This is a genomic window from Brotaphodocola sp., assembly GCF_983179755.1.
This window is the reverse complement of the sequence record NZ_CFAHBC010000004.1, coordinates 57672-141247: the sequence shown is the minus strand read 5'-3', so window position 1 is coordinate 141247 and position 83576 is coordinate 57672. Positions and strand designations below refer to the sequence as shown.

At 48.3% G+C, this 83576-nt stretch carries 63 protein-coding genes (1 of these 63 only partly in view); 50 read left to right on the top strand and 13 right to left on the bottom strand.

Annotated features, from left to right (window positions below; all coding sequences use genetic code 11):
* Window positions 1–17: 17 nt before the first annotated feature.
* The 3 genes from AC4EVX_RS03245 to AC4EVX_RS03235 form a co-directional block, all read right to left on the bottom strand.
* Entirely contained in the window at window positions 18–251 is a 234-nt protein-coding gene (locus tag AC4EVX_RS03245; protein WP_177977543.1) for a response regulator, read from the bottom strand.
* Window positions 252–509: 258 nt separating this feature from the next.
* Complete coding sequence (locus AC4EVX_RS03240) at window positions 510–1274, bottom strand: MBL fold metallo-hydrolase (RefSeq protein WP_177977542.1); 765 nt, start codon at window positions 1272–1274, stop codon at window positions 510–512.
* 132 nt (window positions 1275–1406) lie between these two features.
* On the bottom strand, window positions 1407–2309 hold the full coding sequence (locus AC4EVX_RS03235; RefSeq protein ID WP_177977541.1) for a helix-turn-helix domain-containing protein: 903 nt from the start codon (window positions 2307–2309) through the stop codon (window positions 1407–1409).
* A 187-nt stretch (window positions 2310–2496) separates the two neighbouring features.
* Here AC4EVX_RS03235 and AC4EVX_RS03230 point away from each other — a divergent pair, with 187 nt between their 5' ends.
* Complete coding sequence (locus AC4EVX_RS03230) at window positions 2497–3999, top strand: sulfatase-like hydrolase/transferase (protein WP_177977540.1); 1503 nt, start codon at window positions 2497–2499, stop codon at window positions 3997–3999.
* A 146-nt stretch (window positions 4000–4145) separates the two neighbouring features.
* On the opposite strand, the gene AC4EVX_RS03225 is transcribed toward AC4EVX_RS03230, so the two are convergent.
* Window positions 4146–5528 (bottom strand): helix-turn-helix domain-containing protein, encoded by a 1383-nt coding sequence (locus AC4EVX_RS03225; RefSeq protein WP_177977539.1) that lies wholly within the window; start codon window positions 5526–5528, stop codon window positions 4146–4148.
* Complete coding sequence (locus AC4EVX_RS03220; RefSeq protein ID WP_177977538.1) at window positions 5525–7282, bottom strand: histidine kinase; 1758 nt, start codon at window positions 7280–7282, stop codon at window positions 5525–5527. Before AC4EVX_RS03220 ends, AC4EVX_RS03225 begins: the two co-directional genes overlap by 4 nt.
* Window positions 7283–7636: 354 nt before the next feature.
* Between AC4EVX_RS03220 and AC4EVX_RS03215 the strand changes: the two genes are divergently transcribed.
* From AC4EVX_RS03215 to AC4EVX_RS03145, 15 genes are all read left to right on the top strand, one after another.
* A complete protein-coding gene (locus tag AC4EVX_RS03215; RefSeq protein ID WP_177977537.1) occupies window positions 7637–8980 on the top strand; it encodes an ABC transporter substrate-binding protein in 1344 nt (447 codons plus the stop codon).
* Between the two features lie 235 nt (window positions 8981–9215).
* Window positions 9216–10097, top strand: coding sequence for an ABC transporter permease subunit (locus tag AC4EVX_RS03210; protein WP_177977536.1), 882 nt, complete (start codon window positions 9216–9218; stop codon window positions 10095–10097).
* On the top strand, window positions 10097–10915 hold the full coding sequence (locus tag AC4EVX_RS03205; RefSeq protein WP_177977535.1) for a carbohydrate ABC transporter permease: 819 nt from the start codon (window positions 10097–10099) through the stop codon (window positions 10913–10915). The genes AC4EVX_RS03210 and AC4EVX_RS03205 overlap by 1 nt, the downstream gene beginning before the upstream one ends.
* Window positions 10916–11010: 95 nt before the next feature.
* Window positions 11011–11916, top strand: coding sequence for a glycerophosphodiester phosphodiesterase family protein (locus AC4EVX_RS03200; RefSeq protein WP_177977534.1), 906 nt, complete (start codon window positions 11011–11013; stop codon window positions 11914–11916).
* Between the two features lie 251 nt (window positions 11917–12167).
* Window positions 12168–15314: an SNF2-related protein gene (locus AC4EVX_RS03195; protein ID WP_177977533.1), complete on the top strand. Its 3147-nt coding sequence runs from the start codon at window positions 12168–12170 to the stop codon at window positions 15312–15314.
* A 156-nt stretch (window positions 15315–15470) separates the two neighbouring features.
* Complete coding sequence (locus AC4EVX_RS03190; RefSeq protein ID WP_177977532.1) at window positions 15471–17390, top strand: BMP family ABC transporter substrate-binding protein; 1920 nt, start codon at window positions 15471–15473, stop codon at window positions 17388–17390.
* Between the two features lie 187 nt (window positions 17391–17577).
* Window positions 17578–18180, top strand: coding sequence for a metallophosphoesterase (locus tag AC4EVX_RS03185; RefSeq protein WP_177977531.1), 603 nt, complete (start codon window positions 17578–17580; stop codon window positions 18178–18180).
* Between the two features lie 306 nt (window positions 18181–18486).
* Window positions 18487–19422 carry a cysteine synthase A gene (cysK, locus tag AC4EVX_RS03180; protein ID WP_177977530.1) on the top strand — a complete coding sequence of 312 codons (936 nt, stop codon included), beginning with the start codon at window positions 18487–18489 and terminating at the stop codon, window positions 19420–19422.
* 5 nt (window positions 19423–19427) lie between these two features.
* Window positions 19428–19874: an Rrf2 family transcriptional regulator gene (locus AC4EVX_RS03175; RefSeq protein WP_177977529.1), complete on the top strand. Its 447-nt coding sequence runs from the start codon at window positions 19428–19430 to the stop codon at window positions 19872–19874.
* Window positions 19875–20456: 582 nt separating this feature from the next.
* Window positions 20457–21794, top strand: coding sequence for an extracellular solute-binding protein (locus AC4EVX_RS03170; RefSeq protein ID WP_177977528.1), 1338 nt, complete (start codon window positions 20457–20459; stop codon window positions 21792–21794).
* Window positions 21795–22034: 240 nt separating this feature from the next.
* The gene (locus AC4EVX_RS03165) at window positions 22035–22919 is read left to right on the top strand and encodes a carbohydrate ABC transporter permease (RefSeq protein WP_490159544.1); all 885 of its coding nucleotides are present in this window, start codon (window positions 22035–22037) and stop codon (window positions 22917–22919) included.
* Window positions 22919–23791, top strand: coding sequence for a carbohydrate ABC transporter permease (locus AC4EVX_RS03160; RefSeq protein ID WP_490159543.1), 873 nt, complete (start codon window positions 22919–22921; stop codon window positions 23789–23791). Before AC4EVX_RS03165 ends, AC4EVX_RS03160 begins: the two co-directional genes overlap by 1 nt.
* A gap of 249 nt (window positions 23792–24040) precedes the next feature.
* Window positions 24041–25015, top strand: coding sequence for a substrate-binding domain-containing protein (locus AC4EVX_RS03155; RefSeq protein ID WP_177977526.1), 975 nt, complete (start codon window positions 24041–24043; stop codon window positions 25013–25015).
* Window position 25016: 1 nt separating this feature from the next.
* The gene (gtfA, locus tag AC4EVX_RS03150) at window positions 25017–26471 is read left to right on the top strand and encodes a sucrose phosphorylase (RefSeq protein WP_177977525.1); all 1455 of its coding nucleotides are present in this window, start codon (window positions 25017–25019) and stop codon (window positions 26469–26471) included.
* Window positions 26472–26566: 95 nt separating this feature from the next.
* On the top strand, window positions 26567–28159 hold the full coding sequence (locus AC4EVX_RS03145) for a serine hydrolase domain-containing protein (protein ID WP_490159542.1): 1593 nt from the start codon (window positions 26567–26569) through the stop codon (window positions 28157–28159).
* 189 nt (window positions 28160–28348) lie between these two features.
* Here AC4EVX_RS03145 and AC4EVX_RS03140 read toward each other — a convergent pair whose 3' ends face one another.
* Window positions 28349–29512, bottom strand: coding sequence for an NAD(P)/FAD-dependent oxidoreductase (locus AC4EVX_RS03140; protein ID WP_177977523.1), 1164 nt, complete (start codon window positions 29510–29512; stop codon window positions 28349–28351).
* Window positions 29513–29733: 221 nt separating this feature from the next.
* On the opposite strand from AC4EVX_RS03140, the gene AC4EVX_RS03135 reads away from it, so the two are divergent.
* Together AC4EVX_RS03135 and AC4EVX_RS03130 are read left to right on the top strand one after the other, a co-directional pair.
* Window positions 29734–30048 (top strand): DUF6568 family protein, encoded by a 315-nt coding sequence (locus tag AC4EVX_RS03135; RefSeq protein WP_177977522.1) that lies wholly within the window; start codon window positions 29734–29736, stop codon window positions 30046–30048.
* A gap of 149 nt (window positions 30049–30197) precedes the next feature.
* Window positions 30198–31622: an aryl-sulfate sulfotransferase gene (locus AC4EVX_RS03130; protein WP_177977521.1), complete on the top strand. Its 1425-nt coding sequence runs from the start codon at window positions 30198–30200 to the stop codon at window positions 31620–31622.
* Between the two features lie 111 nt (window positions 31623–31733).
* Here the strand turns inward: AC4EVX_RS03130 and AC4EVX_RS03125 are convergent, their stop codons facing one another.
* A complete protein-coding gene (locus AC4EVX_RS03125; RefSeq protein WP_177977520.1) occupies window positions 31734–33101 on the bottom strand; it encodes an MATE family efflux transporter in 1368 nt (455 codons plus the stop codon).
* Window positions 33102–33233: 132 nt separating this feature from the next.
* Between AC4EVX_RS03125 and AC4EVX_RS03120 the strand changes: the two genes are divergently transcribed.
* Window positions 33234–34094 (top strand): LysR family transcriptional regulator, encoded by an 861-nt coding sequence (locus AC4EVX_RS03120; RefSeq protein WP_490159541.1) that lies wholly within the window; start codon window positions 33234–33236, stop codon window positions 34092–34094.
* Window positions 34095–34326: 232 nt separating this feature from the next.
* Here the strand turns inward: AC4EVX_RS03120 and AC4EVX_RS03115 are convergent, their stop codons facing one another.
* Window positions 34327–38583, bottom strand: a complete 4257-nt coding sequence (locus AC4EVX_RS03115; RefSeq protein ID WP_177977518.1) for an acyl-CoA dehydratase activase-related protein — start codon at window positions 38581–38583, stop codon at window positions 34327–34329.
* Between the two features lie 488 nt (window positions 38584–39071).
* Here AC4EVX_RS03115 and AC4EVX_RS03110 point away from each other — a divergent pair, with 488 nt between their 5' ends.
* From AC4EVX_RS03110 to AC4EVX_RS03095, 4 genes are all read left to right on the top strand, one after another.
* Window positions 39072–40013 carry a magnesium transporter CorA family protein gene (locus AC4EVX_RS03110; RefSeq protein WP_177977517.1) on the top strand — a complete coding sequence of 314 codons (942 nt, stop codon included), beginning with the start codon at window positions 39072–39074 and terminating at the stop codon, window positions 40011–40013.
* Window positions 40014–40094: 81 nt separating this feature from the next.
* Entirely contained in the window at window positions 40095–40955 is an 861-nt protein-coding gene (locus tag AC4EVX_RS03105) for a hypothetical protein (protein ID WP_177977516.1), read from the top strand.
* A gap of 24 nt (window positions 40956–40979) precedes the next feature.
* Window positions 40980–42416: a pyruvate kinase gene (pyk, locus tag AC4EVX_RS03100; RefSeq protein WP_177977515.1), complete on the top strand. Its 1437-nt coding sequence runs from the start codon at window positions 40980–40982 to the stop codon at window positions 42414–42416.
* A gap of 260 nt (window positions 42417–42676) precedes the next feature.
* On the top strand, window positions 42677–43945 hold the full coding sequence (locus tag AC4EVX_RS03095; protein ID WP_177977514.1) for a diaminopimelate decarboxylase: 1269 nt from the start codon (window positions 42677–42679) through the stop codon (window positions 43943–43945).
* Between the two features lie 127 nt (window positions 43946–44072).
* Here AC4EVX_RS03095 and ychF read toward each other — a convergent pair whose 3' ends face one another.
* Window positions 44073–45170, bottom strand: coding sequence for a redox-regulated ATPase YchF (ychF, locus tag AC4EVX_RS03090; protein ID WP_177977513.1), 1098 nt, complete (start codon window positions 45168–45170; stop codon window positions 44073–44075).
* Between the two features lie 596 nt (window positions 45171–45766).
* Between ychF and lgt the strand changes: the two genes are divergently transcribed.
* The 18 genes from lgt (at window position 45767) to hemW (ending at window position 67720) form a co-directional block, all read left to right on the top strand.
* Window positions 45767–46630 (top strand): prolipoprotein diacylglyceryl transferase, encoded by an 864-nt coding sequence (lgt, locus tag AC4EVX_RS03085; RefSeq protein WP_490159540.1) that lies wholly within the window; start codon window positions 45767–45769, stop codon window positions 46628–46630.
* A 172-nt stretch (window positions 46631–46802) separates the two neighbouring features.
* Entirely contained in the window at window positions 46803–46958 is a 156-nt protein-coding gene (locus AC4EVX_RS03080; RefSeq protein WP_177977511.1) for a Spo0E family sporulation regulatory protein-aspartic acid phosphatase, read from the top strand.
* Between the two features lie 410 nt (window positions 46959–47368).
* The gene (gene rsmH / locus AC4EVX_RS03075) at window positions 47369–48313 is read left to right on the top strand and encodes a 16S rRNA (cytosine(1402)-N(4))-methyltransferase RsmH (RefSeq protein WP_177977510.1); all 945 of its coding nucleotides are present in this window, start codon (window positions 47369–47371) and stop codon (window positions 48311–48313) included.
* Window positions 48314–48497: 184 nt separating this feature from the next.
* Window positions 48498–48977, top strand: a complete 480-nt coding sequence (locus AC4EVX_RS03070; protein ID WP_308450445.1) for a septum formation initiator family protein — start codon at window positions 48498–48500, stop codon at window positions 48975–48977.
* An 11-nt stretch (window positions 48978–48988) separates the two neighbouring features.
* A complete protein-coding gene (locus AC4EVX_RS03065; protein ID WP_177977508.1) occupies window positions 48989–49222 on the top strand; it encodes a hypothetical protein in 234 nt (77 codons plus the stop codon).
* A 110-nt stretch (window positions 49223–49332) separates the two neighbouring features.
* Entirely contained in the window at window positions 49333–51780 is a 2448-nt protein-coding gene (locus tag AC4EVX_RS03060) for a peptidoglycan D,D-transpeptidase FtsI family protein (protein ID WP_490159547.1), read from the top strand.
* Between the two features lie 60 nt (window positions 51781–51840).
* Window positions 51841–53661 (top strand): peptidoglycan D,D-transpeptidase FtsI family protein, encoded by a 1821-nt coding sequence (locus AC4EVX_RS03055; protein ID WP_490159546.1) that lies wholly within the window; start codon window positions 51841–51843, stop codon window positions 53659–53661.
* Window positions 53662–53841: 180 nt separating this feature from the next.
* Complete coding sequence (mraY, locus tag AC4EVX_RS03050) at window positions 53842–54810, top strand: phospho-N-acetylmuramoyl-pentapeptide-transferase (RefSeq protein ID WP_177977507.1); 969 nt, start codon at window positions 53842–53844, stop codon at window positions 54808–54810.
* Window positions 54811–54901: 91 nt separating this feature from the next.
* The gene (gene murD / locus AC4EVX_RS03045; protein ID WP_308450448.1) at window positions 54902–56257 is read left to right on the top strand and encodes a UDP-N-acetylmuramoyl-L-alanine--D-glutamate ligase; all 1356 of its coding nucleotides are present in this window, start codon (window positions 54902–54904) and stop codon (window positions 56255–56257) included.
* A gap of 47 nt (window positions 56258–56304) precedes the next feature.
* Window positions 56305–57444, top strand: coding sequence for a putative lipid II flippase FtsW (gene ftsW / locus AC4EVX_RS03040; RefSeq protein WP_490159539.1), 1140 nt, complete (start codon window positions 56305–56307; stop codon window positions 57442–57444).
* A 164-nt stretch (window positions 57445–57608) separates the two neighbouring features.
* Complete coding sequence (gene murA / locus AC4EVX_RS03035; protein WP_490159538.1) at window positions 57609–58859, top strand: UDP-N-acetylglucosamine 1-carboxyvinyltransferase; 1251 nt, start codon at window positions 57609–57611, stop codon at window positions 58857–58859.
* Window positions 58860–58949: 90 nt separating this feature from the next.
* Complete coding sequence (locus AC4EVX_RS03030) at window positions 58950–59675, top strand: cell division protein FtsQ (protein ID WP_177977503.1); 726 nt, start codon at window positions 58950–58952, stop codon at window positions 59673–59675.
* A 374-nt stretch (window positions 59676–60049) separates the two neighbouring features.
* Window positions 60050–61348, top strand: a complete 1299-nt coding sequence (gene ftsZ, locus AC4EVX_RS03025) for a cell division protein FtsZ (RefSeq protein WP_177977502.1) — start codon at window positions 60050–60052, stop codon at window positions 61346–61348.
* 219 nt (window positions 61349–61567) lie between these two features.
* Window positions 61568–62425 (top strand): sigma-E processing peptidase SpoIIGA, encoded by an 858-nt coding sequence (locus AC4EVX_RS03020; protein ID WP_177977501.1) that lies wholly within the window; start codon window positions 61568–61570, stop codon window positions 62423–62425.
* A 2-nt stretch (window positions 62426–62427) separates the two neighbouring features.
* A complete protein-coding gene (gene sigE / locus AC4EVX_RS03015) occupies window positions 62428–63168 on the top strand; it encodes an RNA polymerase sporulation sigma factor SigE (RefSeq protein WP_177977544.1) in 741 nt (246 codons plus the stop codon).
* A complete protein-coding gene (locus AC4EVX_RS03010; protein WP_308450454.1) occupies window positions 63161–64300 on the top strand; it encodes a stage II sporulation protein P in 1140 nt (379 codons plus the stop codon). The genes sigE and AC4EVX_RS03010 overlap by 8 nt, the downstream gene beginning before the upstream one ends.
* Window positions 64301–64464: 164 nt before the next feature.
* Window positions 64465–66279, top strand: coding sequence for a translation elongation factor 4 (gene lepA / locus AC4EVX_RS03005; protein ID WP_177976951.1), 1815 nt, complete (start codon window positions 64465–64467; stop codon window positions 66277–66279).
* Between the two features lie 109 nt (window positions 66280–66388).
* Complete coding sequence (gene hemW, locus AC4EVX_RS03000) at window positions 66389–67720, top strand: radical SAM family heme chaperone HemW (protein WP_490159537.1); 1332 nt, start codon at window positions 66389–66391, stop codon at window positions 67718–67720.
* 321 nt (window positions 67721–68041) lie between these two features.
* Here hemW and AC4EVX_RS02995 read toward each other — a convergent pair whose 3' ends face one another.
* A complete protein-coding gene (locus AC4EVX_RS02995) occupies window positions 68042–69235 on the bottom strand; it encodes a cation:dicarboxylate symporter family transporter (RefSeq protein ID WP_177977212.1) in 1194 nt (397 codons plus the stop codon).
* A 2-nt stretch (window positions 69236–69237) separates the two neighbouring features.
* Entirely contained in the window at window positions 69238–70515 is a 1278-nt protein-coding gene (locus AC4EVX_RS02990; RefSeq protein ID WP_177977213.1) for an L-cysteine desulfidase family protein, read from the bottom strand.
* A 269-nt stretch (window positions 70516–70784) separates the two neighbouring features.
* Here AC4EVX_RS02990 and AC4EVX_RS02985 point away from each other — a divergent pair, with 269 nt between their 5' ends.
* Window positions 70785–71669 (top strand): LysR family transcriptional regulator, encoded by an 885-nt coding sequence (locus AC4EVX_RS02985; protein ID WP_490159536.1) that lies wholly within the window; start codon window positions 70785–70787, stop codon window positions 71667–71669.
* Window positions 71670–71893: 224 nt separating this feature from the next.
* Here AC4EVX_RS02985 and AC4EVX_RS02980 read toward each other — a convergent pair whose 3' ends face one another.
* Window positions 71894–73039: a glycoside hydrolase family 88/105 protein gene (locus AC4EVX_RS02980; protein ID WP_490159535.1), complete on the bottom strand. Its 1146-nt coding sequence runs from the start codon at window positions 73037–73039 to the stop codon at window positions 71894–71896.
* 649 nt (window positions 73040–73688) lie between these two features.
* Here AC4EVX_RS02980 and AC4EVX_RS02975 point away from each other — a divergent pair.
* The 7 genes from AC4EVX_RS02975 (at window position 73689) to AC4EVX_RS02945 (ending at window position 80916) form a co-directional block, all read left to right on the top strand.
* Complete coding sequence (locus tag AC4EVX_RS02975; protein ID WP_490159534.1) at window positions 73689–75059, top strand: ABC transporter substrate-binding protein; 1371 nt, start codon at window positions 73689–73691, stop codon at window positions 75057–75059.
* Between the two features lie 157 nt (window positions 75060–75216).
* Window positions 75217–75543, top strand: coding sequence for a hypothetical protein (locus AC4EVX_RS02970; protein WP_177977217.1), 327 nt, complete (start codon window positions 75217–75219; stop codon window positions 75541–75543).
* A gap of 34 nt (window positions 75544–75577) precedes the next feature.
* Window positions 75578–76480, top strand: a complete 903-nt coding sequence (locus AC4EVX_RS02965; RefSeq protein ID WP_177977218.1) for a carbohydrate ABC transporter permease — start codon at window positions 75578–75580, stop codon at window positions 76478–76480.
* A 6-nt stretch (window positions 76481–76486) separates the two neighbouring features.
* Window positions 76487–77338: a carbohydrate ABC transporter permease gene (locus AC4EVX_RS02960; RefSeq protein ID WP_177977219.1), complete on the top strand. Its 852-nt coding sequence runs from the start codon at window positions 76487–76489 to the stop codon at window positions 77336–77338.
* Between the two features lie 161 nt (window positions 77339–77499).
* Window positions 77500–79062 (top strand): glycosyl hydrolase family 28 protein, encoded by a 1563-nt coding sequence (locus AC4EVX_RS02955; RefSeq protein ID WP_177977220.1) that lies wholly within the window; start codon window positions 77500–77502, stop codon window positions 79060–79062.
* Between the two features lie 214 nt (window positions 79063–79276).
* Window positions 79277–80266, top strand: coding sequence for a substrate-binding domain-containing protein (locus AC4EVX_RS02950; protein WP_177977221.1), 990 nt, complete (start codon window positions 79277–79279; stop codon window positions 80264–80266).
* 155 nt (window positions 80267–80421) lie between these two features.
* A complete protein-coding gene (locus AC4EVX_RS02945; RefSeq protein WP_177977222.1) occupies window positions 80422–80916 on the top strand; it encodes a hypothetical protein in 495 nt (164 codons plus the stop codon).
* A 117-nt stretch (window positions 80917–81033) separates the two neighbouring features.
* Here AC4EVX_RS02945 and AC4EVX_RS02940 read toward each other — a convergent pair whose 3' ends face one another.
* Window positions 81034–82656, bottom strand: a complete 1623-nt coding sequence (locus AC4EVX_RS02940; protein ID WP_490159533.1) for an oligosaccharide flippase family protein — start codon at window positions 82654–82656, stop codon at window positions 81034–81036.
* Between the two features lie 174 nt (window positions 82657–82830).
* On the opposite strand from AC4EVX_RS02940, the gene AC4EVX_RS02935 reads away from it, so the two are divergent.
* Window positions 82831–83576: the 5' portion of a glycoside hydrolase family 10-like protein gene (locus AC4EVX_RS02935; RefSeq protein ID WP_490159532.1), read on the top strand. Its footprint extends 523 nt past the window's final position; 746 of the gene's 1269 nt are visible here — the first part of the coding sequence; it begins with the start codon at window positions 82831–82833; its stop codon lies off the right edge, out of view.

Sequence of the window (83576 nt, the reverse complement as noted above, 5' to 3'; positions counted from 1 at the left end):
TGATTGGTTTTGCATTTTCAGATGCTCGGCCATTCAATGACCGAGTAGTTCACAATATCAAAGCCATTTATCCCCGGGAGCATAACGTCGAGAATCACGGCATCGTAAATTCCGCTTCGGATGAGTTCAAGACCATCAAGTCCATTTTCGGCAATATCAGCGTTTGAAGAGCGATCACCGCCGGGGCCACTGATTAAGTCAGCGAGGGTCTCAGCAAGAGCATGTTCGTCTTCGACAATTAAAATGCGCATGGAAATAAATCCTCTTTTCTTTTATCGTTTATTCTCTTATCGTTTACGTGTTTCTTTTGTCCCCAACTGGAAAACCTTCTGTGGAATCTCAAATACAGCAGGGATAATACCGGGACGGAACGCCAAAGAGCAGAGAAAATCTCGCGCATTTCCGCTAAACATCAGACCAAAGCAGGCACCGGAGATTTCGGCGACAAGCCTTCCTCCTCGATCCGTCGGGAAAGCTGGTTGACTTCCGTTTTATCTGCCTTATCCGGTTTATAAGTTGTAGTCCTTTTTTTCGAGGTCCACGATACATGCGCGGTAAGGGGCACTGCACGGAAGGGCTTTCAGCCTGGAAATCACAGAAAAGTCTTCCCAGAAATGCATCGGGAAGATCCAATTTGCACCGACGATCTGCATGAACTCATCCACTCCAAGATAAAAGAGATCTTCCTGTCGACCGTCGAGAGGGATCATTGCGATATCAGGATGGAAGCCCGTGTCGCGGATTTTTTCAAGTTCCCGCTTATAATTGGCGCTCATGTTGTTGTTCCATGCAAGTGGTTCTCCGTTCCAGCGCCAGTCATTTAAGTCCCCGGCATGATAAATGACGGTCGGAGAGTGCGGATCGACGATCGCTTTTGGGTTGTCAGGATACAGTGGATCTCGCACTTCGAGAATAAAGGCGACACCCTCATCAGTGGACTTAAATGTTGTGATGCGAAGTGAAAACAGTTTCTTATCAAGGAGTGGAAGCTCCAAAACCTCATGCGGTTTCATAAATGAGACGAGCTCTCTCACAGATTCCGGCACCTTGTTCGGTCGAATGTCATGGGAGAGAATAAAACGGGTCTTTGCATGAGAAGCCGGAAGATCAAAGATCCTTGGGCTGAAATGATCAGCATGGCGGTGACTTACGAAGACAAACAGCTCTTTTTTCGGATCAAGTGCCGGAAGAGTTCCTTCCACAAAGTCAAAGAGGAAGATAGCATGTTCACTCTCAAGCAGGTAACCGCTGTGATGAATATAGGTGATGTTCATAAACAGAATCCTTTCAGTGGTTATAGTTCGTTGAAAATCTACATTCCGTATTCGTTTTCTAACTTTTTTAGATTCTAATTTGTAGGCTAATGCTATGATAAAACAAAATCCTTAAAATGACCAGACTTTTCCTCAGGAAAGGGAAGGCTCTTGTACACGGTCAGGAAGTTTCTGAGCGGAAAAATCCGTGGAATTGCGTTCCCGGTGTTGTTTTCGGTAAGCCAAAGGGGCCTCTCCGATTAATTTTTTGAACGTCCGGCTGAAATAGAGGGAGTCCGGATAGCCGACGAGTGTTGCAATCTCCTGAATCTGCAAGTCGGTGACCGAGAGCAGTTCCTCTGCCTTTTCGACGCGGATCTGGTTTAAATAGCGCATCGGAGAGACGTTTGTGTTGTCCTTAAACAGGTGGGCGAGGTAATCGGGGCTGATGTTGCAAAAATCTGCCATCGAGCGGATTGTCCAGGGTTCCATGTAAGTTCGATTCAGGTGGAGAATCAGACGGTTCACGGAAAAGTTGTTGTGGGACGGACAGAGGTAGTGATTTCTCGTGCGTGCAATTAGCACGAGGAGTCGCTTGAAATCACAGTTGATAAAATCTGAAAAATGTAGGTTTTTCAGCTGAAGTTCGGAAATGATCTCGTCAAAGAAATTCCTCAGTTCCGGGGATTTGCCGATCATGCCTGTCCGAATCTGGTAGTGTGCAAGCTCGGACTCAACCTCCGACCCGGTAAAATGAATCCAGTAGATTTCCGGTGTCTCCTCCGCGTAATAACAGTATCCTTGAGGTTCGCCGGGGCGGTAGAGAATCAGAGATCCGGCCTCCATCGCCTTCCATCCGTCCGAAAACAGATAATGTCCGGTACCACGGTAAACATAGAGAAGCTGATAATCCAAACGCCCGTCAGGTCTTCTGCGAAGGTAATCTCGGGTGAAAAAACGCTTGGAACCACAACAGTTTATGGCGATCGGAACACGGAGATCTTCCCGTCCTTTGTCCCTCTTTTCAGGATAGAGATATCCTGCGTTATCAATCATATTTCTTCCTCCCAAAAAGCAGAATTGTCCATATAGTGAGCGTAAAAAAACATGGAGTCTGCTTTCATTTGTTCTTATAATTATATCAAATATAAACCATTTAGATATACGAAAAAATAGAAGAAATTATACAAACATTTCAAAATTTATAGATTATATAACCAGATAGAATTAAGGAGGACACAAGATGAGCGGAAAGAGACAGGTCATTCTCTTTATGACGGACACGACACGAAAGGATATGCTTGGCTGTTACGGGGACAGTCGGATGAAGACTCCAAATCTCGACCATTTGGCAGAGGGCGGAATTCGCTATGAGAATGCGTATTCCTGTCAGCCGGTCTGTGGTCCGGCGCGAGGTGCGATTTTCACCGGACTTTTCCCGCACAGCAATGGAGTGTCGACGAACAGTATGCCTCTCGGTGAGGGTGTGAAGACGATCGGTCAGCGTCTGACAGATCAGGATGTACACTGCGGTTATATCGGAAAGTGGCATCTCGACGGCGGAGACTATTTTGGATATGGAAAGTGCCCGGAGGGCTGGGACCCGGACTACTGGTATGATATGCGATGCTATCTTGAGGAACTGACGGAGGAGGAGCGTGTAAAATCGAGAAAGCGTGCGACGGCGTACAGCCCGGAGATGAGCGAGGGTTTCACCTATGCACATCGGTGTTCCGACCGTGCAATCCGTTTCCTTGAGGAGTATGGAGACGAGGATTTCTTCCTGACGGTTTCCTATGATGAGCCGCATGGACCGTCGCTGTGTCCGGCACCGTTTAACCGGATGTATGAGAACTTCTCGTTTGATGACAATGAGGGATTCCACGATGATCTTGAGGACAAACCGCTGATGCAGAAACTCTGGGCGGGAAAGAACCTCCATGCGACATCATGGGAACTGCGGACACCGACAGAGAAGAGATCTCTGTTCTTGGGATGTAATTCGTTTGCTGATTATGAGATCGGAAGAGTCTTAAAGGTCATCGATGAGAAGATGCCGGATGCGCTCGTCATCTACACCTCCGATCATGGCGATATGCTCGGTTCTCACCATCTGAACCAGAAGAATGCCGCGATCTACCGTGAGGTTGCAAATATTCCGTTGATCATCCGCGGAGGAGAGAAGGGCAAGATTGTGGGCGCTCCGGCATCCCACATCGATCTGGCACCGACGATCATGGATTATTTTGGTCTGAAGATCCCGAAATGCCTTGCAGGCAAGAGCATGCTTCCGCAGATTTATGACACAACAAAGAAGATCAACGATGTCGTCTTCACAGAGTTTACGCGATATGAGGTCGACCACGATGGCTTCGGCGGACTCCAGATGATGCGTGCAGCGGTGACAGAGCGCTACAAGCTGGCTCTTCATCTGATGGACAAGGATGAGTTCTACGACACGAAGGAAGACCCGTGCGAGGTTCATAACCTGATCGATGATGAGCGCTATGCGACGATCCGCGATGAAATGCACGATCAGATCTTGAAAGAGATGGATGAGACGAGAGATATGTATCGCGGATACCAGTGGGCAGTCAGACCGTGGAGAAACGGTTATGAGCCGACCTGGGCAAATGGCGGATATACCCGCCAGAAAGAGGAAGAGGAGATGTACGAGCCGAGACAGCTCGACTACGACACCGGACTTCCGATGGTTTCCGCAGTCAGAAGAAAAGAACAGCATTAAAAAATACGAGAAACAGAAGAGAAACCAGATAAATAAAAAGAGACAGAACAAAAACAGAGCGAAATAAAGCAAAACAGAACAGAACAAACACGAAGAGAAGAGTAAGAGCTGAAATCTGGAAAATAAAAGAGCAGGCATGCATGAGATCACGCATGCTTGCTTTTTCTGTATTCAGACGGGGAAACGTCCTCAGTCTTTTTGAACGAGCGGATGAAGAAACTTGCGGAGCTGTATCCGACCGCAGTCGCAATCTCACTGATTGTCATCTTAGTTTCGATCAACAGTCGTTTTGCCTCACGAATCCGAAGATAAGTCAGGTAGTGAACGAAATTGTGTCCCGCCTTTTTCTTGAAGATCGTTGAGAAATATCCGGGCGAGAGGCAGAAGCGGTCAGCGACTGAGGAGAGACTCAAGTCCTCCTGATAGTGCTGTTCAAGGTAACGGATGATCTCGTCGTAACGGAAGTCGCTCGAGGTGTTCTGGATCATCGTCGATGCCAGATGTGAGAACTGTCCGGAGAGCGGGGCGGACGGATCAATGCCGTAGGCGCGCTCGAGAAATGACAGCAGGTGAGTCGCATTCGCGGGGGATTCCTGATTCAGGCGCGGAAATTCGCGGGTGAGAAATTCACTGGCGAGCGAGAAGCCGGCATAGTCTCCGTTGGTGTAGGCGTTTAGGCTGTTCTGGCACTGAGTACAGATCTCTGTTGCAAAGTTGGAAAGCTCCGGTGCTGTTGTCGTATTTTTGTAGAAGCGACTGCTTCCAAACAGAAACCGACAGGACGCGAGCGTTGTCATACGCTGGTGTTCAGACTGCCAGAGCGAGGTGTCGGAGAACGTCTTTCCCTCAATGATCGTGTGCGTGCTTCCGTAACGTTTTGTAAATTCCTGAACAAAGTCTGCATAGATATTCGGGTATTCCGGAGTCTCAAATAAGAACAGAAACAGCCGGTCGGCTTTGCGGTGTGGAATCAGGATCATGTGGTCGTCGGCCTCCTCAGAAAAGCGGGAGCCGGAGAGGACAGTTCCGGGCTGGTCAGCCGTGATTAAGAGCGGATGGCAGGGAATCGGAAGCGTGACTCCGGAATCGCCTGAGCCTCCGTCGGAGAACAGCGAGGCAATGCAGAGCTTTAAGTCGCGGATCTGGCTTGCCTTTCTCTGTTCAACCTGGGAGATGACCTCCTCGAGAATTCCCTCAAGTTCGGTTCGGCGGATCGGTTTTAAGAGATAATCCTTGACATGGAGTCGAAGCGCTTCTCTCGCGTAGGAGAAATCGTCAAATCCTGTTAGGATATAGAAGAGGGTATCAGGGGCACTTGCCTGCGCATCACGGATTGCCTCAAGCCCGTTCATATACGGCATCTGGATGTCGACGAGGGCGAGATCAAAATAGTTATTTTTTAATGCCTCTGAGAGCGTGAGTCCATTCGCAGCTTCCGTGAGATCTTCGGGCTGAATACCGAGATCGAGAAGAAAGAGTCGGATGGACTGGCGAACAAGAGATTCATCATCTGCAATTAAGATTTTCATGGTTGTGCAACCTCCAGTGTTTTTTTGAGTCGAATTCGGGTTATTGTTCCGTTTCCGATGGAACTTTCAATTTCCATCGTGCTTTCCGGTGAGAAGGAGAGAAGGCGCTCTTTAACATTTCGGATTCCGATTCCGCCTTCTCCGCTTGTCTGATCGGTGTCATACTGTTTCATGTCATATCCGGTGCCGTCGTCGGAGATGGTGATGAGCAGGCTCTCCTCGTCGCCATCGATCTCCTCCGCAGTGATGTGAATCGTACACGGGTGGGTGCACGGCTCTACGCCATGGCGGATCGAGTTCTCCACGATCGGCTGGAGCAAGAGTTTCGGGATCTTCCAGTCTTCCTGATGGATGTTTAAGTCAAACTCGCAGTTTAAGCGGTCGTTGAAGCGAAGCTTCTGGAGCGCACAGTAATCCTGTACAAACTGGAGTTCCTGAGAGAGCAGGATGATTGACGGCGCTTTTAAGATGTAGCGGAGCATTCCCGAGAGTTCATAGAGGGAATCCTCAAGCGTTTTCTGATCTCCGATCTGGTTTAACGCGATCATGTTGTTGAGCGTGTTGAACAGAAAATGGGGCTGAATCTGCGCTTGAAGTGCCTTAAATTCGCTGTCCTTCTGTTTGATTTTCAGGATGTACTCCTGACGGATTGTCTGCTCAAGTTTCTCGGATGTGTAGTTGAGCTGGTCTCCGAGATCGTCAAGTTCCGTGTGGGAGATGTAGTTGTAGCGCTTGCTGAAATTCTGATTCTGGATGCCGTCAAAGACCTGCCTCATCGCGTTGACTGCGTGAACCATCTTTCTCGAGGTCACCGAGTGGGAGAGTGTCGCCATTGCCATTCCGATCAGATAGAGAAAGAGGGTACTCAGATAGATCGTGCGGATGCGCGCGCTCAGCTCTCGTCCTGAGAGGGCGATGCAGATATTCCACGGGTAACCATTGATTGGGTAGGCGTGAATCTGGTAGGTCTCCCCTTTCATCGAGATCGTCTGACCGTTTGAGGCGCGGGAGAGGATCGTCTGTTTCTTCTCATCGAGAGGGGCATTGGCATATACAACGCGCCCATTCTCGTCCCGGATCAGGATCGTTGCGTCAACGTGGAGGGCGAAATCGCGAAAGATTCGCTCGAACATCGAGGTGTTGACGTCGATTTTCATCACGCAGAGAGGGTATCTCGGGTAGAGTGAGAGGATCGCGCGCGCGACTGAGACGACCGGGGTTCCGGTGGGACGGATATAAGCCGGGATATGGGGGCCGATCGTGACGGCATTTCCATCTGCCAGGAGGGCACGGCGGTACCAATTCTCTGTCGAGTACGCAAATGGAGTCACAATCGATTTGTGATCGGGCGAGGAGACCGTATAGTACAGGCAGTTGTGACCGGACATGATGTAGATTCCGTCAATATCCTGACGGCTCAGACGCAGATACGTCATATTTTCGTCGAGTTCACGCTGAACGTCAAGTTCATTTAAACGGTTTTGTCTTCCACCGCCGACAGATTTTTCTTTTAAATAGTAGTAAACCTTTTGGGTGTAGTAGGGTTGAAGCGTCAGCTGGTTCAGCTCATTCATATAGGTGCGAATGTTGCTGACCATCGAGTGTGCTGTGGAATCGAGAAGCGTCTGGACATCGCGGTGGTACATTGAGGAATAGATCGCTGCGATGAAAGATGCGACAAGGATAAATGGGAAAAACGCACTGATTAAAAAGCTCTTTTGAAGTTGAAAAGAAAATGAGCGGTGTGTATGCATAAATGATGATTCTCCTTCAAAATATTAAATTCAAGGTATTCAATATAAATCCGTTTTAAATTTCTTTCAAATCCTTTTCAAGTTAAATGAAAATCAAGGTTTTGTTAATTTTACATCAAACCAAATCGAATTTAAGCGAATTTCAATGAAAGTATTGTTTAAAATGCTAGATTCATTATACTGTTCTTGCGTAAAATTTACAATATTTCATAAGAAACCGGAAGAAAGTACAATGAAATCGTAAAAAATTGACACCATCAAAAGAAAAAACAATTCTATAATAGAGTCATCAGAAAACGTTGTGGCTGTTTTCCACAGTCACGATACGACATCATAATTAGGAGGAGTAAGTTTATGAGAAAGAGCGTGAAAAGCTGGCTCGCAATCGGTACCGCAGCGATCGTAGCAGCAGGACTTGCAGGATGTTCCGGATCATCATCAAGTGATGCACCGGCAGCAGAGGCATCAAAGACTGAGACATCAGCCGAGGCAGAGAAGGCTGACACTGCAGAGAGCAAGGAAGAGAGCAAGAATCTCGAGGGCGAGATCGAGATCGTAACCAATGCGAATGAACAGACTTACAATGCAGTCAATGAGATTCTTGAGCAGTTCATGCAGGAGAATCCGGGCGTCAAGATCAGCTACACCACTCAGGGCTCTGATTATGAGCAGTTGATGAAAGCCCGCATGGCTTCCAACGATCTGCCGGATATCTTCGCAACCCACGGCTGGAGCGTTGTTCGTTACAGCGAGTATCTGCGTCCGTTGAACGATCAGCCTTGGTTCTCCGAGATTGAGCCGTCCTTCTTGGAGAACGTTCAGAATGCAGACGGACAGGTCTTTGTTCTTCCGTTAAACATGGATCAGGGTGGTCTGCTTTACAACAAGAAACTGCTGACCGAGCTTGGCGTGGACATTCCGAAGACTTGGGATGAGCTCAAGGACATCTGTGAGAAGGGCAAAGAGAAAGGCTACACCGGCGTATTCATCGCAGGTAAGGACAGCAGACAGCCGGCATCCCTGCTTGATATCGCAGCTCAGACTTATCTGGAAGTAAGAAACGATCAGGATTACACTTCTCAGCTTCTTGATGGTTCCTTTGACTGGAATAACTGGACACCGCTTTCCCAGTTACTCGTAGACTTAAAGGAGTCCGGATATCTGAATGAGGACTGCGTAACCTGTGATACCGTTGATATTGCACCGCGTATGTCCGAGAACAATGTTCTGTTTCTGATCACATCCAACATGGATCTGATCCGTCAGGCTTCCGAGCTGAACCCGGATGCTCAGTACGGCATGGCTCCGATCCCGACGGTTGATGAGTCTCAGGAGAATGTATTTGCAGGTGGTGAGCGTGAGGCTTACGGTGTTTGGAAAGATACGAAGCACGAGGAGCTCTGCCTGGAAGTTCTGAAATATCTGGCAAAGCCGGAGAACGTAAAGAAAGTTTGTGAGTCCAGTGGTAAGCGCTCCGCTCTGAAAGGCGTAGATCCGGATCTTGGTGCAGTAGCAGAGGACTACAAGAAGTATGCGGATATTAAGATCAGCCCGACCTTCGACCGTGTATATCTGCCGAGTGGAATGTGGAGTACCATGCGTACCATCGGTTCTGCACTGATGGGCGGCGAGATGAGCGTAGAAGAGAGCGTAAAGACCATGGAGACCGACTACAATACGCTTCGCGAACAGAACTAACAAAGAAAATTAACAAAGAGAATTAACAAAGATGAGAATGCACAGAAATTGCGCAGAATAAAAACGAAAACAGACATCTTTGCGGACGGAATGAGTGACTGAAAACAGGACTGAATAAGGGACCAGATAAGGGATTAGATGAAAGAGACTGCATAAAAAGCAGAAATGGGCGGGTTCCGCTTCCAGAAACGCTGGAGACGGAACCTTGTTCTCAACATGAAGGAGCGTGAAATCAATGAAGCAGAAGCAGACAAGATCAGTATCCATCGATGTCTTATATCTGCCGGCGCTGGTATTGCTGACAGTGTTTGTCGTATACCCGCTGCTTTCCGGAATCCAGATTTCCTTTACGAACTGGAACGGATACTCTTCTACATACAAGTATGTGGGATTTGCAAACTATGTCAAGATGTTTAAGGACAAGATGTTCTATACCGCGTTGAAGAATACCTTCTTCTACGGTGTCGGAAGTACAACGATTCAGACAATTGTTGGAGTAGCGTATGCCTTACTTCTGCAAAAGAGATTTCACGGACAGACGCTTACCCGCGTAATTGTCTATCTGCCGGCGATGATTGCTTCGCTGATCATGGGTTATATTTCCTACTTCCTTGTACAGTACAATCACGGTGCCATCAACGATATCGTGATGCTGTTCGGAAAAGCACCGGTTGACTGGATGGCAGACGGCAAGCGTGCTGTATGGATCATCGTAGTCATCAATGCATTGCAGTTCGTAGGAAAGACGATGATCATCATGATCGCAGGACTTCAGGGCATTCCGGAATCTTACGAGGAGGCAGCCGAGATTGACGGCGCCGGTTATCTTCAGAGACTTCGCTACATCACATTACCACTCCTTCTTCCGGCAATCACAACGAGCGTTGTCCTCAACCTGATCGGTGGACTGAAGCTGTTCGGCATCATCCTTTCAACGACCTCCGGTGGTCCGGGATATTCTTCCCACTCCCTCTCCACCTTGATTAACTACCTGTACTTCCAGAATCAGAATGCAGGATATTCCGCAGCCGTTGGACTTTGCCTGTTTGTTATCATCATGATTATCGGAACGATCGTGCGTCGTTTTCTTGAGAAGAAAGTGGAGGGGCTTAGCTAATGAAAAAGAAAGACAGAACATGGCTCCAGACGCTGGTAGCGCTTTTGATCATTGCGCTTCACATCACACCGTTTTACATTATGGTCAACATGTCCTTAAAGGAGCTGTCAGATCGTTCTTCGAGATGGATGCCGGCACTGCATCCGTACTTCCAGAACTATCCGACTGCGATTGAACACGGAAATCTTCTCTCTGCCATGTGGAATACCTGGATCATTGCCTTCCTTTCGGTTATCATCATCGTGGTAGCGGGAGCAATGGCAGCTTATCCGCTCGCAAGAAAGACGAGCAGAAGAAACCGCATCATCCTGACTTTGATTGTTGGAGTTATGATGGTACCTCAGTTAAGTATTCTGGTTCCTCTGTATAAGGAAATGGTATCCTTAAAGGGAATCAACCATCTCTGGGGCATCGTGATTGTATCTGCAACCTTTCATCTTCCGATGGCAATTTACATGTACAGCAACTTTATCAAGAGCATTCCGAAGGATCTCGATGAGGCGGCAATGATCGATGGATGTAGCATGATGCAGTCCTTCTTCTATGTCATCCTTCCGTGTCTGAAATCCACGACCGTCAGCGTTATCATCCTGAACGGTGTTGGAATCTGGAATGACTATCAGTTCCAGCTGTATTTCTTGCAGAAACCGGCAATGCGGACGATCACGCTGGCAATCAGCACCTTCTTTACGGATTCCAAACAGGATCTGGGTGCGGCAGCAGCGGCAGCATTCATCGTAGTGCTTCCTCCGGTAATGGCATACATCTTCTTACAGAAGTACTTCGTAAAGGGTGCTATGGACAGTGCTGTGAAGTAAGTATGACTGCTTAATGTTAATGAAAGCGGACTAGAACGAAGTAACGGATTGCCTGCTTGATGAGACGATAGGCGATCAGCGGGCAGTCATAGGAGTTGAGAGAAAAGAAACAGAAAGGGTACGATAAAAACGCTGAGGTGAAGATGATGGAGACAAAGGCATATCAGGAGACAATGAAAAAATTATACGATGTGGAGAATCATGACGTTCTGATCGCTTCGCATCGTGGAAAATTTTCTTCGAGTGTGATGGAGAATACCTCTCTCGCCTTTCTGACTGCGATCGGAGAGGGCGCTGACATGGTAGAGATGGATCTGGAAGAGACGAAGGACGGACGAATCGTCGGTCATCATGACAATGATATGAAGCGTCTGTTCCACAACGACGGAAAGATCGGTGATTACACCTTGGAAGAGCTGAAAGCGATGCCGGTTTACAACTACGTCGGAGAGATCTGCGTGGAGGGAATCGAGACATTTGATGAGATTCTTGACAGGCTGAAGGACAAGACAATTCTCGTTCTCGACAAGTGCTGGGACTGCTGGGATAAGGTTTACGAGCTTCTGTGCGAGAAGGAGATGGTCGATCAGGCGATCTTCAAGTTCTATCTCAAGGATGAGGAGCCGATGAAGTGGGCAAAGACACACAGCGATTGCATCTTCATTCCGATGTGCGGAGATCCGAAGCTCTTCCCGAAGCTATTAGAGCTGGACGAGTGCGCATCTGTTCCGGCGGTTGAGATTCTGCCTCACGCTGTGGATGAGCCGATTTTCTCAGAAGAGAGTTTTCAGTGGCTGAAAGATCATCAGATCAAGATCTGGTGCAACTCCTTAAGTCTGGCAAAACGCCTTGTCTACGGTGCAGGATATGACGATCTTCTGTCTCTGCGCTATGGCGGAGACAAGGGCTGGAAAGAGCTGGTTCGCCGTGGCGTACAGATTCTTCAGACAGACTGGCCGTATGAGGTATCCTGCTATTTAAAAGAAAACAAGATGCGGTAATGGCAATGACAATTGGAGATTTTTGCGGGAAGTGGACAGAGGAAGCGTTTCGGTATTGAAAAATGGTCGGGAATCAAGTACAATAAAAGGAAATGCAAGGATAAACTTAGAGCGGATGCCTTCCTCGCTTTAAATCGCTTTAGAGAGGGGGATTTAAAGGCTTTTCGGATGGGAGACAGTTCCGATAACATACAGCCTGTGAAAGGATAGACCGAGACGATCTGGTCCGGATCGTCCGGAAGGAAAACCGTATGAAAATTACCGAAATGAAAACCAGCACTTTCTGGAAAGGAGAACTTGGGGTTCAGGCGTCGGTAGAAGACGCGGGCAATCATTATGAAATAAGTCTTTTTGTCAAGGGTAGTCAGCTGAATGGCTACTCTTGTTCTTGTGTAAAGACTGGTTTGAAAAAATATGTAATGTGTGAGCATGAAAAGTTTGTCTGGGAGGCCTGGCAGAAAGAACAGGTGATCAAGAATGGAAGACCGGTCATGACCTCCCAGGAGATCCGCACAATGATTCGGGAATACACAAACCGTGAGGTTGCCCAGATTGTGCAGGAGGGAGAAGTGCGCGGAATTTGCCTGATTCCGAGACTGATTTTGAAGAGAGACGGGGGAACAAGTCTCGAATTTAAGATCGGGCGGGATCGGACGTATGTTGTCAAAGATCTCGCGGAGTTTGTCCATGCGGTTGAGAGCGGAACCCAGATTTCTTATGGAAAGACGCTGAGTTTCCACCACAGCCTCGACTCGTTTGTCGAGGAGGACAGACCGCTCTGTGCTTTTTTGATGGAGCTTGTCAATGTCTATCAGGAGCATTTTGAGCAGTTTCGGAAAAGCTCTTTTGTGACAGTCAAAGAACTTCGGGAGCTGAATTTGAGCAGGGGCAATCGTGACCGCTTCTTCAAGTTGATGGAGGGGCGAGAGCTGGAGGTTGAGGATCTTCAGGGAAACAGCATGCAGATGAAGGTCAGAGAAGAGCTGATTCCGATACCGGTTCAGATAGAGCGCGCAGGACGTGACGGTGTGAAGATCCATGTGGACGAGAACATCTATGGATTTTCGGGTGAGACGCGCTGGTATGTCGGAATCGGTCTGCATCTGATGTGCATGGAACCGGTTGTCTCGGCACAGATGGACATTTTTCTTTCCCAGATGCTCAAGGACAGGCGCAGTCACACGATGGAGATTCAGGATCGGGATATGCCTCTTTTTTATGAGCGAGTGTTAAAAAAGATTCTTCCATACACGCAGATGGATGTCAAGGATATCGATCTTGAGAGCTATCGCCCACAGGAACTTCGCGCCTCGTTCTCGTTTGACAGTCCGGCGTCGGGAGTGCTGACGATGAAGCCGGTGCTTTCTTATGGAGATTTCTCGTTCCAGCCGATTGAGGACGACAAGGTTCCGAGAACGGTGTGCAGGGATGTTCCGGGAGAATTCCGGATCAGTCAGGTCATCACGCGCTATTTTAAATATCAGGATGAGCAGAGCCAGACATTATTGATTCGCAACGATGACGATGCGATGTATCGGCTCTTGAATGAGGGCATGAAAGAGTTCATGGTGCTCGGTGAGGTCTATATGTCCGATTCGGCGAAGAAGATCCGTGTGCTTCCGCCACCTTCCGTTGAAGTCCGTGTCCAGGCACAGGAGGGCTGGCTCAATCTCGATGTCGAGGCAGATGGAATGACGCCGGAACAGTTTCAGAAGATTCTTGCGGGTTATGATCCGAAAAAACCATATTATCGCTTGAAGAGTGGAGAATTTCTGCGCCTCGATGTCGGCGGAATGGTCACGGTTGCCCGCCTTGTCGATGGGCTTGATGTCGATCGTGCCCTGCTTGCGGAAGGGAAGATTCGCGTGCCCGCGTTTCGCGCTCTGTATCTTGACAGTGTGCTCAAGGAAGGAAGCGGAATCACGTTTTACCGCGATAATTTGTTCAAGGCGCTTGTGCGCGGGATGAAGTCGGTGGAGGACAGTGACTATGAGATTCCGGAGACGCTTCGTCCGGTGCTCAGAGAATATCAGAAGACGGGATATCGTTGGATGAGAACGCTTGATGCGTGGAGCTTTGGCGGAATTCTTGCAGACGACATGGGTCTTGGAAAGACGATTCAGGTGATCACACTCCTGCTCGATGAGACACAGAGAAATCCTGATTCTGCGTTTCTGATTGTCTGCCCGGCATCTCTTGTCTACAACTGGGAGCAGGAGATTCGGCGATTCGCACCGGCTCTTCCGGTTCAGACCGTCGCAGGAAACGCAGGAGAGCGTGAGGCTGTGCTCAAGGAAGTAGGACCAGGTGTCCTGATCACCTCCTACGATCTGTTGAAGAGGGATGTGATGTGGTATCAGGATCGGAAGTTCCGATTCCAGATTCTAGATGAGGCACAGTACATCAAGAATCCGGCGACCCAGGGTGCAAAGGCAGTCAAGATGATCCAGTCTCAGACAAGGTTTGCGCTGACCGGAACGCCGATTGAGAACCGACTGAGTGAGCTTTGGAGCATTTTTGAATATCTGATGCCGGGATTTTTGCACACCTACTCAGGATTTAAGAAGAAATTTGAGCTTCCGATCGTGCGCGACGGTGATCGACGGGCACTGGAAGATTTGAGAAGGCTGACCGGACCGTTTATCCTGCGTCGAATGAAACAGGATGTCCTCAAGGAGCTTCCGGAGAAGCTCGAGACTGTGGTCTACTCGCAGGCGGAGGCGACCCAGCAGGATCTCTATCGCGCTTCGGCAATGCAGTTGAAGGAAGAAATTCAAAATATGGACGGCGGAATCGGGGAGAACCGGATTCAGATTTTGGCGGGACTCACGAGACTGCGCCAGATTTGTTGCGACCCGGCACTCTGCTATACGAATTACCGCGGAGCGTCCGCAAAGCTCGATACCTGTGTCGAACTGATTCAGGGAGGAATTGCGGGAGGTCACAAGATCCTTTTGTTCTCCCAGTTTACTTCGATGTTAGAGCGAATCGCGATGCGCCTGACGAAGGAGGGAATTTCCTATCATATGTTGACGGGGTCTACCCCGAAGGAAGAGCGAATTCGACTTGCTGGTGCATTCCAGAGCGATGAGGTGCCGATTTTCCTGATCTCATTGAAGGCAGGTGGCACGGGACTGAACCTGACTTCGGCAGACATCGTAATCCACTACGATCCGTGGTGGAATGTCGCAGCCCAGAATCAGGCGACCGACCGCACACATCGAATCGGGCAGGAGAAACAGGTATCGGTATTCAAGCTGATTATGAAGGATACGATTGAGGAGAGCATCCTCAAACTTCAGGAGCAGAAACAGGATCTCGCACGTCAGGTCATTGAGGGCGAGACGCTCTCGTTGACTTCTTTGAGCAGGGAGGAACTGTTGAAGCTGTTGTCGTAATGCTTTGTCACTCAATATACGAATAAAATATAAGAATAAAATAAAAAACGAAATACAGGAAACGGAAATATAAAGAATTGAAATATAAAAGACTGGAATATAAAAGACAAAAATACAGAAATACAGAAAAACAGACAGAAAGGATGGCAGAAGAACATGGCTTTATATGATTACATCGGCGCGCTCCGTCAGGGACAAAAACAGTATCAGCTCGCAGTTTCAAAAGGTGAGTACCCGTATCTTCCGGTGCTGGATCAGATTCTTGCGAACACAGATATTGTCTCGGAAGTGAATCTTGGCGTGATCGATGTTCCACTTGAGAAGATTGTGGGAACGAAGACACAGGGAAGGACGGAGGCGTTTGCCGGCAACTTCATGCCTCTTCTCGGAGAAAAGACGGAGTTCGGAGCAAAGTGGGCGTACCTTTATGATCATCAGGTCGAAGAGGGAATTCATGACCCGATTGTGGCGTATGAGTTTATGAACCGTTACTATGTGCAGGAGGGAAATAAGCGTGTCAGTGTCCTCAAATATGTGCATGCATACAGCATTTCGGCATCAGTGATCCGCCTGATTCCGAGACGGACAGATGATAAGGACATCCGACTCTACTATGAATTTCTGGATTTTTATCAGGTGTCTTTCAACTCGGATGTCTGGTTCAGCGAGGAGGGACGTTACAACAAACTTCTCGAGGAGATGGGAAAGAAGCCGGGAGAGGTCTGGACGGAAGATGAGAGGCAGTATTTTAAGAGTGCTCATGACCGTTTTTCCAAAGTGTTTGAGGAGAAACGCTCAGAAGACATGGAGATGACGGCATCGGATGCCTTTCTTGACTATGTGATGATTTATGGATATGAGGAGATCAAAGATCGCACGGCGGATCAGATGACGCAGGATTTGAACAAGATCTGGGAGGAACTGCTTCAGCAGTCACGCGGTGGAAAGATTGCAGTCGTTCAACAGCCGGAGGAGGCAGAGGCGGCAGCTCCGTCCCGCCTGATGGACTGGTTCCGCCCATCGATCGAGCCGGAGATGCTCAAACTTGGTTTCATCTATGCACGTGACCGCGAACACTCGAGCCGAGTCTACTCACAGGAGCTCGGACGCATGTACCTTGAGCAGTGTTTCGATGGAAGACTCAAGACGGCGATTTTTGAGAATGCGGAGACTGAGGAACAGGTCGATGAGGCGATCAAGCAGGCAGTGAAAGAGGGATGCAACGTAATCTTTGCAACAATGCCACAGATGGCACTCTCCTGTGTGAAGTCGGCGCTGGATCATCCATCCGTCCGTTTCTTCAACTGTTCCGTAAATATTTCCTACACTTCGATTTATACGTATTATACGCGTATCTATGAGGCAAAGTTCCTGATGGGAGCGCTGGCGGCAGCGATGAGCGATTCTGAGAAGCTCGGCTATCTCGGAGATTTTCCGAGCTATGGGAGAATCAGCAGTATCAATGCGTTTGCGATGGGCGCGAGAATGATCAATCCGCGTGCAAAGGTTTATCTGCGCTGGTCGGGCATCCGTCCGGAGTACGACACCGTGGATTGGGAGAAAGAGGGAATCCGATATATCTCCGGAAATGATATGATTACGCCGAATATGGCATCGAGAGAGTTTGGTCTCTTCCATCGGTGTGAGGACGGAATGGTTGAGAACCTGGCGACAACGCTCTGTGATTGGGGAAAATTTTATGAGCGCATTGTCCGCCTGATCTGCCGTGGTGCGCTCGACTCGAAGGATTTGAAGGGAAAGAAGGCAGTCAACTTCTGGTGGGGCATGTCTGCTGATGTGCTCGATGTGGTATGTACGGAGAATTTGCCACAGTACACAAAACGTTTGATTCGTTTCTTGAAGAGCTCGATCCGCAGTGGCTCGTTCCAACCGTTTGAGGGACCGATTTCCGCCCAGAATGGAATTATCGTGGGAGAGGAAGGACGCAGTCTGACACCGGAGGAGATTGTGCGGATGGATTGGCTGGCTGAGAATATCGTGGGAGAGATTCCGCCGGTTGAGTATTTCCAGGATGAGATTCAGCCACAGATTCGCTTGAAACTGGAGCATGCCTGACTCAGAGTGGATGTCCCCCTCTTCGATAGCTGGGAGATCGCAAAATTTCTAAAGGAGGGGAGACAATCCCTTCTGAGTCATACGCTTCGCAAGCGTCGACCTGAAATGTTATCTAAAGTAGAGAGACAGAGAATATCTTAAGTGTGTCTGACAGAGAAAATGAGGAGATAGGGCAAGGGGAAAAATTATGAAAATATTGGTACTGGCAGACGACGAATCCAAGGTGTTGTACGAGCACTTTGATCCGGAAAAGATCAGAGATGTTGATCTGATTCTGGCATGTGGGGATTTGAGGAGAAATTATCTTGATTTTTTTGCCTCAGTCAGCCGCGCGCCGGTGCTGTATGTGCTGGGAAATCATGATCACTGGAACAAAGAAGAGAGAATCGGCGGATGTATCTGCATTGAAGATGAGATCTATGTGTACAAGGGAGTCCGGATTCTCGGGCTCGGTGGTTCGATGCGCTACCGCCAGGACGCTGTGAATCAGTACACGGAACAGCAGATGGAGAAGAGAATTCGCCATCTATGGCTGAAACTTCGCAGACGCAAGGGATTTGACATTCTGCTCACCCATGCTCCGGCGAAAGGACTGAATGATATGGAAGATCTTCCGCATCAGGGGTTTGCCTGCTTTCTTGAACTGCTTGAGAAGTATCAGCCGAAGTTCTTCATTCACGGTCATGTCCATGCAACCTATGGAAAAGGGTTTAAGCGCAAGGACAAGTATCAGAATACGACAGTCATCAATGCCTATGATCACTATATCATCGAGTATCCGGAAGCGTGAGAAAACGTGTGAGAATAAGAATTGTGAGAAGAGATTCCCGTTTGGGAATCTCTTTTTGGCAGAAAATCCTTTTCAAGGTGAAGCGGATGGAAGAGTTGAGCATTGGAGGGGAAATCAGATGATTATAAAAACTAAAAATAAAACCTATAAAACATACTTGACAAATAGGTGAAGCGGGATTATAATACAGACAATTCCTAGTAAACGAATAGGATAACTCGAGAATAAAGAGTTGGATGGATTTTGTAGCCGTGAAGGTGCAAAACAATTATGAAAAATCAAATCAGTGAAAGGATGGGAACGAATATGGCTAATATTTATAAGGGAGTTCAGAATCTGATTGGAAATACCCCTCTTGTAGAGGTGACAAATATTGAGAAGGAGCTGGGACTTGAGGCAAAGGTTCTGGTAAAGCTGGAGTACTTCAATCCGGCAGGAAGCGTTAAGGATCGTATCGCAAAGGCAATGATCGAGGATGCAGAGGAGAAGGGAATCCTGAAAGAGGGTTCCGTTATCATCGAGCCGACCTCCGGAAATACCGGTATCGGTCTTGCATCGATCGCAGCATCCAGAGGATATCGTCTGATTCTGACGATGCCGGAGACGATGAGCGTAGAGCGCAGAAACATCCTCAAGGCATACGGCGCAGAGCTTGTTCTGACTGAGGGCGCTAAGGGTATGAAGGGCGCAATCGCAAAGGCTGAGGAGCTCGCAAAGGAGATCCCGAACAGCTTCATCCCGGGACAGTTCACAAACCCGGCAAACCCGGCAATCCACAGAAAGACAACCGGTCCGGAGATCTGGAACGATACAGACGGAAAGGTAGACATCTTCATCGCAGGTGTTGGTACCGGCGGTACCCTGACTGGTGTTGGCGAGTATCTGAAGTCCCAGAACCCGAACGTGAAGATCGTTGCACTTGAGCCGGCAAGCTCACCGGTTCTGTCTGAGGGCAAGAGCGGTCCGCACAAGATTCAGGGAATCGGCGCTGGCTTCGTTCCGGATGTCCTGAACACCAAGGTATATGACGAGGTATTTACCGTAGCAAACGAGGATGCATTTGCAACCGGCAAACTGCTCGCAAAGAAAGAGGGCGTTTTAGTCGGAATCTCTTCCGGTGCTGCTCTCTACGGTGCAATCCAGCTTGCAAAGCGTCCGGAGAACAAGGGTAAGACGATCGTAGCTCTGCTTCCGGATAACGGAGACCGCTATTATTCCACCCCTCTGTTTGGAGAGGAGTAAATCTCATGAAGCTTTCCATGAAGAGCAGATACGGACTTCGGGCACTGATCGATCTGGCGATCCATTCACGGGATGAGCAGGTGGCGCTTGGAAATGTGGCAGAGCGCAACGGAATTTCTCCGCAGTATCTGGAGCAGGTATTTGCGAGTCTCAGGAAAGCGGGGATTGTGAAGAGCGTCAAAGGACCGCAGGGCGGATATTTCTTGAGCCGTGATCCGAAAGAGATCAGTGTGGCAGATATTGTGACGGTGCTTGAGGGTTCGTTTTGCCTCGAGAACGAGGAGATCCCGGAGAATTGCAAGTCCCAGGGTGCACCGAGAGCCGTGCAGAAACTGATTGTCGATCAGGTGAATCAGGCACTCAACAACATTCTCACCCAGCTCACACTCGCCGATCTCGTCAAAGAGGCAGAAGAGTACAGCGCCTACGGCTGTGATATGTATTATATCTAATTAAATGTGATTTGAGAAAAGGGTCTTTGATTTCCCAGCATAAGAAGTGCGGGGAGTCAGGGGCTCTTTTTTGTATTATAGAAAATATGACTCGGTCCGCTCCGCTAAACGAGTAAAGTCATACAAACACGCTCGCGCTCCGAGTCTCAATCAGCGGACGCGTCACTGGCGCGTCCTTGATACGCAGAGCGAACGTAGCGGTACATAAGACCGCAGAGTACGCGGTCTAAGCACCGACGTTTCAAACGGGTTTGTATAGACTTTCTCGTCAGCGGAGCTTATCATGATTGAAACGTAAGGTTTTACTTTTCTACCTCGGTGTGAAAACGATTGACATAACAAAAATACGCCAAAGGGAAAGCACAAACGATCTGACGGTAAAATCGATAAAAAACCTACAAAAACAGCAAAAAAACAGGATAAAAAGCCACTTATAAGGCAAAAACTATAGATGCATAGCAAAAATAATATGAAAATGCACAAAATAAAATCATGAAAACGGTTGACATTTAGATAAAAATGCTCTATATTATAGACACAGAGAAACAAACGGAATAGATTCAAAAGTGAGGAGGAAACAAAATGAAATTGAGAAGATTGGTAGCATGTTCAATGGCAGTTGCGATGACGGCAGGTAGCGTGATGGGATGTTCTTCCGGACAGAGCGCTGAGACGACAGCGGAGAACACTTCTGCTGAGGCAGGCAGTGAATCAGCAACTGAGTCTTCTTCTGCATCTGGTGAGGGCGTGAAACTCACGATGATGAACAGCAAACCGGAGATCGAAGATGCGCTTGAGGAAGCTGTGAAAGATTACCAGCAGAAGACCGGTGTCGAGATTGAGGTTTACAGCACCGATAAGCCGGGTGAGGTGATTGCGCAGAAGTATGCGGCAGGTGATCCGGCGACGCTGATCATCGGAGATTATTCCAATATCAAGGATGTTGCAGCGGAGAAACTGCTCCCGCTCAACGATGAGAAGTGGGTTGCAGACGGTGGCGATCTGCTCGGCATCAAGGTAGATGATAACCTCTACGGATTCCCGCTGTGTATCGAGGCAGCAGGTCTGATCTACAACAAGACCGCAATTGAGGAGATCACCGGTGAGGAGTTCAAGCCGGAGGATTATGTGACATTGGATGAGTTCAAGCCTCTTCTTGAGAAGCTGAAAGAGGGCGGAATGGAGAGTCCGGTGATCTTAAACTCTGAGGACTGGTCGATCGGACAGCACTTCTTACAGTACATCTACAAGATGCACACCGGAAAGGCAGAGGATGCACTTGCTTTCCTCGATGAGGTAAGACAGGGAAAGGCAAACTTTGAGGATGATGCCGTATTTAATGCTCTCTATGACACGATGGATGTGCTGATTGACAACAACATCAACAAGGCAGATCCGCTCGCAGCAGACTACGATCTGAATGCAAGCTATCTCGCTGAGGGTGAGTCCGCTTTCTGGCTGAACGGAAGCTGGGCATGGCCGGATACCAAGGAGTATGTAGACGGAAGCATGAGCTATGGAATCATGCCGTACCCGGTAAATGGTGATTTTACCTCTGCTGGTCAGCTGAACGCAAATGCAACGAAGTTCATCGCAATCGACAATGTGAAGGCAACTCCGGAACAGCAGGAGGCAGCAAAAGATTTCCTCAACTGGCTTGTATATGACGAGGAAGGTCAGGATCTGATTGTCAACAAGTGTAACCTGGTTCCGGCATTCAGCAATATCAAGCTGGATATGACGAACGATTTCAATAAGAGCGTAAAGAAATATGTTGATGAGGGCAAGGTCAATGCTTACGTTCCGATCCCGTCTGATCACAGAAGCACTTTGGCTGCTTACATGCAGAAGTATCTGGCAGGAGAGCTGGACAGAACAGAGCTTGCAGGTTATCTGGATGATTACTGGAAGAATCACTAATGACGAATCATGAATCACAAGTCATTAACCATGAAACATTAACGTGGAAATAATCCTGAGTTTCGGGATTCTTCATCGGAGGACAGGCACTGGAGCGGAAGAGATGTCTTTCGATCCGGTGCCTGTTTTGGGATAGTAGGAAATTTTCAAGGCATATATCTTTGTTTTGTTGCATGTCGAGGAGACGCCGGTGGCGCGTCCGCTGATTTTGTGAAGACATAAAAAGGAGTTTGGATCAATATGAAAGCAAAAGAAAGTTTTGGAAGGAAATGCGGAACATTCCTGATCTTTGCAGGACCGGCTGTGATTTCCTTTGTTCTTGTGGTAATCATCCCGATGATTTACGGTGTGTATCTGACCTTTACCGGGTGGGATGGTTTCACAAATGCAAAGCCGTTCGTAGGTCTGACAAACTATATAGCAGTCTTTCAGGATGGAGCATTCTGGAATTCGCTCTGGCTTACGGTCAAGTATGTGGCGCTGTCAGTTGTCTTTATTAATGCATTGGCATTTGCACTGGCTTATCTTCTGACGAGCGGAATCAAGGGACAGAATTTCCTGCGTGCAGGATTTTTTACCCCGAACCTGATCGGTGGAATTGTTCTCGGATACATTTGGCAGTTCATTTTTTCGAGAGTTATGGTGGATCTCGGAAATATAATTTCCCTTCCGATTTTTGCAAAATCTTGGCTGTCTTCTCCGGGTGGAGCGTTTACGGCACTCGTCATCGTCACGACCTGGCAGTATTCCGGATATATGCTTCTGATCTATATCTCGGGATTTGTGAGTGTTCCGACCGATCTTCTTGAGGCGGCACGAATTGATGGAGCAAATGCCTCCCAGCTGACCCGTTACATTCGGATGCCGATGATGGTTCCGGCATTTGTCACCTGTCTGTTTCTGTCAATCACGAGATGCTTCAAAGTCTATGACCTGAACCTCTCCCTGACGGCAGGCGGTCCGTATGACAGCACAAAGCTCGCAGCAATGCACATTTACACGCAGGCATTTGAAAATCATCAGTACGGTTTGGGACAGGCTGAAGCACTGGTTCTGTTTCTTGTGATGGGAATCATCGCATTCATTCAGATCTCGATGGGAAAATCCAAGGAGGTGGAAGCATAATGGCAAAAGCAGGAAAGTCCATGCAGGTTGGCGGAACAAAGAAGACTGTGGAGCAGGTTGCAAAGACAATCTTTGTCACTCTGATGTTTCTGTTTTATATGATTCCGTTTTTCATGGTAATCATCAACTCCTTAAAGCGCAAAGTTAATATCGTCAAGAATCCGCTGGCGCTTGTGGATGACAAGGGATTTCAGTTTGTCAACTATGTGAAGGCATTTACGGAGATGGATTTCGGATCTGCATTCTTTAACAGTATTCTGGTGAGCGGAGTCAGCGTAATACTGATTCTCCTGTTCTCATCGATGGCGGCTTATCTCTTTGTTCGGACAGACTGGCTCGCATGCAAGATTTTTTTCGCACTGATGGTTGCCTATATGGTAGTTCCATTTCAGGTTATTATGATTCCGCTTGTCTCGATTTATGGAAATGTCTTTGGAATCCTGAATTCAAGAGCAACGCTGATCTTCATGAACCTGGGATTCGGAACAGGAATGGCGATTTTCATGTGTCACGGCTTTATCAAGACGAATGTACCGATGGCGCTTGAGGAAGCGGCAAAGATTGATGGATGTACCAGACCTCAGATCTTTTTCAAGGTAGTACTTCCGCTGATGAAACCGATTCTTTCGACGATTCTGATTCTGAATCTGCTCGGACTCTGGAACGATTACCTGCTTCCGAATCTGGTTCTCGGAAAGAAGAATCTGTACACCCTTCCGCTTGCAATCCGCACATTCTATGGAACCTTCTCGAATGATCTCGGAAAGATCATGGCAGCACTCGTGATGATCGTAGCCCCGATCATTGTCGTGTACGTCTGTCTGCAAAAATATATTATTGGCGGTGTAGTAGCAGGTGCAGTCAAATCATGATACAATGTATCCTGAAATGCTGAAATTTTCTTGAGTTAAGAGATCGATAAGAGATTCGGCAATAAAAGAGAGAAAGCAACGAAAAAATAAGAATAAGGCAAAACATAGAAATAAGGCGAACCAATTTTATGAGTGATGAACTATGCGCCAAGCAGGATTAGAGAAATAAGTTCAGAGAAATAAGCTCAGAAAAGAAAGCTCAGGAAAAGGAAAGAGAAAGACGTTGCTGGAATTTTGGAGGGGATACAGATGGTGACAATCAAAGATGTAGCAGTGCGGGCAGGAGTTTCTGTCACAACTGTGTCGAGAGTGATGAACAATCGGGGACCGCTTAGCGAGAACACGAAGACGGCGGTGAAGCGTGCGATGGAGGAGCTTGGATACATGCCGAATGATGTGGCGAGAGCGCTCGGGAAGAACAGCCTCAACATCATCGGACTCATCGTTCCGAGTATTCAGCATCCGTTTTTCGCGGAACTGGTTCACGCATTTGAGTACGATTCCTACACAAGAGGCTACAAGCTGATGGTATCTGCCTCGGATTATGATTATAAGAAAGAGAAACACAGCGTCGGACTTTTGCGTCGGACAATGGTGGACGGAATTATTTATGCCTCTCACTCGATGGGAAGCGATTTCTTGGAAGACATGAAGGTTCCGGCAGTGACACTTGAGAACGTGTTTGCAGGACTTCCGGCGATTCTGTCGGACAATGCGCAGGGTGGATTTTTAGCAGCGCGTCATCTTCTGGCGAGAGGATGCAGGAATCTCGTGACGATCAGTGGTCAGAGAAATCTTCATCTCTCCGCAGATGAGAGAACGGTGTCGTTTATCCGGGAGTGTGAGCGACAGGGCGCATCCTGCAAGGTGTATTCTGCGGATGAGGAGATGCTCAAGACAATGGAGTATTCCCGCATCGTCTCTCAGGTATTTAACGAAAATCCAAATATGGACGGAATTTTTGCAAGTTCCGACATCATCGGAGCACAGTGTATTCAGATGGCATTTTCACTTGGATACAAGATCCCGGATGAGATCAAGATTGTCGGTTATGACGATGTGATTTTAAGCCGTCTTGTCTATCCGCCACTGACCTCGATCCGTCAGAATATCCCAGATCTTGTGAAGGCGACGATGGACACGTTAGTGGCATTGATCGCCGGAGAAAAAGTTCCGGAGACCCAGACAATCCCAGTAACATTTATAGAAAGGAGAACGACCTGATATGGAAAAGGCGAAGAAGAAAGTGACAAATCAGATTATGCTGATCACTTACGCAGACAGCATGGGAATGAATTTAAAAGAATTGGAGGAAGTTCTCGACAAATCGATTGGAAAGGCGATCGGAGGTCTTCACATTCTTCCGTTTTTCCCGTCCTCGGCAGACCGGGGATTTGCACCAATCACTTACAAGAAAGTAGATCCTGCATTTGGTGACTGGTCTGACATTGAGAGACTGGCATCAAAGTATTATCTGATGTATGACTACATGATCAATCATGTGTCGGCACACAGTCCGGAGTATCTCGACTATCTCGAGAAAAAGGACGCTTCGCCGTATCGGGATTTCTTCATTCGCTTTAAGGAGTTCTGGGAGGGAGGAGAACCGACCGCAGAACAGCTTGAAAAGATTTACAAGAGAAAGGATGGAGGTCCGTCTGTTGATGCTCAGTTTGCAGATGGTACAACGGAGAAGATCTGGAGTACATTCAGCTCCGAGCAGATCGATATTGACTGTGAAAAGCCGGCAGTAAAGGAATTTATCCAGGATAATTTGAGATTTCTGACCGAGCACGGCGCCGCACTGATTCGTCTTGATGCGTTCGGCTATGCGACAAAACGCCCGGACACGAGCTGTTTCTTCCTGGAACCGCAGGTATGGGAACTTCTCGATGAACAGAGAGATTTCTTAAAACCATACGGAATCGATGTGCTCCCGGAGATTCATGAGACGTATTTCACTCAGCTCAAACTTGATGCAAGAGGTTATGCGACCTATGACTTTGCGCTTCCTCTTCTTGTTCTTCAGGCCCTTCATTTTGGAGATGCGATTTATCTGAAAAACTGGCTGAAGATCTGCCCGAAGAATCAGTTTACGACGCTTGATACTCATGATGGAATTGGTGTTATGGATACCTATCATCTGCTTCCGGACGAGGAGATTCGTCGGACGCTCGAGAAGATTTACTCAATCTGTCCGGTTTCCCGTGGAATCAGCACGAAATCTTCCCACACCTATTTTGACGCTTATCAGGTGAACTGCTCCTACTATTCCGCACTCGGGGAGGATGATGAGGCATATTTGAGTGCAAGAGCGATCCAGTTCTTCACACCGGGAATCCCGATGGTTTACTACATGGGAATGCTTGCCGGAATCAACGATGAGGAGCTTTTAAGAGAGAGCGGAGAGGGACGTGACATCAACCGCAGATACTATACGCTTGAGCAGGTGGGCGAGGAGGTAAAACGTCCGGTTGTCGCAAAACTGCTCCGCATGATGGAACTTCGCAATACACATCCGGCATTCAATGGAGAGATGCATCTGCTTGACAGTGATCCGTACACGCTCGCTGTGCGCTGGGAGAATGGAAGGGAGTGGGCAGAGCTTCACACCGATTTGAAATCAAAGGTGAGCCGGATCACCTACACGGAAGATGGAAACGAAAAAGAATTCTGTTAAAGAATATTCATTAGATCGTTAGAATCAGAATCACAGAGTATTTGGATAAAGTGAAGACATTGCGTTCGAGTGGATTTGAGAGAGGAGAAAGAGCGATGAGAACAGAGGAACAGGCGCATCTGAAGCGATGCAGTCTTTCGGAAGTTGGAATTGAGGCTTCGGGAGTAAAGAGATTTCTCGATGAGATAGAAGAGGGAGATTATCACCTTCATACGTTTATGATTGTCAGACATGGCAAAGTTGCCTATGAGTGCAGTTGGGCTCCGTATGAGTTAGAAGAGGAGCATCTGATGCACTCATTCACGAAAGGACTTGTGGCAACTGCAATCGGAATTCTTGAGGGAGAGGGACGCATCTCGTTGGATGACCCACTGATTTCCTATTTTCCGGAGTATGAGGTGGATCACCAGAATGGACTTCTCGATGAGATCACGCTGTGGACTCTGCTCACGATGACGAGCGGTCATGCGTCAGTGCCGGATCGTCATGGTTGTGATGATGAGGTGAAGACGTTCCTCACTCAACCGATCGTCAATCGCCCAGGAACGGTATTTCTGTACGATTCGATGGGAACAAGCATGCTCTCGGCAGTCGTGAAGCGCGTGACCGGTTACAATCTGTTCCAGTTTCTTGAGCTTCGCGTCTTCCGCCATCTTGGAATCACAGGAGTCTCCTGCGATACTTGTACGTCCGGAAAAGATCAGGGCGGTGGCGGAAGCCATTTGAAAACCGAGGACATGGCAAAGATCACACAGCTCTATCTGAATAAGGGATGCTGGAACGGAAAACAGCTGATTCCAAAAGATTGGGTGGAGAGAATGACGCGTGTTCAGTTTGCCGATTCAAAGGATGGTTCAAATCCGGACTGGGAGGACTGGAAATGCGGATACGGATTCCAGGTCTGGATGTGTCAGGTGCCGAATACGTTCCGTTTTGACGGCATGTATGGTCAGTTTGGCGTTGTGTTCAAGGATCTGGATACGGCAGTGATCACGACCTGCGGAGAGTGTGTCACCGAGGAGATTCTTCGGCTGATCTGGAAGGATCTCGTTCCGGCAATCAAGGCAGAGCCGAAAGAAGATGAAATAGATGGAACAAATAAGACGACGGGAGCAGGGAAATCGGGACTTTCCGAGAATCAGGTGGAGATTGAGGCAGAACTTGAAAAGATAAAAGCGACGCTTCATATTCAATGGGAAATGGAAGATCAGGTGAGTGTGGAGCGGGCAGAAGTGCTTTGGAAGGCACTGCTTGACCGGGATCTGATTTTCCCTGAAAACAGAGAGTCTGTTCTGTCGAAGGGCAGAGTTAAAAATTTCTTTACCTCAACATGGACGGAACAGCAGAGAAACGGCATTCAGAAACTTCGTTTTGTGCGGGAGAATGGAAAACTGTTCTTACTCAGCGAAGATAACCGAAATCATGCGAAATTGCCTGTCGGAGAGGGAGAGCCAGAAGAGGGACTTCTCTGCACGCTCTGGGGCGATTATCGGGTATGGACAGCGGTGAGATGGACAAAAGAAGAAAAACTGGAGATGCAGATCCGTATGGTGAATGGAGAGTACTATCAGGTATTCACGATCGAGCCAAAGTCAGATGGCGCAAGCGCGATAGTCAGCCTGTACAGCGGTCCGTGGGATCGAAGAAATGGAAAACCTGAGCAGACAAGCTATCTGTGTAAAATTTGAGTATGAAAATACAGTCGGGAGAGAAAAAATCGATCTGAAAACATAAATCTGGTTTTTCTTAATCTCGGCTGTATTTTTTATGTGTTTTTTTGAGAAAGGCGGGTGCATCGTGGATGCATCCGCCTTCTTGGTTTTTTACTTGATTAAAATGAATTGTATCCATCAATTCATAATTCATCACATCGTAAATTACAGCAGTGTCTCCACAACCTCACCCTGGTTGTTGACCATAATGGCAACTGCCGGATGGTTCTCATCGAGAGTGATGTGATAGCGGTTTACGAGATACTTGTTGCGGGTGGTATCGATCTCCATCACGGTCTTGTCAGTGGAGAGCTTGCCGATTGCGTCAAGGCTTCCCTCAAACTCCGGGCTCCAGAAGCCGAGGACAACACAGTCACCCTGACCGAGAACGCGCTTCTCAAAATCATCGACATCTTCGATGTAACGCTCTGCTGCGGTTGCAGCGACAGCTCCGTCAGAGATTGCGGTCGATACCTGACGCAGATATTTTTCGCGGACATCGCCGGCAGCGTATACGCCCGGTGCGCTGGTCTCCATGCGGTCATTAACCTGAAGCCAACCGCGGGAATCCTTTGCGATCTCCTCCGGTAACCACTTGGTCTCCGGGATCATGCCTACGAAGAAGAAGACTCCGTCGCACGGGAAATCGGTGATCTCGCCGGTCTTCATATTCTTGATCTTGACGCCGGTAACCTCATCGGTACCGCAAACTTCTGCGAGGACGCTGTTCCAGATGAAGTCCATCTTCGGATTCTGGAATGCTTTGGCAGCGGACTCACGGTTACAGTCGAGAATTCCCTCGTCGTGCAGAACGACAACGGTGACACGGCTTGCAAACTTGGTGATGTACATGCCTTCCTCAATACCCTGGTCGCCACTTCCAACGACAACAACATGCTGATCCTTGAAGAATTCTGCATCACAGGTTGCGCAGTAGGCAACGCCCTGACCGGTAAGCTCACGCTCGCCCGGGATTCCGAGTACACGGGCAGAAGTTCCGGTTGCAATCACGATTGCCTTTGCACCGTACTGGTGTCTGCGGGTGTTGACAAGTTTGATATTTCCGGTTACATCCATAGATTTTACCGGCTCACGCTTGATCTCTACGCCAAAGCTCTCAGCCTGCTCTGCCATACCCTGAGTCAGGTTCGGACCAGAGGTATCAGCGACACCCGGGTAGTTTACAATCTCGCGGGTCGTGTAGGCACGTCCGCCAACGGTTCCTTTTTCAAGAATCAGAGTTTTCAAGTGGGCGCGTCCGCCATATATTCCAGCTGCGAGTCCTGCCGGACCGCCTCCAATAATAATCAGATCATACATTGCATCCATAATATTCCCTCCAGACTTCAAAAAACAATACAGCTCTGCGCTTTTATCTAATCACGACAGTCTACATCAATATTTTATCATATTTTTCTGAAAAATCCATAGCATATGTTATTGTTTATGTACAAAGAAAATGTTATACTATTATCAATGTCAGTGAAACATTTGAAAAACATGAGAAAAAAAGCGTATTAAGACGTGTTTTTTAATAGGAGGAAGATATCATGAAGAAGTTAAATACAACTGCATTTCGTGAGTATGTAGAAAACGATGGAGAGACCTGTCTGGTTGTATTTTCCAGAAAGAGCTGTCATGTATGTCAGGGTATTCATGGAATTCTGGACGATCTGGAAGCAGATTATAAAGGAAAGCTTCCGTTTTATGAGATTGATGTAGAAGAGGAACAGCAGTTATTTGAGAAGATGATGATGAAGGGCGTTCCGCAGGTTTGCATTTTCGATAATGGCGAGCTGAAGGAGAAGCTGGCAGGCAATCATGAGGAAGACGAGTACGCCGACATGATTGAGAAGTATGTTTAAATCTCTAAATCATTAATTTGGAATTTCATTCAGATAAGATTACTACTTAAATTAATTATTATTTAATAAGAATTCTGGCAAGTCTTTTCTTTGGGGGAGATTTGACAAAAGATAAATAACCAAGACATCATAGAAGGAGGGTTTTCGCAATGGGACTTTACAATGTATACCCGATGGGAACAACAATTTATGATCCGGAGAAGGCATGGAGCGGTTATACGCTGATGCAGTGTCAGGGAATTGGTGCTGTTCTGGTCGACATGAATGGTAACGTCAAGAAGGTTTGGAAGGATGTTCAGGGATTCCCGAACAAACTGCTTCCGGGTGGCTATCTGATGGGTAGCTTAGGACTTCGTGATCCGAAATTCGGTTATCAGGACCAGACCGATGTTGTAGAGGTTGACTGGGATGGTAAAGTAGTATGGAAATTCGATAAGAAAGAGCTCGTAGATGATGATGGCGACAAGAGATGGATCGCTCGTCAGCACCATGACTACCAGAGAGAGGGTAACCCGGTTGGTTACTACGTTCCGGGCATGGAGGCAAAGACTGAGAGTGGTAATACTCTGATCCTGTGCCATGAGGATGTTTACAACAAGAAGATCAGTGAGCATCGTCTGCTGGATGATGTCTTCATCGAGGTTGACTGGGAAGGCAATATCGTCTGGGAGTGGCATGTAAGCCAGCACTTCAACGAGTTAGGCTTCAGCGAGATCGCAAAGAACGTTCTGGCCCGTAACCCTAACATCCATGAGAATGGTGGCGGACAGAGTGACTGGATGCACATCAACTCCATGAGCGTACTTGGACCGAACAAGTGGTATGATGCAGGCGATGAGAGATTCAACCCGGAGAACATCATCTGGGATGCTCGTGAGGCAAACATCATGGCAATCATCAGCAAGAAGACCGGTAAGATTGTTTGGAAGATCGGTCCGGACTTCACCGAGTCCAAAGAGCTGAGAATCATCGGCCAGATCATCGGTCAGCATCACTGCCATATGATCCCGAAGGGACTTCCGGGTGAGGGCAACATCCTTCTGTTCGATAACGGTGGATGGGCTGGATATGGTATGCCGAGCCGTTGCAGCCGTGATGGTGGTAAGGCAGATCTGCGTGACCACTCTCGTGTTCTGGAAATTGACCCGACCACTTTGGAAGTTGTTTGGGAGTTCTCCGGCCGTACCTTCGGCGGTATGATGGGCATCGTTGCAGACTCCAAGTTCTACAGCCCGCTGATCAGCTCCGCACAGCGTCTGCCAAACGGCAACACCCTGATCTGTGAAGGCTGCTATATGAGAATGTTCGAGGTGACTCCGGACAAGGAAGTTGTTTGGGAGTTCATCGCACCGTTCAAGGGCATGCGTGAGATGGTATACCGTGCTTACCGTTATCCGTATGACTACGTTCCACAGCTCGAGAAGCCGGTTGAGACCCCGGTTGTAAGACTGGACAACCATGACTTCCGTGTACCGGGCGCATCTGACAGCAAGATTACCGAGATGACCACCGTAGAGGGTACTCTGGGATACTCTGCAAAGATTGATGCCTGCGTAACTGATGGTCAGGTATAAAAAATTCTGTGGTATTTAAGATCGAAAATGCGTATCTGAATAAGAGCTGAGTCAATCATATAAAGAACAGGGCGTATGGGGATTTCCCCATGCGCCCTGTTTTAGGTTCGATTACTTTTCCAGTTCCATTCGCTTTAATTCCGGCAGTACCATGAACAGCATCGTGATAAAGCAGAGGCTTCCGCCGATAAGGTTGGATACCGGTTCGGCCAGGAAGACGCCGGAGGTTCCCATATGAAGCGCATACGGCATCAGGTAGGTCAGCGGTACAACGATAAAGACTTTGCGGAGCAGGGAGAAGAAGATCGCCTGCTTCTTTTTGTTTAAGGATTTAAATACGGTCTGACCGAGGTATTGCAGATCCATAAAGATAAATGCGGCAAAGTATTGTTTCAGAGCAGGAACAGAATCCTGTACCAGCTGTGCGTCGGAACTGAAAACACGGATCAGGGTATCCGGAATCAGGATGATAAGACTCCACATGATAGCGGTGTATCCGAGAATCAAGAGTCCCATGACAACTCCGGCATTCTTTACACGCGCAGGGCGTCTGGCACCATAATTGTAGCTTAAAATCGGGGAGGAACCCTCTGTGATCGCATAGATCGGGGTCTCCACGAGCTGACGGACGCTCGACACAATCGTCATGACGGAGATGTAGATATCGCCTCCGGTGACGGAAAGAACATGGTTGCAACAGATTGTTACAAGGCTGTTTGTCAACTGCATGATGAATCCGGCAGTTCCAAGACTGATAATTTCCTTTGCAGAAGCGACAGAGCCTTTCCATTCACTTTTACGAAGAAAACGCAGTTTCAGTTCTGCCTTTTTTGTGAGGAAATACAGCACAAAGAGAGCGGACAGACACTGGGAAATGACAGTCGCAATTGCGGCTCCACGCACACCTAAGCCAAGTGCAAAGATAAAGAGTGGATCAAGCAACAGATTGGCGATCGCTCCGATTGTGACAGAAAACATTCCAATCAGTGAGTACCCCTGAGCATTGATAAACGGGTTCATTCCGACAGCAATCATCGACGGAAGCGTGCCAATCAGGTAAAGCGTCAGATAAGGATGAGCGTAGGTCATTGCGTTTTCGGATGCGCCAAACAGAATCAGAAGTGGACGAGAAAGGATTAGTCCGATTCCCATCAGAATAACCGCACTGAAGCAGAGCATGGTAAACGAAGTTGCCATAAGGTGTCTTGCATTCTGCAGATTTTTCTTTCCTCTCTGAATGGAAAAGAGAGGGGCACCGCCACTTCCGAAGAGGTTGGAGAATGCGGTGATGATGACAATGAGTGGAAAGCACAGTCCGACAGCTCCGAGTGCGGTCGTTCCCTCTCCTGGGATGCGGGCAATGTAAATGCGGTCCACGATATTGTACAGTAAGTTTAGAATCTGGGCGACAAGCATCGGGAGGGTTGCCCCAAGGATGTTGCCGGTTATCGTTCCATTTTCAAAATCAACTCGTTTCATGGAAATCGTTTTTGTTCCTTTCTTTTATTTATTATTTTTCTTGATTTCAAGTATAGCAAGCGATAAGATATATGTAAATTATTGAATTTATATCGAAATTAAATAAAATTTGTATGTTTATGGAGAAACAAAATGGAAATCAAACAGCTGGAATATTTTCGTGCGATTGTGGAAGCTGGGACGATCAGCGGAGCGGCGAGAGAACTGCATATGACGCAACCACCGCTCAGCTACCAGATTAAGATGATGGAAGAAGAGTTGAAAGTATCACTTTTCCTGCGCGGAACAAAGAGAATCACGCTGACGGAGGCGGGAAAAACCCTTTACGAACAGGCAGAGAAGATTTTGACACTCACAGAACTGACGAAGAGTGAAGTGCTAAAATCCAGTCAGGCAACAACCTTGCATATTGGGATGACGCCATCCACGGTTTCGATGATGTCAGACTATCTTCAGCAATTTGCAAGGCGATATCCGCAGATTCGATTCGATATTCATGAGGGGTCTACATTTACATTGAAAGAGCAGATTGAGAATCAGCAGGTCGATATCACGACCTTGCGAACTCCGATTGCACTCAGTGGCTGTGAAGTAAAATCACTTGCGAAGGAACGACTGCTTGCGATGGCGATTCCAGAGTATCCGTTGTTTGAGGGGAAGACCTCTGTAAGTCTGCATGAACTGATGGATCAGCCACTGATTCTTTCGCGTCGTTATCAAAAGTACATGCTCTCAGTCTTTGAAAAAGCCGGTGTGACGCAGAATATTTATTGCGCGTGTGAAGATGCCCGCACAGCACTCATTATAGCAGAAAAGGGACTTGGAATTGCGATTCTTCCGGCTTTGATGCTGAAGCAGTCGGAAAAATTGAAAGCGTGGGAGATCAAGGACGCGGATCTTGCAACGGAGATTTTGCTTGTGTGGAGAAAGGGGCGAGTAGCTGTGGAGGTGAAGAAATTTTTGGAGATGATGGAAGACGCTAAGGAAGGATAATGATGAGAGAGAAGAAATAAAGAAAGCAGGGAAGGACAACAGATAAATAGAAGCTGAGGAAATCCTGAAAAAACAAAATAAAACGAAACGTTAAAACAAGAAAACCTCCAATCGTCAGACTTAAAATCTGATGATCGGAGGTTTTCTTGTTTGCAAATTTTTTTATGAGTTTTTCGCAGGGATTTTTAATTTCTGATTTCTAAATTCTTTTATTCCCTTATTCCTGTTATTATTATTTTGTCGTCTTCAAGTTTTTCTGTGCGGTTGCCAGCATCAGTTTGATTCGGTTGAGCTGGTTGACCTCACTTGCGCCCGGATCGTAGTCGACGGCAATGATGTTTGCATCCGGATGACTCTGGCGCAGTTCCTTGATGACACCCTTTCCGACGATGTGGTTCGGCAGGCATCCGAACGGCTGGGTGCAGACGATATTCTTGACACCGCTGTGGATCAGCTCAAGCATCTCACCGGTCAAAAACCATCCCTCACCGGTCTGGTTTCCGAGGGAGACATAGTTTTTAGCCATGTCTGCAAGCTCCCAGATGCGGGACGGCGGAGTGAAGTGCTCGCTCTTCTCAAGTTCTTTTCGTGCGGTCTTTCGGAAGTACTCAAGCAGGGAGATTCCGAGGTTGCACAGGCGGGCGGAGGACTTCTTTCCACCGAGGTGATCTGCCTTGAAGTTGCTGTTGTAGAAGCAGTACAGCAGGAAATCCATCAGATCCGGCATCACAGCTTCTGCGCCTTCAGATTCAAGCAGCTCGACGATGTGGTTGTTTGCGAGCGGGGAGAACTTTACAAGGATCTCTCCGACAATGCCGACCTTCGGCTTCTGCGCGCCGGTGCGCTCAAGGCGATCGAAATCGCGGACGATTCCACGCAGGTTTCTTCCAAATTCCACCATGCCAGCGGAGCGGGTTGAGAGACTCTTGACACAGCGAGCCTTCCATTTCTCGTGAAGGGCATTTGCGGAGCCCGGAACCTTCTCATATGGGCGGGTTGCATAGAGCACGCGCATGAAGACATCTCCGTACACGACTGCCTGCATGGCCTTTGTGATCAGACCCGGAGTGAAGTTGAATCCCGGGTTTGTCTCCATGCCGTTTGCGTTGACTGAGATTACAGGAACCTGAGGCATTCCGGCTTTCTCGAGCGCGCGGCGGATGAAGCCGATGTAGTTCGATGCACGGCAACCGCCACCGGTCTGGCTCATGAAGACTGCGGTGTGGTCGAGGTCATACTTTCCGGAGAGCAGGGCATCCATGATCTGTCCGATGACGATCAGCGACGGGTAGCATGCGTCGTTGTTGACGTATTTCAGACCGACATCGATCGCATTTCGGCTGTCATTCTGGAGTACCTCAATGTTGTATCCAAATGTGCGGATTGCCGGCTCAATCAGCTCAAAGTGGATCGGAGACATCTGCGGGCACAGGAGCGTGTAGTTCTTCTTCATCTCTTTGGTGAAGACGACACGGTTGTAAGCGCTCGATACGACCTTGCGCTCAAAGTGCTTCTGGTCGCGGACACGAAGAGCGGCGATCAGGGAGCGGACACGAATGCGCGCTGCGCCGAGGTTGTTGACCTCATCGATCTTGAGCACCGTATAAATCTTTCCAGATTTGGTGAGAATATCATGGACCTGGTCGGTTGTCACGGCGTCAAGTCCACAGCCGAAGGAGTTTAACTGAATCAGGTCGAGACAGTCACTCTTCTTGACGTAGGAGGCCGCCTTGTAGAGACGGGAATGGTACATCCACTGGTCGGTGACAATCAGTGGGCGCTCAACCTCACCGAGATGACAGATCGAGTCCTCGGTCAGAACTGCCATTCCATAGGAAGTGATGAGTTCCGGGATTCCGTGGTTGATCTCCGGATCGACGTGATAAGGACGACCGGCGAGCACGATTCCGTGTTTGCCATGTTCTTTCAGCCATGCGATTGTCTCCTCGCCCTTCTTCTCCATATCCTCGCGGGATTTTAAGAGCTCAAGCCAAGCGAGATGTGCGGCTTTCTGGATCTCAACCGAAGAAATCTGGTATTCCTTGCCGATCTCGACGATCAGCTGGCGCGTCAGAATCTCCTCATTTGTAAATGCGAGGAACGGGTTCATGAAATGAACGTTGTTCTCTGCGAGCTCCTCGACGTTGTTCTTGATGTTCTCCGCGTAGGAGGTGACCATCGGGCAGTTATAATGGTTGCCGGCCTCCGGGGTCTCATTGCGCTCGTAAGGGATACACGGATAAAAGATCTCCTTGATTCCCTGACGGATCAGCCAGCTGATGTGACCGTGAACGATCTTTGCCGGGTAGCACTCGGACTCACTCGGGATCGACTCAATGCCGAGCTCATAGATCTTTCGCGTGGACTGTGGGGAGAGCACGGTGCGGAAACCAAGCTCCTTGAAAAAGACAGCCCAGAACGGGTAGTTCTCGTACATGTTAAGCACGCGCGGGATTCCGATTGTGCCATGCGGTGCCTGATCCTCCGTCAGAGGCTCGTAGTCGAACATCCGGTGATACTTGTAGTCGAAAAGGTTCGGGATCTCCTTGCGGGATTTCTCCTTGCCGAGTCCGCGTTCACAGCGGTTTCCGCTGATGAACTGGCGACCACCGCCGAAGCGGTTGATTGTCAGAACGCAGTGGTTCGTACATCCCTTGCATCGCGCCATCGAAGTGTCGTATTTGAGCGCAAGGATCTTGTCGAGCGAGAGCATCGAGGTTCCCTTTGAGCGGTTGCAACGCTCTCTTGCGATCAGAGCAGCGCCGAAAGCACCCATGATGCCGGCGATATCCGGGCGGACTGCCTCACAGCCGGAGATCTTCTCGAAACTGCGAAGAACTGCGTCGTTGTAGAATGTTCCACCCTGAACGACAACGTGCGTTCCAAGGTCGGACGGGCTGGTGATCTTGATTACCTTGTAGAGTGCGTTCTTGATGACGGAGTAGGCGAGTCCGGCAGAGATGTCTGCGACGGTTGCGCCCTCCTTCTGTGCCTGCTTGACGTTGGAGTTCATGAATACGGTACAACGCGTTCCAAGGTCGGTCGGATTCTCTGCAAAGAGTGCGGCCTTTGCGAAATCAATCACGCTGTAATTCAAGGACTTTGCAAATGTCTCGATGAAAGAGCCACAGCCCGAGGAGCAGGCCTCGTTCAACTGCACGCTGTCGACGGTGCCGTCCTTGATCTTGATGCACTTCATGTCCTGACCGCCGATGTCGAGGATGCAGTCTACATCCGGCTCAAAGAATGCAGCCGCATAGTAGTGGGAGATCGTCTCGACCTCGCCCTCGTCGAGCATGAATGCGGATTTTAAGAGTGCCTCGCCGTATCCGGTTGAACAGGACCAGGCGATATGAGCAGTCTCTGGAAGCTGAGCCTTGATCTCGCTCATCGCGCGGATGGCGGTCGCAATCGTGCTTCCGTTGTTGTTGTCATAAAAATGGTAGAGAAGGCTTCCGTCCTCACCGACGAGGGCAACTTTTGTCGTCGTCGAACCGGCGTCGATTCCGAGGAAACATTCGCCGGAATAGGTCGACAGATCGCCCCTTTTTACAGTGTGGCTTTCATGGCGCGCAAGGAAGGTGTCATAGTCTGCCTGAGTCGCAAACAGCGGTTCCATACGCTTGACCTCAAACTCCATCTTGATGCCGGAGGAGAGCTGATCGATCATGTGATCGAGGGAAACGGTCACGTCCTCCTTTGCGTTCATCGCAGAGCCGACTGCGGCGAACAGATGAGAGTGATCCGGAGCGACGATGTGGTCCTGATCGAGGTTCAGCGTCCGGATAAATGCTTTTCTCAGCTCTGGAAGGAAGTGGAGCGGACCTCCGAGGAAGGCAACGGTTCCGCGGATCGGTTTTCCGCAGGCGAGACCGCTGATTGTCTGGTTGACAACTGCCTGGAAGATCGAGGCGGAGAGGTCTTCTCTCGTCGCGCCCTCGTTGATCAGCGGCTGAATATCAGATTTTGCGAATACGCCACAGCGGGCAGCGATCGGGTAGATCATCTGATAATTCTTGGCATAGTCGTTTAAGCCCGAGGCATCCGTCTGAAGCAGGGAAGCCATCTGGTCGATGAAAGAACCGGTACCGCCGGCGCAGATTCCGTTCATTCGCTGATCGATTCCGCCGGTGAAGTAGATGATTTTGGCATCTTCACCGCCGAGCTCGATTGCGACGTCCGTCTGTGGAGCGTAGTCCTGAAGCGCAGTTGCGACGGCAACGACCTCCTGCGTAAACGGCACCTGTAAGTGGCTTGAGAGCGTGAGTCCGCCTGATCCGGTGATGCTCGGGTGAACCTCAAGGGGACCGAGTTGTTCCTTCGCTTTTTTCAGTAAAAGAGCGAGCGTCTCCTGAATATTGGCAAAGTGACGCTCGTAGTCGGAAAATAATATGTGATTGTCACCGTCTAAGACGGCGATCTTAACCGTTGTGGAACCGATGTCGATTCCCAAGGTGTAAGGTGTTTGATTTTGTGTAGGGGTTTTCATTTGGTTTTCAGTTTTTTCAGTTAGGTCTTTCGTTGTTATGTTTTTTAAATTATGCTGTGAATTCATATTTGCGGGGGAATCCCCCTGCCTCCTTTTCTTTTGAACATGTACAGTTATTTTTTTAAGCTTACCGTTATCGTATTGCATGTTTTGTAGCCTTGCAGCTTATTTACTTTACGTGATAGCACTTGATAATTTTTTGATAAATTTGATAATTTTTTAGTAATCTTATAAAAGTTGATAAAAAATCTGAATAAATGTACATTGAAGTATTCCAAAAGGCATACGAGTATTAGTCTAACATAAAACGGATATGATTACAATTTACTCTTCTGTAAAAAAAATGTGAAGAAAAAATAGAAAATGTGTTAGAAATTGAAAAATGATAAGCAATGGGTTTGACAAAAATACAGGCAGAATTTATAATGATAACGTCGCAGACAGAAATGTTTGCATAATTACGGAATCCAGATAGGCAGGGAACAGAAATGATTCGTATTTTTAAAACCGAGGACGGTGTGACCCGTCAGACGGAAGAGACAACGCCGGGATGCTGGATTTCTCTGATTGACCCAACGGCAACAGAGATTCTGGAGATTGCCGAGCGTTATGAGATCGATCCGGATGATGTGAAAGCACCTCTGGATGAAGAGGAACGTTCCCGTATTGAGATTGAAGATAATTACAGCCTGATTCTGGTGGATATTCCTGCGATTGAGGAGAGAAATGAAAAAGACTGGTATGTGACGATCCCTATGGGTATCATTATGACAAGTGATCTGATTATTACAGTCTGCCTCGAAGAAACGCCGGTACTCAACGCATTTATGGACGGACGAGTAAAAAACTTTTACACCCACATGAAGACAAGATTTATCTTGCAGATTCTTTACAAGAATGCACAGCAGTACTTACAGTATCTGCGTATTATTGATAAGAAGAGTGAGGAGGTCGAGACGACGCTTCACAAATCACAGAAGAACCGGGAACTTATTGAGCTTCTGGAACTTCAGAAGAGCTTGGTATATTTCACAACATCCCTTCGTTCAAACGAGGTGGTTCTTGAGAAACTGATGAAGAGTGAGCGAATCAAGAAGTATGAGGAAGATACGGAACTGCTGGAAGATGTTATCATAGAGAACAAGCAGGCAATCGAGATGGCGAATATCTACAACGGAATTCTGGGAGGAATGATGGATGCGTTCGGCTCTGTCATCTCCAACAACCTGAATATCGCGATGAAGTTTTTGGCGACGATCACGATTGTACTTTCGATTCCGACGATGGTCGCGAGCTTTTACGGAATGAATGTCAGTCCGACCGGGATGCCGTTTTCTACGGTTTCATACGGATTTTGGATTGTTATGGCGATCAGCCTGATCCTGACCGGAGTGGTTGCATGGATTTTCTCGAAGAAAGATCTTTTCTAAAAAATCTTTTCAAAGAAATTGTTCTTTAGAAAAAGTTTTTTAGAGAAAGCTCTCTTCTAATTAAGAAAGGAAACTCACTGAATGAAGTTCTTTTATGATCTGGAACGAAAATATCAGAGATATGCCATAAAGAATCTGATGTACTACATTGTGATTCTCTATGGAATCGGGCTGGTGCTCTATATGGCTCAGCCTTATTTTTACTGGAATTATCTGTGCCTGAATCCGATCGCGATTCTTCACGGACAGATCTGGCGAATTGTCACTTTTCTGATTTATCCTCCGGCAATCGGAAGTATGAAGATGACGAGTGTGTTCGTCGGAGTGATTGCGCTGTTTATGTATTACAGTCTGGGGCAGACGCTCGAGAATATCTGGGGTGCTTTCCGCTTTAACGTCTTTTTCTTTATGGGCGTGATCGGACAGGTGCTTGCGAGTCTTGTTGTGTATCTGTTACTGGGACAGCCCGTCGTCATGACGACCGGATTTTTGAATTTTTCCATTTTTCTGGCATTTGCGATCTATTTCCCGGATGCCCAGTTCTTGCTGTTTTTTGTTCTGCCGATCAAGGCAAAATGGCTTGCCGTGGCAGAGTGTGCAGTCTATCTGTACAGTTTTGTGTTTGGACCCTTGAGCACACGACTGGAGATCATCATGTCTCTGGCGAATGTGATTATTTTTATATTGCTGACACGCAACAATCATAAGAGTAACAGACGGTATGCGCCGAGCGAAATCCGGCGCCGGCAGAATTTCAAAAAAGAAGCCACAAAGATTGTGACACCCGGAAAGGCACGCCATCGCTGTGCTGTTTGCGGGCGCACAGAGATGGATGACCCAAATCTGGAGTTCCGCTACTGTTCAAAGTGCGAAGGGGATTATGAGTACTGTCAGGATCATCTTTACACACATAAACATGTGACGAAGGATGATGAGCATTGACCAATATATAGAAGGAGAGTCGTTATGAAGAAGACAAAGATTATCTGCACCATGGGACCAAATACCAATGATCGTAACGTAATGAAGGCATTGGCAGAGAATGGAATGGATATTGCCCGTTTCAATTTCTCTCATGGAGATTACGAGGAGCACAAGATGCGCCTTGATATGCTTAAGAGCATTCGCGAAGAGACCGGTCTCCCGATCGCTGCGGTTCTGGATACCAAGGGACCTGAGATTCGTACCGGTCTTTTGAAAGATGGGAAAAAAGTGACTCTCACAGAGGGACAGACCTTTACCCTGACTACCCGCGAGATCGTGGGCGACAGCCAGATGGTTTATATTAACTATGATGGATTAAACAGCGATGTCACTGCGGGAAACCGCATCCTGATCGATGACGGTCTGATCGAGCTTCTCGTTCAGGAAGTAAACGGAACCGACATCGTATGTAAGGTTGTAAACGGCGGTGAGCTTGGCGAGAAGAAGGGCGTAAACGTACCGAACGTCAAGATCAAGCTTCCGGCACTGACTGAGAAGGATAAGGCAGATATCCAGTTTGGTATCGAGCAGGGCTTCGATTTCATCGCAGCTTCCTTCATCCGTACCGCAGATGCAGTTCGCGAGATCCGCGCAATTCTTGACGAGGCTGGTTCTCAGATCCAGATCATTTCCAAGATCGAGAATGCAGAGGGAATCGAGAACATGGATGCGATCATCGAGGCAAGTGACGGCATTATGGTAGCTCGTGGAGACATGGGCGTAGAGATTCCGCCGGAGCAGGTTCCGCACATCCAGAAGGAGCTGATCCGCAAGTGTAATCAGGCTTGTAAGCCGGTTATCACTGCAACTCAGATGCTTGATTCCATGATCCGCAACCCGCGTCCGACCCGTGCTGAGGTTGGTGACGTTGCAAATGCTGTTTACGACGGAACCGATGTTGTTATGCTTTCCGGAGAGACTGCAATGGGTAAGTACCCGATTGAGGCTCTGAAGATGATGGCACAGATCTGTGAGACAACCGAACAGTTCCTTGACTACAATGCATATCGTCAGCGTAAGGTAAGCGCAGAGAACGAGCACAACATCTCTAACGCTGTTTGCTATTCTTCTGTTGCAACTGCTCATGATCTGAAGGCAAAGGTAATCATCGCTCCGACGATCACCGGATTCACGACCCGCCTGCTCTCCAAGTGGAGACCGGCAGCTCAGATCATCGGTCTGTCTCCGAACGCAACGACCGTTCGCCAGATGCAGTTATACTGGGGCGTAAAGCCGTATGAGGCAAGACGTGCAGATTCCACCGACCTTCTGATCGAGTCTTCCTTAGAGACTCTGAAGGAGAAGAACGTGCTGACTGCCGGTGATGTCGCAGTTGTGACCGCTGGTGTCGTAAATAAGGCAGATCGCCATGAGCCGGCTGCTTACACGAACATCATGCGTGTTGTAGTGGTGGATTAATTCTAATAATCTTCTTTTGAGTTATATCAGGTATAATGAAATAGAACTGGACAAAGAAGCCCGTTATAGGTTACAATCATACAGATTGAAGCCTGTTTCGGGCTTTTTGAATTTTAAAATTTGGAAATTTTGAAAAAGCGTCTGAGTGTTTGATTGTGGATTTTTAAGTGGGAATCTTCGGTTATTCGATGATCGAGTTGTTCACAGAAATTTGTAAAAACAGTAAAAAACAGAAAATTAATCTGAGAGGAGATACAAAAGTGGAGAAGAAACCATTTGTGACAAAGGAACAGTTAGAGGAAATCGCAAAGACTTATCCGACCCCGTTTTATCTGTACGATGAAAAGGGAATCCGTGAGAATGCAAAGCGTCTGAAAGAGGCATTTGCATGGAATCCGGGATACAAGGAGTATTTCGCAGTAAAGGCAACTCCGAACCCGTACATTCTTCAGATTCTGAAAGACTACAGATGCGGAACCGACTGTTCTTCTGCAACGGAGCTGATGATGTCCGATGCAGTTGGATTTTCCGGACATGACATCATGTTTTCTTCCAACGATACCCCGATTCAGGAGTTTAAGCTGGCAAATGATCTCGGAGCCATCATCAACCTCGATGATATCACCCATATCGAGAGCGTAGAGCAGGCAGTTGGATACATCCCGAAGACGATCAGCTGTCGTTACAATCCGGGTGGAATGTTCAAGATCAGCAACGACATCATGGACAACCCGGGCGATTCCAAGTACGGAATGACGACCGAGCAGATCTTTGAGGCATTCAAGATCCTCAAGGCAAAGGGCGCTGAGGAGTTCGGTATTCATGCCTTCCTTGCAAGCAACACTGTGACAAACGAGTACTATCCGATGCTCGCAAAGGTTCTGTTTGAGCTGGCTGTTCGTCTTCAGAAAGAGACTGGCGCTCACATCAAGTTCATCAACCTGTCCGGTGGTGTAGGTGTTCCGTATCGCCCGGATCAGGAGCCGAATGATATCGCAGTGATCGGAGAGGGAGTTCGCAAAGTTTACGAGGAGACTCTGGTTCCGGCAGGAATGGGAGATGTTGCGATCTACACCGAGATGGGACGTTTCATGCTCGCACCGTATGGCTGTCTCGTGACCCGTGCAATCCATGAGAAGCATACCTACAAAGAGTATATCGGTGTAGATGCCTGCGCAGTAAATCTGATGCGTCCGGCTATGTATGGCGCTTATCATCACATTACCGTGATGGGAAAAGAAAATGAGCCGTGCGATCACAAGTACGATGTAGTCGGTTCTCTGTGCGAGAACAACGATAAGTTCGCGATTGACCGTATGCTTCCGGAGATTGAGAGAGGAGATCTGCTCGTGATCCACGATACCGGTGCTCACGGATTTGCGATGGGTTACAACTACAACGGAAAGCTGAAATCCGCAGAACTGCTTCTGAAGGAAGACGGCAGTGTGAAGATGATCCGCAGAGCCGAGACCGCAAAGGATTATTTTGCAACTCTGGACTGCTGTGATATGATGAAGAAGTATCTGTAAGGGGTTGGCTTGTCAGATACTTTGAATAAAAAACGGACAGGAGACTTTCAAATCTTCTGTCCGTTTTTGCATATTTGCCATGTTAAGGACGCATTATCAACACGTCCGATGAATCAGCAGATGATTCTTATACATTGAAGCGGAAGAGAATTACATCGCCATCTTTTACAACGTAATCTTTTCCTTCCAGTCCTACAAGACCTTTCTCCTTTGCCTTTGCGTAGGTTCCGCAGTCGAGCAGATCCTGGTAATTTACAACCTCTGCACGGATGAATCCACGCTCAAAATCGGAGTGGATCTTTCCTGCTGCCTGAGGAGCCTTTGTGCCGACCTTGATTGTCCATGCACGGGTCTCGTCCTCACCGGAGGTCAGGTAGCTGATCAGACCGAGCAGACGGTAGCTTGCTGCGATCAGCTTGTCAAGACCGGACTCTTCGAGACCGAGGGCATCGAGATATTCCTGCTTTTCATCGTCGTCAAGCTCGGAGATCTCCTCCTCGATGCGGGCACAGATGACAAATACCTCAGAGTTGTTTTCTTTTGCGTACTCGCGGACAGCAGAAACATGGGCATTGTTTGCGCCGTCGTCTGCCAAATCGTCCTCGCCTACGTTAGCGGCGAAGATAACCGGCTTGCAGGTCAGCAGGTTCAGGGAGTTGACGAATGCCATGACATCCTCGTCATCGTTCTCATAACTGCTTGCCAGCTTGCCATCCTCAAGAATTGCCTTCAGTTCTTTTAAAATCTCAAGCTCCTTTGCAAGAGATTTGTCGTTGAAGGCAGACTTCGTGGTCTTTGCAATTCTGCGCTCGAGAATTTCCAGATCAGAGAAGATCAGCTCCAGATTGATTGTCTCGATGTCACGGATCGGATCAACAGATCCCTCAACGTGGATAACGTTCGGATCTTCAAAGCAACGGACAACGTGAACGATCGCATCTACCTCACGGATGTTTGCAAGGAACTGGTTTCCAAGTCCCTCACCCTTGGACGCACCCTTTACAAGTCCGGCGATATCTACGAACTCGATGACTGCCGGGGTTACTTTCTTGGAGTGATAGAGATCTCCGAGAAGTTTCAGACGCTTATCCGGTACGGTTACGATTCCGACGTTCGGATCGATCGTACAGAACGGATAGTTGGCGGACTCAGCGCCAGCTTTTGTCAAAGAGTTAAAGAGCGTGCTTTTGCCGACGTTCGGCAGTCCCACAATACCTAATTTCATTTTATAAAAGCCTCCTGATTCTTATCGTATCTTTTTGTTTCCCAGATATCTTCTGAACAAATGGGATAAAACATTTGGAAAACACTTTTATCTACTATATCATAGGAAAAGTAAAAAGTAAATTGAGAGAACTGCGAGGATGCAGATTTTTGAGAAAAGCATAGGGGAAAAAGAGTTTATTAACAGGAGAATAAGGTGGTTTTGCGTTTCATGTCTGTAGTATAATGAGGATAAAAGAAAAATCTAATTTTATTTCGACAAAGAGAGACAAAAAAGGCAGATGTAAAAATTAGGTTTTTTGATGAGCGGGTGGAAGCATCGGAGCGGAATATAGTCTGGTGGAAGAATCCGACTAAATAGTTGGAGCTTTTGGTGTCTTATCCGGAAAAATCGCTTGCTTTTTGTGCCGAGAACTTGTAGCATAGAACTTGCAGTTCTTGAGCTTTCCTGTTGAACAGTGGAGTGATGTCAGAAAGTTTGCGCTGGAAGAAAAATTTTTCTGTCGAATTATAGCGCAATAAGTCGTCCGATTGTGTTTGATTTTGGAAGGTGGGGGCTGTAAAATAGAGAGGACATCGAAAGGAGCATGTATCACAATGGAAGGTGCAGATATTAGCTTTGTACACCTTGGAATTACCATACAGCATTTGTCGAACAGCATTTCTGTATTTGGATTTCGGATTGCCTACTATGGGATTATCATCGGACTGGGAATGCTTGCAGGCATTTGGGTTGTCCAGTCCGATGCAAAGAGAAGAGGGCAGGACCCGGAACTGTATCTGGACTTTGCTTTGTATGGGATTATTTTTTCCATCATTGGGGCAAGAGTTTATTATGTAGTTTTTGAATGGGATAACTATAAAAACAATCTGCTGGAGATCTTCAATCTTCGGGCAGGCGGACTGGCAATCTATGGAGGTGTGATTGGCGCAGTTCTTACGTTAATTGTATTTACCCGCATGCGGAAAGTTTCCTTTTTCTCGATGGCGGATACCGGAGTGCTTGGTCTGGTGACCGGTCAGCTTATCGGACGCTGGGGCAATTTCTTTAACCGGGAAGCCTTTGGAGGATACACGGACAGCCTGTTTGCAATGCGGATTAAGCGTTCCATTGTGAATGATAATATGCTGAATACGGATGTTCTGAAACATATGATTGTTGATCAGGGGGTAGAGTATATTCAGGTTCATCCTACTTTTTTTTATGAGTCGTGCTGGAATCTGGGGCTTCTGTGCTTTATGCTCTGGTACCGGAAACGGAAAAAATTTGACGGGGAGATGCTCTGGATTTATTTGCTTGGATACGGAACAGGGAGATTTTGGATTGAAAGTCTGCGAACCGACCAGCTGATCCTGTTTGGAACCGGACTTCCGGTTTCTCAGGTACTGTCGCTGACCTTGGTGATTGTGGCTGTGGGAAATTTGATTGTTCGTCGCAGAAAGCTGAGTCATATGTTGTAAGAGGTATCGCAAGATATTACATAGAAATATGGCAGACAACATCTGGAAGGTGTGGGCAACAGAATCCTCATTCTAAAATAAAATTCTGCAACCTGATTGGCAAACTTGAAAAAAGAACGTTCGGAATCATCGTAGATTTGATTCAGCGCAAGACAAAAGGAGAGGCATAAAAATGAGAATTCCGAAAGAAGAGTTGATACTGGAGATCGAGAAGGCAAGAAAGGCTTTGAATCACAGCATTGAATCGGGAGAAACTTACGAATCTGTCTATCAGAACAGTGTGGATCTGGATCATTTGATTGAGGAGTACATACTGGAGGGATTTTGAAAAACGGATGAGATCAGGAAAAAAACGACTGCTTCTGTCAGGGGGGGGAACGACAGAGCAGTCGTTTTTTTATTTCACTATTTTGATATAACGTCTGAAGGACAATAGATTCTTTGTTCACATTCTTTTTCAAATATTCTTGAAATTTTCAGAAGGATGTACTAAAATAAATCTACAAGTATGAGAAGTGGGACAAAGTGGCAGAATTGTCGCTGATTGCGTGGGGACGTGAACAGTGGCGCAAGGTTTGCAAAGAATCATAAAAAATTATGGATTTTTTGCAAATTTCAGAGTGTAGCCGAAGGATGAGTCCGTTATAAATGACGATGGAGTCTGACGGTTGCAGGTCTGCGTTTTTCCACTTTTTTTGCTTATAGTGAGAACATGAAAGATCTGGGAGTAACGATAAGATGGCATTTGAACACAAATCCGTTTTGCTTGAAGAAACGATAGACAGCCTGATGGTAAAACCGGACGGCATCTATGTAGACGGAACACTCGGAGGAGGCGGTCACGCTTCGGAGGTGTGCAGACGTCTTGGAGAGGGAGGGCGCCTGATTGGAATTGATCAGGATGCCGATGCGATCCGTGCAGCTTCAGAGCGATTGAAGCCGTATGGGGATCATGTTACGGTTGTGCGAAGCAACTATGTGAATATTGCTCAGATCCTGAGTGATCTGGGAATTGAGAAAGTGAACGGCATTTATCTGGATCTGGGAGTTTCCTCATATCAGCTGGATACAGCGGAGCGTGGATTTACTTACCGGGATGAGAATGCCCCGCTTGATATGCGCATGGATCAGAGAAATACAAAGACAGCGGCAGACATTGTGAACACCTACACAGAATCCGATCTTTACCGGATTATCCGTGATTATGGGGAAGACAAGTTTGCAAAAAATATTGCGAAGCACATTGTAAAGAGGCGTGAGGAGAAGCCGATTGAAACAGCCGGGGAATTGACGGAGGTCATCAAGGCGGCGATTCCGATGAAGGTGCGCGCGACCGGAGGACATCCGGCCAAGAGGACGTTTCAGGCGATCAGAATCGAGCTGAATCAGGAGCTTGAAGTACTGAAAAACTCGATTGACACGATGATTGATCTGCTTGCTCCGGGCGGAAGACTGAGCATTATCACCTTCCATTCGCTTGAGGATCGGATCGTGAAGAACCGTTTTCGGACGAATGAGAATCCTTGTATCTGTCCGCCGGGATTTCCGGTATGCATGTGCGGGAAAAAGAGTAAGGGAAAAGTAATTACAAGAAAACCAATCCTTCCCTCCGAGGTGGAGATGGAGGAGAATCCTCGTGCAAAGAGCGCAAAACTTCGCGTTTTTGAGCGGGGAGAAGAGTGATCAGTCCCGAGAGGGACTGGAAAAAGTGTCAGCTGATTAGATGACAGGGAAGAGAAAGAAACAACGACAAAAGAATCGGCTGATTGAGATGAACAAAAAAAGATTGATACCGGGAAACAAAAAGGGAAAAGGGAAAATAAGAGGAAAAAAGAATAACGTCAAACCAAGACGGGGAGGGGATAGTATGGCTGAAAAGAGAAGAATGAAACAACCACCTTATGTGTATGGCACTGCGGTAGAACAGACAGTGCCGTCACGCCAGCCGGGACGGGAAGAACGCAACCAGATCCGGCACAAGCGGAGAGTCAGCCGTGCTGTCAGACGGAATCAGGAGAAGGCGCTTCAAATGGATGTGCCTTACGTTCTTGCATTGACGGTTGCAGCGATGAGTGCGCTCTATATCTGTGTGAGCTATCTGCAGGTGCAGTCTACGATTACGGGAAGAATCCACAACATTGAGAAGCTGGAGCAGGAAGTGGAGAGTCTGAAATCGGAGAACGATGCGCTTCAGACGAGAATCAACATATCGGTTGATCTGGATCATATCTATAAGGTTGCGACGGAAGAGCTGGGGATGGTATATGCGAACCGTGATCAGGTTCGTCTGTACGACAAAAAAGAAAGCGAGTACGTAAAACAGAATGAGGACATCCCGAAACACTGATTCCAGAAAGAATGCCCGGAATCAGTCCGGAAAAAGAAATAAAAATCGTACCGGCAATACGAGCAATCGCAAAAAGACCAGCAAAAACAGCAGAGTTAGCAATAACAGAACTAGCAACAACAATAGTAATAACAATAGTAATAGCAATAATAGAAACAATAACGACAGGAACAACAGTAATAATAGAAATAATAGCAACAGAAATACGAATACCAGAAATCGCGTTGGCGGCGGGCTGGCAGTGAAGTCTGCCGGCAGAGCCAGAACGATCAGCAGTGCGAGAGTTACAGGTACTGCGAAAAATGCAGGGTTCAGAGAAAATAACAGCAACATAAGAAATGCAGGCGCAGTCAACATGAGAGGCAACAACAGAAACAGCGGTCGCACCGGATATTCGGGTTCTGGATATACAGGTTCCGGATATACCGGAGGCGCAGGAAATCAGGGGGAGGATTCAAGAACGTCCTCCGCTTCAAATGCAAAGAATTCCGGAAAAAAGCGGATTTTTGTGAGATACATGCAGGAGAAGCTGGCGATGACGGGAATCATCATCCTCCTTCTTGCGGTGGCTGTGACATGGAGACTGTACTCGATTATCACGAAAAATGAGGACAAATACACGCAGATTGTTTTGGCACAGCAGTCGTATGACAGCCGTGTAATCCCATATCGGCGCGGAGACATTGTTGACCGCAATGGAACATATCTGGCAACGACGGAGAAGGTGTACAACCTGATCATTGATCCGCAACAGATCATGTCAAAAGAGGAGAATTATCTGGATGCATCGGTGCAGGCACTGGTGAACGTTTTTGGATATGATGAGAATACGATGCGCACACTGATCACAGAGAACAAGGATAAGGCGTACATCCGCTATGCGAGAAAACTCTCCTATGATGATAAGGAAAACTTTGAGAATTATCAGAAGGAGACGAACAAGGCAAATGCGAAGGCAGACTCGAAGGCGCGCGTAAAGGGTGTCTGGTTTGAGGATGAGTACCGCAGACTTTACCCGTACAATTCCCTCGCCTGCAATGTGATCGGATTTTCCGGCACGGACAGCGGACTTGGCGGAATTGAGCAGTCTTACAACAGTTCCCTGATCGGAACAAACGGACGCGAGTACGGATACTTAAATGACGATTCCAACCTTGAGCGGGTGATCAAACCGGCGACAAACGGAAATACCGTTGTATCGACGATCGATGTCAATATTCAGAATGCCGTCGAGAAGCGGATTCAGGAGTGGGAACAGCAGACGGGATCAAAGCAGATCGGCGTTGTTGTCATGGATCCGGATACCGCGGAAGTGCTCGCAATGGCGAGCGGAAGCACGTTTGATCTGAACAATCCGCGTGTGATCGGGGATCGCTTTAACGACGATCAGATCTGGCAGTTCGGTCTGAAAGAGGCGACAGCGACCTGGAATCGAAAGCACAAGGAGGAGACACCGATCACTCAGGATCAGGTGCGCTCTTATTATACGGACGATGAGATTCGCTCGTTTGGCCAGCAGGTCGCATGGAACCAGATCTGGAGAAACTACTGCATCAGTGATACCTATGAGCCGGGTTCCCCGTCGAAGATTTTCACCGTGGCAACGGCACTCGAGGAGGGGATCATTTCCCAGAACGACACGTTTTTCTGTGACGGTTCTCAGGAGGTTGCCGGTGTGCAGATCAAGTGTGATGCCTGGAGACGAGGCGGACATGGAGTTCTGACGCTTGAGGAGACCTTGATGCAGTCCTGCAACGATGCAATGATGCAGATTGTGGCAAAGAGCGGGGCTTCGCTGTTCTCCAAATATCAGAAGATGTTTGGCTTCGGTGCAAAGACCGGAATTGATCTTCCGGGTGAGGCGGATACGAAGAATCTGATCTACGATGCGCAGAATTTGAGACCGGTGGAGCTTGCGACGAACTCGTTCGGACAGGGCTATAACTGTACGATGATTCAGATGGCAGCGGCATACTGTTCCGTGATCAACGGAGGTTCCTACTATGAGCCTCATGTCGTCAGACAGATTCTTGATGAGCAGGGTTCCGTTGTCAAGAAAATTGAGCCGAAGCTCGTGCGCGAGACCGTATCGGAGTCGACGAGCACGTTTATCAAGCATGCACTGTTCAGGACTGTCAATGAAGGTACCGGAAAGGCAGCCGCAGTTGCCGGATATGACATTGCGGGAAAGACCGGAACAGCAGAGAAGATTCCGAGAAGACAGGGCAATTACCTGCTCTCGTTCTGTGGATTTGCCCCGGCGGACGATCCTCAGGTTCTCGTCTATGTGACGATCGATGAGCCTCATGTGGAGGATCAGGCGCACAGCTCCTATGCGGCTGGTGTGTTTGCGAATATCATGCAGGACATCCTTCCGTATATGAATGTCTTCTCGTCGGTGGATGTACAGAATGTCGATGAATCACTTGCCTCCCAGCTTCCGGGCGCAGAGGGAATCACGGACAATAATGGAACACCGACAGAGACCGCACCGGAGGAGACGAAGATTTACGACACCGATGAGTATGTGGACTCCGCAGATGGTGGAAATGGGATTCCTGACAATATGCCGGAGGGAGCAGAGACTTCTGAGACAGAGATTGTGATTGAGCCGGGAAGTGAGGCGATCGATGTGGATTCCCTGCCGGATGTGAGCGCTCAGGTGAGTGTGAGCACCGAGGCGGAGACGCCGGGGGGAGAGACCGCAGAGGCTTCCCAAGGCTCTGAGACCGAGAATCAGACCCAGGGAGGCTCTGAGGGAGAAGCTGAAGCAGGTTCTGATCCGAGTGCAGAGGGAGAATAAAATCTGATTGTTTGCCATATCCTGTAATGATGAGTGCTCGGGAGAGGTTCTGATTTCATGATGACCCGTCATCGGAAAAAAATTGCCGTCCTGTGTGTTTTGCTGTGCCTGTGCATGGTAGGACTCACAGGACGGCTTGTTTATCTGATGCTTTTCTGTTCCGCGCAGTACAGCCAGATGGCGGAGGAGCTGCATCAGCGGGAGCGCAAGATCAAGTCTGCCCGAGGAAGAATTCTCGATGCAAATGGAGTCGTGATCGCAGATAATCGAACCGTGTGCACGATCTCGGTCATTTACAATCAGGTTGAAGACCGGGAACTCGTGATCGAGACATTGACGAGAGAGCTTGAGATGGAGGAGAAGACGGTGCGGGCGCGCGTTGAGAAGCGAAGCTCGCGCGAGATTATCCGGACAAATGTCGAGAAAGAGGTCGGAGATCGCATCCGCACGTTCCATCTTGCAGGAGTCAAGGTCGATGAGGATTACCGGCGCACCTATCCGTTTGGCTCTCTCGCATCGAAAGTGCTCGGATTTACCGGAGGGGACAATCAGGGCATCATCGGTCTCGAGGTTCAGTATGAGTCTGTGCTTAAGGGAACAAATGGGACGATTCTGACGATGACGGATGCGAAGGGCGTTGAACTCGAAAATGCGTTTGAGGACCGGATTGAGCCGATTGCGGGCATGGATCTTCAGATCAGTCTCGATGTGAACATCCAGAAGTATGCCGAACAGCTTGCAACGCTTGCGATGGAGCAAAAAGGTGCAAAGAAAGTCTCGATGATTGTCATGAATCCACAAAACGGGGAGATTCTTGCGATGGCAAATGTCCCTGAATTCAACTTAAATCAGCCGTTTACACTGACGAAGGAGATTCTCGCGCAGACGCAAAGTGTCCCAGGGCGTGCAGAAAATTTGGGAGATTCAGAGAGCACAGAAAATTCGGGAAATTCCGTGGGCACGGAGCAAGCGGTGCTTTCATCGAAAGAACGACAGGAACTTTTAAATCAGATGTGGAGAAATCCGGCGATCAACGATACTTACGAGCCGGGCTCGACGTTTAAGATTATCACGGCGAGCGCCGGGCTTGAAGCCGGAGTTGTCACGCTGAATGACACATTTTCGTGCCCGGGATTTCGGATCGTTGAGGATCGAAAAATCCGTTGCCATAAGGTCGGAGGGCACGGATCAGAGACCTTTCTTCAAGGCGCAATGAACTCGTGCAATCCGGTCTTTATCGATGTGGGGCAGAGGCTTGGAGTCGACCGGTACGTCGATTATTTTGAGCAGTTTGGTCTTCGAGGAAAGACGGGGATTGACCTGCCGGGAGAAGCCGGGACGATCATGCACCGCAGAGAAAATATGGGACCGGTTGAGCTTGCGACGGTCTCGTTCGGGCAGTCATTTCAGATCACGCCGATTCAGCTGATCACGACAGTCGCCTCTCTCGTTAACGGCGGGCGCAGGGTCACTCCTCATTTTGGGGTGCGTGCTGTGAGTGCGGACGGGACACAGGTGCAGGAGTTCTCATGGAAGGAGAAGGGGCAGATTCTTTCGGAGAAGACGAGTGAGACGCTTCGCTATGTGCTCGAACAGGTTGTCGCAGAGGGAAGCGGAAAGAAAGCCTCGGTCGAGGGGTATCGGATCGGTGGAAAGACAGCGACCTCCGAGAAGCTTCCGCGAAGTCGGAAAAAGTATATCTCCTCGTTTCTCGGGTTTGCCCCGGCGAACGATCCGCAGGTGATTGCGTTAATCACAATCGATGAACCGCAGGGGATTTATTACGGCGGAACAATTGCGGCTCCGGTGATTGCCGATCTTTTTCAAAATATTTTGCCGTATCTTGGAGTTGAGAAGGACTCTGTCAGTGCCGGGCAATGACAGGGGTGACAGATAGCAGTGACAGACAATCGTAATAGACCGCAGTGGCAGCAGATTTTGCAGATCATCCAAATCCTGTTTGTACAACGTGTAACACAAACTTGATTATTCGTACAAAAAGACGTATACTATACGATGTCTGGTTTGACGGACAGACTACATAACCGATAGGAGTGCACTATGATTAACGAAACGATATTAGCGATTATTATTGCCTTTGCGATCAGCGCAATTCTCTGCCCGATCGTGATCCCGTTTCTTCACAAGCTGAAATTTGGACAGCAGGTTCGCTTAGATGGTCCGCAGGCACATTTGAAGAAGCAGGGAACACCGACGATGGGAGGTCTTGTGATTCTCGCGTCGATTGTGATTACCTCGCTGTTTTACATGAAAGATTACCCGAAGATCATTCCGGTTCTGTTTGTGACAGTCGGATTTGGAATCATTGGTTTTCTTGATGACTACATCAAGATTGTGATGAAGCGCTCGGAGGGACTCAACCCGATCCAGAAACTGATTGGTCAGTTTGTGATTACCGGCATCTTTGTGTGGTATCTGATTCATTCCGGTGAGGTCGGAACCTCGATGCTGATCCCGTTTACGGGCGGATTTGAACATGGATATTATGTGAGTCTGGGAGTTCTGTTTATTCCCTTTGTATTTTTTGTTGTCCTTGGAACGGATAACGGCGTGAACTTTACGGACGGAGAGGATGGACTGTGCACGAGCGTGACAATCCTCGTTGCGACGTTTCTGACGATCATTGCGATCGGAGAGAACAGCGGAATCAGCCCGATCACCGGTGCCGTTGTGGGAAGTCTTCTCGGTTTCCTTCTGTTTAACGTCTATCCGGCAAAAGTGTTTATGGGAGACACCGGTTCTCTCGCGCTCGGCGGATTTGTGGCTTCGAGTGCATTTATGATGCAGATGCCGTTGTTCATCCCGATCATCGGTCTGATCTATCTGGTGGAGGTACTCTCCGTCATTATGCAGGTCGGCTACTTCAAGGCAACGAAGGGAAAACGAATTTTCAAGATGGCTCCGATTCATCATCACTTTGAACTGTGCGGTTGGTCAGAGACGAGAGTGGTGGCAGTATTTTCCACCGTTACGGCTCTTCTCTGTCTCGTAGCGTATCTTGGTCTGTAAGGTCGAAATGTCGACGAGATTACGAAGAAATACGAACGAAGAAATACGAACAGAACTTAGAATGTCAACTTGAAATTAGGAGGAAATGTACATGAGCAGTCAGAAAGTATTAGTGGCAGGTTGTGGAAAAAGTGGAATCTCTGCGGCAAAACTTCTCCTGAAAATGGGCGGGGAGGTTGTGCTTTATGATGGAAATGAGAAACTGGATCCGGAGAAGATTCGGGAAAATTTTGAGGAGGATGACAAGCTGACAATCGTCCTTGGACCGCTGTCCCGCACCGATCTTGTCGGCGTGGAGCTGTCGATCATCAGTCCGGGTATCCCGCTTGACGCACCGTTTGTGCCGGTTCTCGATGACGCAAAGATTCCGATCTGGAGTGAGATTCAGCTGGCTTATCATGTGTCAAAGGGCAAGCTGATTGCAATCACCGGAACGAACGGAAAGACGACGACGACGGCACTGACCGGCGCGATTATGAAGACGTATTTTGATGAGGTCTTTGTGGTTGGAAACATCGGAATCCCTTACACCGAGACAGCGCTTGAGACGACGGAGAAGTCTGTGACGGTTGCTGAGGTTTCCAGCTTCCAGCTCGAGACAATCATGGATTTCCATCCGAATGTCAGCGCAATTTTAAACATCACGCCGGACCACCTGAATCGTCACGGAACGATGGAAAATTACATCGCTGTGAAGGAGCGCATCACCGAGAATCAGACCGAGAAGGACTGCGTAGTGCTCAACTACGACGATCCGGTTCTGAGAGAGTTTGGCGAGAAGGAAGACCGCAAGCCGAGCGTATTCTGGTTCTCGAGTACCCAGAAACTCAAATCCGGCATGTATCTCGACGGAGATCTGATCATGTATGCGCATGATGGAAAGATCGAGGAGATTGTAAATGTCCATGATCTTCAGCTTCTCGGAAAGCACAATTATGAGAATGTGATGGCAGCAGTTGCAATGGCGATCCGCATCGGCGTTCCGATGGACTTGATTCGCAAGGCAGTCAAGGCATTCAAGGCAGTTGAGCATCGAATCGAGTTCGTCTTGGAGCGTGCGGGCGTGCGCTACTACAATGATTCCAAGGGAACGAATCCGGATGCAGCAATTCAGGCAATCCGCGCAATGCCGGGACCGACGGTTCTGATTGCGGGCGGATACGACAAGCACAACGAGTATGACGAGTGGATTGAGGAATTCGGCAACAAGGTCAAGTATCTCGTGCTGATCGGTCAGACCCGTGACAAGATCGCAGAGTGCGCGAGAAAGCACGGATTTACGGAGATCATGTATGCGGAGGATATGCCGGAGGCTGTCCGTGTCTGCGCCGCTTACGCAAACGCAGGCGACAATGTGCTTCTCTCACCGGCATGTGCAAGCTGGGGCATGTTCGACAACTACGAGCAGAGAGGTGAGATCTTTAAGGAGTGTGTGAGAAATCTTTAAGATCTGGAAAATTTTGAGAGCACATCAAAGAAATTAGGAGGACCCCCATGGCAAAGAAAAAGAAGGTCAGGCGTTTTTATGATTACAGCCTGTTGTTCTGCGTGATTTTTCTGATGGCGTTCGGTCTTGTGATGATTTACAGCGCCAGCTCTTACACTGCGCAGTTGACACAGAAGGGGGATTCCACATACTTTCTGAAGCGTCAGTTTGTGATTGCAGTTGGAGGTCTTCTTGTAGCAATTATCATTTCCAAGATGGATTATCGCTGGTTTCAGAAATTGTCGATGCTCGGCTATCTGCTCTCCTATGTGCTGATGGTTGCGGTAACCTTTGTCGGAAAAGAGATCAACGGAAAGAAGCGTTGGCTCGGTGTCGGAATGTTCAGTTTCCAGCCGACCGAGTTTGCGAAAGTCGCTCTGATTGTCTTTCTTGCGGCCTATGTCGTCAAACATGTCAACAAGCTCAATACCTGGAAGGGAATGATTCAGATGATGCTTCTGGCATTTCCGATTGCGGCGATCGTAGGTCTTAACAACTTGAGTTCCGGAGTGATTATTCTCGGAATTGCGGTTGTGATGCTCTTTGTTGCCTGCAAGCGCTATGCGATCTTTCTGTGCAGTGGAGTCGGAGCTTTTGCGCTGATCTTTACCGCGCAGTTCTGGGAGCCGTTTCTGGAGAAAATGAACATCCTGCACGCCTATCAGATGAAGCGTATCCATGTCTGGCTTGATCCGACCCAGTATGCGCAGGAAGGCGGTTATCAGGTGCTTCAGGGACTCTATGCGATCGGTTCCGGAGGACTTTTCGGAAAAGGACTCGGAGAGAGTATCCAGAAGCTCGGCTTTGTGCCGGAGGCGCAGAATGATATGATTTTTTCGATCATCTGCGAGGAGCTTGGACTTTTTGGGGCAGTGTCCGTGATCCTGATTTTCATGTTCATGATTTATCGCTGTATGGTGATTGCGAACAATGCACCGGATCTGTTTGGCGCAATGCTCGTGGTCGGTGTGATGGCGCACATTGCAATTCAGGTGATCTTGAACATTGCGGTTGTGACGAACACGATCCCGAATACCGGAATCACGCTTCCGTTTATCAGTTACGGAGGTACGTCGGTGCTCTTCCTGATGATTGAGATGGGGCTTGTGCTCAGCGTCTCGAATCAGATTAAACTGGAGCGCGCGTAACTAATTAAGTGAAATTTGTGTTATTGTACATGGGTAGGCATTTTCTGAACTGAAAATGCCGTATGATACAGTGGTGGCAGCAGATTTGTGTGCCGGAGGAAAAACGTTTTCAGACTGATCTACATAGGATAGGAATATAGACGGAGGCATCGGGAGGGATTGTATTGTCTGTCATTCGTATCCAGGGACGGCATGGTCTGAATGGAGAAATCCACATACAGGGTTCCAAAAATGGAGTGCTTCCGATTATGGCGGGAGCGCTTCTTCACCGCGGAACCACCGTGATAACAAATGTCCCCATTATACAGGATGTGATCTGTATGATGGGGATATTGGAGTATTTGGGGTGTCGTTGTGCGCTTGAGGGGCATACGGCGGTGATTGATGCGACCCATGCGGAAGCGGTGCCGGTGCCGTGTGCGATGTCGGGACAGATGCGCTCTTCCGTCATGCTTCTCGGACCTTTGCTTGGCAGATTTGGGCTTGCAGTCAGCAGACATCCGGGAGGATGTTGCCTTGGAAATCGCCCGGTCAATCTTCATCTCGATGCGTTTCGTGCGCTCGGTGCTCAGGTTCGCACAGAGGGGGAGCAGATCGGTGTCTTTGCAAATCATCTCCATCCGGCGACGATTCGTTTCCCATATCCGAGTGTCGGGGCGACAGAGAATGCGATTCTGGCATCTGTCTCTGTGCCTGGGGCGACGCGGATCATCGGGGGTGCGAGAGAGCCGGAGATTGAGATGCTCTGTGATTTCCTTTGCAGTATGGGAGCAAAGATCACGGGTGGAGGGACAGCGTGTATTTTGATTGAGGGCGGAGTTCCGCTTCACGATACGACGTTTGCGATCGATGGGGATCGGATTGTTGCAGGAACGTATCTTGGTGCCCTTCTTTGCAGTGGAGGGAGATTGAGGCTGTGTGGAGCACCGGTTTTCCATATGGAGGAGAGCTTGAGACTTGCGGAGAGAATGGGGATGGAGATTGCGGTTTCGCCTGAGGGGCTTGTGGCGAGAATGCAGGGAAGAGCAAGAGCCTGTGATTTTTCGACGGGACCTTACCCCGAATTTCCGACGGATCTTCAGCCGGTGATGATGGCGGTGCTGGCCTCTGCGAGCGGGGAAGGGCGGATTCAGGAAACTGTGTTTGAAAAGCGTTTTTCTTGCGCGGAGGAATTGCGCAAATTGGGGGCATCTATTATAATAGAGAACAGATTTGCGAGAGTCCGGGGACAGCGTCCACTTCACGGTGCGCGTGTTCAGGCAAAAGATCTGCGCGGAGGTGCGGCTCTCGTTGTTGCAGGGCTTACGGCAGAGGGAGAGACGCTTGTCGAGGGTTATGAGCACATCAGCCGAGGGTATGAGGATATCAGCCGGGATCTCGCACAAGTTGGAGCGGAGATTGCGCTTCGGGAGTAAGGATTTGGCAAAATCCCCATGTTACTAATTCATTGCAGAGTTATGCTGGGAAAAGTTTGTAGAACATAGGAATCGAGGAACGGGCAGAAAATGAGAGAGGGATTTGGAAGAAAGAGAGTCTGGTTTGGCGCGGTGGGGATCACTGCGCTGTTTCTGGTCGTTCTTCTTCTGTCTGTGAAGATCACGGACATTACGGTGACGGGAAACAAGAAATATGATTCGGATCAGATTGTGGAGATGCTGTTTCCGGATTCGCTGAGCAAAAACAGCGGAATCTGTTATTTGAAGGATCGGTTTGAGCCTCACAAGAAGATCCCGTTTGTGGAGGATTACAAGATTATTTTTCGCAGTATGTCCCAGATCGAGATCATCGTCTATGAGAAGAGCATGGTGGGCTGTGTCTCCTACATGAGCAGTTACATGTATTTCGATAAGGATGGCATCATCGTTGAGAGTGCAAGCGAAAAACTGCCCGGTATTCCCGAGATCACCGGACTCAAGTTCGGTCATATCGTGCTCTATGAGAAACTTCCGGTTGAGAGCGCCCAGATTTTTTCGGATATTCTGAATCTGACGCAGGTTCTCTCGATCTACCAGATTGAGAGCGACCAGATCCGTTTTTCCACGAATGGAAGCACTACCCTCCATATCGGGGACATTGATGTGGTTCTCGGGGGGAATAATGATCTCAACGGCAAGATTTCGGAACTGAGTGACATTATGCCTCAGATTGTGGGGCTTAGCGGAACGCTCTATCTCGATACCTATGATGAGGGAAATCTGAATGCGATGTACGCGTTTAAGCCGAGAGCATAGCAAAGTCTGGGTTGGCAGGCAGATGAGTGCGACAGCATGAGTTTGTGAGTTTGTGACCCGATAGCTATAAAGCAGCCTCAAGGATCGAAGGTACGAATCATGAAATAGTGTTGGAAGAGGATAAGTGACAGGTCTGACAGAGTTTGTCGATTCAGAGATGGATTTGAAGAAAGTCTGCTCGAAGAAAGTCGGGTTCTGTCGAATTGTATGGAAGAAAAAACGAAGAATCAACAAAATTTTCACATAAATTCTGCAAATTAGAGGTTGATATTTTTAAAGAAATCACATATAGTATTAGATAGGCGAGTTTAAAAAAATATTACAAAAGTGTTACAATACGGAGCTTTTAGAGAGAGATTAAGGAGGACAAAGTCTTGTTGGAGATTAAAATAAATGAAGCAGAGAATTCTGCCAGAATTATTGTGGTTGGTGTCGGCGGAGCTGGAAATAATGCCGTGAACCGCATGGTGGATGAGAATATTGCAGGAGTTGAATTTATCGGAATCAATACGGACAAGCAGGCTCTTCAGTTCTGTAAAGCTCCGACCGCAATGCAGATTGGCGAGAAGCTGACGAAGGGTCTTGGAGCAGGTGCAAAGCCGGAGATCGGACAGAAGGCAGCAGAGGAGAGCTCTGAGGAGATCTCTCAGGCACTTAAGGGTGCAGACATGGTATTCGTTACCTGCGGAATGGGTGGCGGTACTGGTACCGGAGCTGCTCCGGTGATCGCAAAGATCGCAAAAGATATGGGAATTCTGACGGTTGGCGTTGTGACCAAGCCGTTCCGTTTTGAGGCAAGAGCCCGCATGAACAATGCACTTGCTGGTATTGAGAATCTGAAGGCAAGCGTAGATACTCTGATTGTGATCCCGAACGACAAACTGCTTGAGATCGTAGATCGCCGTACCACGATGCCGGATGCACTGAAGAAGGCAGATGAGGTTCTTCAGCAGGCCGTACAGGGTATTACCGACCTGATCAATGTTCCGGGTCTGATCAACCTGGATTTCGCAGATGTACAGACCGTTATGACCGACAAGGGCATCGCTCACATCGGTATCGGCCATGCAAAGGGCGACGACAAGGCAATCGAGGCTGTTAAGCAGGCAGTTGCAAGCCCGCTTCTCGAGACCACGATCGAGGGCGCAAGCCACGTTATCATCAATATTTCCGGCGATATCAGCCTGATCGAGGCAAACGATGCAGCAAGCTACGTTCAGGAGCTGGCTGGTGATGATGCAAACATCATCTTTGGTGCAATGTACGATGAGAACGCACAGGATGAGGCTACGATCACCGTAATCGCAACTGGACTGGACGCTTCTGCAAAGACGACTCCGGTGAGCAGTGCAATGAGCAGCCTTGGAGCAACCGCAGCCGCACAGGCAAGCCACAATACGATTCCGGTTTTCTTACAGAATAAGGTAGATGCAGGTGCTCAGACCGTAGCACAGCAGACCGCTGCAACGAGACCGGCTCAGAACGTTGGTCCGCAGATTGGAATGGGAACCACCCAGAATGCGGGTCCGCAGATCGGCTTTAGTAATCCGCAGAGTGCAGGTCCGCAGATCGGAATGGGCAATCAGCAGAACGCAGCCAGACCGGTTTATCGTCCAATCAACCATGATAACCCGATCAACATCCCGGATTTCTTAAAGAAGAACAAGAGATAAGTGTTGATCGCAGAATGTGATTACATCGGAAGAATCGACAAAAATAGTCGCAAAGCGTGTTAGAATGTGAAGATTAAGAGACAGGAATCTCAAAAGATTGAGGTTTCTGTCTCTTTTTGTCGTGCAAAAAAGGAGTTTTCTGTCCTCTGTTTGACAAAAATTTTTCCCGGAAATGCGTATAATCAGAGTCATTCCGAAAGCCTTAGAGGAGTGTCTGGTATGATCCTTTATCTGGATTTGTTTTTTCTCTTAAATCTGATCATGGATCTGATCGTCCTTCTTCTGTGTGAGCAGATTGGGACGAGGAGTGGCATTCCGTCAGGCGAATGGAATTTAAAAAAAGTATTTCGGATAACCGCATCTGCGGGATTTGGCGCGTGCTGGGCGTGCATTGCCGTCTGTGTGAGAGGGATTCCGCCGTGGCTTGAACGAGGGATCACGCTGGGGATTGTGAGCACGGGAATGACACTGATCGCGTTTGGCTATCAGGGCACAGGAATCTTGATCTGCCGGCTCTTCTCCCTTTTGGCAGGAGCCTTGCTGACTGGAGGAACAGTCTCGCTGTTATCGTTTAGAGGATCTTCTTTTGAGCAAATGAGATCGGGAGTGATTGTGGGAGCAGGGGCAGGGCTTGCGCTCTTCAGTTTCATTGTGAGCAAAACCGTCTTTCATTTAATCGGCGACAGTCGTCTGTTCTATGAGGTGACATTAAAGTACCGGGGAAGGGAAAAGACGATTCGGGCGCTTTTTGACACTGGAAATCGACTGCGCGAGCCTTACGGAAACCAGCCGGTTCATGTCATCACGGCACGGGCATGCAGAGGATTTTGCGAGAAAGTCGCGGGGGTGATTTACATCCCGTTTTGCAGTGTCGGGCAAAGTCAGGGAATGCTTCCCGGGATTCGGATGGATGAGATGGAGGTGCGAAGGAGAGGACAGTTGATCTGCCGGATTTCTCATCCGTGGATTGCTCTAAGTCGAGAACCGCTCTCCTCATGTGGGGAATACGAAATGCTGTTGAATGGAGAAAGCGAAAGAAATTCAAAAATATTTCGGGATGAGAGAGGGAGGATATGAGAATGGTAGTAAAGGTTGCAGTTTCTAATCGATTTCAGTTTAAGGCAGTTCCAACATTCACAACGATGCTCTGGCAGAGACAGGGAGAGATTCACTATATCGGTGGAGCAGATATCCTCCCGGCCCCGCTCGATGCAAAGCAGGAGGCTGAGATGATTTCCCGTCTCGGGACGGAGGAGGAGCGGGAGGCAAGAGCAGAGCTGATCGAGCACAATTTGCGTCTTGTCGTCTATATCGCAAAAAAATTTGACAACACCTGCGTCGGCGTCGAGGATCTGATTTCAATCGGAACGATCGGTCTGATCAAGGCGATCAACACCTTCAATCCCGACAAGAACATCAAGCTGGCGACCTATGCATCCCGCTGTATCGAAAATGAGATCCTGATGTATTTACGGCGCAACAACAAGACGCGTCTTGAAGTTTCGATCGATGAACCGCTCAATGTCGACTGGGACGGAAATGAACTTCTGCTCTCCGACATTCTGGGAACTGATGAAGATGTGATTTATCGGGGAATTGAGGATGAGACGGAGAAGGAGCTGTTGAAAATTGCAGTCGGGAAACTCAGCCCGCGCGAGCAGAAAATTGTGGAACTCCGCTACGGACTCAAGAACGCGGAAGGGATGGAGATGACGCAGAAAGAGGTCGCAGATCTGATGGGAATCTCGCAGTCGTACATATCCAGACTTGAGAAGAAGATTATGAAGCGTTTAAAAAAGGAAATTGTTCGTTTTGAGTGAATGGCTGGCACAGGCGGTATCCGTCCTCTTTTTGGCACTGATTCAGCTTCGTTTTCCAACCGCAAAACCGGCGCAGGTGATGCCTTGGCAGAGAGAAAATGACCCCGCCTATGCAATTTATCAGAGATACAGGTATGCGTATGATACATACGGATACCTGTTTTTGTCTTCTGAGGATAATCCGATAAATGCAGATGGCGCGCAGACAAACACCGGGGTGGAAGGCGAGTATGCGCCGGAACCGAAGCGGGTAAATTCAGATCAGAATCCTTCGCTTCAAGAAACTCTGAATCAAGAGCCCACGGAACAACAGAACTTGGATCAGGAAAGCTCAGAGCAGGAGGCATCGGCGCGCGAGCAGAGAGTCGAGTCTGCGAGGGAGGTGTTTGCGGACTATGAGACGATGATGAAGAATTTTTACATCGTTCATTCGTCGACGGTTGCGAGGGCGGAGCTGATGAATGTGAATACATTTCTCGACACGGACCTGACGTTACAGCAGGACAGTTCAGTTCCACAGATTCTGATCTATCACACGCATTCGCAGGAGACGTATCGGGATTTCGGTCCTGGAAACCCATCTGCGCGGGTGACGGCGATCGGGGAGATCCTTGCTGGACGTTTGCGGGAGCGGGGGTGGAATGTAATTCACGACACGACACCGTATGATATGGAGGGTGGAAGCCTTGATCGCAGTCGTGCCTATACCTACGCGCTCGATGGAATCACGCGGATTCTTGAGGAAAATCCGACGATTCAGGTTGTTCTCGATGTGCACCGCGACGGGGTCGGTGAGAGCGTCCGTCTTGTCAGTGAGATTGACGGGAAACCGACGGCAAACATCATGTTTTTTCAGGGGATGAGCCAGACTCAGGACGGTCCGATTTCCTATCTGCCAAACCCATATTTGAAAGAGAACCTCGCCTTCAGTTTTCAGCTTCAGCTTGCCTGTGCACAGAGGGCACCGGGATTTGCCCGAAAGATCTATCTAAAGAGCCTGCGCTACAACCTTCATGTGAGACCGCGTTCAGCGCTGATCGAGGTCGGCGCGCAGACAAACACCGGGGAGGAAGCTGTGAATGCGATGGGTGTGCTGGCGGAAGTTTTGGATATGGTGTTGCAAGGAAAATGAAAAAATGCTATGATTATAACTCAGAGTGGATGTCTCACCTATTTATAGATAGGGTATTATAAAATTTTTCGGGAGGGGAAACAATCCCCTTCTGAGTTTAGAGTGAACTCCCATTTATCTTATGGAATGGGGCACAGGCAGTACGAGAGAGAGGAATATTTTTTATGGCAGTAATGGACCAGAGTAAGATCCGCAATTTCTGTATTATCGCACATATTGACCATGGCAAATCTACGCTTGCAGACCGCATCATCGAGATGACCGGTCTTCTGACGAGCAGAGAGATGCAGTCACAGGTTCTTGACAATATGGATCTTGAGAGAGAGAGAGGAATCACAATCAAGTCTCAGGCGGTGCGCACCGTCTACCGTGCGAAGGATGGCGAGGAGTATATTTTTAACCTGATTGACACACCGGGACACGTTGACTTTAACTACGAGGTATCGAGAAGCCTTGCAGCTTGCGACGGAGCGATCCTTGTTGTCGATGCAGCACAGGGAATCGAGGCGCAGACGCTTGCAAACGTATACTTAGCGCTTGATCATGATCTGGAAGTCTTCCCGGTTATCAACAAGGTCGATCTTCCGAGTGCGCGCCCAGACTGGGTCGCAAATGAGATTGAAGATGTGATTGGTCTTGAGGCGCACGATGCACCGCGCATTTCCGCAAAGACCGGTCTCAATGTCGAGGATGTGCTTGAGGCGATCGTTCACAAGATTCCGGCTCCGAACGGCGATCCGCAGGCTCCGCTTCAGGCGCTGATCTTTGACTCCCTGTACGATTCTTACAAGGGCGTTATCATTTTCTGCCGTGTCCGCGAGGGTTCCGTAAAGAAGGGAACGAAGATCCGCATGATGGCAACCGGAGCAGAGGAAGAGGTTGTAGAGGTTGGATACTTCGGCGCAGGTCAGTTTATCCCGTGTGAGGAGCTCTCCGCCGGAATGGTAGGATATATCACCGCGAGCATCAAGAATGTGAAGGATACGAGAGTCGGAGATACGATCACGGATGCCGACAGACCGTGTGAGAGCCCGCTTCCGGGTTACAAGAAAGTAACGCCGATGGTTTACTGTGGTCTCTATCCGGCGGATGGTGCGCGCTATAACGATCTGCGTGATGCCCTCGAGAAACTTCAGCTCAATGATGCTTCGCTGTTCTTTGAGCCGGAGACCTCGATCGCACTTGGCTTCGGCTTCCGCTGTGGTTTCCTCGGGCTTTTGCACCTTGAGATCATTCAGGAACGTCTTGAGCGCGAGTACAACCTCGATCTTGTGACGACGGCGCCGAGCGTTGTGTACCGGATACACAAGAAAAACGGCGATATCATTGACTTGACGAACCCGTCGAATATGCCGGACCCGTCTGAGATCGAGTACATGGAAGAGCCGGTTGTGAGTGCAGAGATCATGGTGACGACGGAGTTTGTCGGTGCGATCATGACACTTTGTCAGGAACGCCGTGGTATCTACAAGGATACCGAGTACATTGAAGGCGGACGCGCACTCCTCAAGTATGATCTTCCGCTCAATGAGATCATCTATGATTTCTTTGATGCACTCAAATCCCGCTCCCGCGGTTATGCGTCATTCGACTACGAGCTCAAGGGATATGAGCAGTCCGAGCTTGTGAAACTTGATATCCTGATCAACAAGGAAGAGGTCGATGCTCTGTCCTTCATCGTCTTTTCTGGCTCTGCCTACGAGCGCGGACGCAAGATGTGTGAGAAGCTTAAGGATGAGATTCCGCGCCATCTGTTTGAGATCCCGATTCAGGCGGCAGTCGGTGGCAAAATCATTGCGCGTGAGACGGTCAAGGCAATGCGTAAGGATGTGCTTGCAAAGTGTTACGGTGGCGATATCAGCCGAAAGAAGAAACTGCTTGAGAAGCAGAAGGAAGGAAAGAAGCGCATGCGCCAGGTCGGAAATGTAGAGATTCCGCAGAAGGCGTTTATGAGTGTGCTGAAGCTGGACAACGAGTAGAGCGAATAAATACGCTTCGCGTGGGTGCAAAGCGCCAGGTCTTCGTGAGCGTTGATTTGAAGGGTAGTGTGGATCGTGTTTTGCTTAAGGTGTCTGGAAATAAGAGAGTATGGAAAATAAGGGTAACAACGGAATTAACAAAAAGAAAAAACTGGAACTATATATTCATATCCCGTTCTGTATCCGCAAATGTGCCTACTGCGATTTCTTGTCGTTTTCGGCACCGGAGCGCAGTTATCGGGGATATATTGAAAAGCTGATTGAAGAGATTTACGGGCAGAGTGGAAGTTTTGCCGATTATCAGGTGGATACGATCTTTGTTGGTGGAGGAACCCCTTCGATTCTTCCATCGGAGCTGATCGAGGAGCTGTTTGCGGTGATTCACTCCTGCTTTGATGTCTCTCCGTTTGCGGAGGTGACGATCGAGGCGAATCCCGGAACGCTCACGATGGAGAAGTTGGAGATCTATCGTCAGAGCGGAATCAATCGCTTGAGCATCGGTCTGCAATCGGCGGACGACGAAGAGTTAAAGTATTTGGGACGAATTCACTCCTACGATGAGTTTTTAAAGAGCTATCAGCGCGCGAGACAGGCAGGTTTTAAGAACATCAATATCGACCTGATGTCCGCGCTTCCGGGACAGGATCTCCATTCCTGGAAGAGCACGCTCAAGAAGGTCATGATGCTCAAGCCGGAGCACATCTCCGCATACAGCCTGATTATTGAGGAGGGAACTCCGTTCTATGAGCGTTACGGCGATGAGGAGGGCGGAAGACATCTTGCAGACTGCAAGAGTGTCAACATCCAGATCCCGGATTCTCCGGAGTCCGAAAAAGCCGCTGTTGACGGCAGTGAGATTTTAAATGGTCAGGCAGGGCTCAACCGCCGTGCATGGCCGAAACTCAATGCAACCCCGCTTCCGGATCTTCCAGATGAGGAGACTGACCGCGAGATGTATCATCTGACGAAAGAGCTGATGGCACTTCAGGGCTATCGTCGCTATGAGATCTCCAATTACGCAAAGCCGGGCTTTGAGTGCAGACATAATATCGGTTACTGGACCGGAGTCGAGTACCTTGGTCTCGGACTCGGAGCTTCCTCATACACGTTTGGTTATCGTTACCACAACACGACAGATCTGAAAGAGTATCTGTCGATGAATTTGAGAGAGCCGGGGATAGCTGCACAGGAGATTCAGGAACTCTCAAGGAAAGAGCAGATTGAGGAATTTATGTTCCTTGGACTTCGAATGATGCGCGGAGTCTCAGGAAGCGATTTCTATGAGAAATTTGGACTCAATATGTGGAATGTCTACGGAAAGGTGATGCAGAAACTCAAAGATCAGGGATTGATTGTATTTGATGGCACCTCGGTGCGACTGAGTGATCTTGGTATCGATGTCAGCAATGTGGTTCTGAGTGAGTTTTTGTTAGATGACTGAGCGTAACGAGATGTGAGAAATATGCAAACAGGTGGTGTCACAAGATCGTCTAATCAAACGATCAGGTGGCGCCACCTGTTTTTTTGTATGATAATGACAGGACACAATTTCCTATCATACTTTTTTATGGCCTATCCAAAAGAAAAGCGACAGCGACGAAAAGAATGCGCTTTTCGTCAAACTGTCGCTTAAAAGTAATCCCACTGGGATAGGGCTTTGTGAATAGCCATAAGCCACTTATCGTAGTCTTTCGGAAACCACGCCTGATGGCGTAGGCAACGGAGACTTCAGACGTGGTAAGTCATTTATTTATAAGTCACTTTACAAACCACTCTCAATTTTCTGTTTCTTGATGCCGTGGCGCTCTGCAAATCCGGTCAGGATCATTGTGAGGGCACCGTCTCCGGTTACGTTGCAGGCAGTACCAAAGCTGTCCTGAAGCGCGAAGATCGTCAGCATCAGAGCGGTACCGGTCTCATCGAAACCGAGAACGCCGGTGATCAGACCGAGAGAAGCCATAACCGTACCACCTGGAACACCCGGTGCGCCGATTGCAAAGACGCCGAGCAGGGCACAGAAGAGGATCATTGTTCCGAGGGACGGAAGAGTTCCGTAGAGAATCTTGGAAACGGTCATGACGAAGAAGACCTCAGTCAGAACGGAACCGCAAAGGTGAATGTTTGCAAATAACGGGATACCGAAATCTACCATATCATCGCGCAGAGCCGGCTCAGATTTTTTTGCACAGCGCAGAGCGACAGCCAGGGTAGCAGCGGAAGACATCGTGCCGACTGCTGTGATGTAAGCCGGACCGTAGTTTCCGAGAACACTCATCGGGTTCTTTCCGGAGTAAGCACCGCCGATTGCGTACAACAGGGCGAGCCAGATATAATGACCGATCATAACGATGATGACAACCTGAAGGAAGACCGGAAGCTGTTTTGTGATCGTTCCCTCGTAGGAGAGTGCACAGAAGGTCAGTGCGATAAAGATCGGCAGGATCGGAATGACAACACGGGTAACAATCTCAAGAACGACTTTCTGGAACTCCTCAAGCACTTCGGTGATGACTTTTGCCTTTGTCCAGGTCGCAGCGATACCGAGGAGCATAGAGAAGACGAGGGCACTCATAACGGACATGATTTGCGGAATATCGAGCTTGAAGACGATGTCCGGAAGCTCTTTCAGACCCTCAACATCTGCAACGATGGACAGATGAGGAATCAGTCCATAGCCGGCAAACATGGAAAAGAGTGCCGCGCCGAGTGAGGACACATACGCGATCGTGACTGCAACGCCGAGCATCTTGGAAGCATTATTTCCGAGTCGGGTGATCGATGGTGCGATAAAGCCGATGATGATGAGCGGAACGCAGAAGACGATGACCTGATTCAGGATATACTTGAAGGTCACAACGATGTTCATCAGACCTTCCCCCGCAACCTGACCTGCGATGATGCCGAGGATAACCCCAAGAAGAAGCTTAAATGGCAAACTGCCTGTAATCTTTTTCATACCTATTCTCCAATCATAATTTTAATAATTTCGTCGTTCGTCTCCTTCATGCCCTCCTTTCCGAGACGACCAATGTTTTTCAGCGTGTTTTCAACCCCATTTGATACGATGCCATCACCGCCGTAGAATTGTTGACCGCGGATGTACATGTTGTAGCCGAGAATTCCTGCGTCGACTGCGGAAGCAATCTTTGCGGCACAGGATGCCTTCGCACCGTCACAGACAATGCCTGATACAATCGCAAGAGCGTTGACAACTGTGTGAATCACTTCTTTGTAGCCCCCACCACAAAGATAAGCAATTCCTGCGCCCGCGCCTGCACCGGCTCCAACGGCTCCACAGTATGCGGAAAGTCGCCCAATCGGTGTCTTGACATGGATCGTGGTCAGGTTTGCGAGTGTGAGTGCACGGTAAAGTTTTTCTTCACTGGCATGAAGCTCTCTCGCATAGATGATGACAGGAACGGAGGTTGTGATGCCCTGATTTCCGCTTCCCGAGTTGATCACAACCGGAAGTTCACAGCCATTCATTCGCGCGTCGGAACCTGCGGCAGCCATTGCCTTTGCCTTGACGCGTACATTGTCGCCGTCCATCGCCAGGAGAACTTTACCGATGTTTGCGCCGTAATCATTTTTCAAACCCTCATCTGCAATTGTCATGTTGCAGGAAATCTGCTGGTCAAGCAGAGCCTTTACCTCGTCGATCTCGACCGTCATTGCGAAATCCCAGATATGCTCCATGTCGAGTAGGTTGCGGTCAGTGAGACCATCCTCACTGTCACCGGAAACCTTTGCCTGTTCAAGAATTTCTCCATTTTTCTCAATCAGAACAATGTTTGTGTGATAGTTTGCAATCCGGACTTTTGCATATTCGTCTTTGTGATGTACGATCACAACGATGTCAAAGGTACATCCCTTGTCGATATGCTCGATCTCAATCGGAACCTCGTCCATAAACTGCTTCATCGCCTGAATCTGCTCAGGAGTCACACTTGCGATGACCTCGAGCTTTTTGTCCGGATCACCGGCAACAATTCCGGCGGAAACCGCGGCATCGATTCCTTTCAGATGATCGGTATTCGGAACAATGACCGATTTTACATTTTTGATGATGCTTCCGCTTGCCTGAACGGTCACGCGATCAGGAAGTTCGCCGAGTGTACGGCGGGCAACAGCACCTGCATAAGCCAGGGCAATCGGTTCGGTGCAACCCATTGCCGGAATCAGTTCCTCTTTCAGGATCTGGACGTATGCGTGATAACGCGGGTCTGATCTGTCCATCCTGGTATCCCCCTTTGTGTAAAATTACTTATTGTTTTATCTTACGGCTTGCCTTATTGATAAAAATATCGTAACATAAAGGAGTACAAATGTAAAATTTAAAGATTTTAACGCATCATTAAAAATAATTTAATGATAAATCTCTCGCTGAAAAGAGGTTTGCGTAAAAATAGGGTCAGCTATGATCATAGCAAGTTATCGGGCAAACCGCAAGGGAAAAATCCGGAAGAGGGATGCTTAAGAACAAGAGTGGGGAATAAGGAGAATACATGGAATTTCGGGAGATCAACACATTTTTGCAGATTGCACAGCAACAGAGTTTTTCAAAAGCGTCGAAGCAGTTGGGATATTCTCAGGCAGCGGTCACAATTCAGATCAAACAGCTTGAAAAAGAATTGGGGGTGATCTTGTTTGATCGAATCGGGAAAAAGATTTCGCTGACTGAACAGGGGAGGATTTTTTATCGTCATGCACTGGAGATTATGCGAAGTATTGATCAGGCGCGCGAAGCATTGACGGAGAAAAATGATCTAAACGGACAGCTCTGCCTTGGAACGATCGAATCAATCTGTGCGTCGATTTTTCCGGAACTTCTGGCGGAATATCATCGCCTTTATCCACAGGTAGAGATCAGCATTGTCACCGAGTCTCCGGATGAACTTCTTGAACGTATGAATGAAAACAAGATTGATCTGGTCTATCTCCTTGACCGGCGAATCTATGATCATCGCTGGCACAAAATTCTTGAGATTCCCGAGAGAAACATCTTTGTCGCCTCTCCGGATCATGAGCTTGCAAAGGAAAATCGGGAACTTGCGCTCGATGAAGTGCTCGAATTTCCATTCCTTCTGACGGAGAAAGATGCGAGTTACCGCCATATCTTAGAACAGTATCTTGTGGCGACAGAGCGCTCCATCCGTCCGTTTTTGGAGATCGGAAATACAGAATTTATCATCCGGATGCTTCTCAAAAATATGGGAATTTCGTTTTTGCCAGAATTTACAATCCGAAAAGAATTGGAAACTCATATGCTCACAGAGCTGAAGGTGCGCAATTTTCATATGCAGACATGGAGACAGATTTTTTATCACCGGGATAAGTGGGTGACGCGGGAAATGCAGGCGTTTTTTGAATTGGCAGAGGAGTGGAAGTAGAGGATTTTTTGATTATGATAGATACGCTTTTTTATAATGCTTAGGTAGAAAACAGGCTCCGAGATCGGGAAAGTTTTGCAAACCCGTGTTTGCAGGAATTTTCCCGATCTCGGAGCTGTATGTGTTTGTGATTAATTTTATGTATTGTTTTTATTTATTTATGGATGATGTATATGATGGATTTCTGTGGCTTGTTTATCCACTTGCGAAAAATAAGCTAGCGCTTACGCATTCTCGCTTTTCTTCTCATGGAACATCAACTCAATATACGCCAGAATCAGCGGAGCGACACCCTTCGCCTCATTCTTTACGATCGGCTCGCGCATATAGTAATCAAATGTCCCCTCGCGCATCTCCTTATTTCCAAGACCTGCAACAAGGCAGATTCCGCCAAGCTGGAGTTCGCCATTTTCTTCGGACAGATACGTCTCACAGATTCCGTCAAATGCCTTCTTTCCATATGCGAAATAGGATTCATCGAGGAAGCCGAGACGTACACTCTTCATGATCGCGTATGCAAAGATTGCAGAACCGGAGGTCTCAAGGTAGTTCGGGCGGATGCCACCGCGGTTTACAACCTGATACCACATGCCGGTCTTTTCATCCTGATACGGGAGCATAGCGTCGATAAGCTCTTTATAGATGCGATTCATCTCTTTCTTCTCAGCTCCGAGTGTCTCCTCCGGCATCACTTCCATCGTATCGATCAGAGCCATTGCATACCAGCCAAGTGCGCGTAACCAGAAGTTATCAGACAGTCCGGTCACTTTATCGCACCAGAAGGATTCTCTCGAATCATCGTAAGCGTGGTAGTAGAGTCCATTTCTCAAATCTCTCATCAGATTGTACACATTGAGGAACTGCTGGTAGCTGTCCTTGCAATTTGCACCGTTATTGTAAATGATCTCATACTGCATGTAGAACGGCTGTGCCATGTAGAGTCCATCGAGCCAGATCTGGTTCGGGTAAATCTTCTTGTGCCAGAAATTGCCGGTGGAAGTGCGGGGCTGAGTTTTGAGCTGGCTGTACACGGTGTCAATCGCGCGACGATACTTCTTCTTGCCAGTCAGATTATAGAGATCAAAGAGCGTCTTTCCAGCGTTTACGTTGTCGAGGTTGTGCTCCTCCGGATGGTAGGAGTGGATCGAACCGTCCTCCTCGACGAAATAGTCAATGAAGTGATCTGCAAAGTCAAGGTATTCCTGCTTCTCCGTGATGTGGTAGAGCTCGAGAATGGCCTTGATCATACAGCCGTCCATGTAGTTCCAGGAAGGCTTTGCACCCTGACGGATCTTTTCAATGTTCCAGATCGGACGGGTCGGACTGCTTTTTTCCAGAAGCTGATCGATGTAGCGGTCAAGAATTTTCATAATGATAGTGGGTTCCTTTCTTTTTCTTCTTTTTATATATTTTTCTTTTGATTCCTTAACATGATTGTGTGATTGTTTTTTAGCTGTTGCTGAGCATTTCGCCGTTGTTTGGTATTTAGCGATTGCCTTACATTTTTAAATTTCAATTACGTTAATTACTTTAATGGAATCAGGTGATCCATTTTCGCTCTTTCCGTTCGCAGAAGTTTCCTCTATTATAGGATGATACAAATGCAAGCACTTTTTTCAGTCGGAAATCCGTGAATAGGAACAAAAAGAAGGATTATGACAAAAAAATTACAAGGAAAGATTCTATTAAAAAGAATTATTTGGCAAAAGCGTGAAAACGTTTGCAATTACTATCATCTTAACATAAATCAGACAGAAAAGAAATTGTGTATGATGCACAAAATAAAAACAGCAAACTAGGCACAATAGCTAATTGACGGATAAGTTTAAGTGTGATATTATTAAAACATCACAAGAGAGGTGCAGGAACGATTTTCGAGAAGCAAAAATGTAACTGCTTACAAAATCAGGAATGCATTAATTTTTAGCCAAATCTTGCAAACCTTTGCATACAAGAGGAACCGTGACAGAAAAAAGAGATTTGCGGGGTTGGCAAATAAAAGAAAGGGAGAAGTTTCTTATGAAAAACATGAAGAGAGCAGCAGCACTGGCAATGGCCTCCGTTACCGCAATTTCCCTGGTAGGATGCGGTGGAAGCAGTAGCACCGAGACAACCGCAGCAGCCGACACAAAGGCAGCTGGTGAGAACGGTAGCGCAGAAGGCGGAAATTCTGGGGATATTTCCGGCGACATCACCTTTTCCTGGTGGGGTGGAGATTCCAGACATGAGGCAACTGAGAAGGCAATCGAGGCTTTCCAGACCAAGTACCCGAGCGTAACCGTAAGCCCGGAGTACGGCGCATGGTCCGGTTGGGAGGAGAAGCAGTCCTTAAACATTCTGGGTGGCAACTCCGCAGATCTGATGCAGATCAACTGGAACTGGATTGATTCCTACTCCAACAACGGAACGAACTTCGCAGATTTGAATCAGTACGCAGACATCATTGATCTGTCTCAGTTCCCGGAGGATGCACTTGCACAGTGTACCGTTGACGGAAAGCTGATGGCAGTTCCGATCGCAATGACCGGTCGTCTGTTCTACTGGAACAAGACCACTTTTGATGAGGTTGGATGCGACATCCCGACCGATGAGGCTTCTCTGCTTGAGGCAGGAGCAAAGTTCAAGGCTTACAACGAAGATTACTATCCGTTAGCACTTGGTGAGTATGACCGTGCAATCTTCCTTGTTTACTATCTGGAGTCTGTATATGGTAAGAACTGGGTAGAGAACGGCGAGCTTCAGTACACCGAGGAAGAGATTCAGGAAGGTATGGATTTCATCACCAAGCTCGAGGAGAATCACGTTATCCCGACGATCGCTACGATCGCTGGTGATATGGCTGACTCCCTGGATAAGAACGCAAAATGGATTAACGGCGTATACGCTGGTATCTACGAGTGGGATTCTTCCGCAAGTAAGTTCCAGAAGGCAATTGTTGAGTCTACCGACAAGCCGAATCAGGAATTCGTACAGGGTGATTTTGTTAAGTTCGGTGATTACGATGGCGGATTCACCAAGATCTCCATGGCATTTGCAATCTCTGCAAAATCTGAGCATCCGGAAGCAGCAGCAGCTCTGATGAACTACATGCTGAACGATCCGGAGGGTATCGAGATCATCGGTACTGAGAGAGGAATTCCGTGTTCCGCAGAGGCTCTGGAGGTTCTTGATGAGAAGGGTCTTGGAAATGAGCTGGTTAAGGCAGCAAACGCAGCTGTTATGGCACACAACAAGTTTGCTCTTGATCCGAAGTTCGAGCACAACGATCTGAAGGCTAACCCGGATGGCGTTTACTACAAAGTATTCAGCAAGCTGAGCGCAGGCGATATCGACAGCGCAGCAGCAGCAAAACAGCTGGCTGATGGTGTAAACGAGGTTCTTGGAAACTAAGAGAATCGAAAGAATCTGACGGGAAGCGAATAGGCTTAACGACATAATCATATTAAAAAGCAACAACACGGAGGAGGCCACCAATGAGATCCCAAAATTGATTTGGTGGCTTTCATAAGGAAAGGACCCGGAAACGGGTGGCAGAAGGAATTTAGGAATGGATGTAAGAGAAGCCGTAAAAGATAAGGCAAATTATGCGGAGATTGTGAAGTGGTTTCAGGGTCTCGGGGATCTGGATTTAGACCAGTTGGTTCTGCTTGCAGAGACAATCGATGCAATGTCGGAAGAAATTTTTGAGCATTATAAGGCCCTCTGCGACATCTTAAAGGGGCAACTGCAACGAATCAGACGAGTCTGCAAGGAAGTCGGCATTGAGAACGAATTTCCGGAGGAGTCGATGAGAAGCCGTCTGGCATATGTGGTGAAAATGGCTGGAAGAGAAGGGGCTATTTTACCGGAAAAATATGCATGGCTGGCAGAGTAGAAACACAAATTTACCATGAGCGGGAGGTAACCGTATGCAGAACAAAAGCAGTTTCAGCAAGACGTTGACTGAGAATGCAGGTTTCTTATTCATAGTGCCGTGGTTGATCGGATTCCTTGTCTTTAAGGTATATCCGTTCGCATCTTCGCTGTATTACAGCTTCACAAACTATGATCTGTTTACCGGCATCACAAAGACTGGACTGATGAACTATCAGAAGATCTTTACCGATAGCGACATCATTCGAGCATTCGCCGTAACTTTTAAATATGCAATTTTCGATGTACCGCTGAAGCTGATCTTCGCGCTGTTCATCGCCTACATCCTGAACTTCAAACTGAAGGGTGTAAACTTTTTCCGTACCGCATACTACATTCCGTCTATCCTGGGCGGTTCCATTGCAATCGCAATTCTGTGGAGAGCAATCTTCAACACAGACGGTCTGATCAACACCGTTCTCGGTTTCTTCGGAGTGGCAAAGATCAACTGGATGGCAGGTGCAAACTCTGCACTGCTCGTAATCATCCTGCTTCGTGTATGGCAGTTTGGTTCCGCAATGGTTATTTTCCTGGCAGCCCTCAAGGGAGTATCTCAGGATCTCTACGAGGCAGCTTCGATTGACGGAGCAGGAAAATGGACGCAGTTCTTCAAGATCACGGTTCCGATTATCACACCGGTAATCTTCTACAACCTGATCACCCAGCTGTGTCAGGCATTCCAGGAGTTCAACTCTCCGTACCTGGTAACAAAGGGCGGACCGAACGGAGCAACCACCCTGATTTCCCTGCTGATTTACAACAACGCATTCCTTCGTCACAAGATGGGTATGGCAAGTGCTCAGGCATGGATTCTGTTCATCATTGTTATGACGCTGACTGCAGTTGCATTTATCAGCCAGAAGAAATGGGTTTACTATTCGGATGAGGACGGGAGGTAGAAAATTATGACAAGAGAGCAGAAGGCTAAGGTAAGTACAGTACTGCGCTATATTCTTCTTGTTGCAGTTGGTTTCATCATGGTCTATCCCCTGATCTGGATGGTAGGCGCTACATTTAAGACAAACTCGGAGATCTTCACCAGCGCATGGTTCTGGCCGAAGAATCCGGTATTCGATGGTTATAAAGATGCATTTAAGAGCTACGGCGGTAAGATCGACCTGATCAAGTCCATGATCAACACGTACAAGATCGTAGTTCCGAAAGTAGTTTTCACCCTGCTTTCCGCAACCCTGACGGCATACGGATTTGCACGTTTTAACTTCAAGGGAAAGAGCATTTTCTTCTCCCTGATGATCTCCACGCTGTTCCTGCCACAGGTTGTTTTGAACGCTCCGCAGTACATCATGTACAACAAGTGGGGCTGGGTAGATTCCTATCTGCCGTTGACGATTCCGTCTCTGTTTGCAGTAGATACCTACTTTGTATTCATGCTGGTTCAGTTCCTCAGAGGTATTCCGAAGGAGCTGGAAGAGGCAGCAAAGATTGATGGATGTAACTCCATCAAGACTCTGTGGTATGTCATTGTTCCGATGCTGAAGCCGTCACTGGTATCTTGTGCACTGTTCCAGTTCATGTGGACTTCCAACGACTTCCAGGGTCCGTTGATCTATATTGCAGACATGAAGAAGTATACGCATTCCATCTATCTGCGTATGTCTATGGATGGTGATGTCGGATTCCAGTGGAACCGTATTCTTGCGATGTCCCTGATCACGATTATCCCGTCTCTGATCGTGTTCTTCTGTTCACAGAACTCGTTCATCGATGGTATTTCTGCCGGTGGCGTTAAGGGCTAAATCATTAGATTCATTTAGAATTTAGAACCATCACAAGCCTGATAAGGGGATTCTCGCATAGGGAGTCCCCTTTTGTTGTTAAATTAGGAGCTACTATAATTGAATTGCTGTTAGAGAGTGAAGAAAAAATAGATCTGGAAAACTTGGGAGGAAGTGCTAAAATGTTAAAGAAAGTAAGTAGTATTTTTCAGAATGCGAGATCCATTACGATTGAGATTGAGGACGAGGGAATCTTCCACACAAAGAGGGAGTATGAGATTTATGTCAATGATCGGCTCTACAAGAAGACCGATCGGGTGGTCACCGGAATCTATGGTCTGGAACCTTCCACAAAATATGAAATCTGCGTAAAGGCAGGAGAGGAGCAGGCATTTGCGCTTGTGACGACGGACGAGGAGTTTGTGACGCTCAACGTGCGCGAGTTCGGTGCGAAGGGAGATGGCGTTTCTGATGATACGCTCTTTATCCAGTCTGCGATTATGGCATGCCCGAAAAAGGGTCGTGTGTTGATTCCGGCAGGAACGTATAAGGTGACAAGCCTGTTCTTAAAGGACAACCTGAATCTCGAACTTGCCGAGGGAGCTGTGCTCTCTGCGGAGACGGACCGCAACAAATTCCCGATCTATCCGGGTCTGATTCAGAGCTGGGATGAGAAGGAGGAGTACAACCTCGGAACGTGGGAGGGTAATCCGCTTCCGATGTTTTCCGGCATCATCACCGGTATCAATGTGAAGCATGTCGTGATCTACGGAAAGGGAATCATTGACGGAAATGCAAGCTTTGATGAGGACAACTGGTGGTATCAGGCAAAGGTGAAGCGAATCGCATTCCGTCCGAGAATGATTTTCCTCAACCACTGTGAGGATGTGGTAGTCGCAGGTATTCAGGTGCAGAACAGCCCGAGCTGGAACATCCACCCGTATTTTTCCGACAACCTTCGTTTCATAGACCTGACTGTGCTCAATCCGAAGAATTCTCCGAACACGGACGGTCTTGATCCGGAGTCCTGTAAAAATGTGGAGATCGTGGGTGTGTATTTTTCCCTTGGAGATGACTGTATCGCAGTCAAATCCGGAAAGATCTATATGGGAGCAAAGTACAAGCGCCCGTGTGAGAATCTCACAATCCGCCAGTGCTGTATGCGTGATGGTCACGGCTCTGTGACGATCGGAAGTGAGATGGCGGGAGGTGTGCAGAACCTGACGGTTCAGAACTGCCTCTTTATCAACACCGATCGCGGTCTTCGAATCAAGACGAGACGAGGACGCGGTAAGGATGCGGTCATCGACGGAATTCTGTTTGACAACATCCAGATGGATCAGGTGATGACTCCGTTTGTGATAAACTGTTTCTATTACTGTGATCCGGATGGTCATACAGAGTATGTTCGCTGTAAAGACGCACTTCCGGTTGATGAGCGCACACCGGAGATCCGCACCCTTGTCTTCCATCGCATTGAGGCAAAGAACTGCCACGTCGCAGGTGCATTCTTCTACGGTCTTCCGGAGAAAAAGATTCGCCGTGTGATCATGGAGCATGTTCATATCACCTATGATGAGAATCCGACAGCAGGAGTACCGGCAATGCTTGACGGTATTGATCCGTGCACAAAGATGGGAATTTTTGCGGACAACCTCGAGGAGCTTGTTCTGCGCGATGTCAACATCGAAGGTCAGGATGGAGAAGCATTCACACTGAGAAACATTGACAAGCTGAGTGACTAGAAGAGTCTGAGGACACTGCCAGACAACAGGAAAAGGTGAGAGGGATGGATTTTGAGATGGGCTTCTCTCAAACCGATAAAGGCAGGATGGCAAAGACAGGGGAAACGCTTTGATTGTGTTCAGATCGAGATCAATGGGAGCGGTCTTGAATTGAATCTGAAGAGAGAGTGAAGCGGATCACCGGGGATTGCCATAGTGAGACGGAGGAACAGACATGGGGGTAACAATTAAAGATATTGCACAGAAGGCTGGAGTTTCTTATTCCACGGTTTCGAGAGCATTAAATGGAATTGGAAGTGAAAATGGAGAGCGAAGGAAGAGAATTCTGAAGATTGCCAAGGAGATGGGATATGTTCCGAATCAGGCAGCTATCCATTTAAAACTTTCCAGATCCTATGTGATCGGGCTGTATTTTTCGACGATCAGTAAGATGACATCGCCGTTTGTACTTCACGACGTTCTGACGGGAGTTTACAGCATTGTCGGAAGCAAGTACAACATCGTCGTCAAAGGTATCGATATGCACGAACCGGGAACGCTCAACCCGAGCTATTACGATGGAATCATTGTTTTGAGCCAGAGAACGGGAGATCGCGTTTTCATGGATGAGGTTCTTGAGAAAAAGATTCCGATGGTTGTGATCTGTCGACAGGTGGACGTCGACGCTCCGAATGTGACGACCGATGAGACGAAGGCGATGGAGACTGCGATGGATTATCTGATTGAGAACGGTCATCGAAATATCTGTGTGATTGAAGGTGCCCCCAATCTCGACTCCACGAAACTGCGCCATATCGGATGGCAGAACTCAGCGAAAAGGCATGGTCTTGACCCGTCAGCAATCCCGACCGTCAGCGGAACTTACCGATATGCGAGCGGATACCAGGGCGCAAAACTTCTTCTCGAGTATCATCCGACCGCGCTTCTGTGCTTTAACGATGAGATGGCATTCGGTGCGCGGGAGGCGATCGCAGAGGAGGGACTCAGAGTACCCGAGGACGTCTCGCTGATCGGTTTTGACAACTGGGATATGTCCGGTTACAATAGCATGAAGCTGACGACCGTTGAGCGAAGCATGAGTGAGATCGCAAAAGAGGGAACCCGCGTGCTTCTGCGTAGAATCGAGGATGGTGTGGAGGACAACAGCCGAACGGTTCTTGAAAACCGCCTGATTGTCCGTGACACAGTCAAAAGGATTGAATAACTGGTTCACAAAATCTGCTCCCATAATTTTGTGGGCAGTAACACAAAATTTTTAGAAAAAATTCATTTTTGCGAAATTGCTTTGCGATCTGAAAATGCCTATAATACTATAATATATATATTGAAACAGGCAGAAATCGAAAGGTGAGTTGGCGAATGAGAAATCAAATCAAAAATAGAAGAAATCGAATAATTGGAAAAACATTCTGGAAGATGGCAACCGTAGTCGGAATGACGGCGGGAATGCTCGCGGGTTCTGCGCTGACTGCATGGGCAGGAGAGTGGAAGGAGATCCCGGACGAGGGATGGAAGTATGAGGAGGATGGAAACGAGGTAACCGGATGGGTCAAGACGAACGACATCTGGTACTACATCGATCCGGAGACCGGTCTTTGGGTTGAGACACCGGTTCTGAATGAGAATTCGGTCTGCTATCTTCTCGAGAATGCAGTAAACAAGGCAGGATGGTACAAGAAAGAAGTGACCGAGATGGTTTACCACATCGACAGTGTATCGAAGGATACGATCACGGTCTCTCTGTCTTTGGAAGGTCAGCCGTTCCACACGACCGGAACACTCAACACGTTTGAGGTCAAGTTAAAAGACCGCACGGCAAGGTCCACCTCCACAAAGATTGTTCTGGATCTGTAAAAAGAAAGCACAGACGGAAGTCAAATAGATTTCCTGTTCTGTGCTTTTTTTATATGATAGGAAATGGCGTTTCATCATATTTTATGGAGACATGATCCTAGCGTAATTTTAGATTTTTTATTCTCGTTTTTCCACCAGATGAAAGAGCAAGAGAAGTCCCCCGTAGCAGATCGAGAAACCAAAGATCTGTAATGTTGTCGCAAAAAAGAGCGGAATCTTTCTGGTGATTGCTGTTTGTCTCAAAAAATGAGACAAAAGAGCGGGCAACGAATAGGAGACGAAGCGGTGAATCCCCACACAGAGAAACAAGACAAAGACCGGTTTGACGATCATTGAGACTGCATTCCAGTGGAATGGAACGATCCGATGCAGGGCGTGAAGATGGAGAAATGCGAGCAAAAGTTCACAGGCCAACATTCCGCAGAGATAGGCGTAGATGCCAAAGCGAGGAATTCCGACAAGTACAAAAATCAGGCGTAGAGTCAGGATCAGACTGCTCTGAAAAAAGGTGATGTGTGTTTTTCCGAGACCGTTTAGGATGCTTCCGATTGTCGTCGCAAGATAGAGAAACGGGCAGAGCCATGCGAGGATCTGGATGCAGGTGCCGGCATCCTGACTGTGAAAGACGCTCATTCCGAGTGAATTTCCAAACAGGACAAAGACTCCGATGCAGAAAATCCCCATGTACAGGCTGTAACGCAGGGACATCGATACTGTCGTGTCAATCAGGTCGTTTCGCCCTTCTGCCTGTGCGCGTGCGACGCTTGGGAGCAGGAGGACAGCCATCGAATTTGTGATTGCGGACGGGAAGAGGATGAACGGAAGTGCCATACCGGTCAGCACGCCGTAGACGGAGAAGGCTTCCGAGGCGGAGAGTCCGGAGAGTTTTAAACAGGCGGGAATCCAGACTGCCTCGGCACTTGCGAGTACATTGAGGACGAGGCGATTTCCCATCAGTGGGAGTGCAAGGGCGATCAAAGGCAGGGCACAGGCGGAGAACGAGTCGGTGTCTTCATTTGGCTGCGATGGCAGAGGTGACTGCAAATCGGACTGCGTCCCCGATTTTGAAGATGATTTTGAAGCGGATTTCGTGGACGGCGGGCAGATCAGAAGGCAGAGCAGGGTAAACAGAGCCGAAGCGACTTCCCCGGCAACGTGACCGAGGACGGCAAGGTGAACCGTGAGTGTGATTCCCTGCGAGGTCCAGAATGACGCGAGAGCAAAGACAAAAATCATCCGCAGAATCTGCTCTGCGATCTGGGAAAACGCTGGGATTTTGGCTTTCTGCATCCCGTAATAATAGCCGTTGATACAGGCGTGAGCGGATGCAAATGGCACAGAAAGTCCCATCATCGGCAGATAGGGAGCACACGAGCGCTCCATCAGCACATGGCACGCAATCCAGTTCGCGTGACGGCAGATCAGAAACGCAAAGAGAAGCGAGAGCGAGAGGGAGAGCAGAAATCCGGTGTGAAAGACGGATTTCCCCTTTTTTTCGTTTGAGGCGATGTACTGGGAGAGCGCAGTCTGGATTGACCCGGCACAAAGTGCAAAACAGATGCCATATACCGGATGAACCATGTTGTAGATGCCAAGCCCCTCCGCCCCGATTGTGCGGGAAAGGAAAATTCGATAAAAAAAGCCGAGAATCCGGCAGGAAAATCCAGCGGCGGTCAAGAGCAGAGTTCCGCTCAAAAAAGCGCGTTTGCGCGGAGAGAGGGAGGAGAGAAAAATGGACATGGAGACTCCGTTCAAAGGCGAGGTGATTGGTATAGAATATGGAAAAGATCGACGAATCATGACTGGAAAAAATCAGGTTGTTCTTTGGGGTGTGTTTTGCTATACTGGAGTGTGTTTGGAAAAAATAAAAAAGGGCTTCAAAAAAAGGATTGTCTGCCGATTGGAGGAAGGAAAATGCAAGGCAAGACATACAAAAGACAAAATATCTCAAATATCTTTGTTCATCTGGGTGCAATGCTGATGACATGTGCGCTGTTGGCGATGACGGCAGTCAGACCGGTATATGCGATGGGACCGGGCGAGGGAGCTGTCAGAAGTGGGGATGAACTTCGAGGTGTGTGGATCTCCTATCTCGACTGGGAGACACTTCCGTCGGATCAGGCGGGATTTCAGAAGGCTGTCGATGCGATGATGGAGCGCTGCGTACAGCTGAAAATGAATGCGGTGTTTGTTCATGTTCGGGCAGATTCGGATGCGATGTATCCGTCTTCTTATTTTCCGTGGTCCCGTTTTGTGACGGGAACGCAGGGACAGAATCCGGGCTATGATCCGCTCGCATATTTTGTGCAGTCCGCGCACAATCATGGACTTCAGTTTCATGCATGGATCAATCCATTTCGTGTGACGGGATACCACAACACCTGGGATCAGGTTTCTGACCAGAACATTGTGAAAAAATGGTTGTCCGATGCAGACACGACGAATGACCGCTGGGTATTAAAGCAGAACGGGGCTTATTATCTGAATCCGTCCGTGCCTCAGGTGCGTGAGCTGATTGTGAACGGGGTGCGCGAGGTCGTTCAGAATTACGATGTCGACGGAATTCATTTTGACGATTATTTTTATCCGGAGGTCAATGACAAGGACTCGAAGCGCTGGTTTGATAAGCCGGAGTACGAAGCGTCGGGCAGTTCGCTTGC

Excerpts from the sequence above, each read along its gene's own strand:
- AC4EVX_RS02975 (WP_490159534.1), top strand. The coding sequence starts at position 73,689 with ATGAAAAACATGAAGAGAGCAGCAGCACTGGCAATGGCCTCCGTTACC.
- AC4EVX_RS03235 (WP_177977541.1), bottom strand. The coding sequence starts at position 2,309 with ATGATTGATAACGCAGGATATCTCTATCCTGAAAAGAGGGACAAAGGA.
- pyk (WP_177977515.1), top strand. The coding sequence starts at position 40,980 with ATGAAGAAGACAAAGATTATCTGCACCATGGGACCAAATACCAATGAT.
- AC4EVX_RS03190 (WP_177977532.1), top strand. The coding sequence starts at position 15,471 with ATGGCTTTATATGATTACATCGGCGCGCTCCGTCAGGGACAAAAACAG.
- ychF (WP_177977513.1), bottom strand. The coding sequence starts at position 45,170 with ATGAAATTAGGTATTGTGGGACTGCCGAACGTCGGCAAAAGCACGCTC.
- AC4EVX_RS03220 (WP_177977538.1), bottom strand. The coding sequence starts at position 7,282 with ATGCATACACACCGCTCATTTTCTTTTCAACTTCAAAAGAGCTTTTTA.
- lepA (WP_177976951.1), top strand. The coding sequence starts at position 64,465 with ATGGCAGTAATGGACCAGAGTAAGATCCGCAATTTCTGTATTATCGCA.
- AC4EVX_RS03135 (WP_177977522.1), top strand. The coding sequence starts at position 29,734 with ATGAAGAAGTTAAATACAACTGCATTTCGTGAGTATGTAGAAAACGAT.
- AC4EVX_RS03170 (WP_177977528.1), top strand. The coding sequence starts at position 20,457 with ATGAAATTGAGAAGATTGGTAGCATGTTCAATGGCAGTTGCGATGACG.
- AC4EVX_RS02995 (WP_177977212.1), bottom strand. The coding sequence starts at position 69,235 with ATGAAAAAGATTACAGGCAGTTTGCCATTTAAGCTTCTTCTTGGGGTT.
- AC4EVX_RS02955 (WP_177977220.1), top strand. The coding sequence starts at position 77,500 with ATGTTAAAGAAAGTAAGTAGTATTTTTCAGAATGCGAGATCCATTACG.
- sigE (WP_177977544.1), top strand. The coding sequence starts at position 62,428 with ATGGTAGTAAAGGTTGCAGTTTCTAATCGATTTCAGTTTAAGGCAGTT.
- cysK (WP_177977530.1), top strand. The coding sequence starts at position 18,487 with ATGGCTAATATTTATAAGGGAGTTCAGAATCTGATTGGAAATACCCCT.
- AC4EVX_RS02945 (WP_177977222.1), top strand. The coding sequence starts at position 80,422 with ATGAGAAATCAAATCAAAAATAGAAGAAATCGAATAATTGGAAAAACA.
- mraY (WP_177977507.1), top strand. The coding sequence starts at position 53,842 with ATGATTAACGAAACGATATTAGCGATTATTATTGCCTTTGCGATCAGC.
- AC4EVX_RS02940 (WP_490159533.1), bottom strand. The coding sequence starts at position 82,656 with ATGTCCATTTTTCTCTCCTCCCTCTCTCCGCGCAAACGCGCTTTTTTG.
- AC4EVX_RS03020 (WP_177977501.1), top strand. The coding sequence starts at position 61,568 with ATGATCCTTTATCTGGATTTGTTTTTTCTCTTAAATCTGATCATGGAT.
- AC4EVX_RS03130 (WP_177977521.1), top strand. The coding sequence starts at position 30,198 with ATGGGACTTTACAATGTATACCCGATGGGAACAACAATTTATGATCCG.
- murD (WP_308450448.1), top strand. The coding sequence starts at position 54,902 with ATGAGCAGTCAGAAAGTATTAGTGGCAGGTTGTGGAAAAAGTGGAATC.
- rsmH (WP_177977510.1), top strand. The coding sequence starts at position 47,369 with ATGGCATTTGAACACAAATCCGTTTTGCTTGAAGAAACGATAGACAGC.
- AC4EVX_RS03215 (WP_177977537.1), top strand. The coding sequence starts at position 7,637 with ATGAGAAAGAGCGTGAAAAGCTGGCTCGCAATCGGTACCGCAGCGATC.
- AC4EVX_RS03140 (WP_177977523.1), bottom strand. The coding sequence starts at position 29,512 with ATGGATGCAATGTATGATCTGATTATTATTGGAGGCGGTCCGGCAGGA.
- AC4EVX_RS03155 (WP_177977526.1), top strand. The coding sequence starts at position 24,041 with ATGGTGACAATCAAAGATGTAGCAGTGCGGGCAGGAGTTTCTGTCACA.
- AC4EVX_RS02960 (WP_177977219.1), top strand. The coding sequence starts at position 76,487 with ATGACAAGAGAGCAGAAGGCTAAGGTAAGTACAGTACTGCGCTATATT.
- AC4EVX_RS03175 (WP_177977529.1), top strand. The coding sequence starts at position 19,428 with ATGAAGCTTTCCATGAAGAGCAGATACGGACTTCGGGCACTGATCGAT.
- AC4EVX_RS03210 (WP_177977536.1), top strand. The coding sequence starts at position 9,216 with ATGAAGCAGAAGCAGACAAGATCAGTATCCATCGATGTCTTATATCTG.
- AC4EVX_RS03185 (WP_177977531.1), top strand. The coding sequence starts at position 17,578 with ATGAAAATATTGGTACTGGCAGACGACGAATCCAAGGTGTTGTACGAG.
- AC4EVX_RS03240 (WP_177977542.1), bottom strand. The coding sequence starts at position 1,274 with ATGAACATCACCTATATTCATCACAGCGGTTACCTGCTTGAGAGTGAA.
- AC4EVX_RS03125 (WP_177977520.1), bottom strand. The coding sequence starts at position 33,101 with ATGAAACGAGTTGATTTTGAAAATGGAACGATAACCGGCAACATCCTT.
- AC4EVX_RS03195 (WP_177977533.1), top strand. The coding sequence starts at position 12,168 with ATGAAAATTACCGAAATGAAAACCAGCACTTTCTGGAAAGGAGAACTT.
- AC4EVX_RS02970 (WP_177977217.1), top strand. The coding sequence starts at position 75,217 with ATGGATGTAAGAGAAGCCGTAAAAGATAAGGCAAATTATGCGGAGATT.
- AC4EVX_RS03110 (WP_177977517.1), top strand. The coding sequence starts at position 39,072 with ATGATTCGTATTTTTAAAACCGAGGACGGTGTGACCCGTCAGACGGAA.
- AC4EVX_RS03055 (WP_490159546.1), top strand. The coding sequence starts at position 51,841 with ATGACCCGTCATCGGAAAAAAATTGCCGTCCTGTGTGTTTTGCTGTGC.
- lgt (WP_490159540.1), top strand. The coding sequence starts at position 45,767 with ATGGAAGGTGCAGATATTAGCTTTGTACACCTTGGAATTACCATACAG.
- AC4EVX_RS02990 (WP_177977213.1), bottom strand. The coding sequence starts at position 70,515 with ATGGACAGATCAGACCCGCGTTATCACGCATACGTCCAGATCCTGAAA.
- AC4EVX_RS03245 (WP_177977543.1), bottom strand. The coding sequence starts at position 251 with ATGCGCATTTTAATTGTCGAAGACGAACATGCTCTTGCTGAGACCCTC.
- AC4EVX_RS03070 (WP_308450445.1), top strand. The coding sequence starts at position 48,498 with ATGGCTGAAAAGAGAAGAATGAAACAACCACCTTATGTGTATGGCACT.
- AC4EVX_RS02965 (WP_177977218.1), top strand. The coding sequence starts at position 75,578 with ATGCAGAACAAAAGCAGTTTCAGCAAGACGTTGACTGAGAATGCAGGT.
- ftsW (WP_490159539.1), top strand. The coding sequence starts at position 56,305 with ATGGCAAAGAAAAAGAAGGTCAGGCGTTTTTATGATTACAGCCTGTTG.
- hemW (WP_490159537.1), top strand. The coding sequence starts at position 66,389 with ATGGAAAATAAGGGTAACAACGGAATTAACAAAAAGAAAAAACTGGAA.
- AC4EVX_RS03115 (WP_177977518.1), bottom strand. The coding sequence starts at position 38,583 with ATGAAAACCCCTACACAAAATCAAACACCTTACACCTTGGGAATCGAC.
- AC4EVX_RS02980 (WP_490159535.1), bottom strand. The coding sequence starts at position 73,039 with ATGAAAATTCTTGACCGCTACATCGATCAGCTTCTGGAAAAAAGCAGT.
- AC4EVX_RS03030 (WP_177977503.1), top strand. The coding sequence starts at position 58,950 with ATGAGAGAGGGATTTGGAAGAAAGAGAGTCTGGTTTGGCGCGGTGGGG.
- AC4EVX_RS02950 (WP_177977221.1), top strand. The coding sequence starts at position 79,277 with ATGGGGGTAACAATTAAAGATATTGCACAGAAGGCTGGAGTTTCTTAT.
- AC4EVX_RS03225 (WP_177977539.1), bottom strand. The coding sequence starts at position 5,528 with ATGAAAATCTTAATTGCAGATGATGAATCTCTTGTTCGCCAGTCCATC.
- AC4EVX_RS03065 (WP_177977508.1), top strand. The coding sequence starts at position 48,989 with ATGCCCGGAATCAGTCCGGAAAAAGAAATAAAAATCGTACCGGCAATA.
- gtfA (WP_177977525.1), top strand. The coding sequence starts at position 25,017 with ATGGAAAAGGCGAAGAAGAAAGTGACAAATCAGATTATGCTGATCACT.
- AC4EVX_RS03165 (WP_490159544.1), top strand. The coding sequence starts at position 22,035 with ATGAAAGCAAAAGAAAGTTTTGGAAGGAAATGCGGAACATTCCTGATC.
- AC4EVX_RS03105 (WP_177977516.1), top strand. The coding sequence starts at position 40,095 with ATGAAGTTCTTTTATGATCTGGAACGAAAATATCAGAGATATGCCATA.
- AC4EVX_RS03120 (WP_490159541.1), top strand. The coding sequence starts at position 33,234 with ATGGAAATCAAACAGCTGGAATATTTTCGTGCGATTGTGGAAGCTGGG.
- AC4EVX_RS03160 (WP_490159543.1), top strand. The coding sequence starts at position 22,919 with ATGGCAAAAGCAGGAAAGTCCATGCAGGTTGGCGGAACAAAGAAGACT.
- AC4EVX_RS03205 (WP_177977535.1), top strand. The coding sequence starts at position 10,097 with ATGAAAAAGAAAGACAGAACATGGCTCCAGACGCTGGTAGCGCTTTTG.
- AC4EVX_RS03145 (WP_490159542.1), top strand. The coding sequence starts at position 26,567 with ATGAGAACAGAGGAACAGGCGCATCTGAAGCGATGCAGTCTTTCGGAA.
- AC4EVX_RS03080 (WP_177977511.1), top strand. The coding sequence starts at position 46,803 with ATGAGAATTCCGAAAGAAGAGTTGATACTGGAGATCGAGAAGGCAAGA.
- AC4EVX_RS03060 (WP_490159547.1), top strand. The coding sequence starts at position 49,333 with ATGAGAGGCAACAACAGAAACAGCGGTCGCACCGGATATTCGGGTTCT.
- AC4EVX_RS03230 (WP_177977540.1), top strand. The coding sequence starts at position 2,497 with ATGAGCGGAAAGAGACAGGTCATTCTCTTTATGACGGACACGACACGA.
- AC4EVX_RS02985 (WP_490159536.1), top strand. The coding sequence starts at position 70,785 with ATGGAATTTCGGGAGATCAACACATTTTTGCAGATTGCACAGCAACAG.